Source organism: Streptomyces sp. NPDC002076 (genome assembly GCF_053593835.1).
Genome location: NZ_JBSFDI010000002.1, coordinates 258,101 through 373,443, shown reverse-complemented (window position 1 = coordinate 373,443; position 115,343 = coordinate 258,101). Strand labels below are relative to the sequence as shown.

91 protein-coding genes and 11 pseudogenes are annotated in these 115,343 nt (G+C 70.2%); 50 read left to right on the top strand and 52 right to left on the bottom strand.

Annotated elements, in window-relative coordinates; genetic code table 11:
* Positions 1-24 precede the first annotated feature (24 nt).
* Entirely contained in the window at positions 25-513 is a 489-nt protein-coding gene (locus ACWCQS_RS05915; RefSeq protein WP_451003300.1) for a GNAT family N-acetyltransferase, read from the bottom strand.
* Positions 514-821: 308 nt separating this feature from the next.
* Here ACWCQS_RS05915 and ACWCQS_RS05910 point away from each other — a divergent pair, with 308 nt between their 5' ends.
* Positions 822-1,472 (top strand): hypothetical protein, encoded by a 651-nt coding sequence (locus ACWCQS_RS05910; protein ID WP_451003299.1) that lies wholly within the window; start codon positions 822-824, stop codon positions 1,470-1,472.
* A gap of 142 nt (positions 1,473-1,614) precedes the next feature.
* Here the strand turns inward: ACWCQS_RS05910 and ACWCQS_RS05905 are convergent, their stop codons facing one another.
* A complete protein-coding gene (locus ACWCQS_RS05905) occupies positions 1,615-2,571 on the bottom strand; it encodes a hypothetical protein (protein WP_451003298.1) in 957 nt (318 codons plus the stop codon).
* 90 nt (positions 2,572-2,661) lie between these two features.
* Here ACWCQS_RS05905 and ACWCQS_RS05900 point away from each other — a divergent pair, with 90 nt between their 5' ends.
* Positions 2,662-3,246 carry a GNAT family N-acetyltransferase gene (locus tag ACWCQS_RS05900; protein ID WP_451003297.1) on the top strand — a complete coding sequence of 195 codons (585 nt, stop codon included), beginning with the start codon at positions 2,662-2,664 and terminating at the stop codon, positions 3,244-3,246.
* A gap of 27 nt (positions 3,247-3,273) precedes the next feature.
* Positions 3,274-3,825, top strand: coding sequence for a mycothiol transferase (locus tag ACWCQS_RS05895; RefSeq protein WP_451003296.1), 552 nt, complete (start codon positions 3,274-3,276; stop codon positions 3,823-3,825).
* A 38-nt stretch (positions 3,826-3,863) separates the two neighbouring features.
* On the opposite strand, the gene ACWCQS_RS05890 is transcribed toward ACWCQS_RS05895, so the two are convergent.
* Complete coding sequence (locus ACWCQS_RS05890) at positions 3,864-5,066, bottom strand: MFS transporter (RefSeq protein ID WP_451003295.1); 1,203 nt, start codon at positions 5,064-5,066, stop codon at positions 3,864-3,866.
* A gap of 56 nt (positions 5,067-5,122) precedes the next feature.
* Here ACWCQS_RS05890 and ACWCQS_RS05885 point away from each other — a divergent pair, with 56 nt between their 5' ends.
* Both ACWCQS_RS05885 and ACWCQS_RS05880 read left to right on the top strand, forming a co-directional pair.
* Positions 5,123-5,701 carry a CGNR zinc finger domain-containing protein gene (locus ACWCQS_RS05885; RefSeq protein ID WP_451003294.1) on the top strand — a complete coding sequence of 193 codons (579 nt, stop codon included), beginning with the start codon at positions 5,123-5,125 and terminating at the stop codon, positions 5,699-5,701.
* Between the two features lie 164 nt (positions 5,702-5,865).
* Positions 5,866-6,171, top strand: a pseudogene (locus ACWCQS_RS05880) (SDR family oxidoreductase); the annotation flags it as partial.
* A gap of 174 nt (positions 6,172-6,345) precedes the next feature.
* Here ACWCQS_RS05880 and ACWCQS_RS05875 read toward each other — a convergent pair.
* Positions 6,346-6,987 (bottom strand): annotated as a pseudogene (locus tag ACWCQS_RS05875) (YihY/virulence factor BrkB family protein); the annotation flags it as partial.
* 120 nt (positions 6,988-7,107) lie between these two features.
* Here ACWCQS_RS05875 and ACWCQS_RS05870 point away from each other — a divergent pair.
* The 3 genes and pseudogenes from ACWCQS_RS05870 (at position 7,108) to ACWCQS_RS05860 (ending at position 8,427) form a co-directional block, all read left to right on the top strand.
* Positions 7,108-7,500 (top strand): DUF2267 domain-containing protein, encoded by a 393-nt coding sequence (locus ACWCQS_RS05870; RefSeq protein WP_451003515.1) that lies wholly within the window; start codon positions 7,108-7,110, stop codon positions 7,498-7,500.
* Positions 7,501-7,626: 126 nt separating this feature from the next.
* Complete coding sequence (locus ACWCQS_RS05865) at positions 7,627-8,181, top strand: YdeI/OmpD-associated family protein (protein ID WP_451003293.1); 555 nt, start codon at positions 7,627-7,629, stop codon at positions 8,179-8,181.
* Between the two features lie 151 nt (positions 8,182-8,332).
* Positions 8,333-8,427, top strand: a pseudogene (locus ACWCQS_RS05860).
* Between the two features lie 98 nt (positions 8,428-8,525).
* On the opposite strand, the gene ACWCQS_RS05855 reads toward ACWCQS_RS05860, so the two are convergent.
* On the bottom strand, positions 8,526-9,095 hold the full coding sequence (locus ACWCQS_RS05855) for a TetR/AcrR family transcriptional regulator (RefSeq protein WP_451003292.1): 570 nt from the start codon (positions 9,093-9,095) through the stop codon (positions 8,526-8,528).
* A 61-nt stretch (positions 9,096-9,156) separates the two neighbouring features.
* On the opposite strand from ACWCQS_RS05855, the gene ACWCQS_RS05850 reads away from it, so the two are divergent.
* Positions 9,157-10,491, top strand: coding sequence for a YhgE/Pip domain-containing protein (locus tag ACWCQS_RS05850; RefSeq protein WP_451003291.1), 1,335 nt, complete (start codon positions 9,157-9,159; stop codon positions 10,489-10,491).
* Positions 10,492-10,585: 94 nt separating this feature from the next.
* On the opposite strand, the gene ACWCQS_RS05845 is transcribed toward ACWCQS_RS05850, so the two are convergent.
* Positions 10,586-12,013 (bottom strand): phytoene desaturase family protein, encoded by a 1,428-nt coding sequence (locus tag ACWCQS_RS05845; protein ID WP_451003290.1) that lies wholly within the window; start codon positions 12,011-12,013, stop codon positions 10,586-10,588.
* A 370-nt stretch (positions 12,014-12,383) separates the two neighbouring features.
* On the opposite strand from ACWCQS_RS05845, the gene ACWCQS_RS05840 reads away from it, so the two are divergent.
* The gene (locus ACWCQS_RS05840; RefSeq protein WP_451003289.1) at positions 12,384-12,860 is read left to right on the top strand and encodes a GreA/GreB family elongation factor; all 477 of its coding nucleotides are present in this window, start codon (positions 12,384-12,386) and stop codon (positions 12,858-12,860) included.
* A gap of 17 nt (positions 12,861-12,877) precedes the next feature.
* On the opposite strand, the gene ACWCQS_RS05835 is transcribed toward ACWCQS_RS05840, so the two are convergent.
* Both ACWCQS_RS05835 and ACWCQS_RS05830 read right to left on the bottom strand, forming a co-directional pair.
* Positions 12,878-15,364 carry an ATP-dependent Clp protease ATP-binding subunit gene (locus tag ACWCQS_RS05835; RefSeq protein WP_451003288.1) on the bottom strand — a complete coding sequence of 829 codons (2,487 nt, stop codon included), beginning with the start codon at positions 15,362-15,364 and terminating at the stop codon, positions 12,878-12,880.
* Positions 15,365-15,491: 127 nt separating this feature from the next.
* Entirely contained in the window at positions 15,492-16,430 is a 939-nt protein-coding gene (locus ACWCQS_RS05830) for a Dyp-type peroxidase (RefSeq protein ID WP_451003287.1), read from the bottom strand.
* A 196-nt stretch (positions 16,431-16,626) separates the two neighbouring features.
* Between ACWCQS_RS05830 and ACWCQS_RS05825 the strand changes: the two genes are divergently transcribed.
* Complete coding sequence (locus ACWCQS_RS05825; RefSeq protein WP_451003286.1) at positions 16,627-17,556, top strand: LysR family transcriptional regulator; 930 nt, start codon at positions 16,627-16,629, stop codon at positions 17,554-17,556.
* A 372-nt stretch (positions 17,557-17,928) separates the two neighbouring features.
* Here the strand turns inward: ACWCQS_RS05825 and fdhD are convergent, their stop codons facing one another.
* Together fdhD and ACWCQS_RS05815 are read right to left on the bottom strand one after the other, a co-directional pair.
* On the bottom strand, positions 17,929-18,786 hold the full coding sequence (gene fdhD, locus ACWCQS_RS05820; protein WP_451003285.1) for a formate dehydrogenase accessory sulfurtransferase FdhD: 858 nt from the start codon (positions 18,784-18,786) through the stop codon (positions 17,929-17,931).
* The gene (locus ACWCQS_RS05815; RefSeq protein WP_451003284.1) at positions 18,774-21,077 is read right to left on the bottom strand and encodes an FdhF/YdeP family oxidoreductase; all 2,304 of its coding nucleotides are present in this window, start codon (positions 21,075-21,077) and stop codon (positions 18,774-18,776) included. The genes fdhD and ACWCQS_RS05815 overlap by 13 nt, the downstream gene beginning before the upstream one ends.
* Positions 21,078-21,257: 180 nt before the next feature.
* Between ACWCQS_RS05815 and ACWCQS_RS05810 the strand changes: the two genes are divergently transcribed.
* Positions 21,258-22,520, top strand: a complete 1,263-nt coding sequence (locus ACWCQS_RS05810; RefSeq protein WP_451003283.1) for a molybdopterin molybdotransferase MoeA — start codon at positions 21,258-21,260, stop codon at positions 22,518-22,520.
* Positions 22,521-22,642: 122 nt separating this feature from the next.
* Positions 22,643-23,011 (top strand): thioesterase family protein, encoded by a 369-nt coding sequence (locus tag ACWCQS_RS05805; RefSeq protein WP_451003282.1) that lies wholly within the window; start codon positions 22,643-22,645, stop codon positions 23,009-23,011.
* A 12-nt stretch (positions 23,012-23,023) separates the two neighbouring features.
* Here ACWCQS_RS05805 and ACWCQS_RS05800 read toward each other — a convergent pair whose 3' ends face one another.
* The 3 genes from ACWCQS_RS05800 to ACWCQS_RS05790 form a co-directional block, all read right to left on the bottom strand.
* A complete protein-coding gene (locus ACWCQS_RS05800) occupies positions 23,024-23,401 on the bottom strand; it encodes an NUDIX hydrolase (protein WP_451003281.1) in 378 nt (125 codons plus the stop codon).
* A gap of 101 nt (positions 23,402-23,502) precedes the next feature.
* A complete protein-coding gene (locus ACWCQS_RS05795; RefSeq protein WP_451003280.1) occupies positions 23,503-24,384 on the bottom strand; it encodes a diacylglycerol kinase family protein in 882 nt (293 codons plus the stop codon).
* Positions 24,385-24,438: 54 nt separating this feature from the next.
* Positions 24,439-26,031, bottom strand: coding sequence for an FAD-binding oxidoreductase (locus tag ACWCQS_RS05790; RefSeq protein ID WP_451003279.1), 1,593 nt, complete (start codon positions 26,029-26,031; stop codon positions 24,439-24,441).
* 120 nt (positions 26,032-26,151) lie between these two features.
* Between ACWCQS_RS05790 and ACWCQS_RS05785 the strand changes: the two genes are divergently transcribed.
* Positions 26,152-26,751 carry a TetR/AcrR family transcriptional regulator gene (locus ACWCQS_RS05785; protein WP_450982152.1) on the top strand — a complete coding sequence of 200 codons (600 nt, stop codon included), beginning with the start codon at positions 26,152-26,154 and terminating at the stop codon, positions 26,749-26,751.
* Positions 26,752-26,783: 32 nt separating this feature from the next.
* Here ACWCQS_RS05785 and ACWCQS_RS05780 read toward each other — a convergent pair whose 3' ends face one another.
* A complete protein-coding gene (locus tag ACWCQS_RS05780) occupies positions 26,784-27,980 on the bottom strand; it encodes an RNA-guided endonuclease InsQ/TnpB family protein (protein ID WP_451003278.1) in 1,197 nt (398 codons plus the stop codon).
* A 155-nt stretch (positions 27,981-28,135) separates the two neighbouring features.
* Here ACWCQS_RS05780 and ACWCQS_RS05775 point away from each other — a divergent pair, with 155 nt between their 5' ends.
* The gene (locus ACWCQS_RS05775; RefSeq protein WP_451003277.1) at positions 28,136-29,716 is read left to right on the top strand and encodes a glycerol-3-phosphate dehydrogenase/oxidase; all 1,581 of its coding nucleotides are present in this window, start codon (positions 28,136-28,138) and stop codon (positions 29,714-29,716) included.
* A 206-nt stretch (positions 29,717-29,922) separates the two neighbouring features.
* On the opposite strand, the gene ACWCQS_RS05770 is transcribed toward ACWCQS_RS05775, so the two are convergent.
* From ACWCQS_RS05770 to ACWCQS_RS05755, 4 genes are all read right to left on the bottom strand, one after another.
* Positions 29,923-31,374: a WGR domain-containing protein gene (locus tag ACWCQS_RS05770; protein WP_451003276.1), complete on the bottom strand. Its 1,452-nt coding sequence runs from the start codon at positions 31,372-31,374 to the stop codon at positions 29,923-29,925.
* A gap of 124 nt (positions 31,375-31,498) precedes the next feature.
* Positions 31,499-31,744 carry a hypothetical protein gene (locus tag ACWCQS_RS05765; protein ID WP_451003275.1) on the bottom strand — a complete coding sequence of 82 codons (246 nt, stop codon included), beginning with the start codon at positions 31,742-31,744 and terminating at the stop codon, positions 31,499-31,501.
* Between the two features lie 144 nt (positions 31,745-31,888).
* Complete coding sequence (locus tag ACWCQS_RS05760; RefSeq protein WP_451003274.1) at positions 31,889-32,857, bottom strand: threo-3-hydroxy-L-aspartate ammonia-lyase; 969 nt, start codon at positions 32,855-32,857, stop codon at positions 31,889-31,891.
* 126 nt (positions 32,858-32,983) lie between these two features.
* Entirely contained in the window at positions 32,984-33,724 is a 741-nt protein-coding gene (locus tag ACWCQS_RS05755; protein ID WP_451003273.1) for a VOC family protein, read from the bottom strand.
* A gap of 1,089 nt (positions 33,725-34,813) precedes the next feature.
* Here ACWCQS_RS05755 and ACWCQS_RS05750 point away from each other — a divergent pair.
* Together ACWCQS_RS05750 and ACWCQS_RS05745 are read left to right on the top strand one after the other, a co-directional pair.
* Entirely contained in the window at positions 34,814-35,614 is an 801-nt protein-coding gene (locus ACWCQS_RS05750; protein WP_451003272.1) for an SAM-dependent methyltransferase, read from the top strand.
* A 401-nt stretch (positions 35,615-36,015) separates the two neighbouring features.
* Positions 36,016-37,494 carry a glutamate-cysteine ligase family protein gene (locus tag ACWCQS_RS05745; RefSeq protein ID WP_451003271.1) on the top strand — a complete coding sequence of 493 codons (1,479 nt, stop codon included), beginning with the start codon at positions 36,016-36,018 and terminating at the stop codon, positions 37,492-37,494.
* A gap of 75 nt (positions 37,495-37,569) precedes the next feature.
* Here ACWCQS_RS05745 and ACWCQS_RS05740 read toward each other — a convergent pair whose 3' ends face one another.
* Positions 37,570-38,037 carry a hypothetical protein gene (locus ACWCQS_RS05740; RefSeq protein WP_451003270.1) on the bottom strand — a complete coding sequence of 156 codons (468 nt, stop codon included), beginning with the start codon at positions 38,035-38,037 and terminating at the stop codon, positions 37,570-37,572.
* A gap of 44 nt (positions 38,038-38,081) precedes the next feature.
* On the bottom strand, positions 38,082-38,444 hold the full coding sequence (locus ACWCQS_RS05735) for a winged helix-turn-helix transcriptional regulator (protein ID WP_451003269.1): 363 nt from the start codon (positions 38,442-38,444) through the stop codon (positions 38,082-38,084).
* Positions 38,445-38,581: 137 nt separating this feature from the next.
* On the opposite strand from ACWCQS_RS05735, the gene ACWCQS_RS05730 reads away from it, so the two are divergent.
* Positions 38,582-39,232: an FMN-dependent NADH-azoreductase gene (locus ACWCQS_RS05730; RefSeq protein WP_451003268.1), complete on the top strand. Its 651-nt coding sequence runs from the start codon at positions 38,582-38,584 to the stop codon at positions 39,230-39,232.
* Positions 39,233-39,482: 250 nt separating this feature from the next.
* Positions 39,483-40,271, top strand: a complete 789-nt coding sequence (locus ACWCQS_RS05725) for a thioesterase family protein (RefSeq protein ID WP_451003267.1) — start codon at positions 39,483-39,485, stop codon at positions 40,269-40,271.
* A 16-nt stretch (positions 40,272-40,287) separates the two neighbouring features.
* Here the strand turns inward: ACWCQS_RS05725 and ACWCQS_RS05720 are convergent, their stop codons facing one another.
* Positions 40,288-40,812 carry a hypothetical protein gene (locus ACWCQS_RS05720; protein WP_451003266.1) on the bottom strand — a complete coding sequence of 175 codons (525 nt, stop codon included), beginning with the start codon at positions 40,810-40,812 and terminating at the stop codon, positions 40,288-40,290.
* A gap of 225 nt (positions 40,813-41,037) precedes the next feature.
* Positions 41,038-41,997 carry an EamA family transporter gene (locus ACWCQS_RS05715; RefSeq protein WP_451003265.1) on the bottom strand — a complete coding sequence of 320 codons (960 nt, stop codon included), beginning with the start codon at positions 41,995-41,997 and terminating at the stop codon, positions 41,038-41,040.
* A gap of 79 nt (positions 41,998-42,076) precedes the next feature.
* On the opposite strand from ACWCQS_RS05715, the pseudogene ACWCQS_RS05710 reads away from it, so the two are divergent.
* Positions 42,077-42,271: pseudogene (locus ACWCQS_RS05710) on the top strand (flavin reductase family protein); the annotation flags it as partial.
* A 381-nt stretch (positions 42,272-42,652) separates the two neighbouring features.
* Here the strand turns inward: ACWCQS_RS05710 and ACWCQS_RS05705 are convergent.
* Entirely contained in the window at positions 42,653-42,928 is a 276-nt protein-coding gene (locus ACWCQS_RS05705) for a hypothetical protein (protein ID WP_361225748.1), read from the bottom strand.
* A complete protein-coding gene (locus ACWCQS_RS05700; protein ID WP_451003264.1) occupies positions 42,925-43,743 on the bottom strand; it encodes a phytanoyl-CoA dioxygenase family protein in 819 nt (272 codons plus the stop codon). The genes ACWCQS_RS05705 and ACWCQS_RS05700 overlap by 4 nt, the downstream gene beginning before the upstream one ends.
* Positions 43,744-43,816: 73 nt before the next feature.
* Here ACWCQS_RS05700 and ACWCQS_RS05695 point away from each other — a divergent pair, with 73 nt between their 5' ends.
* Entirely contained in the window at positions 43,817-44,611 is a 795-nt protein-coding gene (locus ACWCQS_RS05695; RefSeq protein WP_451003263.1) for a helix-turn-helix domain-containing protein, read from the top strand.
* A gap of 307 nt (positions 44,612-44,918) precedes the next feature.
* On the opposite strand, the gene ACWCQS_RS05690 is transcribed toward ACWCQS_RS05695, so the two are convergent.
* The 7 genes from ACWCQS_RS05690 to ACWCQS_RS05660 all read right to left on the bottom strand — a co-directional run bounded on the left by ACWCQS_RS05690 (position 44,919) and on the right by ACWCQS_RS05660 (position 56,456).
* The gene (locus ACWCQS_RS05690) at positions 44,919-45,251 is read right to left on the bottom strand and encodes an IS110 family transposase (protein WP_451003262.1); all 333 of its coding nucleotides are present in this window, start codon (positions 45,249-45,251) and stop codon (positions 44,919-44,921) included.
* Positions 45,252-45,544: 293 nt separating this feature from the next.
* The gene (locus tag ACWCQS_RS05685) at positions 45,545-47,527 is read right to left on the bottom strand and encodes a glycoside hydrolase family 31 protein (protein ID WP_451003261.1); all 1,983 of its coding nucleotides are present in this window, start codon (positions 47,525-47,527) and stop codon (positions 45,545-45,547) included.
* A gap of 19 nt (positions 47,528-47,546) precedes the next feature.
* On the bottom strand, positions 47,547-48,623 hold the full coding sequence (locus ACWCQS_RS05680) for a phosphotransferase family protein (RefSeq protein WP_451003260.1): 1,077 nt from the start codon (positions 48,621-48,623) through the stop codon (positions 47,547-47,549).
* Positions 48,624-48,709: 86 nt separating this feature from the next.
* Positions 48,710-50,992, bottom strand: coding sequence for an alpha-xylosidase (yicI, locus tag ACWCQS_RS05675; RefSeq protein ID WP_451003259.1), 2,283 nt, complete (start codon positions 50,990-50,992; stop codon positions 48,710-48,712).
* Positions 50,989-52,389 (bottom strand): GH1 family beta-glucosidase, encoded by a 1,401-nt coding sequence (locus ACWCQS_RS05670; RefSeq protein ID WP_451003258.1) that lies wholly within the window; start codon positions 52,387-52,389, stop codon positions 50,989-50,991. Before ACWCQS_RS05670 ends, yicI begins: the two co-directional genes overlap by 4 nt.
* A gap of 41 nt (positions 52,390-52,430) precedes the next feature.
* Positions 52,431-53,414, bottom strand: coding sequence for an acetylxylan esterase (locus tag ACWCQS_RS05665; protein WP_451003257.1), 984 nt, complete (start codon positions 53,412-53,414; stop codon positions 52,431-52,433).
* A gap of 201 nt (positions 53,415-53,615) precedes the next feature.
* Positions 53,616-56,456 carry a glycoside hydrolase family 3 C-terminal domain-containing protein gene (locus ACWCQS_RS05660; RefSeq protein WP_451003514.1) on the bottom strand — a complete coding sequence of 947 codons (2,841 nt, stop codon included), beginning with the start codon at positions 56,454-56,456 and terminating at the stop codon, positions 53,616-53,618.
* Between the two features lie 294 nt (positions 56,457-56,750).
* Between ACWCQS_RS05660 and ACWCQS_RS05655 the strand changes: the two genes are divergently transcribed.
* The 11 genes and pseudogenes from ACWCQS_RS05655 to ACWCQS_RS05605 form a co-directional block, all read left to right on the top strand.
* The gene (locus ACWCQS_RS05655) at positions 56,751-58,364 is read left to right on the top strand and encodes a Tat pathway signal sequence domain protein (RefSeq protein ID WP_451003256.1); all 1,614 of its coding nucleotides are present in this window, start codon (positions 56,751-56,753) and stop codon (positions 58,362-58,364) included.
* A complete protein-coding gene (locus ACWCQS_RS05650) occupies positions 58,286-59,308 on the top strand; it encodes an ABC transporter permease (protein ID WP_451003513.1) in 1,023 nt (340 codons plus the stop codon). The genes ACWCQS_RS05655 and ACWCQS_RS05650 overlap by 79 nt, the downstream gene beginning before the upstream one ends.
* The gene (locus tag ACWCQS_RS05645; RefSeq protein ID WP_390683433.1) at positions 59,305-60,279 is read left to right on the top strand and encodes a carbohydrate ABC transporter permease; all 975 of its coding nucleotides are present in this window, start codon (positions 59,305-59,307) and stop codon (positions 60,277-60,279) included. The genes ACWCQS_RS05650 and ACWCQS_RS05645 overlap by 4 nt, the downstream gene beginning before the upstream one ends.
* A gap of 96 nt (positions 60,280-60,375) precedes the next feature.
* Entirely contained in the window at positions 60,376-61,404 is a 1,029-nt protein-coding gene (locus ACWCQS_RS05640; protein ID WP_451003255.1) for a LacI family DNA-binding transcriptional regulator, read from the top strand.
* A 27-nt stretch (positions 61,405-61,431) separates the two neighbouring features.
* A complete protein-coding gene (locus ACWCQS_RS05635) occupies positions 61,432-63,417 on the top strand; it encodes a beta-galactosidase (protein ID WP_451003254.1) in 1,986 nt (661 codons plus the stop codon).
* A gap of 34 nt (positions 63,418-63,451) precedes the next feature.
* Positions 63,452-65,593, top strand: a complete 2,142-nt coding sequence (locus tag ACWCQS_RS05630; protein WP_451003253.1) for a glycoside hydrolase family 36 protein — start codon at positions 63,452-63,454, stop codon at positions 65,591-65,593.
* Positions 65,594-65,806: 213 nt separating this feature from the next.
* Positions 65,807-67,531, top strand: coding sequence for a cellulose binding domain-containing protein (locus ACWCQS_RS05625; RefSeq protein ID WP_451003252.1), 1,725 nt, complete (start codon positions 65,807-65,809; stop codon positions 67,529-67,531).
* Positions 67,532-67,616: 85 nt separating this feature from the next.
* On the top strand, positions 67,617-69,128 hold the full coding sequence (locus ACWCQS_RS05620; RefSeq protein ID WP_451003251.1) for a glycoside hydrolase family 43 protein: 1,512 nt from the start codon (positions 67,617-67,619) through the stop codon (positions 69,126-69,128).
* A gap of 50 nt (positions 69,129-69,178) precedes the next feature.
* Complete coding sequence (locus ACWCQS_RS05615) at positions 69,179-70,930, top strand: cellulase family glycosylhydrolase (protein WP_451003250.1); 1,752 nt, start codon at positions 69,179-69,181, stop codon at positions 70,928-70,930.
* Positions 70,931-71,228: 298 nt separating this feature from the next.
* Positions 71,229-71,785 (top strand): annotated as a pseudogene (locus ACWCQS_RS05610) (integrase); the annotation flags it as partial.
* 24 nt (positions 71,786-71,809) lie between these two features.
* Positions 71,810-72,426 (top strand): annotated as a pseudogene (locus ACWCQS_RS05605) (serine hydrolase domain-containing protein); the annotation flags it as partial.
* Positions 72,427-72,595: 169 nt separating this feature from the next.
* Here the strand turns inward: ACWCQS_RS05605 and ACWCQS_RS05600 are convergent.
* Positions 72,596-72,997 carry a hypothetical protein gene (locus tag ACWCQS_RS05600; RefSeq protein WP_450985092.1) on the bottom strand — a complete coding sequence of 134 codons (402 nt, stop codon included), beginning with the start codon at positions 72,995-72,997 and terminating at the stop codon, positions 72,596-72,598.
* Between the two features lie 76 nt (positions 72,998-73,073).
* On the bottom strand, positions 73,074-79,475 hold the full coding sequence (locus tag ACWCQS_RS05595) for a DNRLRE domain-containing protein (protein ID WP_451003249.1): 6,402 nt from the start codon (positions 79,473-79,475) through the stop codon (positions 73,074-73,076).
* Between the two features lie 186 nt (positions 79,476-79,661).
* Here ACWCQS_RS05595 and ACWCQS_RS05590 point away from each other — a divergent pair, with 186 nt between their 5' ends.
* Both ACWCQS_RS05590 and ACWCQS_RS05585 read left to right on the top strand, forming a co-directional pair.
* A complete protein-coding gene (locus ACWCQS_RS05590; RefSeq protein WP_451003248.1) occupies positions 79,662-79,805 on the top strand; it encodes a hypothetical protein in 144 nt (47 codons plus the stop codon).
* A gap of 145 nt (positions 79,806-79,950) precedes the next feature.
* A pseudogene (locus ACWCQS_RS05585) lies at positions 79,951-80,091 on the top strand (integrase); the annotation flags it as partial.
* Between the two features lie 265 nt (positions 80,092-80,356).
* On the opposite strand, the gene ACWCQS_RS05580 reads toward ACWCQS_RS05585, so the two are convergent.
* On the bottom strand, positions 80,357-81,940 hold the full coding sequence (locus ACWCQS_RS05580; RefSeq protein ID WP_451003247.1) for a protein kinase domain-containing protein: 1,584 nt from the start codon (positions 81,938-81,940) through the stop codon (positions 80,357-80,359).
* Positions 81,941-82,443: 503 nt separating this feature from the next.
* On the opposite strand from ACWCQS_RS05580, the gene ACWCQS_RS05575 reads away from it, so the two are divergent.
* Together ACWCQS_RS05575 and ACWCQS_RS05570 are read left to right on the top strand one after the other, a co-directional pair.
* Positions 82,444-83,733 (top strand): alkaline phosphatase family protein, encoded by a 1,290-nt coding sequence (locus ACWCQS_RS05575; RefSeq protein WP_451003246.1) that lies wholly within the window; start codon positions 82,444-82,446, stop codon positions 83,731-83,733.
* Positions 83,730-84,848: an alkaline phosphatase family protein gene (locus ACWCQS_RS05570; RefSeq protein ID WP_451003245.1), complete on the top strand. Its 1,119-nt coding sequence runs from the start codon at positions 83,730-83,732 to the stop codon at positions 84,846-84,848. Before ACWCQS_RS05575 ends, ACWCQS_RS05570 begins: the two co-directional genes overlap by 4 nt.
* Positions 84,849-84,879: 31 nt before the next feature.
* On the opposite strand, the gene ACWCQS_RS05565 is transcribed toward ACWCQS_RS05570, so the two are convergent.
* Positions 84,880-85,059 carry a helix-turn-helix domain-containing protein gene (locus tag ACWCQS_RS05565; RefSeq protein WP_451003244.1) on the bottom strand — a complete coding sequence of 60 codons (180 nt, stop codon included), beginning with the start codon at positions 85,057-85,059 and terminating at the stop codon, positions 84,880-84,882.
* 490 nt (positions 85,060-85,549) lie between these two features.
* Between ACWCQS_RS05565 and ACWCQS_RS05560 the strand changes: the two are divergent.
* Positions 85,550-85,839: pseudogene (locus ACWCQS_RS05560) on the top strand (hypothetical protein).
* Between the two features lie 56 nt (positions 85,840-85,895).
* Here the strand turns inward: ACWCQS_RS05560 and ACWCQS_RS05555 are convergent.
* The 9 genes from ACWCQS_RS05555 to ACWCQS_RS05515 all read right to left on the bottom strand — a co-directional run bounded on the left by ACWCQS_RS05555 (position 85,896) and on the right by ACWCQS_RS05515 (position 94,566).
* Entirely contained in the window at positions 85,896-86,516 is a 621-nt protein-coding gene (locus ACWCQS_RS05555; RefSeq protein ID WP_451003243.1) for a DUF5134 domain-containing protein, read from the bottom strand.
* 69 nt (positions 86,517-86,585) lie between these two features.
* Positions 86,586-86,996, bottom strand: coding sequence for a cupin domain-containing protein (locus ACWCQS_RS05550; RefSeq protein ID WP_451003512.1), 411 nt, complete (start codon positions 86,994-86,996; stop codon positions 86,586-86,588).
* A 485-nt stretch (positions 86,997-87,481) separates the two neighbouring features.
* Positions 87,482-87,955, bottom strand: coding sequence for a carboxymuconolactone decarboxylase family protein (locus ACWCQS_RS05545; RefSeq protein WP_451003242.1), 474 nt, complete (start codon positions 87,953-87,955; stop codon positions 87,482-87,484).
* 132 nt (positions 87,956-88,087) lie between these two features.
* Positions 88,088-88,651, bottom strand: a complete 564-nt coding sequence (locus tag ACWCQS_RS05540; protein ID WP_451003241.1) for a class I SAM-dependent methyltransferase — start codon at positions 88,649-88,651, stop codon at positions 88,088-88,090.
* Between the two features lie 580 nt (positions 88,652-89,231).
* On the bottom strand, positions 89,232-90,086 hold the full coding sequence (locus tag ACWCQS_RS05535; RefSeq protein ID WP_451003240.1) for a transglutaminase family protein: 855 nt from the start codon (positions 90,084-90,086) through the stop codon (positions 89,232-89,234).
* A gap of 2 nt (positions 90,087-90,088) precedes the next feature.
* On the bottom strand, positions 90,089-91,021 hold the full coding sequence (locus ACWCQS_RS05530; protein WP_433453913.1) for an alpha-E domain-containing protein: 933 nt from the start codon (positions 91,019-91,021) through the stop codon (positions 90,089-90,091).
* Positions 91,018-92,562, bottom strand: a complete 1,545-nt coding sequence (locus tag ACWCQS_RS05525) for a circularly permuted type 2 ATP-grasp protein (RefSeq protein WP_451003239.1) — start codon at positions 92,560-92,562, stop codon at positions 91,018-91,020. Before ACWCQS_RS05525 ends, ACWCQS_RS05530 begins: the two co-directional genes overlap by 4 nt.
* A gap of 205 nt (positions 92,563-92,767) precedes the next feature.
* Positions 92,768-94,120 carry an endonuclease domain-containing protein gene (locus tag ACWCQS_RS05520; protein WP_451003238.1) on the bottom strand — a complete coding sequence of 451 codons (1,353 nt, stop codon included), beginning with the start codon at positions 94,118-94,120 and terminating at the stop codon, positions 92,768-92,770.
* A gap of 260 nt (positions 94,121-94,380) precedes the next feature.
* Positions 94,381-94,566: a hypothetical protein gene (locus tag ACWCQS_RS05515; RefSeq protein ID WP_451003237.1), complete on the bottom strand. Its 186-nt coding sequence runs from the start codon at positions 94,564-94,566 to the stop codon at positions 94,381-94,383.
* A 49-nt stretch (positions 94,567-94,615) separates the two neighbouring features.
* Between ACWCQS_RS05515 and ACWCQS_RS05510 the strand changes: the two genes are divergently transcribed.
* Positions 94,616-95,173: a cysteine hydrolase family protein gene (locus tag ACWCQS_RS05510; protein WP_451003236.1), complete on the top strand. Its 558-nt coding sequence runs from the start codon at positions 94,616-94,618 to the stop codon at positions 95,171-95,173.
* Between the two features lie 78 nt (positions 95,174-95,251).
* On the opposite strand, the gene ACWCQS_RS05505 is transcribed toward ACWCQS_RS05510, so the two are convergent.
* The 3 genes from ACWCQS_RS05505 to ACWCQS_RS05495 form a co-directional block, all read right to left on the bottom strand.
* On the bottom strand, positions 95,252-96,700 hold the full coding sequence (locus tag ACWCQS_RS05505; RefSeq protein ID WP_451003235.1) for an FAD-dependent monooxygenase: 1,449 nt from the start codon (positions 96,698-96,700) through the stop codon (positions 95,252-95,254).
* Between the two features lie 139 nt (positions 96,701-96,839).
* The gene (locus ACWCQS_RS05500) at positions 96,840-97,367 is read right to left on the bottom strand and encodes an ester cyclase (protein ID WP_451003234.1); all 528 of its coding nucleotides are present in this window, start codon (positions 97,365-97,367) and stop codon (positions 96,840-96,842) included.
* 84 nt (positions 97,368-97,451) lie between these two features.
* Positions 97,452-98,279, bottom strand: coding sequence for an alpha/beta fold hydrolase (locus ACWCQS_RS05495; RefSeq protein ID WP_450674884.1), 828 nt, complete (start codon positions 98,277-98,279; stop codon positions 97,452-97,454).
* A 210-nt stretch (positions 98,280-98,489) separates the two neighbouring features.
* On the opposite strand from ACWCQS_RS05495, the gene ACWCQS_RS05490 reads away from it, so the two are divergent.
* Entirely contained in the window at positions 98,490-98,735 is a 246-nt protein-coding gene (locus ACWCQS_RS05490) for a hypothetical protein (RefSeq protein ID WP_451003233.1), read from the top strand.
* A gap of 186 nt (positions 98,736-98,921) precedes the next feature.
* Here ACWCQS_RS05490 and ACWCQS_RS05485 read toward each other — a convergent pair whose 3' ends face one another.
* From ACWCQS_RS05485 to ACWCQS_RS05475, 3 genes and pseudogenes are all read right to left on the bottom strand, one after another.
* Positions 98,922-99,152 carry a hypothetical protein gene (locus ACWCQS_RS05485; RefSeq protein WP_451003232.1) on the bottom strand — a complete coding sequence of 77 codons (231 nt, stop codon included), beginning with the start codon at positions 99,150-99,152 and terminating at the stop codon, positions 98,922-98,924.
* A gap of 63 nt (positions 99,153-99,215) precedes the next feature.
* A complete protein-coding gene (locus ACWCQS_RS05480) occupies positions 99,216-100,190 on the bottom strand; it encodes a magnesium transporter CorA family protein (RefSeq protein ID WP_451003231.1) in 975 nt (324 codons plus the stop codon).
* Positions 100,191-100,409: 219 nt separating this feature from the next.
* Positions 100,410-100,604: pseudogene (locus ACWCQS_RS05475) on the bottom strand (IS5 family transposase); the annotation flags it as partial.
* Between the two features lie 171 nt (positions 100,605-100,775).
* On the opposite strand from ACWCQS_RS05475, the gene ACWCQS_RS05470 reads away from it, so the two are divergent.
* Positions 100,776-100,907: a hypothetical protein gene (locus ACWCQS_RS05470; RefSeq protein ID WP_451003230.1), complete on the top strand. Its 132-nt coding sequence runs from the start codon at positions 100,776-100,778 to the stop codon at positions 100,905-100,907.
* Positions 100,904-103,066 (top strand): recombinase family protein, encoded by a 2,163-nt coding sequence (locus ACWCQS_RS05465; RefSeq protein WP_451003229.1) that lies wholly within the window; start codon positions 100,904-100,906, stop codon positions 103,064-103,066. The genes ACWCQS_RS05470 and ACWCQS_RS05465 overlap by 4 nt, the downstream gene beginning before the upstream one ends.
* Before the next feature lie 20 nt (positions 103,067-103,086).
* Here the strand turns inward: ACWCQS_RS05465 and ACWCQS_RS05460 are convergent.
* Positions 103,087-103,773, bottom strand: a pseudogene (locus ACWCQS_RS05460) (IS5 family transposase); the annotation flags it as partial.
* 780 nt (positions 103,774-104,553) lie between these two features.
* On the opposite strand from ACWCQS_RS05460, the gene ACWCQS_RS05455 reads away from it, so the two are divergent.
* The 5 genes from ACWCQS_RS05455 to ACWCQS_RS05435 all read left to right on the top strand — a co-directional run bounded on the left by ACWCQS_RS05455 (position 104,554) and on the right by ACWCQS_RS05435 (position 108,109).
* Positions 104,554-106,077 carry a sensor histidine kinase gene (locus tag ACWCQS_RS05455; protein WP_451003228.1) on the top strand — a complete coding sequence of 508 codons (1,524 nt, stop codon included), beginning with the start codon at positions 104,554-104,556 and terminating at the stop codon, positions 106,075-106,077.
* A gap of 74 nt (positions 106,078-106,151) precedes the next feature.
* Positions 106,152-106,544: a roadblock/LC7 domain-containing protein gene (locus ACWCQS_RS05450; protein ID WP_351622988.1), complete on the top strand. Its 393-nt coding sequence runs from the start codon at positions 106,152-106,154 to the stop codon at positions 106,542-106,544.
* 3 nt (positions 106,545-106,547) lie between these two features.
* A complete protein-coding gene (locus tag ACWCQS_RS05445) occupies positions 106,548-106,934 on the top strand; it encodes a DUF742 domain-containing protein (protein ID WP_388637268.1) in 387 nt (128 codons plus the stop codon).
* The gene (locus ACWCQS_RS05440; protein ID WP_451003227.1) at positions 106,912-107,532 is read left to right on the top strand and encodes a GTP-binding protein; all 621 of its coding nucleotides are present in this window, start codon (positions 106,912-106,914) and stop codon (positions 107,530-107,532) included. Before ACWCQS_RS05445 ends, ACWCQS_RS05440 begins: the two co-directional genes overlap by 23 nt.
* A complete protein-coding gene (locus tag ACWCQS_RS05435) occupies positions 107,498-108,109 on the top strand; it encodes a GAF domain-containing protein (protein WP_451003226.1) in 612 nt (203 codons plus the stop codon). Before ACWCQS_RS05440 ends, ACWCQS_RS05435 begins: the two co-directional genes overlap by 35 nt.
* A 383-nt stretch (positions 108,110-108,492) precedes the next feature.
* Here the strand turns inward: ACWCQS_RS05435 and ACWCQS_RS05430 are convergent, their stop codons facing one another.
* Positions 108,493-109,809, bottom strand: a complete 1,317-nt coding sequence (locus tag ACWCQS_RS05430) for an alpha/beta hydrolase family protein (RefSeq protein ID WP_451003225.1) — start codon at positions 109,807-109,809, stop codon at positions 108,493-108,495.
* Between the two features lie 594 nt (positions 109,810-110,403).
* On the opposite strand from ACWCQS_RS05430, the gene ACWCQS_RS05425 reads away from it, so the two are divergent.
* The 4 genes and pseudogenes from ACWCQS_RS05425 to ACWCQS_RS05410 form a co-directional block, all read left to right on the top strand.
* Positions 110,404-110,580, top strand: a complete 177-nt coding sequence (locus ACWCQS_RS05425) for a hypothetical protein (protein WP_451003224.1) — start codon at positions 110,404-110,406, stop codon at positions 110,578-110,580.
* Positions 110,577-111,212, top strand: coding sequence for a hypothetical protein (locus tag ACWCQS_RS05420; protein WP_451003223.1), 636 nt, complete (start codon positions 110,577-110,579; stop codon positions 111,210-111,212). The genes ACWCQS_RS05425 and ACWCQS_RS05420 overlap by 4 nt, the downstream gene beginning before the upstream one ends.
* 62 nt (positions 111,213-111,274) lie before the next feature.
* Positions 111,275-111,693, top strand: a pseudogene (locus tag ACWCQS_RS05415) (transposase); the annotation flags it as partial.
* Positions 111,694-112,214: 521 nt separating this feature from the next.
* A partial coding sequence (locus tag ACWCQS_RS05410; RefSeq protein WP_451003222.1) for a choice-of-anchor D domain-containing protein occupies positions 112,215-115,343 on the top strand: 3,129 nt, incomplete at its 3' end.

The following is a 115,343-nucleotide window of genomic DNA, read 5'->3' as shown; positions in this document are numbered from 1 at the left end:
TCGTACGCTTTCGGCTTTCGGCGGCTATGGCTCTTCGTTCGCGCCACCGACATGGCCTGCGGACACATGGGCGGAGGTGGGCTCGCGGACCATGAACACATCCACGGAGTCCTCGGTCTCGACCCCGAATCCGTGCCGCTCGTAGAGGCGTCGGGCCCGGCTGCCCCGGAGCACGTTCAGCCGGATCCGGGTGCCGTCGCGGTCGCAACGCTCCAACAGAAGCCGGAGCACAGCCGATCCGATGCCCCGGCCCTGCAGGCTCGGGTCCAGGTAGAAATGCTCCAGCCGGTGCGCGTCGTCCGCCGGCCGCAGCGCCACGCATCCGGCCAGGACACCGCCCGTCTCGATCACCCAGGTGTGCTCCGGTGCGAACCCGTCCCGCAGCCGCTGCCGCACCCGGTGCTCGCCGTACCGCCCGAGACGCTCCAGGTCCGCTCTGAGCACCACGGCCCGCAGCGCGGCCACCGCCTCGACGTCCGCCGCCGATGCGGGACGCAACTCCCAGTCCGCCATGATCGCGATGCTGGCGCGGCGGGATTCGGGCCGAATCCGGGGCCACAGGTCGGCCGCGTCCAGCCATGGGAAGTGTCCCGCGCCGGGCGGCCCCCGCAAGACACGTTGAGCGACAGGGATGGCACAGGGGTGCGACGGCACACGGAAGAACGGCACACCGAGGCGCAACGCACAGGGTTCACTCAGTGGAAACCCGCCGGCCCATCCGTATCATCCATGTGTCGGGGGACCCCGCAGGACAACTCCCGCTCCCCGCCTGCCCCAACCGCGGGCGACGGAGCGCACCAGAGTCACGATTGGAGCCACAGATGCCTGAGCCCACCGCCCCCGTCACCGAGTTGACCTCCCAGTACGTCAGCCAGGTGACCAACGACCTCGAGCACAACGTCAAGGAGCAGGAACGCATCACCGCCGAAATCTCGGCGCTTCAGGAGCAGTTGGCCGCCCTTCAGCACGACCAGACGATTCTGGTGAACATGCGGCAGGCACTCGGTGTCGCCACCCCGGTGAGCGCGCCCGCCCCGGCCGAGGGCGCCGTGGTGCCCGCCCCGCGCACGAAGTCCGGCACCGAGTCCGGGACGCGCCGATCGCCGAAGAAGGCGGTTCCGGAGCAGTCCGGGGGCAAGAAGCAGCCCGCCAAGAAGCCTGCGGCGACGAAGTCCTCGGCGAAGAAGGCAACCACCCAGTCAGCCCAGCCCACCCTCATCGAACTGGTCCGCCGCCACCTCGCCGAACAGCAGGAGCCCCGCTCCGCGGCGGAGGTCACCGAGGCGCTCGACAAGGCACACCCCGAGCGGGAGATCCAGACCAAGGTCATCCGCACCACTCTGGAGAACCTCGTGGCCCGCAACACGGCCCAGCGCACCAAGCAGGGCTCGTCCGTCTTCTACACCCTCAACCCCGCGTCCGATTCGGCGGCGTCGAACCCGGAGGAGTCCCGGCCTGACCCGGCCGAATGAGCCATGGCGACATCGCCCCGTCCCCCATCGACAAGTGTCAACGGGGTCCGGACGGGGCGATTCAGCGCATCTGACTCTCCCGCTTCGGTCACCGCAAGGGTGTTCGGCGAATTGACGAGGAATCAGGAGGTGGTAGCGCGACTCACAAACCGGCCGTGGCCCTCTGCCGGGTCTGGTCGAACTCGGTCACCGGATCGCCGCCGGTCTGCCAGGGCCACGCGGTGACGACGCCACCGATCTGCTCGAAGACGGAACCCGCCTCGGCGCGCCGGTCCGCGGCGACCAGGGCGTAGGCGAGGAGGTTGAGGTCGGCAAGCGCCTTGGCATGGCGCAGAAACCCCGGCTGGGTCCAGGTGTGCGCCGCGCGGTCGAGGGCCTGTGTGGCCATGAGCTGTGACCAGTGGTTCCGGGCGACCAGCGCCTCCAGCCCGCCGCGGTCGAGGATGGCGTGGTACTGGTGGACCTGGGCAGTGAGTTCGGTCGCCACGCACGGTGCGTTGGCGGGCATGCGGGCGCGCAGGGTGTCCACGAACTCCAGGACCTGGATGCGCGATCCGGCCTCGTCCGGGCTGAGGTAGGCCAGCATGTTCAGATAGGCCTCGCGGTTCCAGCGATCGCGTGCGAGCACCTCGTTCCACAGCCCGAAGACCTGCGACTGCTCCCGGCGGTCCAGGCGTGCCACGGCGAGGAGGGCCACCCAGGGAGTGGGGTCCTCCGGGGCGAGTTCGGCGGCGCGCAGACAGACATCGACGGCGCCGGCGGGGTCCTCCAGCTGCCCCTGTGCGCGGGCCTGCGCGACCTGGGTCCAGGCCTGCAGGACGAGTGCGTCCACATTGCGGGGCTCGCGCGTGACCCACGACCGCGGCAGATGCGATCCGACGAGGTACCCCGCGAGTACGTCCATACGATGCGTCCGGCGGTCCCAGTCGCCTGCGTCCTGCGCCAGGAGGCGGGACATCTGCGCCACACACAGTTCGGTGGTCGCGATGGTGCCGGTCCTGGTGGTCGCCACAAGTGACTTCAGCAGCTTGCCCAGGTCCTGGTCATCGAGTTCGGGAGCAAGGCGGGCCCTTCTGCGGCGACTGGAAAGAAATGCCATGTGCGGAGGCTAGGGCGGATCGGTGGGCGCGCAAGGCCTGGGCCGAGATCGTTATGGTTTTACACGTACAACTTGCCCATATTCCCGTCCATGCCCGAGATGCAGCTGCTCCGTCCGGCTCATGCCCCCGCATTGTTCGCCTTCGAGCAGGAGAACCGGGCCTACTTCGCCGCGTCCGTCCCCGACCGGGGTGACGACTACTTCGCCCGGTTCGACGAGCGGCTCCGTGCCCTGCTCGCCGAGCAGGAGGCCGGTCTCTGCTTCTTCCATGTGCTGGTGGACGAAGGGAGCGAGGTGCTGGGCCGGATCAATCTCGTGGACGTCGCGGACGGCGGCGCCGACCTCGGGTATCGGATCGCAGAACGCGCCGCGGGCCGGGGGCTCGCCACCTGGGCGGTGCGGGAGATCTGCCACCTGGCCGCCCACCGCTACGGGCTGACGGCCCTCCGTGCCGCGACCACCCTCGACAATGCGGCATCGCGGGCCGTACTGGCCCGATCGGGGTTCGCCGTCGTCGGCGAGACCCGGCTCTCCGGCCGCCCCAGCCTGTCGTATCTGCGCAGTCTGTCGGATTTCACCGCCCGGCTGGACGCAACGGCCGGCCAGGTCCTGTGCGGAGTCGTGATCAATGGGTTGAAGGCGGGCACACCGGAACCCCACCGCGGGTTTCGGTGACTGTCGCCCGGCGCCCATGATGTGGCCATGAAGATTCCCGACCGACGGATCGAACTGTTCACCGGCACCGGCAGCGAGCACCGGTTCACCGGCCCCGCGACCGGTGACGAACGGAGCATGCTCGTGGCCGTGCTGGACGCCCAGCGCGCCACCCTGAAGCTGAAGTGCTCCGGGCTGGGGCCGGAGTTGGCCCTGCGGTCCGTGTCCCCCTCCTCGCTCTCCCTGCTCGGCCTCGTCCGGCACCTGGCCGACGTGGAACGCCGCTGGTTCCGGGCCGTGCTCGCCGGGCACGACGTCGAACTGCGCTTCTCCTCCGCGGACGTGCCCGAGGGCGACTTCGACGGCGCCGGCCCGGACCCCGAGGTCGTCGCGGAGTCCTGGGCGGCCTGGCGGGCGGAAGTCGCCTTCGCGGAGGCGTTCGTCGCCGAGGCCTCACACCTCGACATCGAGGGCCACGACCCCTGGCGCGGCACGGTCTCGCTGCGCTGGGTGCTCATCCACATGATCGAGGAGTACGCGCGTCACAACGGACACGCCGACCTGATCCGCGAACGCATCGACGGCGCGGTCGGTGTGTGACTCCGGGCGGCTGTGCCGCCCCCGCTCCACAGCGCAGATCATCCTGGCCCGAAAGTCTCTTCGGACGCTTCGCCGGCGTGCAGTGGTACGGCGAAGAAGGCCGGCGCCGCGCAGGCCGCCACGCCCGCTGCGGTTGCCAGTGTGCCGGGAAGGGACCAGGTCGCCAGGGGACCTGCGATCGCCGCGCCCGTTGCGAACGCGGTGATCTTGAGGCTGGCGCCGGTGGTGAAGATCTGGCCGCGCAGACGGTCCGGAGCCTCCCGGTGGCGTATCGCGAACAGTGCGGTGAGCTGCGGCCCTTCACCGATCCCGGCCAGCAGCAGGGCCACGACGAGCACGGCCGGGCGGCCTGTCGCCGCCAGGGCGAACGCGCCGGCCTGGATCAGGGCGCCGGCCCAGATGACCGGGTCTGGGGCGACGTACTGCGGGAATCGTGCGATTACGGCGTTGGCCACCAGGGCCGAGACGGCCGCGCAGGACAGCAGCAGCGCGCCGCGCCCCGCCGCGCCGAGGACTCGTTCCCCCAGCAGCGGGACGCAGGCCGTCAGCATGCCCTGCGCGGCACAGCACACGACCGAGGCCAGGGTCGCCCGCGCCAGCCGGGGATTGCCCACGATGACCCGCGTTCCGGCGGCGAGGTCACCGATCAGCGCACCGGGCTGCCGCTCCCGTACCCGCGCGGTACGCGCCGGCAGGGTCCACGCCGCCGGTGCCGCCGAACCGATGAGCGCCGCGGACACCACGACGGCTGCAGGTGCCCCCAGCACCTCGGCCAGACCACCGGCGAGGACCGGACCGGACAGGCTCGCCACGCCGAAGGTCATGGCATCGAGCGCGTTGGCCCGTGGCAGCCGGTCCGCTGCCGCCGCCCTCGGCAGCTGACCCGTCCAGCCGCCCGACAGCGCCGGCCCCAGCAGGCCGGTCAGGACGGCGATCAGCACGATGACGGTGAACGGGAGCCTGCCGAGCCCCACGAGGATCACCGCGACGCCGGCGGCGTAGAGGGCGAGCGCGGCGGCCAGCAGCCGTCCCGGCCGCCGCTGTCTGTCGAGCACCGCGCCCAGCAAGGGGCCGCCTGCGGCCGCCGCGGCCGTGATGCCCGCCAGCAGCGCCGCCGCTTCGGAGGCCGAGCCGGCGACCGCGTATCCCGCCAGCATCAACGCCGGTCCCGACATCTCGTCCCCGACACGGGCCATCGTCGCCCCCGCGAAATACCTGATCATCACGTAACGCCTGGTCATCCGAGTGACGTTACGGAGGTAACTCAAAACTCCGCAATATGCGTTACAGTGCGCTGATGTCCCCCAGCAACGGCGCCGACGGCGACTGGTCCACCCGGCACTCCGTCCTGACCATGGCCCGCCGCACCGCCGCTCTCGTCAACGTCCTCGCCGAGGACCGCCCCCACCCGGGCCATGTGGCGGAGGTGCTGCTCGCTCACGGCGAGACGGGCCCCGTGCACCTCACCTCCCGGGATGTCGCGCAGATGCGGGAGGCCGCGGACCGGCTGCGAGAGGTCTTCGCCGCCGAGGGCGCCGACGAGGCAGCCGCCGTCCTCAATCGACTGCTCGGCGAACACACCGGGCCGCTCCGTCTGACCTCACACGGTGGCGACACGCCCTGGCATCCCCACCTCGACCGCGACGACGACGCTCCCTGGGGTGAGTGGCTCCTCGCCTCGTCCTGCCTGGCCCTGACCGTTCTCGTCTGGGACCGCCAGCTCCCGCCCGGAAGGATCTGTGCGTCGGCCGTCTGCCGGAACGTCTTCATCACCCAGGGCCCCGGCCCCCGACGCCGCTACTGCTCCCGGCGCTGCGCGACCCGCGAACGGGTCGCGGCCCACCGCCGCGCCCGCTCCACGCAACCGCCCGGGTGATCGCCAGGAGCGGGGCCGTTCCTCACCGCTGCGCGCGGGCAAGCCACACCAACTCGCCGCGGTAGGCCTGGCCCTCCGCCACCTACGCTCGGCCCTGCACACCACCTGAGGCGCGGACACCACGGCCCGACGGCTAGGAACGGCTGCCGTCACACATCACCCATCACGCGCCGGGCCCCGGCGCCACCTTGTACGCGATGAGCAAGTCGGCCGTCGTCGGGCTGACGAAGGCGCTGGCCCGCGAGCTGGGCGAGCGCGGGATCACGGCGAACGTCGTACATCCGGGCCCGACCGACACCGACATGAACCCCGCCGACGGTCCCTTCGCGTCCGCTCAGGCGGCCATGACCGCTCTCGGCCGCTTCGGCACAGCCGAGGAGGTGGCCTCCGCCGTGGCTTATCTGGCGGGGCCGGAGGCGGTGTACGTGACCGGAGCGGAGCTCTTCGTGGACGGCGGGTACGCGGCGTGAGCGAGCGGGGCGCACCGTGCTTCCGGGCCTCGGTGCGCCCGCCCTGAACCGCCGGACCGGTCATGTCTGGCGCAGTCGGCGTACGTCGTCCTCGTGCCACTTCCTGGTGTCGCGGGGCTGAGGGTTCGGCTCGGCCCCCGGTGGATCGCGATCATCACCGTGACCAGCAGGACCAGCGCCGGCCACAGAGAGCACCATCAGCATGACGGTGACGCCTATCCGCAGCGGCAGGATCTTCCACACCGGGCGGCCCTCCGGCAAGTCGTAGACGGCGTTGGCGGCCCGGATGAAGGCGGCCACGTACCCGGAGGCCGACCAGACCGCCAGTACGACGCCGACGACGGTCATGACCGATCCGGTGCCGGCGTTGTTCTGCAGCTGCTCCATGGACCTGGTGACGATGTCCCGGGCGGAGCCGGGCGCGAGGTGCCGGAGATCGGCCAGCACCTTGCCGGTGACCGACCTGCCGGCGATGCCCAGCAGTGACACCAGGACCAGCAGCGCCGGGAAGAGGGCGAGAACCCCGTAGTAGGTCGGGGCGGCGGCCCAGTCGGTCAGCTCGTCGTCCTGGAACTCGCGCAGGGAGCCCTTCAGCACCGCACCCCAGGCCCGATTGGGCAGTTGCGCCGGTGTGTCGGGCGTGGCCCGCTCGATTCGCTGATCGGGCCCGGCGTCCTGCGGCGTCGGCACGCGCGACCCCAGGGCGTCGCCGCCGTGGCGGTGGCTGCGCCCGGCAGGATGCGGCTTCGGAATGCGGGCCGGGTAACCCGGGCTCGCGGTTCCCAGCAGGCGTGCCCGTCGGATCCGGCCGTGCATCCCGCGGTGGGCTGGGTACTGGGACCGAGTCCGACGTATGGGCCGGGCGCGCCTGAGACGGCTCGGGTGCCGGGGACACGGGCGCAGCGGTGAAACGGCACCGAAGTGGAGGTGACGATGATGAGGTATGACGAGTTCCTCGCCCGTGTGCGCGAGCGCGGCGAGTACGCCAGCCAGGACGAGGCGGCGCAGGTCACGGAGGCCGTGCTGAGTGTGCTGGCGCAGCGGATCAGCCCTGGGGAGATCGACGACCTCGCCTCCCAGCTGCCCGGACCGCTGGGCCCGAGTCTGGCCGACGCGAAGCAGCCCCGGCCGGAGCGGTTCGGGGTCCAGGAGTTCCACCGCCGGGTCGCCGAGCGGATCGGGAGCAGGCCGCGCACGGCCCAGTGGGACGCCGGCGCGGTCCTGACCACGGTCGCCGACAGCGTCAGCGGAGGCGAGCTGAACCAGGTCTTCAGCCAGCTCCCGTCGAGCTACGCCGCCCTGTTCGGCAAGACGGACCTGGCGGACTGAGCCCGGCACCCTGTGTCGGCATCGGGGCGTGCCTGCTGATTGACCGCGCCGGTGGGGTGGGTTTTGATGTGACGCATGCCAGGTGGAGCACAGACGGGTGGAGCACAGAACGGTGCCGATCCCGTCATGGCCTTCGCCACGCAGCAGGCGTGGGAGAAGTGGCTGGAGGAGCATCACGCCGACGTGCCGGGCATCTGGCTGAAGATCCCGAAGGCAGGTTCCGGGCTCGACGGCGTCGGCTACGCGGAAGCGCTGGAGTCGGCGCTCTGCTTCGGCTGGATCGACGGGCAGAAGAAGAAGCTGGACGAGCGGCACTGGCTGCAGCGCTTCACCCCGCGGCGGCCGGGCAGCAAGTGGTCGAAGGTGAACCGGGAGAAGGCCGCCGCACTCACGGAGCGGGGCCGGATGCGACCGGCCGGCCTGCGGGAAGTGGAGAAGGCCAAGGCGGACGGCCGCTGGGAGGCGGCGTACGAGGGTCAGCGCACGGCGACGGTGCCCGAGGACCTCCAGGCGGCTCTGGAGGCCTGTCCTCAGGCCCGGGACTTCTTCGCGACGCTGGACAGCCACAACCGGTACGCGATCCTCTACCGCGTCCAGGACGCCAAGAAGCCACAGACACGGGCGGCGCGCATCGAGAAGTTCGTCGCCATGCTCGCCGCGCAGCAGAAGCTCCACCCCTGATCTCCGCGCCTCGGGCCCTCACCGCTTCCGATCCAGGCGGTGCCGAAGAGGCGACGCACGGACCGCACTTGCGCGTCAGCGTGATGTCAGCCGGTTCCGGCACTGTTGTCCATGTGAACGGCGGAGCGGGCGACCGCGAAGCCGGGAGCGAGGAGAGGTGCCCGGAGTGGTTGATCGGGGACCGGTGAGCGTTGGCTCGAGGTCGGACCCGTTGGGTCCACGCAGGTTCGAATCCTGCCCTCTCCGCACCGCCGAGGACCTGGCAACGACCTCCGCCCGCCCCGTACAACCTGCGCCCTATCCGGAAGGCACTCCGCCCGTCGGCGGGCGTCGCACGGTGGCCGTCAGGTGGCGGACGCGTGGCCCAGGGCGCCCAGTCCCGCGGCCACCACGACGTCCGTCAGCTCCGTCCATCGGGTGTCGCGGTTGGCCATCATGGTGGAGGTCACCGCGCCGATCGCGGACACCACCCGCACCCGCCGCTCCTCGTCGGTCTCGATCTGCGGATCGAAGGCCTCCAGCAGCGTGCGCTGGGCCTGTGCGAGACGTTCGAGGATCTCGGGGTCGCGGGTGAGCCAGAAGGCGCCCACGATGAGCGCGCCTGTGCCCGGCCACTCCTCGATCATTTCGACGAGCGCGTTGAGCAGGGCCGCGTCGCGCCGCTTTCCGACCGGGAGTCCGGCGGCCGCGGCGGCGACGCGCGTGATGTGTTCCTCGGCGCGGGCGACCACGGCGGCCTGGATGCGTTCCTTGGACCCGAAGCGCTTGAGGACGGCGGCCTTCGAGTAGCCGGCGGCGTCGGCGATGGCCTGCACGGGCCCCTGTGCGAATCCGTGCCGGGCAAACACGAAGGCGGCCACGTCGAGCAGTGCGCGGTCGATTTCCTCGCTCGTGAGCTTCACGGTTGACTTCACGGCCTTAGGTTACCATCCTGGTCACTGAGTAACCAAAATGGTCACCTCGAAAGGATGCGACATGAGGACGAACGGCACGGGTCCCGCGGGCAGGAAGCCGACGCCGCGACTGTGGCTGGCTCCGGCCGTCATCGTCTCCGTCGTCATGGCGGTGCTGGCGGCGCTGTACCTGGGCAGCACGGTCAGTTCCTCCGACCACCTCGCGGACTTCCCCGTGGCGATCGTCGACGCCGACACCGGGGCCACCACCGCCTCCGGGCAGCACGTCGACGTCGGCAGGCAGATCGCCGGCAGCCTGCGCGAGGGCATCGACCACGACAAGTTCGACCTGCGCTCACTCAGCCTCGCCGAGGCGAAGCACGAGCTGGGGCAGGCGAAGCTCTACGGCGCGATCGTGCTGCCCCCGGACCTCAGCAGGAAGCTGACGGCACTGGCCTCGGGCGCCGTGACCGGCGCCGCCGTGGAGCGGCCGGTGATCACCGTCTACACCAACCCGCTCGCCAACACCTCCAGCGCATCCGTCGTGAACGCGCTCGCGAACCAGGCGCTCACGCGGGCCGACCAGGCCGTCGGCAAGCAGCTTCTCGCCGAGGTGACCTCGGCCCGGGCCAAGGCGGCCACGGCGCACGGCCGGACCGTGCCGGGCACCGCGCGACTCGTGCTGTCCGCACCCATGGACGTGCGGGTCACGCCCTTCCACCGCGTTCCCGACGGCACGGGCAACGGCCTGTCGGCCTTCTACTACGCCCTGCTGCTCGTACTCGCCGGCTTCACCGGGTCCCTGATCGTCAGCAACCTGGTCGACGCCCAACTCGGCTTCACCCCGAAGGAGTTCGGCCCGCGCTACCGCATGGAGCCGCACTCGGGACACAGCCGCCTGGCCACCCTCGCCCTGAAGTGGGGGATCATGACGGGCGTCGCGGTGGTCGTCTCCACGGTCTACCTGGCCATCGCGGACGGGCTCGGCATGCCCCTGGACCACCCCTGGCAGCTGTGGGGGCTCAGCGTGCTCGCGATCACCGCCGTGGCCGTGGTCGTCCAGAGCATCCTCGCCCTGCTCGGCGGCCTGGGCATGGTGGTCAACCTCTTCCTGTTCATCGTCCTCTCGGTCCCGAGCGCCGGCGGTACGGCCCCACTGGAGGCCACTCCGTCCGTCGTCCGCTTCCTCGGCACCTTCGAGCCGCTGCACCAGATCTACGTCGGCGTCCGCTCGGTCCTGTACTTCGGCGCCGTGTGGGACGCCGGCCTCGGTCGCGCGGTGACCGCCGCCGCGGCGGCCCTTGTCCTCGGCCTCGGTGCAGGCCTCCTCGGCACCCTCGCCTACGACCGCAAGGGCCTGGCGCGGCGCCACGGCACACCTTCCGCGGAGCTGCCCGGGCCGGCCGGAGCCGCGTGACCGCCGCCCCCGACCGACAGCTGCGAACACCGCGCGAGTCGACTCCGGCCGGCGCCATCGTCCCCCAGGCGATGCCGCCGGCCGTCCTCATGTGTCAGCGAGCGGCCCGCACCCCCAGGTGGCGCAGTGCGGCCGCCGCGGCTCCGGCGCCGCACATGCCGTGCGCGCCGGCACCGGGCGGGGTCGCCGCCGAGCACAGGAACACACCCGGCAGGCCGGTCGAGTACGGCTCTATGGTCGGGCGAGGGCCCAGGAGAAGCTGAGGGATCGTACTGGCCCCGGTGATGATGTCGCCGCCGGTGAAGTTGGGATTGGCGGTGGCGAACCGGGCGGGCGGGGTGGCCCGGCGGCCCACGATGCGTTCGCGGACACCGGGGGCGAACCGCTCCAGCTGACGGAGTATCGCGTCGGTCGCGTCCCCGTCGTAGCCGTACGGGACATGGGCGTAGGTGTAGACGGGGTGGACGTCGCCCACCGAGCGGGCGGGGTCCGCCAGGTACTGCTGGCCGACCAGCACGAAGGGACGTTCCGGCAGGTGGCCGGCCACCACGGCCCGCTCCGTGTCGGCCACCTCGGCGAGCGGGCCGCCGAGGTGCACGGTGCCCGCCCGGCGTGCGTGCTCGTTGGTCCAGGGCACGCCCCCTTCGACGGCCAGGTCGAGCTTGAAGACGGCGGGGGCCCGGCGGAACCGCCGGTAGGCACGGCGCACCCGGGCCGGGAGCCGGTCGCCGTAGAGGGCGATGACCTGGCCGGGGTCGAGGTCGAGGAGGGTCACGTCGGCAGGTGGCAGCTGCCGGTGGTCGGTGACGCGCACGCCGGTGTGGACGATGCCCCCGTGCAGGCGCAGCACGCGTTCCATGCTTCGGGCGATGGACTGTGAGCCGCCTTCGGCCACGGCCCAGCCGGCGGCATGGCCCGCGGTGAGGATGCCGAGCCCGATGGCCGAGGTGAACGGCTGCGACAGCGGGCGGAAGGCGTGTGCCGCGACGCCCGCCCACAGGGCCCGCGCCCGTGGGGTGGTGAAGAAGCGGGCGAGGAGGGAGGCGGGAAGGGTGGTCGGCAGGCCGAAGCGGGTGAGCAGCAGCGGGTGCGAGGGGATGCGCAGCAGGGGGCCCATCACATCGTGTGCCAGGGCGTCCCAGTGTCGTACCGGGGTGGTGAGGAGCGCGCGATATCGGTCACCGTCCGGACCGAGCAGGCGGGCGGTGTCCGGCACGGAACGCAGCAGGACCCCGGCACTGCCGTCGTCCAACGGGTGCACGCAGTCGACATCCGGCAACAACCAGCGCAGCCCGTGCCGTTCGAGTTCGAGCGCGCGCAGCGCCCGTGAGCTGACGGTCATGGGATGGATGGCCGAGCAGTGGTCGTGCACGAGTCCCGGCAGGATCGCCTCGTGGCTGCGGGTGCCGCCGCCGACCTCGTCCGTCGCTTCCAGGAGCGTGACCTGCAGTCCCGCCTTGGCGAGGAGGGCAGCGGCGGCGAGGCCGTTGGGCCCGCCGCCGACCACCATGGCGGAGGTCATATGGCGCACCTCGACGTGGTCGCTGCCGTGCGGGCGGGCGGTGACGTCGTCGTCCTCATACGCCTGAGTCTGGCATCAGACTCATGCGTCCGAGGTCGTCAGGACTGGGGCCGCTTGCCGTGATTGGCGCGATGGTTGCGTCGCGACTTCTTCTTACGGCGTCGCTTCGAGGACATGGAAACCTCCTGGAGGGAGAGGGAAACCGGTGAAGAAAACACCCGGAAACACCGTATATCGGGATTCTCGGCGCCTCCACCGCAGCCGCCGCCCCGACCGCCACTGCATGGCGGCACGACCCCCGGGCTCTCGTTGATACGATGCGAAAAATGTCCGACTCATGAACATTCTTCCCTGGACCATAGGAGCGGAAATGACCGGTGACCCGGAGCCGATCGGTGCCGCTGCCCGCCGCGCGCTGGAGCAGGAGCTGGCCGACCTGCGTGATGAGCGCCGGCTCGTCGCCGGAATCCTGCAGGACCGTACGGACGTGGGCGATCAGGCGGACCAGGCCGAGCAGTTGCAGCGCGCCAATCAGCTCAACCGCCTGGACCGTCGTATCGAGACCATCACCGAGCGGCTGCGCCGAGCGGACGTGGCCGGGCCCGCCCCCACGGACGTGGTCGGCGTGGGCAGCACGGTCACCGTCCGCTTCCCGGACGGCTCGGTGGAGACGCTCCAGATCGGGGAACTCGCCGAGGCCCTGGACCAGAACCTGGTCACCTCCGACAGTCCGCTCGGCCGTGCGCTGCTCGGACACCGCCCCGGTGACTCGGTCCACTTCGACACGCCCGACGGCCCGTCGAGCGTGGTCGTGATGTCGATCGGGGAGCACAGCGAGCAGGGATGACGCTGAGGAGTCAGCCCTCAGTCGGTTCTACGGACCCTGCAGTGGAGGGAGTCGTGTTCGACGTCGGCGACGATGGTGTCGCCGGGATCGGCCTCGCCGCTGAGCAGAAGGGTGGCGATCCGGTTGTCGAGTTCCGCCTGGATCGTGCGGCGCAGCGGCCGGGCGCCGAACTCCGGCTGGTGTCCATGGGCGATGAGCAGTTTCTTCGCCGCATCGGTCACCTCCAGCGTCATCCCCTGGGCGTGGACGCGGCGTTTGCTGTGGTCCAGCAGATGGTCCACGATCTTCCCGAGATCCTCCTCGGTCAGCCCGTGGAAGATGATGATGTCATCGATCCGGTTGAGGAACTCCGGCAGGAACCTGGTCCGCAGGTCCTCCATCAACTCGTCCTTGAGCTCCGACACATCGCCCTTGTGGTCCAGGATCCGGTGCGCGCCGATGTTGGACGTCATGATGATCACGCAGTGCCGGAAGTCGACGGTGCGGCCCTGGGCGTCGGTGAGCCGGCCGTCGTCCAGGATCTGCAGCAGGGTGTTGAAGACGTCCGGGTGCGCCTTCTCCACCTCGTCGAACAGCACCACGCTGTACGGCCGGCGGCGCACCTTCTCCGTCAGCTGGCCCGCTTCCTCGTAGCCCACGTATCCGGGAGGGGCACCCACGAGACGGGCGACGGTGTGCTTCTCCTGGAACTCGCTCATGTCGAACCGGATCATCCGGTCCTCGTCCCCGAACAGCAACGCCGCGAGGGTCTTGGCGAGTTCGGTCTTGCCGACACCCGTGGGACCGAGGAACAGGAAGGATCCCACCGGCCGGTTCGGATCCCCCATGCCCGCCCGGTTGCGCCGTACCGCCTGGGAGACGGCGGTGACGGCCTCGTCCTGGCCGACGATCCGGGCGTGCATCTCCTCCTCCAGCCTGAGCAGCTTCTCCTTCTCGCTCGCCGTCAGCTGCGACACCGGGATGCCCGTACGCCGGGAGACCACGTCGGCGATATCGGCGGCCGTCACCGATACCACGCCCTCGCGGCGTTCTTCGATGCCGGCGAGTTCGCCCTCCACCTCGGAGATCTGCCGCTTCAGTTCCGACGCCTTCTCGAAGTCCTCCCCGGAGACGGCCTGATCGAGTTCGCGGCGGAGCTGGGCGATGCGGTCCTCGCGGCTGATCACCTCCGTGGACCGGCCCACGCTGCGCAACCGCACCCGCGCACCGGCCTGGTCCATCACATCGATCGCCTTGTCGGGCAGGAAGCGGTCGGTGATGTAGCGGTCGGACAGTTCGGCCGCGGCCACCAAGGCCCCATCGTCGAACCGGACCTGGTGGTGCGCCTCGTAGGAGTCCCGCAGCCCCTCCAGGATCTGCACCGTCTCCTCCACCGTCGGTTCGGGCACCATCACCGGCTGGAACCGCCGTTCCAGCGCCGCGTCCTTCTCCACGTACTTGCGGTACTCGTCGATCGTCGTGGCTCCCACGACGTGGAGTTCACCGCGCGCGAGGGCCGGCTTGAGCATGTTGCCCGCGTCCATCGACCCCTCCCCCGTCGCCCCCGCGCCCACGACGGTGTGCAGTTCGTCGATGAACAGGATGATCCGGCCCTTGGCGGCCTGGACGTCCTCGATGACCTTCTTCAACCGCTCCTCGAACTGGCCCCGGTACTGCGCCCCCGCGACCATCCCCGACAGGTCCAGGGCCACGACCCTCTTGTCCTTGAGGGTGTCCGGCACCTCACCGGCCACGATCCGCTGTGCCAGCCCCTCCACGATCGCCGTCTTGCCGACTCCCGGCTCGCCGATCAGCACGGGATTGTTCTTCGACCGCCGCGAGAGGATCTCGACCGTCTGCTCGATCTCCTCTCCACGCCCCACCACCGGATCCAGCTTCCCCGCCGTCGCCTCCTCCGTCAGATCCCGCCCGTACTCGTCCAGCGTCGTCGCCGGCGCCTTCTGCCGTTCGGCGGGAGCTCCGTCGCCGCGAGCGGCCTGCTCGGTCAGCCCGGCCAGTTTCTGCGTGTCCATGCCCTCGGCACGCAGCAGCTTGGCGGCGCCCGTCTCACTGTCGCCGAGCAGGGCGCCGAGGATGTGCTCGGGACCGATGTACGACACTCCGGCCGCCTGCGAGTAGGCGTAGGCGGCCCGGAGCGTGCGCTTGGCCGCTGGGGTCAGGCCCGGCTGCGCGGACGGCTCACCGGACTCCCGGGGCAGGATCTCGGCGAGCTCGGCCGCCAGCGTGTCGGGATCGACGTCCAGCTTGGAGAGCAGTCTCCGGGACGGTTCGACCTTGGTGGCCGCCCACAGCAGATGTTCGGTGTCCAGGTCGGACGTGCCGTCCTCCAGCGCCCGCTGAGCGGCCAGGTTGAGCAGTTCCTGCGACGACTCCGTCAGCAGCCGGCCGATGGGCACCCGCTGTACGGCGGGGGGCGACGACGCGGGCGACATCCCGAAGAAACGGCTGAACAACTCGCCGAAGGGATCCGACGAACCGAACGGTGCACCGAACGACATCGACATGACAGCTCCTGAGCGCGCGGGCTCGATAATCCGCGGGGTGGTTGTTCCGGCGGTCCGTAATCACTGAACCCCGCTGTGCACGGCACCGCAAACGGAAGACACGCATTGCCGTTCCGGTAACGCTGAGTCACGAGCCGCTCGGGGCATCGGGCAGGTCGTCGAGAAAAGTGGCGGTGGGCACATGGAAGAGGCAGCCCGTGACCGGCACGGAGAATTCGAGAATGCGGTCGTGCCGGCCCGGATCCCTGCCGAGGAACATGTTCCTCAGCATTTCCTCCGTCACATCCGGGGTGCGGGCATATCCGATGAAATAGGTGCCGAACTCGCCTTTGCCGATGGTACCGAAGGGCATGTTCTCCCGTACGATCTTGCGTTCGTCGCCGTTCTCGTCGGTGATGGTGTTGAGCGCGACATGGGAATCGGCCGGTTTCACATCGTCGGGGAGTTCGATGTTGGCCAGTTTGGTGCGCCCGATGACCAGGTTCTGTTCCTCGACCGACAGGGCGTTCCAGGCCGTCATGTCGTGCAGGTACTTCTGCACGATCACATAGCTGCCGCCCGCGAATTCCGCGTCCTCCTCGCCGATGAACACGGCGTCGTCCGCGACGTTTCCCTCGGGGTTCTCGCTGCCGTCCACGAAGCCCAGCAGGTCACGTTCGTCGAAGAATTTGAAGCCGTGCACCTCGTCGACCACGGTGGCCGCTCCCGCGAGTCGCTCGCCCAGGAGCCGGGCCAGTTCGAAGCAGAGATCCATACGGTGGGAGCGGACGTGGAAAAGCAGGTCGCCCGGTGTGCCGAGCGCTCGATGGCGGGGGCCGACCAGGTCCGCGAAGGGATGCAGCCGACGTGGGCGCGGGCCGCTGAACAGCCGGTCCCATGCGTGCGATCCGATGCCGACGACACAGCTCAGTTCCTCGGCCGGCTCGCGGAAGGCCACCGAGCGGCGCAGCCCCGAGACGTCCTCGAGCAGGCCGCGGACCGTGTCCTCCCCGCCCGGATCGATGGTGGCGACGAGGAACACCGCCGCCCTGGCCGGCGGGACGATGACGGGCTGCGGTTCGACCACGGCAGTACGCCTCCTCATGAGGTCCTGGAGACATGAGGGTCTTGGAACCAAGTCGTCGAGTCCTTGGAACCGAGTCGTTCCAGCATGGCGCTGCCCGGTCGGCTCGGCAGGTCGTACGCAGTCCGGCGCCGCGACCGGCGCAGGGGCCGACGGGCCGGGGTTGGCTTTACGGGGAGCGGTCGGGTACACCCGTGCCGTGCTCTTTCGTCAGCTGGAATACCTCGTCGCCCTCTCCCGGGAGCGGCATTTCGCCCGTGCCGCCCAGGCCTGCTATGTCTCCCAGCCCGCTCTGTCGGAGGCGCTGCGCAAGCTGGAGGAGGAACTCGACGTGCCGCTGGTGCGGCGTGGCCGCAAGTACGAGGGCCTCACCCCGGAGGGGGAACGCATCGTCGTATGGGCGCAGCGGATCCTTGCCGACCGTGATGCCCTCAAGGACGAGGTGGATGTCCTGCGCAACGGCTTGAGCGGCAGGATGCGGATCGGCACCGTGCCCACCGCGTCCGGTGCCGTCGCCCAGTTGACCGGGCCGTTCTGCGCGGCGCACCCGCTGGTCACGGTCGAGGTGACCGCGGACATGCAGTCGGTGGACATCCTGCGGCAGCTGCAGAACTTCGAGCTCGATGCCGGGGTGACCTATCTGCGCGAGGATGTGTCGGAGGGTGGCTTCCACACCGTGCCCCTGTACCAGGAGCGGTACGTGCTGCTGCTCACGACCGCCGACGGCCTGGCCCGGCGTACGTCGGCCACCTGGGCGGAGGCGTCGCGACTGCCGCTGTGCATGCTGACCCCGGCGATGCAGGGACGCCGGGTGCTGGACGAGCTGTTCGCGCAGGCGGGGACGCAGCCCTCGCCCCGACTGGAGACCGACTCCGTGGCGGCGCTGTTCGCCCACGTCAGGACGGGCCAGTGGGCGGCCATCGTGCCGCATGCCTGGCTCCATGTGTTCGGTGTCCCGCACGGTATGCGGGCGGTGCCGCTCGTCGAACCCGCCGCGGCCGTGCCCGTGGGCCTGGTGGTCGCCGCCCGGGAGCCCGGTTCGGTGATGGCGAGGGCGCTGACGGACATCGCCCGCACCACCGACGTGGCCTCGGCCCTGGAGCGCGTGCCGGGGGATCCGGGGCGGTAGCCGACGGCGGGGCGATGGCCGAGGACGCCGGGGCAATAGCCGACGCCGGGCGCCACCGCCCAGCCCCGCGGTCGCCCGGCGCGGCAGCCCAGCTCCGGGGCCGCCGAAGGCAGCAACCGGGCTCCGACGGTGCCGAGCACGGCTACTCAGCCCCACAGGTGCCAGGCGCGGCGACTCAGCCCCGCGGTCGCCCGGCGCGGCGACTCAGCCCTGCAGGGTGCCGGACACGGCGGCCCAACCCCGCAGGTGCCACCCGGCAGCTCGGCCCCGCGGTCGCAGAAGGCGGCGGCCCGGTTCCGGCGGCGCCGGGCGCCCACGTCGGACCCCGCGTGAGCCCTCGCGTCAGCCCGCATCAAACCCCACCAGCACACGTCAGACCCCCATCAGCCCACGTCGGCCCACCGGCTGCGGCTGGAGTCGTTCCGCACCGGCGTACACGTTCATCGACGTACCGCGCAGAAAGCCGACCAGGGTCAGCCCGCTCTCGGCCGCCAGGTCCACGGCCAGCGAGGAGGGGGCCGAGACGGCTGCCAGCAGGGGGATTCCGGCGAGTACGGCCTTCTGCACCAGCTCGAAGGAGGCGCGGCCGCTGACCATCAGCAGGGTGCCGCGCAACGGCAGCAGGTCCGAGCGCAGGGCGTGTCCGACGACCTTGTCCACGGCGTTGTGCCGGCCCACGTCCTCGCGCAGGCACAGCAGCTCGCCGTCGGCCGTGAACAGTCCGGCCGCGTGCAGGCCCCCGGTGCTGTCGAACACCTTCTGCGCCGCACGGAGCTTATCGGGCAGGGAGGCGAGGAGTTCCGGGCCCACGCGCAGCGGGTCCTCGGCCACGGACCACCTCATGGCCATGCGCACCGCGTCCAGGCCGGCCTTGCCGCACAGGCCGCACGAGGAGGTGGTGTAGAAGTTCCGCTCCAGCGACGCGCCGGGCGTGGCCACGCCCGGGGCCAGGCCGACGTCCACCACGTTGTAGGTGTTGCCCCCGTCCGCCGTGGCGCCGGCGCAGTAGCGGATGCCGGTCACGTCGCCGGCGGCATGGACGACGCCCTCGCCGGCGAGGAAGCCGGCCGCGAGGTCGAAGTCGTCGCCCGGGGTGCGCATGGTCACGGTGAGGGGGCGCCCGCCGACCCGTATCTCCATCGGTTCCTCGGCGGCCAGGGTGTCCGGCCGGGCGGAGGGTACTCCGTCGCGGATCCGGAGCACCCGCCGCCGTACCGTCACTCGTCCCATGTTCCCGCTCCGCGCGTGGGCTCCAGGCGGATCAACACGCCTTTGGACGTAGGGGTGTTGCTGATGTCGGCGACACTGTCCAGCGGCACCAGGACATTGGTCTCGGGGTAGTAGGAGGCCGCGGAGCCGCGGCTGGCGGGATAGGCGACGACGCGGAAGTCCTCCGCCCGGCGTTCCAGCCCGTCGTGCCAGACGGCGACCAGGTCCACCCGGTCGCGGTCGGCGAGCCCGAGGGCGGCCAGGTCGGCGGGGTTGACGAGCACCACCCGGCGGGCGTTGTGGATGCCGCGGTAGCGGTCGTCCATCGCATACGGCACGGTGTTCCACTGGTCGTGGGAGCGCAGTGTCTGCAGCAGCAGATGGCCCTCGGGGATGTCCGGCATCGTGAACTCGTTGACGGTGAAGACGGCCTTGCCGCTCGGCGTCCGGAACACACGCTGGTTCACCGGGTTGGGCAGCCGGAAGCCACCGGGTCTCGCGACCCGGGCGTTGAAGTCCTCGAAGCCCGGTACGACCCGGGAGATGCGGTCGCGGACGGTGGCGTAGTCCGCCTCGAACTCCTCCCAGGGGATGGCGGGTTCGTCGCCGAGGGTGCGGCGGGCCAGCCGGCTGATGATCGCGACCTCGCTGAGCAGGTGCGGGGAGGCCGGCGCCAGGCGGCCGCGGGAGGCGTGCACCTCGCTCATGGAGTCCTCGACGGTGATGAACTGCTCGCCGGACGCCTGGATGTCGCGGTCGCTGCGGCCGAGGGTGGGCAGGATGAGGGCGGTGTCACCGCAGACCGTGTGGGAGCGGTTGAGCTTGGTGGAGATGTGCGCGGTGAGCCGGCACCGCCGCATCGCCTCCTCGGTGACATGGCTGTCGGGGGTGGCCCGGACGAAGTTGCCGGCGACGCCGAGGAAGAGCTTCGCGGTGCCGTCGCGCATGGCCCGGATGCCGTCGACCGAGTCCAGTCCGTGCTTCGCGGGCGGGGTGAAGCCGAACTCGCGGCCCAGGGCATCGAGGAACGTCTGGGGCATGCGCTCCCAGATGCCCATCGTGCGGTCGCCCTGGACGTTGCTGTGGCCGCGCACCGGACACACGCCCGCGCCCGGCCTGCCGACGTTGCCGCGCAGCAGCAGGAAGTTGACCACCTCGCGGATGGTCGGGACGCCGTGCTTGTGCTGGGTGAGGCCCATGGCCCAGCAGACGATTATCTTCCCGCTGCGCAGCACCCGGTCGTGGACGCTCTCGATCTCCTCACGGGTGAGCCCGGTCGCGGTGAGGATGTCCTCCCAGGCGACCTTCCGGGCGTGGTCGGCGAAGTCGGCGAAGCCGATGGTGTGGGTGCTGATGAAGCCGTGGTCGAGTACGGTGCCCGGGCGCTCGTCCTCGGCCTCCAGCAGCAGCCGGCCCAGTGCCTGGAACAGGGCGAGGTCGCCGCCGGGCCGGATCTGCAGGAACTGGTCGGCTATCGCGGTACCCCGGCCGACCACTCCGCGTGCCTTCTGGGGATGCTTGAAGCGGATGAGTCCGGCCTCAGGCAGCGGGTTGACCGCGATGACCTTGCCGCCGTTGCGCTTGGTCTCCTCCAGTGCGGTGAGCATCCTCGGATGGTTGGTGCCCGGGTTCTGTCCGACGACGAAGACGAGATCCGCGGTGTGGATGTCGTCCAGGGAGACGCTGCCCTTGCCGATGCCCAGGGTCTCCATCAGCGCGGACCCGCTGGACTCGTGGCACATGTTGGAGCAGTCCGGCAGGTTGTTGGTGCCGTAGGCGCGGGCGAAGAGCTGCAGCAGGAAGGCGGCCTCGTTGTTCAGCCGGCCGGAGGTGTAGAAGAGGGCCTCGTCCGGGGAGTCCAGCCGGCGGAGCTCGCCGGCCAGTACGTCGAGCGCCTCGTCCCAGCCGACAGGTTCGTAGTGTTCCGCACCGGGCCGCTTGATCATGGGCTCGGTCAGCCGGCCCTGCTGGTTGAGCCAGTAGTCCGACTTGGCGCCCAGCTCGGCGATCGGGTACCGGCGGAAGAACTCGGCGGTGACCCGGCGCGAGGTGGCTTCGTCGCTGATGTGCTTGGCGCCGTTCTCGCAGTATTCGTTGAGGTGCCGCTTGCCCGGTGCTGGCTCGGGCCAGGCGCAGCCCGGGCAGTCGAATCCCTTGACCTGGTTGATGTTCAGCAGGGTCAGCGCGGTACGTCGTACGGTCGTCTGCCCCAGCGAGTACTCCAGTGCGTGTGTCACCGCCGGGACACCGGTCGCCCAGCGCTTGGGCGGGGTGACCGACAGATCGTCCACGGGGTCCTCGTTACCGCTCATCTTCCGGTCCGCCTCTTTCTCCGATGGGCACTGCGGGGCAGCATCCGCCTCTTTCCGCAGACACGTCAAAGAGGTGTTTTCAATGGCGTGATAAGCGCGGGTTATCGGATAGGCGCCACCTATCGGCACCCAAGTGGGGCCTCTTTGACTTCCTCGGAGGGCTCACCAACGATGACCCGCATGACGGCTTCCCGGACGCACCCGGCCGATGGCACGGCACCGCACGGACCGCGAACCGAGCCGGATCCGCTCCGGGCCGCGCGGGCCTGGGAGACGGCCCGCGCGATCGCGCGGTCCTGCGCCGGGCACCCGCTGCCCGCGGTCCCCCGCGTTCTCACCGACGCGCTGGGCCACGCACTGGCCGAACCGCTCGTCGCGCTCACCGACCTGCCGCCGTTCGCGACCGCCGCGATGGACGGCTGGGCCGTGGCCGGACCGGGCCCGTGGCGGCTCGGCGGCACCGGCGTCCTGGCCGGCCGGGAACCCGGGCCGCTCGTGCCGGACTCGGCCGTGCCCATCGCCACCGGCGCCCCGGTGCCGGCCGGCGCGACCGCCGTACTGCGGCGCGAGCACGGCGCGGCGGACCCCGAGCGCGGCCTGCTGTACGACCGCTCCCCCGCGCCGGTGCCCGAAGGCCGCGACATCCGGCCGCGCGGTCAGGAGTGCCGCTCCGGTGAGCCGCTGCTGCCCGCCGGCACCACCGTGACCGAACGGGTGCTGGGCCTGGCGGCCGCCGCCGGGTACGACCGGCTGACGGTGCACCGTCGGCCGAGTGTGGAACTGCTGGTCCTCGGCGACGAGTTGCTCCAGCAGGGCGTGCCGCGCGGCGGACGGGTCCGGGACGCGCTCGGGCCGCTGCTGCCGCCGTGGCTGCACGCGTGTGGCGCCGAGCTGATCGGCCATCGTCTGCTCGCCGACGACCTCGCCGCACTCCGGGAGGCCGTACGCCGCTCGCCCGCCGACGTCGTGGTCACCACGGGGAGCACCGCGGCCGGACCGGTGGACTTCCTGCACGACACGCTCCGGGCGGTGGGCGCTCGGCTGCTCGTGGACTCCGTGGCGGTACGGCCGGGTCACCCGATGCTGCTCGCCGAACTGCCGGCCACGGCCGACGGCCGGGCGCGCCGGCTGGTCGGGCTGCCCGGCAACCCGCTCGCCGCGGTGGCCGGCATGGTCACGCTGGCCGAGCCTCTGTTGCGCCACCTCGGCGGGCACTCCGGCGCCGAGCCGGTCAGGCTGGTGGCCGGCTCCGCCCTGCCCGGGCATCCCCGCGACACCCGGCTGCTACCCGTGTTCACCACGGGGCAGGAGGTGACGCCGCTGCCGTTCGACGGTCCGGCGATGCTGCGCGGCCTGGCCCTGGCGGACGGCCTCGCGGTGGTGCCGGCGGCCGGCGTGCCGGCCGGCACCGGAGTGGACGTGCTGGAGCTGCCCGGCCGGTGAGGCCGGCCACTCACCCAGCTTGACGGCAACGGGCGCGGACCTTGACGGTGTCCTCGGTCTGCTCCGGGGCCTCCGATTGGGGCAACATCGACATCCGCCGTGCCCAGGCCTAGCGTGGTGGGATGCAGCACAAGGTGACCGATGCCGACACCGCGGTGTCGGTGGGCAGCGGTGACGTGCCCGTGCTCGCCACCCCGCGGCTGATCGCGTGGATGGAGGCGGCCACCGTGCGGGCCGCCTCCTGCTTCACCGACTCCGGTCGGACCACCGTCGGCACCGAGGTACGGGTCCGGCATCTGCGGGCCACGCCGGTCGGCGGCCGGGTGGAGGTGAGCGCCGAACCTTCCGCCTCCGTCGCGGGCGGGCGCCTCACCTTCGTGGTGCGGGCCGTCGACGGCTCGGGCCGGCTGGTCGCCACGGGCGAGATCGACCGGGCGGTCGTCGACCGGCAGCGGTTCCTCGCCCGCGCACTGGACTCGGCAGACCACTGACGGCCAGACGCGTCATACGGGCGTGTGTCCCCGAAGGTACTCGCGTACGGCGGCGGGGAGTTCGACGTCGGCGGTCTCGGGGATCGGCGCCCAACGCACCTGCTCCGGCGTGAGAGCGGCCCCGTCCGACGGGGTCCCGCTCAGCAACTGGCACACCACCGCCGACGTGCCGTCTGAGGGTGGAACGTCGTGTCGGGCCAGGGACTCCGTGCCGTCGACGAGATACCCGGTGAGTTCGTAGACGACGCGCGCCGCGGTGGCCTCGGCGGCCTCGGCCGGGTCGGGAGTACCGGACGGCAGTGCCCAGCCGTGGCCGTCCTCCACGAGCAGCAGCCGGCCGTCGTACAGGACGACCGCCTGCACCGCGCCCTCGGCGGGCTCCAGCGTCATGACCGACCACCAATCCCCCGGCGCGCTCGGCCGGTTTCCCCTCCCCCTACCCCGACCTGGCAGGTCATGCACCGGTGCCGTGTCATTTCCGGATGCTGGGCTCAGTACAGCATCGGCAGGTCTCCGGGTCGTACCCGCACCGTCACCGGCAGGGTGGCGTCGACCTCGCCGTCCGCGCCGTAGGGGACGGGCCTGTTCGCCTCGATGCGCAGTTCCCTGCCGCGCAGCACGCGCACCTCGGGGCGGTGCACATGACGGCCCGTCTTCAGCTCGTTCATGAGGGTGAAGAAGAGCCTGCGCGGTGCCTCGCGGATCATCACCACGTCCAGCAGGCCGTCGTCGACGCGCGCGTCGGGGGCGATGAGCCGACCGGAGCCGTAGTAAGGGGAGTTGGCGGCCACGACGGTGTAGCCGCGGTGGGTGTGTTCCTCGCCGTCGACGGTGACACGGTAGTCGGCCGCCCGCCAGGTGGTGACGGCACGCAGGCCGCCCGCGTAGTAGGAGGCGGAACCACGCAGCAGCCGAGCGTGGTTGGCGTGCCGGTTGGCCACCGCGTCCACGCCGGCGTAGACGCTGCCCAGGACGACCGTGCGCGGGTGGACGGCCGACTCCACCTCGATGGTGTCGACCGGCCGTGGCTCGGCGTGCAGCAGGATGCCGGCGAGTGCCGCGGGGTCGGCGGGCAGTTCGAGGGCGCGGGCGAAGTCGTTGCCGCGTCCCGCGGGCACCAGGCCGAGGACGGTTCCGGTGCCGCTGAGTGCACCGCCGATGCCGCCGGCGATGCCGTCGCCACCGACGGCCAGCACGATCCGGCCGCGCTCACCGGCGCGACGGGCGATGTCCTGGGCGTGGGCGAGGCTGTTGCTGTACTCCGTCTCCAGTTCGGCCCCGGCCTCGCGCAGCAGCCGGGCCAGGTGGAGCAGGGTCGCCGCCCCGGTGGAGCCGCCCGCGGTGGGGTTGACGACGGCGGTGAACTGTCGCATCGGTGTGCCTCCGAAGCAGGCGGATCGGATGGGGTCGGTCAGCGGATCGGTGGGTCAGTCGGTGGGGAGCAGGACGCCGGGGTTGAGCAGGCCCTCGGGGTCCAGGCGGCGCTTGACGGCACGCAGGGCCGAGATGCCGAGCCGTCCGGCCTCGCGGACGTACCAGTCGCGGTGGTCGGTGCCGACTCCGTGGTGGTGCGAGATGGTTCCCCCGGCCGCCAGTACGGCCTCGTTGGCCGCGTGCTTGGCGGGCGTCCAGTGCGCCACCGGGTCCTCACCCTGGGCGCTGACGACCGTGAAGTACAGCGAGGCGCCGTTCTCGTAGACGTGGGAGATGTGGCACATCACCAGGGGCGGGGTGCCGGCTTCGGTGAGGGTGTCGGTGAGCGCGCCGCGTACGGCCGTGTAGAGGTCGGGGATCCGGGACCAGAAGGCGGCGGTCTCCAGCGTCTCGGCGAAGGCGCCGACGTCGAGGAGGGCGTCGCGCAGGTACGGCGCCGAGAAGCGGCCGTGGGCCCAGCGTTCGCCCGGTTCCGCTCCCACGAGGGTGCCGCCGCAGGCGGTGAGGACGGCCGCCGCCTGCTGCCGGCGCTGTGCGGTGTCCTCGGCCGTGCCCTCGTAGCCGGTGATGGCGAGACAGCCGGCCGCGCTCTGCGCCAGGTCGCCTCCGATGGCGTCGGGCTGGGCCAGGCCGATAAGGGTCTCGGTCTCGTCGGACAGCCGCAGCACGGTCGGCCGGGGTCCGTCCTGGGCGAGACTGCGCAGCGCGGCGGCGCCCTCCTCGAAGGAGGCGAACCGCCAGCCCTCGTAGATCCGCACCTGCGGCACCGGACGGATCCGTACGGTGACCGACGTGATCACGCCGAAGGCGCCCTCCGAGCCGAGGATCAGCTGGCGCAGGTCGGGTCCGGCGGCGGAGCGCGGGGCGCGGCCGGTCTCGATCGTTCCCTCGGGGGTGGCGAGAGTCAGGCCGAGGACCATCTCGTCGAAGCGGCCGTATCCGGCGGAGGCCTGGCCGCTGGAGCGGGCGGCGGCGAAGCCGCCGATGGTGGCCCACTCGAAGGACTGCGGGAAGTGGCCGAGGGTGAAGCCGTGTTCGGCGAGCAGGGCCTCGGCCTCGGGGGCGCGCAGACCGGGCTGGAGTACGGCGGTGCGCGAGACGGGGTCCAGGTCGAGCAGGCCGTTCATGCGGCGCAGGTCCAGGGCGATGAACGCGGTGCGCTGGGGGGCGAGTCCGCCGACGACCGAGGTGCCGCCGCCGAAGGGGACGACGGAGAGACCGTGTGCGGCGCAGGCGCGCAGCACGGCGAGGACCTCGTCGTGGGAGGCGGGCAGGACCACGGCCTGCGGGACGTCCGCGAAGTCCCCGGTGCGGATGCGCAGCAGGTCGGGGGTGGACTTGCCGCGCGTGTGCCGGATGCGGCTCTCGTGGTCGGTGCGGACGTGGTCCTCGCCGCCGACGGCCTCGGCGAGCGCCTTGAGCGCGGCCGGGGAGGCCGTGCTGGCGGGCAGTTCGATGTCCTCGAGGGTGAGGGCGGGGGTGGTGCGGGGCTTGACGCCGAGCAGGTCGCGCAGCAGTCCGGTCACCGAGTCGGGCAGCGGTGCCGCCTTGGCCGGGTCGCCCCAGCCGTTCCACAGCATGTCCATTGAACGGTCGTCCTCACAGGTCGGTGTGCTCGGTGTCCTCGGTTCACGCGACGGCCGGCGGGCCGCCCCCGGGGTGACGGTGTCTGCTGCGCCCGACCCCGGGGCGTTACACTGTGACACATGACGCCTATTCGTCACAACGGTTCGGACAACGATCATGTGCTCGACGCGGTACGCGACTGTGTGCTGGCCGTCGGCGTCCGCCGCACCACCCTCGCCGACGTCGCCCGCCGCGCCGGTGTCTCACGGATGACGCTGTACCGGCGCTGGCCGGATCTGCGGACCCTGGTGGGCGATCTGATGACCCGCGAGTGGATCGACGTGGCCACCCGCGCCATCCCCGAGCCCGCCTCCCGCACGGACACCCGCACCCGGATCGTGGACGGACTGGTGGCGGGCGTCGAGGCCTTCCGGGCGCACCCGCTCTTCCGCAAGATCGTCGACGTCGACCCGGAACTGCTGCTCCCCTATGTGCTCGACCGGCGCGGAGCCAGCCAGGAGGCGCTGCTGGCGCTGCTGGCCGACGGGCTGCGCGACGGCCACGCGGACGGCTCCGTGCGCCCCGGGCATGTCGAACGGCAGGCCCGCGCCCTGCTGTTGACCGTGCAGTCCTTCACCCTGTCCCTGCGCACGATGACCGACGAGGACGATCCGGAGCTCGACTCCGCCGCCTTCCTCGGCGAGTTGCGCACCCTCCTGGAGAGGACCCTCACGCCTTGACTTCCTCCCCTCTCCTGAAGGAGGGGGGATTCCTACGGCTCGCGCCGTAGAGGTTTCTGCTTCGTCGCCGACTGCCCGCCCGGAGTTCTCCGTTGAGGTCTTACGCCAGCTCCACAGACAGACACGGCCAGCCCGGCCGCCAGGATGTTCTTCGCCGCGTTCACGTCCCGATCGTGGGTCGTGCCGCAGTCGCACGTCCAGGAACGGACATTCAACGCCATCGCGCCCTGCAAACTACCGCAGGCAGAACACAGCCTGGAGGAGGGGAACCAGCGGTCGACCGCGATCACTTCGCGGCCGTACCACTGGGCCTTGTACTCCAGCATGCTCCGGAACTCGCTCCACGCCGCGTCGCTGATGGCGCGGGCGAGCTTGCCGTTCTTCACCATGTTGCGCACAGCCAGGTCCTCGATCACGATCGTTTGGTTCTCACGAACGAGCCGAGTGGTGATCTTGTGCAGGTGGTCGCGTCGCCGGTCGGCGATGCGGGCATAGACCTTGGCGACCTTCCACCGGGCCTTGGCCCGGTTCGCTCCGTCACCCTTGGCCTTGCGGGCAAGCTGCCGCTGGGCCCTGGCAAGGCGGGCGCGTTCTCGCCGCTCGTGCCGGGGGTTGGCGATCTTCTCCCCGGTGGAGAGGGTCAGGAGATGGTCGAGGCCGGCGTCTATGCCGATCGCCGTGTCAGTTGCCGGAAGTGGCTGGACGGAGGGGTCTTCGCACAGCAGGGACACATACCAGCGTCCGGCCGTGTCCTGGCAGACGGTCACCGTGGACGGCGAAGCGTCTTCGGGGAGCGGACGGGACCACACGATGTCCAGCGGCTCCGCCATCTTCGCCAGCGTCAGCTTCCCGTCCCGGAACCGGAACGCGCTGGTGGTGTACTCCGCCGACTTCCGCGACTTCTTCCGCGACTTGAAACGAGGGTACTTCGCGCGCTTGGCGAAGAAGTTGGTGAACGCCGTCTGCAGGTGGCGAAGTGCCTGCTGGAGCGGGACGGAGGAGACGTCGTTGAGGTACGCCAGTTCCTCGGTCTCCTTCCAGGCCGTCAGCATCGCAGACGTCTGGTTGTAGTTCACCCGCGCCTGTCGCACCCACGCCTCGGTGCGCGCCGCAAGGGCCAGGTTGTAGACCTTCCGCACGCAACCGAACGTGCGCGACAGCTCGGCTGCCTGCGCATCGGTCGGATAGAAGCGGTACTTGAACGCCCGCTTCACGCCGGTGGCCCTCACGGCTCACACACTAGCCCATCAGTCTGTGAACGCTGCCCGGTAGTTGGGAAAATGCACCGCCCCGCCCCGGCGACGAACCTGCTTTCCTTGCCCTGCTCCGTAGGGGCTCGATTCCTCCCCGCCCTGAACGACGGGGTTTCCTCGAAGGAGATCTGATGAGTCACACCCGGGCCGACGCCGGCTCGTCCCTCAGCGCACACCGCCGTCGCCGGGAACTGGCCGAGGCCGCCGACGGCAGGGTCGCCGACGTCCTGGTCGTCGGGCTCGGCGCCACCGGGGCCGGAGCCGCGCTCGACGCGGCGGCCCGCGGTCTCGACGTCGTCGCGGTGGACGCCCACGACCTGGCCTTCGGCACCTCCCGCTGGAGTTCGAAGCTCATCCACGGCGGGCTGCGCTATCTGGCCTCCGCGCAGTTCGACGTGGCGCACGAGAGCGCGGTCGAGCGCGGGGTGCTGATGACCCGCACCGCCCCGCACCTCGTGGCCGCCCAGCCCTTCGTCCTGCCGCTGACCCCCCTGGTGTCCCGGGCCCAGGCCTCGCTGGCGTGGGCCGGGTTCCGGGCCGGGGACATGCTGCGGCTGGCGGCCCGGACCCCGCGCCAGGTGCTGCCCGCCCCGCGCCGGCTGTCGGCGACGGAGGCCCGGCATCTGGCGCCCTCGGTGCGCTCGGCCGGACTGCGGGGCGGACTGCTGTCCTGGGACGGCAAGGTGACCGACGACGCCCGGCTGGTCACGGCCCTGGCCAGGACGGCCGCCGCGCAGGGCGCCCGGGTGCTGACCCGGGTCAGGGTGCTGGAGCTGACCGGCACCGGCGCCCGGATCCGCGACGAACTCACCGGCGAGGAGGGCGAGATCAGGGCCCGCGCGGTCATCAACGCGGCCGGCGTGTGGGCGGGCGAGCTCGTCGAGGGCATCCGGATCCGGCCCTCCCGCGGCACCCATCTGGTCCTGCGCTCGGAGCGGCTCGGCACCCTGCCGGCCGGCCTGCACATCCCCATCCCCGGCGAGACCAACCGCTTCGTCCTGGTCCTGCCCCAGGGCGACGGCCGGGTGTACGTCGGTCTCACCGACGAGCCGGTCGACGGCGGGATCCCGGACGTCCCTGAGGTGCCCGAGACCGACATCGGCTTCCTGCTGGACGTGCTCGGCTCGGTCCTGGACACGCCGGTGGCCCGGGACGAGGTCGTCGGCGCCTTCGCCGGACTGCGCCCTCTGCTGGACACCTCCGGCCACGATGGCCGAGACGGAGCCCCCGCCCGCACCTCCGACATCTCCCGCCGGCACGCCGTGCTGACGTCCCCCGACGGCATCACGACGATCGTCGGCGGCAAGCTCACCACCTACCGGCGGATGGCCCAGGACGCCGTGGACGCCGCGACCGCCGCGCGGGGACTTCCCGCCGTGCCCTCCCCCACCGCCGCGCTGCCGCTGGTCGGCGCCGCCGCACCCGGCCGGCTGCGCACCCTGTCGGCACCCCGGCGACTGGTCCGCCGCTACGGCACGGAGGCCGGGGCCGTCCACGCCCTCGGGGCCGGGGCTCCGGCCCTGGTCGAGCCCGTGCTGCCGGGCCACCCGGTGACCCGTGCGGAACTGCTGTGGGCCGTACGGCACGAGGGCGCCCTGGACGAGTCCGACCTCCTGGACCGGCGCACCCGCATCGGGCTCGTACCCGAAGATCGCGCCGAGGCGCTGGCCGTGGCACGGGAAGTACTGGACGAAGCGGCCGCGCGACGCTGACGCGCCGACCGCCTTGCCCGGGCGAGGCGGTGCCTGTTGTCGGTGGTGATCTCCGATGGAGGCGGCCTGGTCACGTCCCCGACGCAACCGGGCGGGCAGCGCGGCGGAGGCGCCCCTCCGCACCCGGGCAGGGCTCGCTGAGGCGCAGGCCGTGCGGCCTTGAGGTGCCGGCCGGCTGGACCGAACGGCACAGGAGAGCGGCAGCGTCAGAGCAGGCGGCGGATGTCGCCGCGGACCCGGTAGAAGCCGCCGGCCGCCGGGTGCAGGGCGTCCACGACGTAGCGGGCGCCCGGTCGGCGTATCGCCCGCGGGAACTGGACGTTCCAGGAGGTGTCGTAGCCCTCGGACACCACATGCACCCGGAGCCGGCCGGCGTCCTGCACGCACTCGACCACGACGGCTCCGGCCGGTGCCTGTGTGACGGTGGCCACCGCGGCCACGGCGGTGGCGGGCTGGTAGGTCGGCAGGGCCGCGGCGAGCTTGACGTCCCGCGCCACCGGCACCGTGCCCTGCTGGGCGTCGGCGATGGCCGTCTCGCTCGCGTCGACGCACACCAGCGAGCCGTCGGTGGTCACCAGGTACAGGCGCTCGTCGCGGTACTGCATGGACAGCGCCGAGCCGCCGCCGGTGCCGAGCTTCCACAGGCGCGTGCCGTCCTGGTCGAAGCAGTAGACGGACGACGCGGCGTCCCCGGCGAAGACGAACCGCCCGCCCGGGGAGGTGGCGCACGAGTAGACCGCGCTGTCGCAGGCGTACGTCGCCTCGATGGTGCCGGTCGCCTTCGACAGCCGCTGGACCACGCGGTGACCGGTGCCCGCGTACACGGCGTCCTCCTCCTGCCAGCCGAACAGCACGCTGCCCTTCGTGGCCGTGTGCCACAACTCGCCGCTGCCGCCAGGCGCGTAGGCGGTGACGCCCCGGTGGTGGCCGTGGTAGACGGCGCGGTCGTCGGCACGCACCATCCAGGCGTGTTCGCCCCGGCTGCGCCGGGCCCACTGGTGTTCGTCCTCGTGGTCGATGACGGTCAGCCGGCCGTCGCGGTCCGACACGTTCAGGATGCCCTCGTGGATGTCCAGCCAGAAGATGTCGACGTCGGCGGCTATGTCGTACGCGGCGAACGGCAACTTCGAGGAGAGGTCGTAGACCTTGCCGTCGTCGCAGCCCGCGTAGATCCAGAAGTCGTCGGCGACCAGGCACTTCACCCCGTCCGGCAGGCCGAACCGGGCGAGGACGGCGCCGTCGTGGCCGAGGGTGTAGACGTCACCCGCCTGGTTGCCGACCCAGCAGTGTTCGTCGTCGACGTGGATTCCGAAGGCGGCCGAGCCGGTGCGGAACCGCCACAGCACGGGTGCCACCGCCCGGGCGGTGGACGGGGCCGAGCTGACCTGACGCCGGGTCACCGGCCGCGGAGCGCGCTGCCCCTGGACCGCCGGGGCGTATCCCTTGCGGACCTTCTCCCCCACCTTTTTCGCGGCGGCCGCCCGGGCCTTCTCGGCGGTCGGGAAGGTCGTCGTCTGGATCTGTCCGGTGGCGCCGATCCTGCCGTACCGCACCGTCACCACCATGCCGTCGACGGTCACTTCGTAGAACTTGTGGGCACCGCCGCCCTCCTGCGACAACTCCAGATACGTCGTCGACACCGCGGACGCCGTGGTCATGGCAGACCCCTCCCCAGGACGGAACCTCGGCCTTTCCCGCAGGTCCTCACTGATCGAACCGTAAGGGCGACCACTGACAACGGCCCGAGACCGGTGGTGCGGCAGGGCGGGCCGGCGGCCGGCCTCAGTTCCCGGCGCGCAGGAAGGCCGGTATGTCCGCGCGAGTCGGGTAGTTCGGCAGCGGCGCCCGTGCACCCTGGAGGAACGCGGTGATGACGGCGGCGGCTCGTTCGTCGTTGTCGTCGAGGCCGTTCCACAGGTGATGTCCGACCCTGGGCAGGTACTGGGTGCGCTCGACGGCGGGATCGGCGGCCAGAACGGCGGTCTCCCACCGGCGGACCTGGGAGGAGCACTCGGCGATCATCAGCATCGCGGGAGTCCGCGAGCGCCGCAGTCGGGGAGCCAGGGACGCCGAGTCCCTGACCGTCCGCTGGATGCGAAGACTGGCGGCGGGACATGTACTTCTTATCCGAGCGGCGCAGCTGCTTCTGCGTGCGCCGCGTCACAACGACCCTCACCCACCGATGAGTTCGGCGAACCGCACGGTGTCGATGTTGCCGCCGGAGGCGATGATGCCGATGCGGGGCGGTGGGTTGTCGACGCGGCCGGCCAGGAGTGCGGCCAGGCCGGTGGCGCCGCTGGGTTCGAGGACGATCTTCAGGCGTTCGAAGGCGAAGCGCATGGCGGCGACGATCTCCGCGTCGCTGACGAGGGCGATGGCGTCGACCAGGCGCCGGTTGATCTCGAAGGTGAGCTCGCCGGGCGTGGGCAAGGCCTGACCGTCGGCGATGGTCCGGGGCACGGGCAGGGTGACGCGGGCGCCGCTCTCCAGGGACCGCTTGGTGTCGTCCCCTTCCTCCGGCTCCACGCCGATGACCCGGACAGCGGGGTGCAGGGCTTTGGCGGCGGTGGCGCTGCCGGCGATCAGGCCGCCGCCGCCGACGGGCACGAGCAGGGCGTCGAGCGGGCCTGTCTCGTCGAGGAGTTCCAGGGTCGCGGTGCCCTGTCCGGCGATGACGTGGGGGTGGTCGTAGGGCGGGATGAGAGCCAGCCCGCGGTCCTCGGCCAGCGCCGTACCGAGCGCGGTGCGGTCCTCGGTGTAGCGGTCGTAGGTGACGATCTCGGCGCCGTATCCGGCGGTCGCCTCCCGCTTGAGGCGCGGGGCGTCCTCGGGCATCAGGATGACGGCGCTGGTGCCGAGTTCGCGGGCGGCGAGGGCGGTGGCCTGGGCGTGGTTGCCGGAGGAGTAGGCGGCGATGCCCTTCGCGAGCTGGTCCGGGGAGAGCTGGGCGGCCGCGTTGTAGGCACCGCGGAACTTGAAGGCGCCGACGCGCTGGAAGTTCTCGCACTTGATGAACACGTCGGCGCCGACAAGGGCGTTCAGGGTGCGGGAGGTGACGACGGGCGTGCGGTGGGCGACTCCTTCGAGGCGCGCGGCGGCCGCACGGATGTCGTCGTACGTGACGGGCGAAGCGGCGGCCATGGCGGTCTCCGGAAGCTGCCTGGACTGATTTTCCATTCTTGGACTCGAACTCTATGGAGATCGGTGCCCTGCTGTCCAGGGAGAGGAGGGAGGGACGTTCCCTTCCGTCACTGACCAGGCTGCGCGTCAGGACCGGGCGAGGACGCAGAACTCGTGGCCCTCCGGGTCCGCCAGGCACGTCCACGGGACGTCGCCCTGGCCGACGTCGAGGTCGGTGGCGCCGAGGGCCCGCAGCCGGGCCACCTCCGCTGCTTTGTCGTCACCGGGGCAGGGCACCAGGTCAAGATGGACGCGGTCCGGCACGGTCTTCGCCCCGGGCATGCGGAGGAACTCGAGATACGGGCCGACACCCTTGGCGGAGCGCAGCACCGCATGATCGTCAGTCACCTCGTGCAGGGTCCAGTCCACGGCCTCACCCCAGAACCGGGCCATGGCCCGCGGATCCGCACAGTCGACCACCACCCGGGCGATCGGTCCGGTGTCCCCGTAGATGTCCCGCGGCTCCAGCACGCAGAACTCGTTGCCCTCCACGTCGGCGAGAACCGTCCACGGCACGTCGCCCTGGCCCACGTGCGCGGGCGTCGCACCGAGAGCCCGCAGGCGCGCGACCAACTCCGCCTGATGCGCTGCGGAGGTGGTGGCGAGATCGATGTGCACACGGTTCTTCGTCGTCGTCTTGGGTTCCGGCACGGCGATGACGTCGACGCAGACGCCGACCGGGTCCAGCCAATCGAAGCCGGCGGGTTTGGCGGCGGTCGCGCCGGGTTCCGAGCTGGAAACGCTCCAGCCGAGCGCCTCCGCCCAGAACCGGCCGACCGCCGAGTCGTCAAGAGCCTTTACGTTCACCAGAACCGGTCGCAGCGCCATGCCGGCGATCTTACGCATCCGCTCTGCAACGGCATCCCCACTCTCGCCGAACGAGATCAACTCACCGCCCGCAATGCTCAGCCCGCCAACCAGACCATGCCGGTTGCGGCGCGGTGATCGACGCGACCTGGCTGCGAGCGGTGAGTCCGGCGGCCGGGGCGGGCGGCGCCGTGGCGGCGGTGAGCCTGGGCCGCTCCGCTCTGGCCGGGGAGCCAAGCACGTGCCCGCCGCGCTGCCCGAAACACGTTCGCTGGTCCAGCCGGTGCTCGTGGACGCCCGGATCAGCCCGTACGGGGCGAAACTGAAGTACAGCGCTTGCGCGCACCGAGCGGCGGCGAGGCCCGGACGAGCCGGGGTGGGAGGGCGGGGAACGACCCGAGCGCAATGGATTCACCGTTCCCCGCCCCCGGCGCGTCGGCCCGCCTCGTCACGGACACGGAGGGACGACCCGCGACCGGTCGGACGAAGCTTCGACTCACCGATCTTGTTCCGACCATCCGACGCCGACGACGCGCAAGCCAGCGGAGCCGGTCCGGCCGGGTGACGGGCGCCCCGTGCAGGGGTCCTGCCGGGGGGCGACGCTTGGCCCCGCACGTCACGCGGAGGCCGACCCCTGATGCCGCCCGCCCTCGCACGGTGACCGCAAGCAGGCCACGAGCGGCACCCCGCCGCGCCAGGAAGCAGGCCGCGTACGGCGCCCCCCTCGCACGGAGGCCGGAGTCACGCCGCTTACAGCACCCCGCCCCGGAGGGTGCCCGGCCGGCGCGGAGCGGCAGGCGGGTCTGCCACATGAGCCGCGCCCGCCGGGCAGCGACCAGCGCGAGGTCCTCCGCTACGAGCGCGACCCGGGTCGGCGGCCTGGTCCACGTCGACATCAAGAAGCCCCGGACGCATCCCCCAGCGCGGCCACTGCCGCATGCACGGCCTGGGCACACACGCCGCCCGCGCTTCCGAACGCGCTGGTCCCGGCAGGCAGCTGCTGATCCTGAGCTCCCGGAACTCGCCCCGCGCACCAGATAGTTGATGTGGGAAGCTTTGGCCAACCGTTTGCGGGACCGAGGCCGTGACGGTCGTGGAAAGGAGCACAGCGTGACTCAGGACGGCGGCCAGACCGTGCACATCGACACCAGCAAGCCGCATCCCGCACGGATCTACGACTACCTCCTGGGCGGCAAGGACAATTACGAGGTGGACCAGCTGGCGGGCGACCAACTGGCCGCGGCCGCGCCCGAGGTGTGGATCTCCGTACGGGCCAACCGTGCTTTTCTGCACCGTGCGGTCCGGTACGTCATCGGCAGCGGCGTGCGCCAGATCCTCGACATCGGCACCGGGCTGCCCACCTCGCCGAACGTGCACGAGGTCGCCCAGGAGCTGGCTCCGGACGCGCGCGTCGCCTACGTCGACAACGACCCGATCGTGAAGGCGCACGGCGACGCACTGCTCAGCCGGGCCGGCACGACCAGCATCGTGCTCGCCGACCTGCGCGATCCGCAGTCCGTCATCGATCATCCCGAGGTCCGCCGGATCATCGATTTCGACCGGCCGGTCGCCCTCTTCCTCGTCGCCATCCTCCACTTCATACGCGACACGGACGAGCCGGAGCGGATCGTGGCCACCCTGCGCGACGCGCTTCCGGCCGGCAGCTTCCTGGTGCTCTCGCACGCGACGGGTGACTTCGCCGACGACCGCAGCGAGGCCGAGGCCGTCTACAACAGCGCGACCGCCACCATGAACCTCCGGTCCCGCGACCGGGTCGAGCGGTTCTTCGACAGGTTCGAACTGGTCGAGCCCGGCCTGACCCAGGTTCCCTTCTGGCGCCCGGACACCACCCCGCCACCCAGTTCCGAGGCCATCGGTTTCTACGGCGGCGTGGCCCGCAAGAACGCCTGAAACCGGGATCACCGGCAGCGGCCTCCCACTGGTTGCGGGGCGGTACTCATGGCAGAGACGTGACCTCCTTGCCGACCGCCCCTGCGCCGCACCGGAAGCGTCCCTGCCGCCGGGCCCCGTGCGGAGGTTCAGGCGCGGGTGCACCGGCACTGCTCGCCGCGCGATTTCAACGGCTGCGCTCCGCTCACCGACCGCATCCCGCGTGGACACGGGCCGTGCACGGCCGTGCACAAGGAGCACGGCCCGCCGTGCCCGTGCTCGTGCGCCGCCTCGCCGGGGCAGGAACCGGAGCGTCCCGGAGACGGCGTCGGCCCGCACGTGCCGGCCGTGCCTGGTGAGGCTCGTGTGTTGGTGCGACGCTGGGTGAAGAGGTCTGCGACGAGGGGCATCCTGGAGGGCCGATGGGACGCGACGTCCCGGCGCTCGTCTTCACCCGCGAGGACCGCCGCCGGTACCGGATCAAGATGCACGCGTGCCTGGACACGTTGGCGCAGATGCTGCGCGAGGCACGGTTCGAGTCCGAGCGGCCGCAGGTCGGTCTGGAGATCGAGCTGAACCTGGTCGGCGACGACGCCGAGCCGGCGATGCGCAACACCGATGTGCTGAAGGCGATCTCCGACCCCGCCTGGTCCACCGAGCTGGGCCGGTTCAACCTGGAGATCAACGTGCCGCCACGCCGGCTGACCGCGGGCGGACCCGATGCGTGGGAGTCGGAGATCCGCGCTGCGCTGAACCACGCGGACGAGCGGGCCAGGTCGATCGGCACCCGGCTGATCATGATCGGGATCCTGCCCACCCTGCGCCAGCAGGACATCGGCGAGGAGACCCTGTCGGAGAACCCGCGGTACCAGTTGCTCAACGACCAGATCTTCGCGGCCCGCGGCGAGGACCTGCGCATCGAGGTGGACGGCGAGGACCGGCTGCGCACCTACGCGGACACCATCACCCCGGAGGCCGCGTGCACGAGCACGCAGTTCCATCTCCAGGTGTCTCCCGAGGAGTTCGCCCCGTACTGGAACGCGGCGCAGGCCATCGCCGGGGTCCAGGTGGCACTGGCGGCGAACTCACCGTTCCTGTTCGGCAAGGAGCTGTGGCACGAGACCCGCATCCCGCTGTTCGAACAGGCCACGGACACCCGCCCGGAAGAGATCAAGGTGCAGGGCGTACGTCCCCGGGTGTGGTTCGGGGAGCGCTGGATCAACAGCGTCTTCGACCTGTTCGAGGAGAACCTGCGCTACTTCCCCGCTCTCCTCCCGCTGTGCGACGAACAGGACCCGGCGGAGACGCTGGACAGCGGCGACATCCCGGAGCTCGGCGAACTGACCCTGCACAACGGCACGATCTACCGCTGGAATCGCCCGGTGTACGCCGTCTCCCACGACCTCCCGCACATCCGCGTGGAGAACCGGGTGCTGCCCGCCGGCCCGACCGTCGCTGACACCCTCGCCAACGGCGCCTTCTACTACGGCCTCACCCGGGCCCTGGTGGAGGAGGAGCGGCCGGTGTGGTCGCGGATGTCGTTCGCGGCCGCCGAGGACAATCTGCACGCCGCCGCCCGGCGCGGCATCGACGCCCCGTTGTACTGGCCCGGCATGGGCGAGGTGCCGGTGCCGGAGCTGGTCCTGCGCAGGCTGCTGCCGCTGGCGCACCGGGGGCTGGAACTGTCCGGCATGGACGAGGCGTGGCGGGAGCCGCTGCTCGGCATCATCGAGCAGCGCTGTGTGACGGCACGCAACGGCGCGGTGTGGCAGAAGGAGGTGTTCCACCACCTCGACGCCACCACGCGCGCCGGCCGCCATGAGGCGCTGCGCCGGATGACCCAGTTGTACATCGACTACATGCATCTGAACGCGCCCGTCCACACGTGGCCGGTGGACTGACCCGGCTCAGCCGCGCCAAGCCGGTCTGCCGTGAGGTGTCACCCTTGAGGCGGCTGACGTCGTCCACGAGGTGGGCTATCGCACCGGCCCGCACTCGTCGACGAGCACGGCCGGTTCTCCGAGGAACATGTCACGGTCGACCGGGCCGTAGGCGACGTTGAAGATGTCGAGCGAGTACGACCAGTCCGCCGTCCCGGAGCTGCTGCTGTGGCGGTGGTTGAGCTGCCACCGCACCCACTGACCCGGCCGCAGCCACACCGCCGGCGGCCTGCGGGGCCGGAGCGGCACACCGAACCCGCTGTGGGCGAACACCCGGAGGCCGCCGTCCCGTTCCCGCAGGCTGATGGGGATGTCGTCGAGGTCCCTCCGGCTCTCCTCGGGCGTGAAGTCCTGCCGCTCGGTCACCCGTACGACGTGCGCGCGGTCCAACGGCACTTCGGGCAACGGGAATCCGACCGGCACCGCGTTCCGGCGGGCCGCGGCCGTGCCGCCGCGTGACCGCTTGGTCCAGACGGTCCGCACCCACTGCGCGGTGATGTCCATGGCCGGACCGCGCCCTACGCGGGCGAGCCGGCCGGCCGCCGGCGCTACGCGCCGGGGCACGGCGGGGCGTCCGGCAGGTGGGCCTTCGCCCACTCGCCCAGTTCCCGGAGCGCCGGCTCCAGGGCGGCCCCCGCCTCGGTCAGCCGGTAGGACACGCGCAGCGGCGGTCCCTCGTCGACCTCGCGGAGCACGAGTCCGGCCGCACCGAGTTCCGCGAGCCGGTCGGACAGCATGCGCTCGCTGATGCCGGGGACGGCCCGGCGCAGGTCGGCGAAGTGTGCGGGCTGTTCCACCAGGACGGCCACGATCGGGCCGCTCCAGCGTTTTCCGAGCAGCTGGAAGACACGGGTGATGCCATCGTCCACCCGTTTGCACGCCGCGCTGTCGTGGGTCACGTCCGCCGCCATGCGATCAGGGTACTACCCCGATGTAGGGGGATGAAAAAAAGTAAGCCCCTGTGCTAAAGATAGCTCTGTACGAAAACTCAGCCAGTGCTGAGCCACGGGGATACCCCTGTCCCTTTTGTCTTCTTTCTGGAGTCACCATGGCTACCCTGCTGCACATCGACTCGTCCGTGTTCCCGACCGAGGCCTCGGCCTCGCGCGCCGTGGCGGAGGCCTTCCGCACGCACTGGCAGGAGCAGCACCCGGAGGGCACGGTCGTCCACCGCGACCTCGCGGCACAGCCCGTCCCGCACATCACCGCCGCCGCGCACACCGCAGGCTTCGCCGACCCTGCCTCGCACACCCCGGAGCAGGCCGCGGCCTTCGCCGAGCGTGTCCGGCTGATCGAGGAGCTGGAGCAGGCCGACGCGGTGCTGATCGGCGCCCCGATGTACAACTACTCGATCCCCTCGACCCTGAAGGCCTGGCTGGACAACGTGATCCTCTTCGGCCGCACCGCGGGCGAGACCCAGTCCGCGAAGGGCACCCCGGTGACGGTCGTTGCCAGCCGGGGCGGCGCGTACGGGCCGGGCACCCCGCGCGAGGGATACGAGTACGTGCAGAACTACCTCTCGGCCGTCCTCGCCGACGCCCTCGGTCTGGACCTCGACTTCATCGTCCCGGAGCTGACCATGGCCCCGCAGAACCCGGCGATGGCCGAGCTCATCCCGCTGTACGAGGCCTCCCGCGACCGCGCCCTGGAGGAGGCCGCCGCAAAGGCCAAGCAGCTCGCGGAGCGACTGGCGGCCTGACCGCCCCGCCCCACCCCGGCCCCGGCGCCGTCCTGAACGCGGCGCCGGGGGCGGTACGGCGGCGTGGGTGAGCGGCGGGTCGCGCAGGCCGTACGCGACGAAGATCGCCACGGTCCCGGCGGGCATCCGGGGCCGCAGGTCGCCATGCAGACGATCAAGACCGGCCCGTGAACCGGTCGCGGGCACGGATGTACTGTGCAACGACCTGCTCAACGCCCCCGTGCACGGACACCCTGAGGAGTGGCACCCGTTGGCCGCCAGCTACTTCGAGCGCATAGATCAGCATCGCTACAAGCCCACCCCGCACGCGAGCGGCGCGTGGGACACCGACGAGATGCACTTCAGCCCGCTGGGCGGACTCATGGTCCACGCGATCGACCAGTACCGCGCCGAGCGCCCGCCGAGCGGACTGCTCCTGTCCAGGATCAGCTTCGACATCCTGGGGCGCCTCGCCCTGGACGAGTGCGAGATCCAGGTGGAGTCGATCCGGCCCGGCCGCACCATCGAACTGCTCGAAGCGCTCGTCCGCATCGCGGACCGGCCGGTGGTGCGGGCCCGCGCCTGGCTGCTGACCGAGGTGGACACCAGCGCAGTGGCCGGCGATGCCGAGGCGCGCCTCACCCCGCCGGACGGACTCGCCGGTCACTCCCTGGCCTCGCTCTGGCCCGGCGGCCACTGCGCGTCCGTGGACGTCCGGCCGGTCACCCCCTCGGAGCCGGGCCGCGGCACGGTCTGGATCTCCACGGACCTCGACCTCGTCGCCGGCGAGCCGAGCAGCCCGGTCGCCTCCTATGTCGCCCTCGTCGACACGGCCAACGGCATCGCCGTACGCCGGCCGCCGACCGAGTGGATGTTCCCCAACGTCGACCTGACGATCCATCTGCACCGGCAGCCGGCGGGCCGCTGGGTCGGCCTGGACACCACGGTCGCCTTCGGCCCCACCGGCCAGGGCCTCACCAGCAGCGTCCTCCACGACGTCCACGGCCCGGTCGGCCAGGCCCAGCAGACGCTCACGGTACGGCCACTTCCGGGCCGGTGACCGCCCGTTGGGCCGCTCAAGGGTCGAGGTTCCATCGCTCGGGAAGGTCGGCGTCACAGAAGACACAGACGAAATGCTCTTCCCGGACAATGTTGTGCTGCCCGCAGGTGCGGCACCGGCGGAAGACCATCTCATGGGTGAAGGCCCCGGGGCGTTGGAACCCGGCCCGGTCGAGCGCCTCGGCGACCGCCGGCCATGAGTCGGTGTCCGGGCAGTAGCCCGTCGACTGGTTGGTCACCTCCCGCACCGCCCAGCGGCCGGTGTCCTCGCCGAAGCGGATCTCTCCCGCGCTCAGCACCGGCTCGCCGCCCGCGCAGGCCACGTGCTCGGACCGGCGTGGGGCCAGCCGTAGCGCGCCGTCCAGGCCGATGACGTAGGTGAATGGCTCGGCCAGTTCCTCGCGGGGCCGGGTGGCGGCCCAGTCCGCGAACTCGTCCGCCGTACGAATGACGGTGCCGGAGCCTCCCGGCCGGACGGCGGCCCTCACGTCCTCGGGACCGACATATCGATAGCTCCGAAGACTCCGTCCCGACGCGTTCATGCCGGTCACGGTAGGGCATGGGGCGGTCCGCGTGACCGGCCCGTCCGCAACCCGCGGCGCCCGGTCTGGTCGAACAGGCCCTGGAGCGCGGCGACGAGGACGCGGTGGACCGCTGGACCCCGGCGGTCCTCGCCCAGGAAGGCCCGGTCGGCGACCGCGGAGCGCATGAGGCGACACCACGCGACCACTCCGACGCCGGCCCGATCCGGGTGGCCGGACGCTCCCTCACTCCCGAGCGGCCTCCGCCGCGTCGCTCAGGTCCTGCGTACCGGCCGCCCCGTCCGTGCGCGTCGCCCCCACCGAGGCCAGCCCCACCGCCGCGACCCCCGTCCACTGGGCCACCGCGAGGTGCTGCCGCAAGAACAGCAGTCCGATCAGCGCGCCGATCGCCGGTTCCAGGCTGGTCAGCACCCCGAAGACACGCGGTGTCAGGCGGCGCAGTGCCTCCAGCTGGAACGTGTAGGGCACGACGCTGGACAGCACGGCGACCGCCGCGGCCACGGCGAGGGTGCCCGGGTCCAGGAGGCGGGTGCCCGCTTGTGCGATGCCGTAAGGAAGGCTGAGCAGCGCTCCCCAGGTCACGGCCAGCGCGAGGCCGCGGCCGTCGGGGACGCGGCCGGCCAGCCGCTTGCCGATGAGGATGTATCCGCCCCAGCAGCATCCGGCGACGGTGGCACAGGCGATGCCGGTCGCGTCCAGGGCCGTACCGGTACGGCTGAGCAGGACGACGCCGGTGGCGGCGAGGCCCGCCCACAGCAGGTCGGGTGCGCGGCGCGAACCGCACAGGGCGATGGCGAAGGGACCGAGGAACTCCAGGGTGGTGGCGGCGCCGAGCGGCAGCCGGGCGACCGCCTCGTAGTACGCGAGGTGGTGCACGGCGAGCAGGGTTCCGGCGGCGGCCGCGATACCGAGGCCGGCCCGGTCGCCGCGGATCCGGGGCCGCCACAGCGCGGTGAGCGCGAGCGCGGCGATGGTCAGCCGCAGAGTCACCACTCCGGCCGGTCCCACGGCGGGGTAGAGACGAGTCGTCAGCGCCGCTCCGCCCTGCAGGCCGAGGATTCCGCCGAGGACGAGCCCCGGGCCCGGTACGGCGACGAGTCCCCGGCCCAGGGCGAGGACGGCCCGCGCACGAGGTGTCAGGTACTGACTGATGGTTATCGGCTCCCGGTACGGCTGTCCTCGCACCTTAGGGCGGCGGCCCGCCGATGATCAACGCGGGGCGCCGGATGGCACGGCCTCCGGCGCCACCGCTTGGCGTGCTGTCATGCACGTCGACTGCTCGCCCGCGTCCATGACGACCGGGGCGTTCTACCGTCTGCTCACCTCCGTCGTCGTACCCCGGCCGATCGCCTGGGTCTCGACCCTCGCGCCGGACGGCGAGACGGCAAACCTCGCCCCGCACTCGTTCTTCACCATCGCCTGCACCGATCCGCCCGTCGTGCGGTTCATGTCGGTGGGCGAGTCGACGGCTGACGATACGGTGGTTGTGGCACAAGAGTGGCTGCCCTTGTGGAAACGCACCTGAATGGTGCGGCTACCGAGGTCGTCGGCTAAGAACGCATCGCTGGGGTGCCCGCCTGCCTGTCTTCCTCTGCCGCGGTGCGGACGGACGCGACGGCCACGCCCGCGCGTTGCCAGCCCTGCTTTCTCACCTTGCAGTAATCACCCTCATCCGGGTCTCCGACGTGCCTCCAGAGCACAAGCCTTCCGCCCGCCCCTGCGGGGCGTCGTCCCCGCCGCCCTCGCCCGGTTCAACCGCCCCCAGCACCTGGGGGCGCCGCCTCAACGCCCGCTACGGCTACGCCACCCACCGGACAGGAGCAGCAGTTCCAACACCGGGTCAAGAGCGAGAGCTGTCCTCCACCTTCTCGAAGAAGAACTCGTGTTTGAGGAAGGAGACGTCGTACTCATGACCGGACTGAGGCGGCAGCAGTTGGGAGGCCTGGAACAGGCGCCACCCGTCGTGCAGCGCGGCAAGCCCTGTGGGATAGGGCGGCTCGTCGCTGTCACCGGTCGTCGGACGGGTCCGGCCGGTCCCATCGTATCGAGACCAGCCCACGACGTCGGAGTCCAGCGCCGACGTCGCGAGATAGAGGACCAGAACCTGCTGCCTCATGCGTGACTCCTCAAGGCCGGCCGATTGCTCACGCGCGTGACCCAGTACTCGACATCGAACGAGTCGTCACCGGTCAGGGCCCTCCACAACAGGACCCGGTTGTAGATCTCCAGTCGGGCCGTGGCCTGCTCGTACCAGGGGAAGTGCGTATTGAGTTCCGCGGCCACCGCAGGGTCGTGCAGGTCGGAGACGTCCCACAGACACACCTGCGGCACGGTCGGGTTGAGGCGGAGTTTGTACATGTAGCGACGGCCCACGGTGTCGTTGCGGCGGCCACTGTGCCAGATGCCGTGGTGCACGAGGACAACCGTGCCTGCCGGGCAGGTCAGACGGGTCTGCCCCCTGAGGTTCTGGACGCGGCCGACGTCCGTCTCATTGATCCTGCGCAGATGGCTTCCGGGCACACTGAGGGTGCCGCCCATCTCGGCGGTCACCTCGTGCGGGTAGTACATGAGCTGGATGTCGAACGCGTCCGGCCGCACATCGATGATCCCGTCTCCGTGGAGCGGCTGCGCCTGTCCCTCGTGCGGCTCGCGCACATGCACCGCATGGTGGTCGACGGTCGGCTCGGGGCCGACGAGGCTCTCGACGGCGCCTGCGACGACCGGCAGGGCGAGCAGCTCGTGGACGAAGGTGTCCTGCGCGAACGCCACGCCCAGCGGAGTGCCGTAGGACACTTCCGGCAGGCCCTCGGTCAAGGCCGCGATGGCCTGTTCATTGATCTCCTGCGGCACCACCCCGTCCAGGCGCAGAAATCCCTGCGCGACGAAGCGCGCCACCTGAACCGATGTCAGGAGTTGCTTGCTGGTTGACATGCGACGAACGTACGTGCCCTGCCGGGATCGGTCGTGGGCTGAAATCGTCCAGTGCTGGTAATTTTCCATCCTCGTGAAGCACACAACACTGCGGCTCGACAAGGCGCCCACCGTGGTCGATGCCGGCATCGGGGTGCACGGCGTCTCCACCGCCCACGACGTCTTCCGGCTCCCCGACCTGTGGCAGCTGCACCTCTACAACTACGAGGGTGCTCTGTCCCTCGGGCAGTCGGTCCATCCCATACGCCCCGGCCACGTCAGCCTGGTGCCGCCGAACACGGAGGTGCACTTTCACTACCGGGGCAGGTCGGAGCATTTCTACGTCCATCTGCGGCTGCACGACGGCGGAACCACGCGGGTGGTGCCGGTGATGCAGGACGCCGCGGCCGAGAGCACACGCCTGGCCGATCTGCTCCGACACGCCGTGACGGCCATGCCGACTTCTCCCCCGCGAGCCTCGGCCGAGGTCTGGACCGCTCTGTGGCGCATCGCCGAGTTGCCGAGGGGTGATGGAGCCGGGCGCCGCCACCCCTTCGTGGCAGCCGCCCAGGCCTACGTCGAGGAACACCTGGCCGACGCGTTGTCCGTACCGGACGTCGCTCGCGCCGTCGGAATCTCCCACACACACCTGACGCGCGTGTTCCGTGCCGAAACCGGCCTCACAGTCGTTTCGTACATCCGGCATCGCCGCCTGCAGCGCGCCCGCCACCTCCTGCTGTCCTCCACCCTGTCCATCACCGCCATCGCCGCGTCCGTCGGCATCGCCGATCTCCAGGCCTTCAACAAGGCCTGCCGCCGTGAACTCGGCGCGAGCCCGCGGGACGTGCGTGCGGCTGCCCCTGCGGGGCTGGACGGCCCAGGACCGTAAGGGTGCCGGCAGACACCTTCGCGGCCCGCTGGACCTCTCCCCCCGGCCGCCGATCTGATCCTGCTCCGGGCTTCCTCGTCGTCGCCTGCCTACCCGCCATCATGCGCACCTCCGGAGCCTGGATCGTCGTCGCCGTGCTTGGCTACGGCGTCGGCCAGGTCACCGGAACAGCCCTCGTGCCCCGCCTCATCCGCCGGCAAAGCGAGGAACCCCAGCCGACGCGCGGCTGGGGTTCGTCAAGGCGGTGAGTAATCGGTCAGCAGCAAGGTGCCGTCCAGGATCACGAATGCCTTGGCCGCGGCGACGGCTATCTCCTCTTCCAAAGTGGGGCGCGAGTGCGGCCAGGAACTCGATGTCTTCGGTGACGTAGCGGTGGGCAGCGGCCAGTCCGATGCAACTTCCGCCCGTGACTGACCAGCAGGGCGATCCACAGCGCGGCGCCGCCGGCGTTCAGGTCCACCGCCCACGTGACCGGCTCGCCATCGGCCAGATCCAGGACGTCGCCGAGGAGCCCAAGCAGCTCGGTCTCGTCGTTGGGCACCCGTCGCGAGTGGAACACCGTGGCGTCCTTGTCGATCACCGTGCAGTGATGCGCGGATTTGCCCGCGTCCGTAGCGGCCCAGAGTTCAGGCACGGTCACCTCCGACGTCGTAGGTGTACTGGTTCCCAGCAGACGACCTCGCCGACGTGTCCATACAAAGCGATTCAGTTCGCGCGTCCCAACGAGTGGCCGAGTCGTCATGGGACCCCGGGCGGCCAATCCCTCCAAGCCACAACAGCGGCAATTTGATGACAGCCACACCCGAGGTCCCTGGGCCTCCCGATCCTACGAATGATCGGTTCGGGCCCTCATCAAGGAAGGCATGGACTGCATGACTGCTTGGTTCCTTCGTTCGAACGCTTCGGCGCTGCGGACAAGGGCTTTGGGGCAAGTCAGCCGAGCCGGGCTGCGACCTCTGCCCCTTCCCGTACGAAGACCGGGATGCGCTCCAGTGGGGCCTCGGCGTCGAGCATCGTTCCGCCCTCCAGCACGCGTCCGGTGGCCGGGTCGAGCCAGCGGGCACCGGACGGCAGGTACACCCGGCGAGCCCGGACACCCGTCTCGTACACGGGTGCCACCAGCACGTCGGGGCCGAGCAGGAACTGGTCGTTCACGTCCCAGGCGCGCTCGTCCTTGGGGAAGTCGAAGAACAGCGGGCGCATCGGCGGGGCCCCGGTGCGGTGGGCGTCCTCGGACAGCGTCCTCAGGTATGGGCGCAGGCGCTCACGCAGCCCCAGGTGGTCGCGGAGGATGCCGTACGCCTCCTCCCCGTACGACCAGACCTCGTTCGGCCCACCGGTCATGTCCGCCGAGAAGGTGGGGTGATTGGGGTTGCGGTCCCCGTGCAGCCGCATGACGGGGCAGAAGGTACCGTACTGGAACCACCGGACCAGCAGCTCGCGGTACGCCGGGTCGTCCGGGTCGCCGCCGAGGAAGCCGCCGATGTCGGTGTTCCACCAGGGAATGCCGCTCATCGCGACGTTCAGCCCGGCCCTGATCTGACGGGCGAGGGAGCCGAAGGTGGCGGGGATGTCGCCGGACCACAGCAGGGCCCCGTGCCGCTGGCTGCCCGCCCACGCGGAGCGGACCAGCGACAGCGGCCGGTCCTCGCCCGCCGCGCGCAGGCCGTCGGCCACCGCGCGGGCGTGCAGCACGGGGTAGAGGTTCGCGACCTCGGCGGCCGGCCCGGCCGCGTAGACGGCGCGGTCGGCGAGGTCCCGGGGCAGGTCGGGCTCGCAGGCGTCCAGCCAGAAGCACGCCACGCCCAGCGAGCGGTAGTTGTCGTTCAGCCGCTGCCACAGTGCGGCGCGTGCTCCGGGGTGGGTGGCGTCGTAGTACGCCATCGGGCTGATCAGCGCGTCCGCGCTGAACCGGGACGGCCACGGGAAGCTGAGCAGGCCGCCACCCGCGTCCCGTACCAGGTGTCCGGCCGAGCGCAGTTCGTCGTGCGTCTCACTGCCGGGCTCGACGGTGGGCCACACCGAGACGGCGAGTTTCACCCCGAGGTCCGTCAGCTCCTTGACCATGGCGGCGGGATCGGGCCACTCGCTCTCCTCGAAACGCCAGTCGCCCATCCTCGGCCAGTGGAAGAAGTCGCAGACGATGACGGACAGCGGCAGTCCGCGCTCCTTGTACTGCCGTGCCACCGCCAGGAGTTCGTCCCGGGTGCGGTAGCGCAGCTTCGACTGCCAGAAACCGGAAGCCCACTCGGGCAGGAGGGGCGGGCGTCCGGTGGCCCGGGTGTAGGAGTCCAGGATCTGGGCCGGGGTGTCGCCGGCGGTGATCCAGTAGTCGATGCGCCCGCCGGCGTCGGCGGTCCACCGGGTGGTGTCGGCGCCCAGTTCGACCCGGCCGGTGGCGGGGTTGTTCCACAGCAGTCCGTAGCCGCGCGAGGAGTGCAGGAAGGGGACGGCCGCCACGGTGTTGCTCTGGACGAGGTCGATCACGCAACCCTTCTGGTCCAGGCGCCCGTTGGGGTTCTGCCCCAGGCCGTGCAGCCGTTCACCGTCGTACGCCTCGAAGTGCTGTTCCGTCCGGCCGCCCGCCGCGTGGACGCGAGGGCCGCCGGGTGGCCCGTACGGGCCCTTGTCGGCGAGGAGTTCGCGGCCCGAGACGGCGTGGCTGAACCTCAGCCGGCCGTCCGCCGAGGCCTCGGCCACAAGGCGGCCGTTGACCAGGCGGGCACAGCCGTCGTCCGATACGGACAGTTCGGCGTGCGGGGCGGGCGAGGGGCTCTCCAGCGCACCGGGGGCTGCGGGGTCGACGGTCCCGGACGAGGCCCGCACCCGGACGGCGTCCGGTCCCCAGGGCTCGATGCGGAGAATCTCTGCGACGGTGTGCCGTTCCAGACCGCCGGCGCGGACGATGTAGGGCAAGGTGATTCCTCCGTTCTTCTCAAGTTGCGGGTGAGTACAGCCGGTCGCCGATCACCGGCGTCGTATGTGCTTTCCGCAGCAGGAGCAACGACCTGGATCCAACACGGTCTGTCCCAGCGCCCGGAGTCGGGCGATGGAGTCGGCGAGCATCCGGCGGCAGAACGCAAGGTGGTCCTCCGCGTAGCCGCGCGGGGCGCACTCCACGGCCAGCAGCAGGCCCAGGTAGAGCTGGTAGAGCGCCATGCGGTGCCGGAGGGCCGGGCTGAAGTCCAGGCTGCCGCCTGCTGCGGTGTAACCGGCGGGCCAGGTCGCTGTCCGGGCCGGTGCCACCGCCGGCGAGGGAGACCAGCTCGGCTGCCGGGTCGCCCCAGAAGGCCCGCTCGTGGTCGATGGGTCCGGTGATACCGGCCTGCCCTGCGTCACCCGGTCGGATGAAGATGTTGCCCGGCCAGAGGTCGAAGTGGACCAACCGGGGCTCCGTGAAATCGTCCAGGGCGTACCCGCCTTCGGACACCAGCGTGCGAATGTCCGAAGGCAGTACGGCCAGGGGAGAGCGCCAGTGGTCGGCGTCGTCGAGCAGGGCCTCGATCATGGCGCTGAAGGCCGTACGCCAGTCGGCGGCGGACAGGCCGGACTCAGCGGCCGGGTAGCCGAAGCGGCCGTCGGCCGGGGCCAGGGTGTGCAGTCGGGCGGTGATCGCGCCCAGTTCCCGGCGGAGCAGGGCCCCCGCGTCGGCGGAGAGCTGCTCGCCCGCCTTGTCCCACGGAGTTCCCTCCAGGAGCGACAGGACGATGAACTCCTCTTCCGCGTGAAGCAGTTCGGGCACCGGAACTGTGCCTCCCGGCAGGGCTGCGAGCCGCCGGTAGACCATCGTCTCCGTCCCGAGGATGCCCCGCTCATACCGCAGTACCGGTGCGTCGGCCGGTGGCGCAAGCTTGACGACGGCGGGCCTGCCATCATCCAGCAGCACGCGGTAGGCGCTGTTGAACCAGCCGTCGGTCAGCTCGTGCTCCAGACGGCACCCGATGCCGACGGAGGTGCGCAGCAGGGCGTCGAGCGCGGCGGGCGTGAGGTGACGTTTGGTGCGGCTCTGCACGGGTACCTCCGGGTGCCAGGTTTGGAAGGGCAAGGCCCCGCACGCCCTTGCGGGGGCGCGCGGGGCCTCGCGTCCGGGGGCCGGCCTCACTCCGGGCAGGGCAGCTCGGCCTCGGCGGTGCCGGGCGGGCTGACGTGCAGGACGCCGTCCGGGCCGCCGATGCGCAGCTGCCAGGGGTGCGGGCTGTCGGTGCTCACCCGCAGCAGGCCACCCTCGCGGCGCAGGTGGAAGACGGCGGTCCGGCCGGGGCCGTCGCTGCGCGGGATCACCACGGTGCGCTCGGCGCCGTCGGCGAAGGCGTGGACCCGCAGTTCCACCCCCTCGGCCCAGGCGGAGACCGGGTGTTGGTCGTCGGCGGCGAGGGGGATGACGGAGTCGGGGCGGGCGAGCAGCGGCAGGGTGTGGAAGCCGTGCTGTTCGCGCACCCAGCGCGGGCCGGTGATCTGATCCCCCGTCAGAAAATTGGTCCACGTCCCCTCGGGCACGTAGTACTCGACCGTGCCGTCGTCGGTGAAGACCGGGGCGACGAGCAGGTCGTCGCCGAGGAGGTACTGCCGGTCGAGCGTGGCGGCGGCGGGGTCCTCGGGGAACTCCAGCGCCATAGCGCGCATCACCGGGACGCCGGTGGTGTGCGCCTGTTGGGCGGCGCGCTGCAGGTAGGGGGCGAGGCGGTGCTTGAGGAGGGTGAACTCGCGGGTGACCTCGACGGCCTCCTCGCCGTAGTCCCACGGCACCCGGTAGGACTTGCTGCCGTGCAGGCGGCTGTGCGAGGAGAGCAGGCCGAATTGCGTCCAGCGCTTGAAGACGGTGGGGGTGGGGGTTCCCTCGAAGCCGCCGATGTCGTGGCTCCAGAAGCCGAACCCGGACAGACCGAGGGAGAGCCCGCCGCGCAGTGACTCGGCCATGGCGTTGAAGTGCGATTCGCAGTCGCCGCCCCAGTGCACCGGGTACTGCTGGCCGCCGGCGGTGGCGGAGCGGGCGAAGAGCAGCGCCTCGCCCTCGCCGCGCTCGGCGCGCAGCAGCTCGAAGACGGCCCGGTTGTACAGGTGGGTGTAGTAGTTGTGCATCAACTCCGGGTCGGAGCCGTCGTGCCAGACGACGTCGGTGGGGATCCGCTCGCCGAAGTCGGTCTTGAAGCAGTCCACGCCCTGCGCGAGGAGTGTGCGCAGCTTGCCGGTGTACCAGGCGCGGGCGGCCGGGTTGGTGAAGTCCACCAGTGCCATGCCGGGCTGCCACAGGTCCCACTGCCAGACGGTGCCGTCCGGGCGACGCACCAGGTAACCCTCGCGCATGCCCTCCTCGAACAGCGCGGACTTCTGCGCGATGTAGGGGTTGATCCAGGCGGAGATCCGCAGGCCCTGCTCCTTGAGCCGGGCCAGCATGCCCGCCGGGTCGGGGAAGGTGTCGGAGTCCCAGTCGAAGTCGCACCACTGGTACTCGCGCATCCAGAAGCAGTCGAGGTGGAAGACGCTCAGCGGGATGCCGCGCTCGGCCATGCCGCCGACGAAGCGGTTGACGGTGGCCTCGTCGTAGTCGGTGGTGAAGGAGGTGGTCAGCCACAGGCCCAGCGCCCAGGCCGGGGGCAGTGGGGGGCGGCCGGTGAGCGCGGTGTAGCGGGCCAGGATCTGCTTCGGGGTCGGGCCGTGGACGATGAAGTACTCCAGCGACTGGTCCTCGACGCTGAACTGCACCTGCCCGACCGACTCCGAGCCGACCTCGTAGCTGACCTTGCCCGGGTGGTTGACGAAGACGCCGTAGCCCCGGTTGGTCAGGTGGAACGGGATGTTCTTGTAGGCCTGTTCGCTGCTGGTGCCGCCGTCGGACTGCCAGATGTCCACCGTCTGCCCGTTCCTGACGAACGGGGTGAACCGCTCCCCCAGCCCGTACACCAACTCGCCTACTCCCAGGGAGAGCTGGCCGAGCATGTGGTGACGGCCGTCGGCGTCGGTGACGAAGCCGGTGCCGCGCTCACCCACGGAGGTCAGCACCCGGCCCTCGGCGGTGAACTCCAGCCGCCAGAGCTGGGAGGTGTCGACCCGCAGCGTCAGTTCTCCGGAGCTGAGCTGCACCACCTCGCCCTCGCGGTGCACCTTTCCGGCCCCCGGCTCCGCACCGAGCAGCGCGAACTCCGGCCCGCGGCGCACCGATCCGGCGTGGTGCGTCGTGCGCACCCCGATCACGCCCTCGGCCGGTGACCAGCACTCGACCGTCACCAGCGGGCTGTTGAGCGTGTCACCGCGGCCGCGCACGTGCTTGACGGGAGCGTAGAGGGTCATCCGGTCCTCGCCGGTGCGGACGTCGGCGACCTCAGTGGCGTAGCGCGCGGTGACGCCGGGGCGCATCAACCAGTAGCCGTCGGTGAACTTCATCGGGCAGGTTCCTCCGTCCGCGCGCGGTGCGCGGTGATCAGGCCCCGGTACCAGTGGTAACTGTCCTTGGGGGTTCGGGTCAGGGTGTCGTAGTCGACGCGGACCAGGCCGAAGCGTTGCTCGTAGCCGCGGGCCCACTCGAAGTTGTCCAGCAGGGACCAGACGTAGTAGCCGCGCACGTCGACGCCGGCCGCGATGGCGTCGGCGACGGCGGTGAGGTGGCCGGCCAGGTAGTCGATCCGTTCCGCGTCGTGGACGAGGCCGTCGGGGGCGACGGTGTCGTCCTCGGCGGAGCCGTTCTCGGTGATCCAGACCGGCGGGAGCTGCGGGTAGCGGGCGTGGAGTCCGCAGAGCAGTTCGGTGAGCGCGGACGGGACGACAGGCCAGCCCATGGTGGTGAGCCGGGTGCCGTACGGGTTCGGCTCGGCGACGCCGATGTCCATGGCGGTGCGCAGTTCGGGGTCGTCCTCGCGGTGCGGGGCGGCCTCGACGGTGATCGGCCGGTAGAAGTTGATGCCGACGAAGTCCATTGGTGCGCCGATCAGTTGCAGGTCCCCCGGTCGGCGCCAGGGGCCGTCGGCCAGTCCCTCCCAGGTCTCGGCCTCGTGCTCGGGGTAGCGCCCGGCGAACAGCGGCTCCGTCCAGACCTCGTTGTGCAGCACCTCGGCCCGGCGCAGGGCGGCGAGGTCCTCGCTCCGGTCGGAGGCGGCGTGCAGCTGGTCGAGGTTGAGCGTGATGCCGACCTCGCGGGCGCCGGCGGCACGCAGCTCCCGCACGGCCAGGCCATGGGCGACCAGCAGGTGGTGGGCGGCCGCCAGGGCCCCGCGGCCCTCCCGGGCGCCGGGCGCGTGCCGACCCTCGGCGTAGCCGACGAAGGCGGAGCAGAACGGCTCGTTGAGCGTGATCCAGCGCTCCACCCGGTCGCCGTAGTGCTCGGCGGCGAGGGCCGCATACTCCGTGAAAGCCTCGGTGGTCTCCCGGACGCGCCAGCCGCCGCGGTCTTCCAGGGCCTGGGGCAGGTCCCAGTGGTAGAGGGTGGCGGCGGGCGCGATTCCGGCGGCGAGCAGTTCGTCGATCAGCCGGTCGTAGAAGTCCAGGCCCTTCCGATTGACCGCACCGGTGCCGTCGCGCAGCAGACGCGGCCAGGAGATCGAGAAGCGGTAGTCGTCGACGCCGAGTCCGCGGAGCAGGGCGACGTCCTCCGGGTAGCGGTGGTAGTGGTCGCAGGCGGTGTCGCCGGTGGCGCCGCCGAGGGTACGGCCCGGGCTGTGGCTGTAGGTGTCCCAGATGGAGGGGCCGCGGCCGTCCTCGTCGTGGGCGCCCTCGATCTGGTACGCGGCGGTGGCGGCGCCGAACCGGAAGCCGGGTGGCAGTTCCGGGAAGGCCAACCTACTCATGCGGCGCACCTCACTGTTCTCTCGGTGATCGGGAACGACGGTCACAGCTCCGGTGCCAGCCCGCGGTCACTCAGCCAGGACAGCTGGACAGGCGGGTTGGAGCCGCAGCCGCCGGCGTGGTCGGCGAAGGGCCAGACGGTCATGGTGCGGTCCTCTCCCGCGTAGTGGTTGAAGGCCGCGTAGACCGTCCGGGGCGGGCAGATCGGGTCCATCAGGCCGACGCTGAACAGGGCAGGTGCGGTGGCCCGCTGGGCGAAGTGGACGCCGTCGAAGTAGTCGAGGGTGGCGAAGGTCGGCTGCAAGCGGTGCCGACTGTGCCAGCGCAGATACTTGACGAGCTCCTGGTACGGCCCATCCAGGGACATCTGCGCGCCCTGGATGTAGTGGCACAGGAACGGGACGTCCGGCATCACCGCGGCCACCCGGTCCCCGGTGAGCCCGGCGACGGCGAGGGCCAGGCCGCCGCCCTGGCTGCCGCCGGCCACCACGATCCGGTTGGCGTCGAGACCGGGCAGCTCTGCGACGGCGTCCACGGCGCGCACACAGTCGGTCATCAGCCGCCGGTAGTAGTAGTTCTCCGGGGAGTCGATGCCGCGGGTCATGAAGCCCTCGACCCACTGGGTGCCGTCGCCCATGGTCTGGTCCGGGGTGTCGTGGCCCTGTCCCCGGCTGTCCACGACGAGCTGGGCGTAGCCGGCGGCAGACCAGAACAGGTGTTCGGTTGGTAGTCCACGGCCGCCGCAGTAGCCCATGTACGTGACGACGACCGGCAGCGGGCCCTCCACGCCGCGCGGGCGCAGCAGCCAGGCGGCCACCGGCTCGCCGTTCCAGCCGGGGAACCGTACGTCATCGACCTCGACGGTGCGCAGTCCGTACTGCGCAGTGACGAGTTCGGCCTTGACCACCCCACCGTGCGAGCGGGCCTCGGCGAGGGTGCGCCGCCAGAACTCGTCGAAATCCTGCGGATTGGTCGACTCGGGCTGATAGCCGGCGAGTTCGTCGAGTCCGAAGTCGGTGAGCGGCATGGGGGATTCCTCCGGATGTTGCGAGGACGAGGTGAGGTGGTGGGGTGTCAGCAGCGACATGGGGGCCGCCTCCGGGCGGCGGGGGACGGGGTCGGAACGGATGCGGCAGCGGGCGGGTCTTCCGGCGCGCAGGCCGGGCAGGGGTGGGAGGGCGGTCCGCCTCCCTCATAGGCGGACCACCGGTCTGTGGGGTGGGAGGCCTCAGCCGGCCCCGCCGAAGCGGAAGGCGGTCAGCCGGAAGTCGCCGTGCAGGGTCAGGCTCAGGTCGTGCACGCCGTGGAGCGGGGCGGCGAGCTCGGCGGTGGTGCTGGTCCAGGCGTAGCGGTCGCCGGTCACGGGCACCTCCATCGCGGCCAGCACCCGGCCGCCGGAGCGGACTTCGAGCCGCGCCCCGCCCGTGCCGGCGCCCTCGCGGGCGGTCTCGACCTCGATCGTGCGGGCGCCGGAGAGGTCGACCTCGCGGAAGAGGAGCCTCGCGGGCTGTGCGGGATCGGTGGGCGTGACGGCGTCGCCGTCGGAGCGGGTGGCGTCGACGATGGTGGCGTCCTCGTAGTCGTCGAACCCGACGGCCAGGATCCGGTGTGCGACGCCCGGCCGGGGTGCGGCGGGCGTCCCGGTCACGGTGAGCGGCGCGATGAGCACTGGGTGGTCGGCGCTGCGGGCGACGATCACCTCGTAGCGGCCGGGGTCGACGGCGAAGTCCCCGGTGGCGACGGACCAGTGGGCGAGCTGCTCGGCCGTCAGCCGGAAGGTCAGCTCGCGGCTCTCCCCCGGCTCCAGCCGGACCTTGCGGAAGTCAGCCAGGCGCAGCCGGGGTGCCTCGTAACGGGCCTCCAGGGCGCGGACGTAGACCTGGACCACCTCGCTGCCGGGCCGCGCTCCGCCGTTCTCCAGGGTCACGGTGGCCTCGACCGAGCCGTCCTGGCCGATCGACGGGTGCGACAGGCGCAGGTCGCGGTGGGCGAAGTCGGTGTAGGACAGCCCGTGGCCGAAGGGGTAGAGGGGTACGGAGCGGTGGTACTGGTAGGTCCAGCCGGCCTTGATGATGTCGTAGTCGAGCGGTGCGGGCAGCGGGTCGTCGCCCCGGTACCAGGTCTGCGGCAGGCGGCCGGCGGGCTCGGCCTCGCCGAGCAGCACGGCGGCCAGCGCGTTGCCGGTCTCCTGCCCGCCGTGGGAGGTCCACACCACGGCGGGCAGGTGTTCGTCGGCCCAGTCGAGGGCGTAGGGGTAGCTGCTCATCACGACCAGGGCGGTATCCGGGCGGACGGCCGCGACGGCGCGCAGCAGTTCCTCCTGCCCCTCGGGCAGGTCGATGTCCGCGCGGTCCTCGGTCTCGCGGCCGTTGATCATCGGGTGGTTGCCGAGGACGACCACGGCGACATCCGCCGTTTCGGCGGCCGCCCGCGCCTCGGCGATGCCGTCGCGCACCAACTCGCGCTGCCAGTGTTCGGCCTCCTCCGCGGTCTCGGCGGTGAGGGTGACCCGGCCGTCGGTCGGGTCCACGGCGGCGTAGCGTCCGGTGAAAACGGAGCGCAGCAGCACGGTGTCGGGGCCGGCCGGTTCGAGCCGGAAGGTCTCCTTGACGAACCAGCTCTTGATGGTGTCCTGATCGGCGGCCAGGGCGTCGTCGTCCTGAAGGCTCAGGTAGCGGCCGGTGTCGGCGGCGCGCAGCGTGGCGGCACCGCCACCCCAGTCGGTCAGGTCGAAGGCGGTTTTGCCGAGCAGTTCGCCCGTGCTGCGCGAGCGCAGGGCGATCCGGTCGGAGCCCTCCACCGGGACGATCTCGCCGCCGTGGGCGCCGAGGGCCGCGGCGAGGCCGGTGGCGATACCCACCCGGTACGGCATGGTGCCGCTGTACCAGTCCTCGAAGAGGGTGTCGGCAAGCGGGCCGATGACGGCGATCCGCGGTGTGCGGGCCGGATCCAGCGGCAGCAGGCCGTCGTTCTTGAGCAGCACCGTCGACTCGGTCGCGGCCCTGCGGGCCAGGGCGCGGTGCTCGGGGCTGTCGATCACCTCGGGGCCGGTGCCCGCATACGGGTCCAGTTCGGGGTCGAACTCGCCCAGGCGGAAGCGCAGTTCGAGCTGGCGGCGAACGGCGCGGTCCACGTCGGCCTCGTCGATCAGGCCGCGCTCCAGCGCCTCACGCAGCCGGCCCACCGGGGTCCCGCTGTCCTCACCGTGGTCGGTGAAGCTGTCGATGCCGGCCTTGAGCGCGGCTGCGTGGGACTCGGCGTGGTCATCGAAATAGTGCTCCGGGTCGACCAGGTTGGAGGGGGCCTCGGCGTCGCTGACCACGAACAGCTCGTGGCCGGTCGGCTCCGCCCAGCGGCGCAGTTCCGCCTCGATGAGCGGACTGACGTGGCAGGGACGGCCGTTGACCAGGTTGTAGGCGGCCATCGCACCGGTCGCGGCGCCGGAGGCGACGACGGGCCGGAAGGCGGCCAGGTCGTACTCCTGGAGCACGCGCGGGCGCAGCCCGGAGGAGGTGGTGCAGCGGTCGTCCTCGTTGTTGTAGGCGAGGAAGTGCTTGAGCACCGAGGCAGAACGCAGGTAAGTCGGGTGGTCGCCGGAGAGCCCCTTGCAGAACGCCTCGCCGACCCGGGCGGTGTGCACCGGGTCCTCGGAGTAGCCCTCCTCGTTGCGCCCCCAGCGCGGGTCGCGCAGCAGGTTGAGCACGGGGGCCCAGGCCTGCAGCGAGTTGGCTCCGCGCTCCGGGCTGCTGACCGCCGGCGGGCGGTGGTAGTGGAAGGCCCGCAGCTCGGTCGAGACCGCCTCGGCGACCTCGCGCACCAGGTCCCCGTCCCAGCTGGCGCCGAGTCCGACGGCCTGTGGGAAGACCGTCGCCTCACCCAGCCAGGACACCCCGTGCAGGGCCTCGCTGCCGGTGCGGAACGCGGCGACGCCGAGGCGCGGGACGGCAGGCGCGTACTGGTGCAGCATCGCGATCCGCTCGTCGAGCGTCAGCCGTTCGAGCAGGTCGTCGACGCGCTTGCGCAGTGGCAGCGCGGGATTGCGGAAGTCAGGCAGGCCGGCGGCGGACATGGGCACGGAACTCACGTGGAATACCCCTCGGGCGGACTGGGCTCGGCGGTCGCAATCGAAGCGCTTCGACGCTGGCACGCTCCGACGGGAGTGTCAACTCCCCAAGTCACATGGATTTTGTATTTGTTCAGCCTCTTGCCGAACCGAGTAACGCGTCGTTAGTGTCCCCGAAATATTCAAGCGCTTCGACGCTTCGACCACGCTTCGACGGAGAGGGGCCACGCCACCATGAGATCCGGCTTGAACCGCAGGAGCTTCCTGAGTACCGCTGCCACAGTCGCGGGAGCCGCCGCGATGGCGCCCCTGCTGTCCGCCTGCGGCGGCAGCACGCAACACAAGACCGGTGCGAACACCGCGCAGGGCCTGAAGGCGGCCCTGCCCACCTATGTGCCCAGCACCGTCATCAAGCCGGACATCCCCTCCGTCGCCGGCAGCGACGGCACGGCGACGGACCCCGGCTTCCTCTCCTACCCGGCCTCCCCGGTCGCCAGCGTCTCCGGCGTTCCGGGCAAGGGCGGCAGCTACTCGGCCGTGACGCCGCTGTGGGGCACCGTCCCGCCGGCCGGCAACTCCTTCTACCAGGCCATGAACAAGGCCCTGGGTGTCAACCTCACGATCAAGCCGGCCGACGGCACCCACTACGACACCATCGTTCCGACGATGACCGCCGCCAAGAAGCTGCCGGACTGGATCAACCTGCCGTCCTGGTGGAACAACAACTTCAACACCGGCGAGCTCATCGGCACCCAGCTCGCGGACCTGACCCCGTACCTGTCAGGCGACAAGGTCAAGAAGTACCCCAACCTGGCCGCCATCCCCTCCGGCGCCTGGCAGATGGGGGTCTGGGGCGACAAGCTCTACGGGATCCCCTGCTTCTCCACCAGCTTCTGCATCCCCGGCGCCACCTTCTACCGCCGGGACGTCCTCGATGCCCGGGGCATCACCGCCGACCAGGTGAAGTCCGCCGACGACCTGATGAACCTCGGCAAGGAGCTGACCGACGCCAAGAGGGGCGTGTGGGCCTTCGACGACGTGTGGACCTACCTCTTCACGGCCTGGGGCGCTCCCCAGAATTGGAAGGTCGACAACGGCAAGCTGGTCCACAAGTATGAGACCCAGGAGTTCCTGGAGGCCCTCGACTGGCACTACCGCCTGGCCACCTCCGGCTACATACACCCGGACGCCCTCGCCGGTGACGTCGCCAACGGAGCTACCCGCTTCTACAGCGGAAAGGTACTCATAGCGGGTGGCGGAGGAGGCGCCTGGAATCTGGCCGACCACCAGTCCGGCGTCGCCGCGGACCCGAACTACCGGCGCGGCGCCTTCAACGCCATCACCGGCGACGGCAAGGGCACGCCCGTGATCTGGATGGGCACCGCCGCCAGCATGATCAGCTACCTCAACGCCGACCTGAAGCCCGCTCAGATCGAGGAGCTGCTCTCCGTCGCGAACTACCTCGCCGCTCCCTACGGCACGGCCGAGTACACCCTGGCCAACTTCGGTGTCGAGGGCGTGCACCACAAGCGAGTGAACGGCGTGCCGACCTTCACGAACGAGGGCAAGAAGGACGTCCAGGCGACGACCTACCCGTTCCTGGCCGCTCCCCCCTCCGTGATCAGCAATCCGGGGGGCGACATAGTCACCAAGGACTACGCGGCCTGGCAGGCCGCCAACGTCAAGTACCTCGCCAAGCCGGCCTTCTGGGGCATGAACTTCACCATGCCGCAGGCGATCGCCTCGGCCGCAGCCGCACAGGCTGTCGAGGACACCATCAAGGACTGCTACCACGGCAAGAAGAAGGTCTCCGACGTGCAGGACGTCATCGCCAGCTGGCGGTCCGGCCCCGGGGGGCGGCTCAAGCAGTGGATGACCGACAAAGTCCTCGACAAGTTCGGCACCGGCCAGTGAGCACCGCAGCACCGAAACGCCCGGCCGGCCCCGCGCGGCTCAACTGGCGGATCAGGCTGAGGCGCGACAAGTCGCTCCTGCTGATGACGGTGCCCGCGGTCGTCCTGCTCCTGGTGTTCAACTACGTCCCGCTGTTCGGCATCCTCACCGCCTTCCAGGAGTACGACCCGCTGGTCGGGGTCTGGCACAGCGACTGGGTCGGCTTCGACCAGTTCCGGCAGTTGTTCGACGACCCGGCGTTCTGGGCCTCGATGAAGAACACGCTGTATCTGAGCTTCGTCCAGCTGGTCCTCTTCTTCCCGGTCCCGATCGCCCTGGCCCTGCTGCTCAACTCCGTGGTGAGCGAGCGGATCCGCAACATCTTCCAGTCCGTCGTCTACCTGCCGCACTTCTTCTCGTGGGTGCTCGCGATCACGATCTTCCAGCAGATGCTGGGCGGCGCCGGCGTGCTCAACCAGTTCCTGCGCCGGCACGACATCGGGACCTGGGACATCATGACCAATCCGCACACCTTCGCGCTGCTGGTCACCTCCCAGGCGATCTGGAAGGAGGCGGGCTGGGGGATCATCGTCTTCCTCGCGGCGCTGAGCGCGATCAACAGCGAGCTGTACGAGGCCGCGGCGGCGGACGGCGCGGGCCGGTTCCGGCGGATGTGGCACATCACGCTGCCGGGCCTGCGCGGCGTGATCGTGCTGATGCTGGTCCTGCGCCTGGGCAACGCGCTGTCGGTGGGCTTCGAGCAGTTCCTGATCCAGCGTGACGCCGTCGGCCACGAGGCCGCGGACGTCCTGGACACCTTCTCCTTCTACTACGGCATCGCCACCGGCGGCTACAGCTACGGCGCGGCGGCCGGGCTCTTCAAGAGCGTGGTCTCCCTCCTGCTCATCTGGGGCGCCAACCGGCTGGCGCACGCCTTCGGCGAGGACGGGCTGTATCGCAGATGACCAACGCACTCACCATCGGTTCGCGGCGCGAGCAGCGCCGCACGGCAGCAGCAGCCGCCCGCCGCCGGGCCCGCTCCGCCCGCCCACCCTGGGAGGAGCCGCCCACCGCCGTCGGCCAGACCGCCAAGGGGCTCACGCTCGGCGCAACGCTCGCCGTCATCCTGGTCCCGCTCTGGATCATCGTGGTGACCAGCTTCTCCACCCCCGGCGCCGTCAACCGGGCCGGCGGCCTGGTGATCTGGCCGGACGGCCTGACCACCGAGACGTACCGCCAGATGCTCAGCGACCCGACGGTCGTCACCGCACTGATGGTGAGCCTGGGCATCACCGTGGTCGGCACCGCGATCTCCATGGCCGTCTCCATCCTGTGCGCCTACGGCCTCTCCCGGCCGCGCTCCCTCGGGCACCGCTTCGTCCTGCTGCTGCTGATCACCACGATGTTCGTCAGCGGCGGCCTGATCCCGAGCTTCCTGGTCGTCACCGGACTCGGCGGGTACGACCAGTGGTGGGCGCTGATCCTGCCCAGCGCCGTCTCCGTCTTCAACATCCTGGTGCTGCGCGCCTTCTACCAGGAGACCTCCTCCGAACTGATCGATGCGGCCCGCATGGACGGCGCAGGGGACTGGCGGATCCTGTGGTCCGTCGTCCTGCCCACCTCACGCGCCGTCACCGCCGTCACCGCGCTGTTCTACGCCGTGGGCTACTGGAACGCGTTCTTCAACGTGATGCTCTATATGCCGACGGACAGTCAGAAGTGGCCACTGCAGTACGTGTTGCTCACCTACGTCAACCGGGGCAACGGCCTGCCGGGCTCCGTCAACTCCGGCTTCGGCACGACCCACGCGCAGACCGCGCCGCTGTCGCTGCAGATGGCGGTCGTGGTCCTCACCCTGGTACCGCTGCTGATCGTGTACCCGTTCGTGCAGAAGCACCTGCGCACCGGCGTCCTCACCGGCGCGATCAAGGGCTGAGCCCGGGGCTCCCGCAGACCGGGAGCGGTCCCGCGCGCCCCTCCCCAGCCGCGTGACAGGGACCGCTCCCCAGAACCGACACAAGGAAGCAGAACGATGGTGACACTCGCCGATGTGGCCAGGCACGCCGGCGTCTCGTCCAGCACGGTCAGCTACGCACTGAGCGGCAAGCGCCCCATCTCCGACGAGACCAGGACCCGCATCGAGCAGGCCGTCACGGACCTCGGCTACCACCCCAACGCGGGTGCCCGGGCTCTCGCGGGCAAGCGCTCCCACGTCATCGCCCTGGTGGTGCCGCTCCACCCCGAAGTGCACGTACCCACCATGATGGAGATCGCCATTGCCGTCACCGTGGCCGCCCGCGAGCACGGCTACGACGTCCTGCTGCTCACCAACGACGAAGGGCCCGAGGGCATCCGCCGGGTCGCCGCCACCGGACTCGCCGACGGGGTCATCCTGATGGACGTCCGGCTGGACGACGACCGGATCCCGGTCCTGCAGGCCGAGGAGATCCCGGCCGCCCTCATCGGCCTGCCCGACGACCCCACCGGACTCTCCTGCGTCGACCACGACTTCGCCACTGCGGGCGCCCTGTGCGCCGACCACCTGGCCGACCTCGGCCACCGCGACGTGGCCTTCATCGGCTACAGCAGCGGCGTCTACCGCCGCCACGCCGGATACGCCGAGCGAACCCTGAACGGATTCCGCCAACGCGCCGAACAGCGCGGTCTGTGCGTCCTCCACCGGCCGTGCGAGGGCACGTACGAGAGCACCGCGGGCACCCTGGCCCGCATCTTCGCGGACCGCCCGGACACCACGGGGCTCGTCGTGCAGAACGAGGCCGCGATCGGCCCGCTGCTCAGCCTGCTGCGCGCCGGCGGACGGACCGTGCCGGAGGAAGCCTCCGTGCTCGCCATCTGCCCCGACCCGCTGGCGGAGCAGCACTCCCCCCGGCTCACCTCGGTGACCGGTCCCCAGAAGGACCTCGGGCAGGTCGCCGTCGACCAGGTCATGGCAAGGATCGCCGCGACCGTCGCGGGCGACCAGCCGGAGGATCAACTCCTTTTGATGCCACCAGAGCTGGTGGTCCGCGAAAGCACCGCCCCGGCGCCGCACCGCAGTTGACACCACGACCAGAAGGACGGTTCCCCGATGGACATCCGCCGGCTCACCGACCGCCTCGGCGGGCTCGCCTTCGGCGGGGACTACAACCCCGAGCAGTGGGACGCGGAGGTGTGGAAGGAGGACGACGCGCTGATGCGCCGGGCGCGGGTCAACCTCGCCACCGTCGGCGTGTTCTCCTGGGCCCTGATGGAGCCCGAGGAGGGGCGGTACGACTTCGCCTGGCTCGACGCCCACCTCGACCGCCTCCACGCGGCCGGCGTCGCCGTCGACCTGGCCACCCCCACCGCCTCCCCGCCGCCCTGGTTCACCCTCGCCCACCCGGACGCCCTGCCGGTCCGCCCCGACGGCGCCCGCCTGACCCACGGCAGCCGGGACACCTACTGCCTCACCGCCCCCGCCTACCGCCGGGCCGCCCGCCGCATCGCCGCCGCCCTCGCCGAACGCTACGGCGACCACCCCGCGCTCGCCCTGTGGCACGTCCACAACGAGTACGTGACCCTCTGCCTGTGCGACCACACCGCCGCCGCCTTCCGGGTCTGGCTGCGCGCCCGCCACGGCTCCCTCGACGCTCTCAACGAGGCCTGGGGCACCGCCTTCTGGAGCCAGAACTACACCTCGTGGGAGCAGATCCTCCCGCCCCGAGCCAGCCAGTGGCACCACAACCCCGGCCAGACGCTGGACTTCAGCCGCTTCTGGTCCGACGAGACCCTCGCCGCCTACTGCGAGCAGCGCGACGCGATCCGCGCCCACAGCGACCGCCCCGTCACCACCAACCTCATGCTGCCCGGCTACCAGAACCTGGACCTGTGGGCCTTCGGCCGCGAGGTCGACGTGGTCTCCGTCAACCACTACCCCAGCGCACCCGGCGTCGACGCCGCCGCCCAGGCCGCCTTCGACGCCGACCGGGCCCGCTCGATCGCCGGCGGCGCCCCCTGGCTGCTGATGGAACAGGGCACCAACACCGTCTACGCCGGCGGCCGCGTCCTCGCCAAGGAGCCGGGGGACATCCTGCGCCACTCGCTCACCCACATCGCCCGCGGCTCGGAGGGCGCGCTGTTCTTCCAGTGGCGCCAGTCCCGGGCCGGCGCCGAGCAGTGGCACTCGGCGATGGTCCCGCACGCCGGGCCGGACAGCCGCACCTTCCGCGAGGTCACGGCGGCCGGAGAGGCCGTCGCCCGGCTCGGCGAACTCGCCGGCTCCACCGTCCGGGCCGAGGTCGCCGTCCTGCACGACTCGGACGCCTGGTGGGCCATGCGCGTCGACGGGCTCCCGTCTTCCGAGCTCGACTACCTCGCCGCGCTGCGCCGCGCCCACCGGGCGCTCTGGGACACCGGCCGGACGGTCGACTTCGCCCACCCCGAGCACGACCTGAGCCGCTACCGGCTGGTCCTCGCCCCCGCCCTGTTCCTGCTCACCGACGCGGGTGCCGAGAACCTGCGCCGCTACGTCGCCGCCGGCGGCACCCTGCTCGTGCAGCACTTCAGCGGCATGGTCGACGAGCGCCTGCACTCCCGGCTCGGCGGCTACCCGGCCGCCCCGCTGCGCGAGGCGCTCGGCATCCGGGTCGAGGAGTACCGCCCACTGCACCAGGACGAGCAGATCACGCTCTCCGACGGCTCGACGGCCACCTCCTGGAGCGAATCCCTGCGCACCGAGGGCGCCGAGGCGCTCGCCGCCTACACCCACGGCATGCTCGCCGGCAGCCCGGCACTCACCTGCCACGATTTCGGCTCCGGCCACGGCTGGTACCTCTCCACCCACCTCGACGAATCCGGCTACGCCGCCCTGGTCGGCCGACTGCTCACGGAGGCCAGGGTGCCCCCGGAGCTTCCGGGCCTGCCGACGGGCGTCGAAGCCGTCACCCGGCACGCCCCGGACGGCCGCGGCTGGCACCTGCTGCTCAACCACCGCGCCGAGGCCGTACCGCTGCCCCGGCCGGGCCATGACCTGCTCACGGACGGGCCACTGAGCGAGCTGGCGCCCGGCGGCTGCGCGGTCCTGCGCGCGCACTGACCTCCCGCCGCGTCTCCCCATCGAGGAAGGCATCATGACCGACCCGCACGAGACGATCCGCTGGGGCCACGACGCCCTGGAGCTGGAGATCTCCCTGGGCGAGCCGGGCCCGCCCCGCCTGGTCCGCCTCGGCGCACCCGGCGAGAAGACCAGCACTCCGCGCCCCGGCGCACCGCTGCCGCTGGTGGAGGTGACGACCGCAGGCCTCGGCCGCCACTGGTCGGGCCGGCACCTCATCAACTCCGTCCTGGGTGCGCGGCTGCGCCACCGCTCCCACCGCGCGAGCCTGGACGGCGACTGGCACGTGCTCACCGTCGAACTCCACGAGCCGAAGACCGGTCTGACCGCCGAGGCGGTCTACCGGTCGATGGACGGCCTGCCGGTGCTGCGCAGCGAAGTCCTGCTGCGCAACGAAGGGGCGCAGACGCTGCACCTGGAGTCGGTCGGCTCGCTCGTGGCGGGCTGCCTCACCAGGGGCGATCCAGCAGCCTTGGACAACGCCGAGCTGCTGTGGGCGGAGAACGAGTGGTTCGCCGAATGCCGCTGGCAGCGCGAGCCGTTGCGGGTGTCCTCGCCGGAGCGGAGCGGCCGCTTCCACACCACCTCCGGTCGCAGCACCCGCGTCGTGGCGGGGCAGGGCGTGTGGTCCAGTTGCGGCCACCTGCCGATGGGCGGCCTGACGGACCGTGAGTCCGGCCGCACCTGGCTGTGGCAGATCGAGCACAACGGCGGCGGCTGGCGCTGGGAGTGCGGCGTGCGCGACGACACTGCGTACGCGGCACTGTACGGCCCTGACGACGCCGACCACGGCTGGCGCCACCCGCTGGAGCCCGGCGCCGAGTTCCGCACCGTGCCGGTGGCTCTGGCGTTCTGCGCGGATGGCGGGCCCGACGGTGCCTTCGCCGCCCTCACCCACTACCGCCGCGCCACTCGCCGGCCGCACCCCGACCACCGCCGCCTGCCGGTCATCTTCAACGATTACATGAACTGCCTGATGGGCGACCCGACCACGGCCAAGCTGCTGCCGCTGGTCGACGCCGCTGCCGAGGCCGGCGCGGAGTACTTCGTCATCGACGCCGGCTGGTACGACGACGGCGACAACTGGTGGCCATCTGTCGGGGCCTGGGAGCCGTCGACCTCGCGCTTCCCCGGGCTCAAGGGGATCCACGAAGTCCTGGACCGCATCCGGGAGCGGGGCATGGTCCCCGGCCTGTGGCTGGAGCCGGAGGCGGTCGGGGTGAACAGCCCGGTCGCCAGGTCCCTGCCGGAGGAGGCGTTCTTCCGCCGCGACGGTCGGCGGGTGGAGGAGGGCGGCGGCCGGTACCACCTGGACCTACGTCACCCGGCCGCCCGGGCCCACCTGGACGGCGTGGTGGACCGCCTGGTCGGGGAATGGGGCATCGGCTACCTCAAGCTCGACCACAACACCGACCCGGGCTCCGGTACCAGCAGCCAGCCGGGAGAGGCCCCTGCGGCCGGCCTCCTCGGCCACAACCGGGCCCAACTCGACTGGCTGGAGGGCATCCTGGACCGATTCCCGGATCTGGTGATCGAGAACTGCGCCTCCGGCGGCATGCGGATGGACCACGCCCTGCTCTCCCGGCTCCAGCTGCAGTCCACCAGCGACCAGCAGGACCTGCTGCGCTACCCACCCATCGCGGCGGCGGCCCCCACCGCCGTCACGCCCGAGCAGGGCGCCGTCTGGGCGTACCCGCTGCCCGAGGACTCCCCCGACGAAGTCGCCCTCACCATGGCCAACGCGCTCCTCGGCCGCATCCACCTCTCCGGCCGACTCATCGAACTCTCCTCTGAGGCACGTGACTTGGTTCACGAAGCGGTGGCGGCCCACAAGGCGATTCGCGCCGACCTGCCGCAAGCGCTGCCCGCCTGGCCGCTCGGGCTTCCGGGCTGGGAGGACCCGTGGATCGCCCTGGCACTGCATACCCCGGCCACCACCTATGTCAGCGCCTGGCGGCGCTCCGGCGAGCAGGTCGTCAGGGATCTCGACCTGCCCCACCTGGTCGGCGCCGATGTCCACGTCGAGGTGCTCTACCCGTCGGCCAGCCGGGCCGCCACGGTCTGGCACCCGGACACTGCCAGACTCACCCTGACGCTGCCTGTGGCCCCGTCCGCCGTCCTGCTGCGCCTCACCAGGAGGCCCGCCAAAGGACGTTGACCGTGCGCCGCGTGATCGCGCGCGCCCCACCGCGCCGGCCCGCATCGGTACGGAACACCCCTGGCGTCCGGGCCCGACCCCGAGCAGCCGCGCCGGGCCACAGTCCAGAACGCGGGAGTTCGATCCCCCACCCGAACACCACGCACCCCCACCCCCTGGAGAGACGCAATGAGATCACCTGCCCGACTCTGTCATGATCGCGTCATATCTGTCGTGGCGGCATTGTCGCTCGCGGTAACCGGCGCGATCGCCGCCGTCGCACCTCCCGCCGCCGCCGCGAACTCCGTGTCGGTGTCGGTCGACGCCGCCCTGCAGCTCGCCACCGTCCCCGCCACCGGCGTCGGCGTCAACATCCCGGTCTACGACGCCAACATGAACTCCGCCGCCACCCCCGGCCTGCTCAGCACGGCCGGCATCAACGCCGTCCGTTACCCCGGCGGCAGCCACTCCGACGTCTACCACTGGCAGACCGGCACCGCCGACGCCGGTGCGTACGTCGCCCCGAACACTGGCTTCGACGCCTTCATGGGCACCGTGCGCGCCGCCGGAGCGCAGCCGATCATCACCGCCAACTACGGCTCCGGCACCCCGCAGGAGGCCGCCGCCTGGGTCCGGTACGCCAACGTCACCAAGGGCTACGGCGTCAAGTACTGGGAGGTCGGCAACGAGGTCTACGGCAACGGCGAGTACAGCAACGGCAACGGCTGGGAGTACGACACCCACAGCAGCAAGAGCGCCACCACCTACGCCGACAACCTGCTGCAGTACATCTCGGCGATGAAGGCGGCCGACCCGAGCATCAAGATCGGTGCTGTCCTGACCACCCCCGGCTACTGGCCGGACGGCATCGTCGGCCCGGGCGACACCATGGACTGGAACCACACCGTCCTGTCGATCGCCGGCTCAAAGATCGACTTCGCCATCGTGCACGCCTACCCCACCAGCACCAGCCCGGCCGACCTGCTCACCAAACCGCAGGACCAGAACCCGAACATCGCCGGCACCGTGCGCTCGCTGATCAACCAGTACGCCGGATCCAACGCCCCGAACGTCGGCATCGCGGTGACCGAGGCGAACGCCCAGGCCTACCTGGACACCTCCCCGAACGGATTGTTCGCGCCGGACAACTACCTCACCTGGCTGGAGAACGGCGCGTTCAACGTGGACTGGTGGGACCTGCGCAACGGCACCGACTGCAGCAAGGTGACCACCGTCGAGGGCGCCACCGACTACAACGACGGCGGCATGGTCTCCAGCGGCGCTTCCTGCGAGCCGCCCGCCAACACGCCCTTCCCCGCCTACTACGGCATCCAGATGATCAGCAGGCTGGGCGCGCCCGGCGACACCCTGGTCAAGGCCGCCAGCTCGTCCTCGCTGCTCTCCGCGCACGCCGTCCGCCGCGCCAACGGCGACGTGGACGTCATGCTGATCAACAGGGACCCGAACAACGCCGCCACGGTGAACCTCTCCTACACCGGGTTCACCCCTTCCTCCGCCACCCCGACCGTCCACTCCTACCTCAAGAACGCCCACTCGATCGGCGCGGCCCAGAGCGGCAGCCCGACCACCCAGACCGTGCCCGCCTACAGCATCACGGTCGTGCAGATGCACCCGACCAGCGCGGCCTGCCGGGTCGTCTACAACAAGAACGAGTGGCCGGGCGTCATGGTCGGCTCCGTGACGGTCGTCAACAACAGCCTCGGCCAGGTCAACGGCTGGTCCCTCGGCTTCAACTTCCCCGGCGACAACAGCATCACCAACAGCTGGAACGCCTCGGTGTCGCAGAGCGGCCCGAGCGTCAACGCCGGGAACGTGTCCTACGACGCCGCCGTCCCGCAGGGCGGAAGCGTCCAGTGGGGCTTCAGGGCCACCTGGTCCGGCAGTGACGCCGATCCGTCCGCCTTCTGGTTCAACGGCGCCTCCTGCGCGATCGGCTGAACCCGATGAGCTGGTGGTGCCCACAGACTCCCCAGGAGCCGGGGCACCACCCCCCGAACACAAACCTCCGAAAGGAACCGACCACGTGTCAGACCAGTCCCAGCCCGCCGACACCGTCCCCAATCCAGTGATTCCCGGCTTCCACCCCGACCCCAGCGTCTGCCGCGTGGGCGACGACTACTACCTCGCCTGCTCCAGCTTCGAGTACTTCCCCGGCATCCCGGTCTTCCACAGCCGCGACCTGGTGAACTGGACGCAGATCGGCAACGCCCTGGACCGGCCGAGCCAGCTGCGCCTCCCGCGCGACATGCCCTCCTCCGGAGGGATCTACGCACCGACGCTGCGCCACCACGACGGCCGCTTCTGGCTGATCGTCACCAACGTCGGCGACGGCGGGAACATGCTCTTCACCGCCACCGACCCGGCCGGTCCGTGGTCCGACCCTGTCCGGCTGCCCGGAGTCCCCGGGATCGACCCGGACCTCGCCTGGGACGAGGACGGCGCCTGCTGGTGCACCGTCGCCGGGGTCTCCCAGGTCCGCATCGATCCGACCACCGGCGAGACCCTCGGCGAGCCGTACCGGATCTGGTCCGGCACCCCCGGCGCCCTGGCCCCCGAGGCCCCGCACCTCTACCGTATCGGCGGGTACTGGTACCTGATGATCGCCGAGGGCGGCACGGAGCGCGGCCACGGCGTGTCCATCGCCCGCGGCCTCACGCCCTCCGGCCCGTTCGAGCCGTGCCCGGCCAACCCGGTCCTGACCCACCGCAGCACCGCCCTCCCGATCCAGAACACCGGGCACGCCGATCTCGTCCAGGCGCCCGACGGCTCCTGGTGGATGGTGCTGCTCGGCGTACGGCCGCGCGGCGGCACCCCCGGCTGGCACGTGCTCGGCCGGGAGACCTTCCTCGCCCCGGTCGAGTGGGTGGACGGCTGGCCGGTCGTCGGCGAGGTCACCCCCGAACTGCCCACCCCGGCCTGGCCGCTGCACCCCGCGCCCGCCGTACCGACCCGGGACGACTTCGACCAGGCCGAGCTGCACCCCCGGTGGATCTCGCTGCGCGAGCGGCCGGAGCACCTGTGCACCACGAAGGAACGATCCGGCTGGCTGACCCTGCACGCTGCGGGTGCCTCCCTGGACGAGAACGACGCGGTCTTCGTCGGCCGACGCCAGCAGCACCTCGCCTGCCGGGCCCGCACCCTGGTCGACGCCACCGACGGCCGCGGCGGCCTCGCTGTCCGCCTGGACGAGGAGCACCACTACGAGATCGAGGCGGCCGACGGCGAGGTGAGGGTGCTCGCCCGCATCGGCTCGCTGCGCACCGAGGTCGCCGCTCGTCCGGTGGCCGCCGGCGCGGTGGTGCTCGGTGTCGAGATCGCTCCACTGCCTCCGAGCGGCGCGCGGACCGGGCCCGACACCCTCTCCTTCGGCATCGAGGAGCCGGACGGCACCTTCACCGCACTCGCCGCGGTCGACGGCCGCTACCTGTCCACCGAGGTGGCCGGCGGCTTCACCGGACGGGTCATCGGCATGTACGCCGCTACCGGAACCGTCCACTTCGACCGGTTCGACTACGAGCCCCTCCCGCTCCCCTGACAAACCCGTCAGGGGGGATCCCCCACCCGTTCACACGAAAGGGACACGCCGTGAACGACGCACCGCACACCGCACGCCCGCGCAGTCGCCGGCTCCACCGGACGGCCGGCCTCGTGGTGGGCCTGTTCACCGCCGGCAGCCTCGCCTGCGGCACAGCAACCGCCGCACCGGCCGACCATCCCCGGTCCGCAGCCGAGGAGGCAGGGACCAGGGTCCCGCACGACCCGATGGCCGCCGTGGCGCAGATGCAGCCCAGCTGGAACCTCGGCAACACCCTGGACGCCATCCCCGACGAGACCTCCTGGGGCAACCCGCTCACCACCAAGGCGACCTTCGACGGCCTCCGGGCCCGGGGCTTCCGGAGCGTCCGCATCCCCGTCACCTGGTTCCCCCACCAGTCCGACACCGCCCCCTACACCATCGACCCGGTGTGGATGAAGCGGGTCAAGCAGGTGGTCGACCTGGCGCTGGCGGACGGCCTCTACGTCGAGATCAACGTCCACCACGACTCGTGGAAGTGGATCGAGAACATGTCCACCGACCACGACACCATCATGGCGCGGTTCAACTCGACCTGGCAGCAGATCGCCACCGCCTTCAAGGACGAGCCACGCACGCTGCTCATGGAGAGCATCAACGAGCCGCAGTTCTCCGACGCGACCGACGCCCAGAAGACCCAGTACCTGCGAGAGCTCAACACCTCGTTCCACAGCATCGTCCGCAACTCCGGCGGGCGGAACAGGGACCGCCTGCTCGTCCTGCCCTCGGAGGAGACCAACTCCGCCCAGCACTGGCTCGACGACCTGTCGACGACGATCAACTCGCTGCACGACCGCAACCTGGTGGCGACCGTGCACTACTACAGCTTCTATCCGTTCAGCGTGAACATCGCCAACGGCACGACCTTCGACGCCAGGACCCAGAAGGACCTGACCGACGGCTTCGCCCGGGTGCACGACACCCTCGTCGCCAAGGGCATCCCCGTCTACCTCGGCGAGTACGGCCTGCTCAGCTCGCCCTACTCCGGCGTCGTCGAGCGCGGGGAGATGCTGAAGTACTTCGAGGCGGTCAACTACGAGGCCCGGGCCAATGGCATGACCAGCGCGGTCTGGGACGCCGAAAACGACTTTCTGAACCGCTCCACCATGCAGTGGCGGGACCCCGAGCTGGCAGCCCTGATCAAGTCGTCCTGGACCACCCGTTCGGGCACCGCCTCCACCGACAACATCTTCCTGCCGAAATCCGCCCCCATCACGGCACAGACCATCACCCTGAACCCCAACGGCCTCACCTTCACCGGGCTCTGGCAGGGCGACCGCCAGCTGGTCCCCTCCCGCGACTACACCCTCGACGGCGACCAGCTGACACTGACCGCGGACGCCCTCACCCGGCTCGCCGGCGACCGCACCCACGGCGTCGACGCGACACTCCAGGTCCGGTTCTCCGCCGGAGTCCCCTGGCAGCTCAACGTGCGCTCGTACGACAAGCCGGTGCTCTCCGACGCCAACGGAACCGCCGACGGGCTCACCATCCCGACCCAGTTCAACGGTGACCTGATGGCCAACGTGGAGTCCACCTACGCCGACGGCACCGCCGCCGGCCCGGCCTCCTGGACCACGTTCCAGTCGTTCGCCAACTACGGCCCCGACTACAGCGCCAACACCACCACCGTCAAAGCCGATTTCCTCAAGTCGCTCAAGGACGGCGCTCCGGTGACGCTCACCTTCCACTTCTGGTCCGGCGCCACCGTCACGTACCACGTGACCAGGTCCGGCACCACGGTGACCGGCACCGCCTCCTGACCGCATTCCCCCCTCGCCCCGGCTGCCGCCCCCGGCAGCCGGGGCTGCGGGTGCCGATAAATCATCCAACCAGGTGGAGGCCTTATTCGATTGACCTCTCAGGCCGCGCTCGCCGACAACTCCAATGTCTTCACGTCCACAGACGCGGACGGCATCATGATCTGTCGTGCTGCTGCGCCTGACCCTGCTCTTGCCGAATACCCCATCCATGCAGGTGGGAACGAGTTTCGGCACCAATCGAGGCCGCTCGAGTCGCAGCTATCGCGCGGCGGCAGTCGGCGCGGCAGGATGATCAGTCGTGCTGTTGAGACTGGCGTACTTGAGCGTGACGAACGCGTTCACGATGCTGCGGCTGCTGCCGATGAGCGACCGTGAGAAGGACCTCGAGATCCTGGCCCTACGCCACCAGATCGCGTTCTGGAGCGGCAGCTGAACGGACAGCAGGTTCGGTTCCACGCGAGCGACCGGGCGTTCCTGGCGTCGCTCCTCCATGGCGTGCCACAGGAGGTACTGCGCCGGATGCGGCTGCTGGTGCGGCCGGACACCGTGCTCCGCTGGCACCGCGACGTCATCGCCCACCGGCACGCCGCCCAGTCCCGACCCAAGCGCGGAGGCCGATCGCGGATCGTTAACTCGATCCGAGCTCTGGTACTGCGCCTGGCCAGGGAGAATCCAAGCTGGGGCTACCGGCGCCTGCACGGTGAGTTACTCGTGCTCGGGGTGAAGGTGGCGGCATCCACGGTCTGCGAAATCTTGAGAGAGGCCGGGATCGACCCTGCGCCCGAGCGGGCCTCGAACGCCTGGGCGGACTTCCCGCGCTCCCAGGCCGACGCGCTGCCGGCCTGCGACTTCTTCTGCAAGACTGCCAGGATCGCCGACATGACGATCTACGGTGAGGTGGCACCCGGGTTCGAGCCGGTGCGGGCGGCATTCATGGAGAACTTCACCCGGCACGGGGACCTCGGCGCGGCGGTGTGCGAGTACCGGAACGGCCGACCGGTGGTGGACCCGTGGGGTGGCGTGGCCGACGCCGAAACCGGTCGTCCCTGGACGCGGGAACGCTGCAACTGGTCTACTCGGCGACCAAGGGAGCGACCGCGACCGCGGCGCACATGCTGGTCGAGCGCGGTGCGCTCGACCTGGACGCGCCCGTCGCGAAGTACTGGCCGGGGTTCGCCGCGAACGGCAAGGCGGACATCCCTGTGCGCTGGCTCCTGTCCCACCAGGCCGGCCTGGTCGCGCTGGATCAACCGGTGCCGTTGAAGCAGGCGCTGGCCTGGCACCCGATGGTCGCAGCGCTGGCCGCTCAACGCCCCCTCTGGACTCCGGGCACAGCGCACGGCTACCACGGCCGGACCTGGGGCTGGCTGGTCGGCGAGGTGATCCGGAGAGCATCCGGCCGCTCACCAGGCCGCTTCTTCGCCGACGAGATCGCGGCCCCACTGGGCTTGGACTTTTTCATCGGCTTGCCCGCCGGCGAACGCGACCGAGTCAGCCCTTTCGCACGTCAGGGAGCCACGGCGACCGAGAATCCGAACTCGGCCAACGGAATGATCGAAAAGGCGCCCGACCTGGGCCGTTGCCCTGTCAGGCGCCTTGCGTTCGCCTCCCCGCAGCCCCTGTGGCGGGCCGCCGGCTGATCGCCGGAGGCCCGCCACGGTGTGGCTAGCAGGAAGCGTGATCGTTGTCGACGGCGTCGAGTTCCACGGTCACGCTGCCCTGGTGCAGCAGCAAGAGCGAATCGCTCGCCCAGGTTCCGAAGGACTTATGCAGTTCGACGGTGAATGATCGGTCGGGTTGATGGTTGATCCTGGTTGTCCAGCCTGCGGCGCGGGCAATCGCCGCGATGCTCTGGACGCTCTCGGTGTCCGCCTTCGCATGGAAATCCTCCGAGTAGGCAGGCGGCAGTTCCATGGTGCATTTCCAGCGAGTGACCGGATTGTCCGGCTGTCCCAGTTCTGCTCGGAAGGCCGTCAGGATCGGATCCTTTCTGAGTACGGCGATCCGGGCTTTTACCTGGGCGTCCGGCTGAGAGCGGTACCACTCGGCGATGGCCAGTGCGGCCACCAGGAGCAGGACGCAGATGACTGCCTGCCGACGACGAGAGCGAGGCCAGAGCCGTCTCGGCAGCCGCGCTGCGCCATCACCCATAACACACCCTCGCCTGGTAACCGACATAACGCGGCACATAGGCGTCCCCGTAGCAGGCCTCCAGCCACGACCACCAGACAACGGTCCGGGCGAATGCCCGCCCGCCGCGCGAATAGTGGTAGTAGTGCATGACCTCGCCGACTTCGATGCCGATGTTGTTGTTGTGCAGCGCCATGTATCTGGAATCGTTGCCGGAGAAGTCCTCATGGCGTTGCCCCGCGGCGCGTGCGGTTCCCGCCCCCACATCGTAGGAGAGGAGTGCCATCCACAGGATGTGCTGGAAGGCATCGCCGTAGCTGCGGCCGTTCACGCTGCCGAAGAGATACGTGGCCTCGGAGCGTGCGGCGTAGGCGTCCGCTGCGATGTAGGCGCAGATCCGCCAGTGCCAGGGCCAGTAGCACCAGTGCCGCTCGGCCGAAGTGCTCTGCGCGATGTTGCCGTCGTCGTACCGGCCGCTCAGGTCGGTGCAGTTGACCGGGTCACCCGAGCAGTAGACGTAGTCGTTGGCGCCGCCGCCCGGTACGGGGTCGACCGACAGGAAGCGCCCGAGTGCCGGGTTGTAGAGCCGCGCGCCCATCAGTACGTCCTCGGTGGGCGTCTCGCTGGAGACCTCCTTGCTGCCGAGCCAGTCGTAGCGGGTGCTGGGGGTGGTGGCGATCGGGTTGCCGTACTCGTCGGTGGCCGTCACGGTCACCGACGCGCCCGCGTCGTTGATCGGCAGGGACATGGTGATGTCCCCGTGCAGATCGCTGAGTTGCAGGGTGATGTCGCCGTTCGACGAGGAGTAGCTGGCACCCAGATCCCCGGTGATGTCGGCGATCTGGCGGGTGTAGGCGCCCGATGTGGTGTTTTCGACGGTCCAGGAGGGAGCGTTGGAGGAGCCGTCGTAGTGGTTGGTCCTCGACGCGGTCTGCGTCCAGGTGCCGGTGGCGTCGGACTCGGTGGTGTAGGCCCGGATGCGGCCTGTGGGGTCGGTCAGCCAGGTGGACCTGCCGGTGCCCTTGGTCTGCTGGTAGACGAGGTCGTTGACGTAGTAGGCGGTGGTGGTGCCGCCTGGTTCGGCCGTGGTGCGGCCGAAGGCGTCGTAGGTGTATCCGCTGGTGACCAGCCGGTCCGCGCTGTCGTAGCTGTAGGTGTTCACCGTGCCGCCGCTGGCGGGGCAGCTCGGGGTGGAGCCGTCGAGGGTGGTTGTGCCCACGGCGGTGGTCAGTGAGGTGCGGTTGGAGTCGGCGTCGAAGGCGTAGGTCCGCTGCGTGCAGGTCTTCGCCTGGCCCTGGATCGCCGTCTCGGCCACCGAGGCGAGCCGCCCGGCCGCGTCGTAGCCGTAGCTGTCGTCGACGCCGAGCCCGCCTGAGGTGGACAGCGCGTGGCCGGCCTGCTGCCCGCTCGCGGAGAACGTCGCCTGGTCACTGACCAGCACGTTGCCCGACGAGTCGGTGTAACTGCGGGCGGTGGTACGGCCCGTGGTGTCCAGGGTCTGCCGCATCGTGACCGAGCCGGGCATGGCCTCAGTGGCCAGGTTGCCGTCGGCGTCGTAACCGGCCGTGAAGGTGCCGGCGTTGGAGTCGGTCTGGGAGGTGAGCAGGCCGCGCGGGTCCTGCGCGGTGTCGTAGGTGTAGGTGGTCGCGGACGGGGCGGAGTCGGTCACCTTGGTGGGCCGGTCCAGCGCGTCGTACTGGGTGGCCGCGGTGTTGCCGTCGGCGTCGGTCGAGCTCATCAGCCGGCCGAGCTGGTCGTAGGCCTGGCTGACGCTGCGCCCGTCGGTGCCATTGGTCGACGACTCCTGGCCGCTGCCCGGGTCGTAGTCGGTGGTGGTGGTCTGCACCGCTTGGCCGACCCCGCCGGTGATCGTCACCTGGACCGGGCGGTCGGCGCTGTCGTGCGAGGTGGTGGTGGTCCGGGTGACGCCGTTCGCGGTCTCGGTGACCGTGGCGACCGTTCCGTACATGTCGTAGGTGGTCGTGGAGGTCACCCGCTGAGCCGGGTTGGAGCCGCCGCCGGTGATGTTCGCGGCCGGTCCCGTCTGGCAGACCAGGTCCGCCCAGTCCGGATGACCGCCGCAGGGAGCCGAGCCGGTGGCCGTGTAGTAGCTGGTCGTGGTCGTTCCGGCGTCCGAACCGCTGGAGGCGGGCAGGGACGTCGAGGTCGTCGACCCCTGGCTGTTGTACGACTTGGTCGTGGTGATGGCCAGACCGGTCGGATCGGTGACGGACCTGACCGGCTTGCCGAGGGTCCAGTCGTAGTAGGTCTTCACGGTGCGGGTGTCGGCGTCCGAGGCGTATCCCGGGATGCTGATGCCGGTGACCGTCGTGGTGATCTCGTCTGCGACGTTGGCGCTGCCGTCGGTGGGCCGGCCCTCGTCGAAGGTGTTGTGGATGTGGGCCCGTGCCGCCACCACGGTGCCCGCGGCGAGCGCGGCGGACGATCCGGAAGCCGCGACCGCGTGCTGCAGGCTGACCTGGTGGGTCGGCCCGTAGGTGTCGGTCTCGTCGAGACCGCTCGCGTCGTAGACGTACTGGGTGGACAGGGCTGTCGCGCGCTGGGCGGTGGTCATCGAGGACAGGCCCAGGGTGACCAGCTCTGCGTTGGAGCTTGTCGCGAGGGCCAGTTCGCGGTTGGACGCGGACAGTTCACGGACGGTCTTGCCGTTTCCGTCGTACTCGGTGGTGGTGATGTGGCCGCCCGGTGCGGCGGTGTTGACCTCACGCCCCGAGACGTCGAGGTAGTGCACGGTGGCCCGGGTGTAGTCGCCGGAGGCCAGGTTTCCCGCTCCGGTGTGGGACGCCGGGGTCTGGTCGGGTGGGAAGACCGCGGTCGCGTCGGTGGGCACGTCGCTCTGCGCCCATGCCGCCACGTCCGAGGTCCCCATGGCGTCGGGGCCGCCCGCGCCGGTGGTCAGCGGCACGTCGTACACCAGGTTCGTGGTGGCGGTGCCGTTGGTGGTCGACGCGGTACCGGGGGCCAGGGTCGGCCGGGAGGCCGAGAGCAGCCGGCCGGCGTTGCTGTCGCCGTCGGTGCCCGCGGTTCCGTAGGCGAACGTCCACGGAAGCTGGCCGGGCGGCGTCAGCGTGGTGACCCGGCCGGTGGTGTCGTAGGAGTAGGAGGTGACCAGGTGGGGGCTGATCCGGGGGTCCCACACCTGGCGCAGCATGCCGCTCGAGTCGTATGCGTACTGGGCCACGACCGTGGAGGTCTCGGTGCCGTCGGCCGGGTCGGTGGCCCACAGCACGATCTGGTCGACCTGGCCCGAGTAGTCGCCGAAGGTGCCGTCGGTCGTGCCGGTGGCCGTGGTGGCCGACGCGTAGTCGACTTCCAGCACACGGCAGCCGACAGCGGGGGTGGCCGGGGTCAGGCACGAGGCGTTCAGGTCGGAGGCCGCGGAGGTGGGTGCGGCGATCCGGGCCGGCCGCATCAGGGTGGCGCCGCCCTGGGTCACGGCGTCGAAGCGGTACAGGCTGGCGTTGCCCGAACCGGTCGGCGTGGTACTGGCCAGCGTCCACACCCCGGCGGTGCTCGCTGACTTGGCGAACACCGTCACGGTGCCGTTGTCGTCGGTGAGCGTGTACTTGTCCGCCGAGCTGTTGTAGCTGAGGGCGTACGACTCCCGGCCGGGCTCAGGCGTCCAGGATCCGTCGCTGTTCTTGGTGAAGGCCACCTCGCTGCCGTCCGCCAGCACGAGCTGGACGGCGGTGGGGGTCACCGGGCGGATCTCGGTGTAGGCCGTTGCCGCGTTGGCGGAGACGTCGCCCATGGTCCACTGCGGTCCGAACGGGGCGGCCAGTCCGGTCAGCGATCCGTTGGAAGGGTTCCGGGAGGAGCTGCTGCGGCCGACCGAGATGCCGAACGCCGACGCATCGGTGGCCGACAGCGAGTAGTCGCCCGTCGACAGGTTCACCGTCCCGGGGCCGACCTGAGAGGTCGCCGACTGCGAGGACAACCGGTCCAGGGTGAAGGTGACCGCCGAGGAGTCATAGGTCCCAGAACCGGTGGCGAACTCGCCACGGACCTGCACGGACCCGTCGTCGCCCAGAGTGGAGGCGACATCCCACAGCAGGGACGGAGAGGCCCCGCTGACCATGTTGACCGGCCAGGCGGAGACGGGGTTGCCGCCGTTGGTCACATTCGCGACCGGGACCGTGGTCCACGCATCGGTGGCCGAGCGCCGGTACTGGAAGGTCACCGACTGCGCGGTGCTGGGCCCGGCCGCGGCCAGGGTGACCCGCTTGTCGGTACGGGTGCCCTCCTCAGGCGCGGTCACGGCTCCCGCGCCCGCGTTGAACTGGTAGCTCGTCGAGGAGGAGAGGTTGCCCGCCAGGTCCCGGGTGGCGACGGTGAGGGTGTGCGAACCGTCGGTCGGCGGGGTGACCGACACCGTCACCGCGCTGCCGGTGGTCGCGGTGGTCGTCGGCATGTTCGCGTCCACCTGCCAGACCACGCCAGAGGTGTCGGTGCCGGAGGTGGGCGGAGTGATGGTGAAGTTGCCGGCCTGGCCGGCCCCCTTCGCCCACGCTCCGGAGGGGTAGTCGGTCGAGGAGACCGTCGGCGCACCCGGCTTGGTGGTGTCGACGGTGAAGACCAGGCCTCTCGGCACGGTCTGCCTGGCCCACAGCGAGCCGTCGTATCCCCACGGCCAGGCCGTGTAGGTGTGGCCGTCCACCAGCTTGCCAGCGGGCACGGTGGCGCTGGAGATGCCGCCCGAGTCCGTCCAGGAGCCGTTGAGGTTCGCGATGACCTGAGTGTTGCCGCCGCCGGTGGTGTCGTAGACGTTCCACTGGGACATGACGTTGCCGCCGTCGGCGTCCGTCACCGTGGCCTGCAGCTGCGGGGTGGTGGTGTTGCTGTACAGGGTGGTGGTGGATCCGGAGACCGAGGAGACACCGGGTGCCACCGTCGGCGCGGAGGTCATCGGGTACGAGTTGTACGTCACCGACAGATACGGCACGTTGCTGGGCGCGTTGGCCGAGTAGAACCGCTTCCAGCTGTTGGAGTCGGTCTCGTTGGTCGCCCGGATACCCATGTTGGAGTAGCTGTAGCCGTGGTCACCCGCGTACTGCAGCAGCGTGGTGGGATCGATCGACACCCAGCCGGCCGGTATGGAACCTCCGCAGGAGGACGGGTACCCCTTGGTCTGGGTGGTGGTGGCGTACTTCGTCGTCCACGCTGGCTGGTTCGACCAGAGGGTGCCGGAGCCGGCGGCGCCGGTCTGCCACAACTCCCAGGAGTTCTGCACACAGTTGCCGGACCAGTACTCGTACAGGTTCAGCGACGAGGACAGGATCTTGGTGTTGTCCAGCTGGGAGACCGGGAACTGCAGGAAGGAGCGGGCGACATCGGTTCCCGCGTCGTAGGTGCCCAGCTTCAGGTCGGTCGACAGGTACTCGGCCGTGGCGTCGGTGTTCTCCACGAACGTGTCCAGCACGGTGGACAGGGTCGCGGAGGGGTCGACGGTGACCGGGTACCGGGTCGCGGGGTCGGCCAGGAACTTCGCGTCCGGGGTGAGGGTGAGGTCCACCGTGTCGCCGGACTGCTTCATCGACATGGATACCCGCATGCGGTGGGTGTGTTCCAGCGACTTGGCGTCGACCTTGGCGTCCCACATCGCCGGTGCGGGGATGCGTCCGGCGATCTTTCCGGCCGCGTTGGTGAACGTGATCGATCCGTTCTTCGCCTGCTTGGCGGTCAGACCTTTGGCGGAGACCGGGATGGTGACCGAATAGCCGGCCGTCGGACGGGACTTCAGGACGACGTTCTCCTCGAAGCCGGTCCGCGTCGCCTGGACGGTCACGTCCGCGCCCGGTGTGACGTTGGAGTACCGGGCGGTGTCGCCGTGCAGGGAGGGCTTGGGCAACGTGCCCTTCCAGCCCACCGCGACCTTGTGCCTGCCCGTGCCCTGTACGGCGAGAACGGCGTTCCTGCCGCCGTCCGCCAGTCGCAGACCGTCCGGCTGCGCCTTGGGAGCGACCGTGCCGTCAGCGGCCACCTGGAGCGTGGTGTTCACATCGACCCACGCCTTGTTCCGCTTGAACCGGACCGGCGCGGCATAGGAGTTGGTGGTCAGCGAACCGTTGGGGTTGGCCCAGGTCGTCGTCTGGGCGGTCAACTCGTCCAGGATCTCGACCTTGCGCTTGCGCAGCCGCGCTGTGGCGATCGCCGAGGCGACGTCGGAAGCGGTGAGCGGGCCGTTGGCCTTTGCCCGCGTTTTCCCATGTGGGACGTGCTTCTGCGCCGATTGTTGCCATCTGAGGTTGTCCGCGACCGCCTGTCCTGTCCCGCTCACCGTGGCCGCCGCCTGTGCGGTGAGCGAGAGGACCAGCGTGCCTACGACGCGCAGACTCCAGCGCCGGGACAGCAATCTGGGTGGTCTTCGCCGGGGAATCCCAAGCCGACTGGGCATGGAAGACGCCTCCTTCGAGCCTCAGCGACTCCATGTCGCCCGAGTTCGAGGAGAGATATATCTGGCCATGATCAGTTAGGACTAGCCCTGAAATCGGCATGATCAGTTCCGGTTCTGATAAAGACTCAGTTCCCTTAGGGGCGTTTCCGCCTGTTAAGTGAGCTTTATCCAGGGCTTTTCGGTCGCGTGGCATCGTCCCTGCGGGCTTGGTGGACCGTCACGGAGGGCGACCGACGCGGCGTGCTCCTCGAACTGCACAAGCCCAAGGCCGAAGAGCAGTCCACGGCCGTGCTCGCCATCGCCGGCCACCAGCGTGACCTCCGCGTCTGATCGGCGGTGGACGCGAACGCCACCTTCGAGGGCACCTGGCAGTTCGTGCCCTTCCTGTGCTGGTCGGCGCACTGTTGCTTGATCCATGTCGCGTCCTGCTGGGCGCGGGCGCGGACGGCGAGGGCCTGGGCCAGGTCGCTGTCGGTACGTCTTCGCCGTCATCGAGCACTCCACCCGGCGCATCCGGATCCTGGGCGCCACCGCTCGCCCCACCGCGGACTGGGTCGTGCAGCTCGGACGCAATCTCCTCATGGATCTCGAGGACGCGGGCAGCCAGGCCCGATTCCCTCACGGCAGACCAGATCCGCGGGATCACTGAGAGACTCGGAGACATCGCACAACGTATCCAAGCCGCCGACGCCGAGAAGCCCCTCTACGAAGCCCTGGGCATCACGATCGCGTACGACAATGCAACGACGATGTGCACCAGAACTCGGCCAAGCTGCAACGTACGTCGCTCAGCTCGTGCGGGTCCGGTCCGGGGTCACGTGAAGCGCAAGCACTGCCTCTCGCGCATACGAAGCGAGCCGTGCGCCGTCCCCGGTCAGCTCTCACCGGCGAGCGGCGGTGACCTTCACACTGCACTGCAGATCAGCGAGGTAGACCTGGGAGTGTCCGCTCGGGTCGAGTTTCAGCGGGCCGCCGCCTTTGGGGACTGTACCCAGGTCGACGGCCTCTCCGTTTGCAGCGTCGCGTAGATCAAGCCTGCAGTCGCCGGCACCGTTGAAGTCCAACACCCTCACGGATATCGGCCCCCGCGCACTGAAGGCTTCGGTGTCGCCCGTGCCGTACTCCCGGATGGCGGGCAGCACCGCCGCCCCCGCTCCGGATCGGTGGACCACCTGGCAGCCCGGGTTGTTGGCCGCCCATCGAAACGATCCTGAGGTGTGTGCCAGGAACGACTTGGTGCCATAGTTCTCAAAAACCTGCTGCTGACCGGTGTCGGTGTTGGTCAGCGTGACGGTGCAGCCGTTGTCCCGGCCCCCGATCTGGTCGCTGACGACGAGCCGCCACGGAGACGCCGCGGTGAAGCCTCCGGATGCCCGGCTGCTTCTCTCCTCGGACGGCTTGCTATGCGAAACCTTGGCGGGCCCAGTGTGATCAGGCAAGAGGGCCGCGGCGGTTCCACCGGCCGCGAAGACCACGGCCGCACCGGCGGCATATGCGACACGTCGGCGCCGCGGGTGCTTCGCCGGTGTGACACCCCTGAGGCCCGGCACCGCGCCGTGCGGCGACTTCACGCCGCCCTGCAGGCCGGACAGCACCCGCTCGACCTCCTCCCGCATCGCCTCGGCGGTGGGGAAGCGGAGCGCCGGGTCCTTGCTCAGTGCTCGGGCCACCAGGGCGTCCACCGCCGGGCTGATCGCCTGGTTCATGCTGGACGGCGCGGGCGGCTGCTCCTGGATGTGCTTATAGGCGACGGAGAGGGCCGTGTCCCCGTCGAACGGCGGCCGCCCGGTGAGCAGTTCGAACAGCATGCAGCCCACCGAGTAAAGGTCGGTTCGGGCATCGATGCTCCTGCCCAGCGCCTGCTCCGGCGAAAGGTACTGGGGCGTGCCCACCACCGCACCCGTCTGCGTCATGGACGTCACCCCGGACTGCAGCGCGCGGGCGATGCCGAAGTCCATCACCTTCACCACCCCGCGCGGGGTGACCATCACATTGCCCGGCTTGATGTCCCTGTGGACCAGGCCCTGTTCATGGGTGGCGGCCAGCGCCGAGAGCACATCCGCGGTGATCCTCAGAGCACGGTCGCAGGGCATCGCGCCGTGCTTGCCGATCTCCTCTCGGAGCAGTGCGGACAGCGACGCGCCCTCGACGTACTCCATGACGATGTACGGCACCGGGCCGGTGTCCGAACCGACGTCTTCACCACTGTCGAACACCGCCACGATGTTGGTGTGGCTCAGCCGCGCCACCGCCTGTGCCTCGCGGCGGAACCGCTCGCGGAAGGACGGCTCGTGGCCCAGGCCGGTGTGGAGCGTCTTGACCGCCACCGAGCGCTCCAGCACGGAGTCGTGTGCAAGGTGGACGGTGGCCATCCCGCCCTGGCCCAGTAGCTGCCGCAGCATGTATCTGCCGTGGCCCACCGTGCGCAATCCGGCGCCCGCCCCACCCGTAGTGTCATCACCCATCGGCCTCAACATCCCCCTCGCCCGCCGGGACGCGTACACCGCGTGCCCGTGGTCCGCAGACCGCCGGGCGGCCCCGCTCGGCCGCCCCCGCCCCAAACGAGCACAAGATTATCGGCACAGACAATTGGACCACTCGACGCGGTGGCCGACAGGTCGGCACCGCGGACACCACAGGTCTGTGCGTCGGGGTGATCTGGGAGACTGCCCCACTGACCGGCACGAATGACACCCAAAATTGCTTCACCGCCTCTGGCCTCGAGTGAGACCGAGCAGGTTGCAGCGGACACCGCCGTTGGGGCCGTCGGTCCGTACGACGTGCCGACGTTGTTGTGGCGCAGCCGGTCACCGCCTCGGAGTAACCATCGGTCCGGTTGGCCGCTCCGTCATGCAGGCAGCCGCTTCGAGTAGACGCTGATGGCGGTCCACAGAACGCTCGATGAACTTCCTTGGAAACATGAAGCGGATTATTACCCTCCGGTATGTGCGGCGGCTATAAGAACCCTGTGAGCATCTCCCGCAGACGACTGATCATCGGGGCCGTAGCCGCGACGGCAACCGCGCCCCTCGTCACGGAAGGGCTGGCCGAGGCCGGTCAGGCCTTCCCCTCCACGCAGCAAGCGGCCTCCCTCCCCGCACCGCAGGACTCCGGCATCGACCACATCGTGGTCGTGATGATGGAGAACCGTTCCTTCGACCACTACCTGGGCTGGCTGCCCGGCGCCGACGGCAAGCAGGCCGGCCTGGCATACACCGATCGCGACGGCGTCGCCCACCCCACTCACCACCTGGACACCGCACAGGGCTGCCAGTACAACGACCCCGACCACAGCTACGAGGGCGGCCGGATCGAGTACAACGACGGCGCCTGCGACGGCTGGCTGCGCGCCGGGACCAACGACGTGTTCTCGATCGGCTACTACCTGCCGGAGGACCTCGACTTCTACGGCAAGGCCGCGCCCGCCTGGACGGTCTGCGACCGCTACTTCTCGGCGATCATGGCCGAGACGTACCCCAACCGCTTCTACCAGCACGCCGCGCAGACCGACCGCATCCACAACTCCACGGACCTATCGACGCTCCCCACCATCTGGGACCTTCTCGCCGACGCGGGTCTGCAGGGCAAGTACTACTTCTGCGACGTACCGTTCACTGCGCTGTGGGGCACCAAGCACCTCGGCATCTCGCACCCGTACACGGAGTTCCTCGCCGACTGCGCCGCCGGCGCCCTGCCCCAGGTATCCTTCGTCGACCCCAAGTTCCTCGACGAGGGCAGCGGCACCTCCGCCGACGACCACCCGCACGCCGACATTCGCGCCGGCCAGCACTTCCTCAACGAGGTCTACCACGCCGTCACCACGGGCCCCGCCTGGGAGCGGACCCTCCTGGTCATCAACTACGACGAGTGGGGCGGCTTCTTCGACCACGTGGCCCCCACCACCGCCCCCGACGCCCACCCCGACTGGGGCCTGCGCGGCTTCCGCACCCCGTGCCTGGTGATCTCCGCGCGGGCGAAGCGCGGCCATGTCGCGCACGGCGTGTACGACCACACCTCGGTCCTCAAAGCCATGGAGTGGCGCTGGAACCTGCCCGCCCTCACGCCCCGGGACGCCGCGGCGAACAACATCGTCGAGGTGCTCGACTTCACCAACCCGCCGAACACCCACGCCCCGCAGTGGTCGGTGCCCGGCGTCGTCGGACTGCCCTGCCCGCCCGCCGTACTCCCCGACTACGAGCAGTGGCACGCACTGCGCGACCTCGCCCTCTCCCTCGGATGGAAGCTCCCCTCGTCATGAAGCACCGTCTCCTGCGCGGCAGGCGCCGCCTGATGATCCTCACCGCCGCCTTCATCACCCTCGTGGCGGGCGGCGGCACGCTGCTGGCGCTGCAGGCCGAGGCCGCGCCCGCCGCGGACCCGCACCACGTCTTCGTGATCAACCTGGAGAACAAGGGGTACGACGAGACCTGGGGAGCCGGCTCCAAAGCGCCGTATCTGAGCCAGACGCTGCGTTCCCAGGGCGTGCTGCTGTCGCAGTACTACGGCATCGGCCACAACAGCCTGGACAACTACATCGCACAGGTCTCCGGACAGGCCCCGAACCCGGACACCCAGTCCGACTGCCAGACCTTCGCGTCGTTCGTCCAGGCCGGAACCGTCTCCCCCGGCCAGGCCGTCGGCCAGGGCTGCGTCTACCCCTCCGGCGTGCAGACGCTGGCCGATCAGATGGGCGCCTCGGGACACACCTGGAAGGGGTACATGGAGGACATGGGCACCCCGTGCCGTCACCCCGCGGTCGGCGCGGTGGACGACACCCAGAAGGCCAGGACCGGCGACGAGTACGCCACACGCCACAACCCGTTCATGTACTTCCACTCGATCATCGACCAGCCGGAAAGCTGTGCCGAGCACGTCGTCGACCTCTCGACGCTCGGCGCCGACCTGCGGAGCACCACCACAACCCCCGACCTGAGCTACATCACGCCCAACCTGTGCGACGACGGCCACGACTCCCCGTGCGTGGACGGCCGTCCGGGCGGACTGGTCTCCGCCGACGCCTGGCTGAAGCAATGGGTTCCGGTCATCACCTCGTCCCCGGCCTTCAAGAAGGACGGCATGCTGGTGATCACCTTCGACGAGTCCGACGGCCCGCAGGAGGACGCGAGCGCCTGCTGCGGCGAGGGCCCGGCCCCGAACACCCCGTTGCCCGGCATCACCGGCCTCGGCGGCGGCCGTACGGGGGCGCTCGTGCTGTCTCCCTTCACCAAGGGCGGCACCTGGAGTACGACGCCGTACAACCACTACTCTCTGCTGGCCAGCATCGAGGACCGGTTCGGGCTGCCGTACCTGGGCTACGCCGGGCAGAAGGGCCTGAGCCGCTTCGGCACCGACGTGTTCAACGCGGCGACCTGACGACCCAGGCCTCCTGTGGTGGCTCCCACCCTCACGCTTTCCCGATGGCCCTCCACGCGCATTGCTCCGCCATGTCGGGGTGTCCGGCTTCGTCGAGGAGGCAAGCCGGGTCGAGGTCGGTGGTGATGCGGCTGCGGGCCAGGCGAAGCAGGCCACGGTCGGCGAACTCGCGCAGGACCTGGGTGCAGGTCTCGCGGGAGGTGCCCGCCACGACGGCGAGCCGTCCTTGGCGATGCGCTGGGGAGCGGACTTGGTGACGGTGTCAGACATCATCACCAGCTCCTCGCGGTCCGGCACCCACTCCGTGCGCACGAATCAGACCGGAAGCCGGCGTTTCCGTGGCAACGCTTTCCGTCACCACCGCCAGGCCGAGTCGCGCGAAAATTGAAGCGGCACACCACACCGACTCCAGTCCGTGGGGGCCTGGCTCAGCCCTCCATCAGGACTTGGGGTGGTCGCCTCTGAGAGAGCCGAGAGGCTTCGCCGATGGCGTTGATCCTGGTCCCGGGTCGGGTGGGGTTCTCGCCCAGGCGGACCGGACGGCCGTAGCGGCGTGCCAGTCCTCATCGATCAAGCCGGCCAGCAGATGCGGGGCGTTACCGGCCAGCTCTTCCAGCGCGGCACGGACGGCCTCGGGGATCAGCTCCAGCCGGGGTCAGGTCCCGTACTGCGGCTGGAGCGTGCGTAGTTCGGACCCCAGGATGCCAGCGGACGTCAGTCCGCCCTTCACCCCCGAAGGTGCTTCAGGGATGACCGTCCTAGTCGAATGGCCTCCTGGTCCCCTCTGAACTCCGCCGCACCGCCACTCGGGACCCTGTTCCGGCTACGTGATCGAGCGCGCGGTCCGGTTCGAGCTGGAGGGTGAGCCGGAGCGCGTGATCAAGTCCGGTGAGACGTTCTCTCGCCGGGCCGGCACATGCTCACGCTCGTCGACAAGGAGGAACTGGAGAAGCTGGCCCGCCTGCGTGCCCGGCGTTCCTCCACACGCTGACCCGTGAGTCCGATACGGAGGGACCGCATCCTGCCCGGCCCGAGTGCTGACGGCGGTCAGTGGTGCATGTGCAGCATGATGGCTGTTCCCAGGGCCATCGATCCTGCCCAGAAGTGGTCGTAGGCCTCCCTGGCGCTCGGGGAAGCGGCTGCGCCGTCTGCAGCTCCGCCCAGCGTCGGCATATCACGGGTCAGCGACCGAAGAGCGCACACAATGAGGTAAAGCGCCAGGACTCCGGTGACCACATTGCCGGCCTTCGCATCCCCTGCCGAGTGACCGAGATGCACGTCTGGGTGCGCCGCCGGAAGACCGTCAGCCAGGGGCTCTTGCGACGGGCCCACCATGGAGCGCGTCATCCAGGCCATCGCGGCCATGCTCACGGCGCACGGCAACCTCCGTGCCATTGTGGTCAGTCTCGGCTTCTTACAGCGGCTGACAGCGCTCAGCGGGAACCACACTGCGGCGGCTGCGAAGAAGGCCGTCAGCGGCGCCTCCCACAGCATGCGCCCCCAGTTCCACGGCATCACCGCCATGGCCAGGGCCATGGCGGTGTGCAGCAAATCGTCGACTCGGCCACGCCACCCGGAGCTCCGTAGGACGCCATGCCCCAGCGAGCGAATCGCCGCCGCCGCGAACTGCACTGTCAGCATGCAGTACACGACATCAACAGCGTTCATGCCTCATCGCGCCCGCCCACGGAGCGGACGGGCCCCATTCGGCACCGACCTGTACCAGCAGGCGGCAGGTCAGTCGGTGGGCCGCGGGGCACGCAGATGGGCCCGCTTCTCCAGTTCCTCCTCGTCGACCAGCGTGAGCATCGGCTGACCCGGTGCGCACAGCATCGTCACGACGTACTTGACCGGGGCGTCCGACCGGGCGTTGCCGTTCTGGTAGTGGATCACGTCGCCGCCCGGCTCCCAGAACGTCTCACCGGCCTTGATCACACGCTCCGGCTCACCCTCGAGCTCCCACCGGACCTCGCCCTCGATCACATAGCCGAAACACGGCCCCGAATGGCGGTGCGCAGGCGTGCCGGGGTCACCGGGAGGCCACTCGACGAGGACAGTCATCCCCGAAGCACCCTCGGGAATGAACGGCGGCTTGACGTCCGCCAGCATCTTGGGACCGAAACCACTCACTGAGTTCATGTTGTGCATGTCGTGCATCTCCTGCATTGTGCTACACCTCCATAGGCCTGCCGGAACTGACGACCTCATCGTCGCCAATTCGGGGCTCATACAACTTGCTTCACGGCGAAGACAAAACACGGTCGGCGTCTGTGACACGCCGTGCGCCGTGTATCCGGCACAGGGAGTCATGAGACCACCCTGCCTGCCGTCGGTGGCCTCCACAATTCGGGCCCGCAACATGGAGAACGCATCACATCGCACCGTGGCAATCTCGGCTGAACATTGTCATAGCGCTGATGCATGGGGCATCACAGTGGACAGTGTCAGATGCAGTACGCACGCCGGATATGCGAACTGATTGATTGAGGCGGCGCAGTACCGGGCCGCGAAGGCAGGCGCAGCCGACGCATGGTTCAGTGCTGTCCGGCTGGCGCCCGAAGTCCGGCTCCTCGCCGCAGGCGAGGAGCCACGGAAGCGGACCGTACCGGTCCGGCCTGGCCGGACGCCCTGAATCAGCCGAACTGGCCGACCTGGTAGCTGCCGGCCGGCTGCTGGTTGATGATGTTGATGCGGTTGTAGCTGTTGATGACGGCGATGAGGGAGATCAGCGCGACGAGCTGGTCCTCATCGAAGTGCTTGGCGGCGTTCGCCCAGGCCTCGTCCGTGACCCCGCCGGCCGCGTCCGCGATGCGGGTGCCCTGCTCGGCCAGCTCCAGCGCGGCGCGCTCGGCCTCGGTGAAGACCGTCGCCTCCCGCCAGGCCGCCACCAGGTTGAGCCGCAGCGAGGTCTCCCCGGCGTGGGCCGCGTCCTTGGTGTGCATGTCGGTGCAGAAACCGCAACCGTTGATCTGGCTGGCGCGGATCTCGACCAGACGCTGAACAGTGGCCGGCAGCGTCGAGTCAGACAACACCTTGCTGGCCGAGTAGAGGTGCTTCAGCACCTTGGTCGCGAGGGAGTTGCCGTAGTAGTTGAGACGCGAATCCATGGATCCTCCTAGCAGAGTTGCCGTTACGCACTACTGACCGGACAGTCCGACGAGGTGTGACGACGAAGCTGTGTGATGTGGGTCTCTGCGACCGTGCCATCGTCGTGCCGCTCTGTCTCTTTGCAACGGTGATCACGTTGCGGGGAAGCCCCCTCGGGCATCGCGCTGGACAGCCGGGGCCTGCTCGGTCCCGGTGAGTACGTCTTCTACCTGGGCCGAGATCACATGGTGGACGGCGTGGCGGGAGCGCGGCGGCTGGACCACTTCTGCGAAGCCGGCCACCAGCAGACCGCCTGGGCGCAGGGCCGCGGCCAGGCGTTCGACCACCGTGGTCTCGGTGCCGGCGGCCAGCAGCGGGAAGATGTTGCCCGCCGCGACCACGAGATCGAAGTCGGCTGCGACGCCGAGCGCGGCCGGCGCGAATTCGGCCAGATCGGCCTGGAACCAGGGCAGCTCGGGAGCCTGTTTCCGGGCCACTGCCAGCATCGACGCATCGAGGTCCACCCCGACACACTCGTACCCGAGACGCGCGAGCCGAATCATGACCCGGCCGGTACCGCACCCGGCGTCCAGCACCCGTGCTCCGGCGGGCACGAGCGACGCACAGAACCGCGCCTCACCGTGCATATCCTTCCCGCTACGGGCCAGGGCCGCGAACCGTGCGGCGTAATCCTGTCCGGACGTGCCCCCGGTCAACTCCTTCCAACGGCTCGTGCGGCCCAATATAGGTCGCCCGTGTACCGCTCGACGATGCGACCGAGTCCGCGGCGGAAGGCCGTCGCCGAGAAGGACGGGAAGGGCAGCAGGCGTCGGCGTGGCGACGTCATCAGCACAACCGACACCGGGCCGGCGCGGCGGCGTCTGCGCCCCGGTCCGAGACCTGACCGGCGTCTCGGGGTGGAGTGCGAGGCCGATCGGATCCTCGATACCGTCGTAGGCCGACCGGACGAGCACGCCGGCCACGGGCGGCAGCTGACAGAAATCTCGGCTGACCAGCGTCAGCGCCTGCCGTAAATCGTCTGCCCCGCCCGATGCTCTTCGGTAAGTGAGGCTCCAGACGAGCCCACTTCTCGTTCGGTAGGTCCCCTCGCCCCACGCGGACCAGAACGATCAGCGCCAAGGGGAGTCACGCGACCTATCAGACGGACCCTATTCGTGCTCACGCGGCGGAGCCGCATATCAGACACAGCCCCGCACCCTCCTGCTCGGTGTCGGGTGCCGCGTCATGAAGGGGTCGTCCGGAGGGCCGGGAGTGGTTCCCGGCCCTCAGTCGCGTTCAGGCAACCTGTGTGAATTCCACGGTAACCTCCGGCGGCCCGCCCGCCACCCCCCGGTACACGCCCTTGTGCGGGGGCACGTCGTCGTAGTCGCGGCCACGGCCGACCACCACGTGGGACTCGTCGGCGCGGGTGCGGTTGGTCGGGTCGTAGCCGCACCAGTCGCCCGCCCAGTACTCGATCCAGGCGTGGCTCTGCCCGGCGACCGGGTGGTGGAGCTCGGCCTCCTTCTCCGGGTGCAGGTAGCCGGAGACGTAGCGGGACGGCAGCCCCAGGCCCCGCAGCAGGGCGATGGTGACGTGGGCGATGTCCTGGCAGACGCCAGTGCCCTGCTCCCAGGCCTCGGCGGCGGAGGTGGTCACGCCGGTGGTACCGGGCAGGTACGACACCCGGTCGGCGACCAGCGAGGAGACGGCGACGGCCGTTGCGTGCGGGTCGAGGCCCGCCGTGACCTCCCGCGCGTGGGCGATCAGCTCCACCGGGACCGTCGTACGCCCCGTCGGGTTCGCGAACTCCAGCAGACGGGAACGCGTGGTGCGTTCGGCCACCTCCGCCCAGCCGGGCGGCTCGGGAAGCGGACCGGGCGGGCCCGTCTCGACCAGGCTGGACGCGGTGATGGTGAGGTCGGAATGCGGGTCCATCAGGTCGAAGCCGGTCACCTGGGTGCCCCAGTAGTCCCAGTACGACCAGGTCGCGGCCGCCGGACCGATGGTCACCCGACCGTCCAGAGTGGTCTGGCCGGGCAGCGTCAGCGGGGTCATGCGGACCTCATTGTGCGAGGAGACGGCGGCGTGCGCGTAGGAGACGCGCGTGACGTGCCGAATGCGGAGGCGGCGGATTCCCTTGCCGGTCATGCTCACGCCCCTTCCTGGGCCCACTCGACGGCCCCCTGGTACGGGAAGAACCGTTCCGCCACCGCGTCGGCGGACGTCATGCAAGCCTGCTGCAAGTCCCGTAGCAGTACCGGTAGTTGTTCTTCAAGGGCGTGCGAGTCCAGGTACTCGAGGCGGGTTCGCAGGCGGCCGATCGGGCGGCGTGCCGGATCCTGGCGCGGGCGGCCCAGCGCAGTCAGACACTCCTCGGCCGTGGTCAGCGCATGCAACGCCGAGCGCGGGAAGTCCCGGTCCAAAAGCAGGAATTCGGCCACCCGCGGGGTGTCGCCGAAACCGCCGTACACGCGCGCGTACGCCTCGTCGGCGCCGCTCGCGCTCAGCAGCGTCGGCCAGTCCGGCGCGTGCACTGCGTCCAGCACGCGCACGCTCAGCAGCCGTACGGTCATGTCGACCCGCTCCAGACTCCGGCCCAGGATGACGAACCGCCAGCTGTCGTCCCGGCTCATCGTGGAGTCCGCGAGCCCGAAGAAGAGAGCCGCTCGGCGTCGGACGAGCTCCAGATAGGCGTACGGACCCGTACGGCGGGCGGCGAGCCGCTGGTCGGCGAGGGCATGCCAGGTGGAGTTGAGGCACTCCCACATCTCCGAGGAGACGGCCTCACGGGCGCTGCGGGCATTGAGCCGAGCGGCGCCCAGCGCTCCCTCGATGGAACCGGTCGAGCGGGCGTCGAACGCGAGCTGGTCCAGCACCTGCTGCATGTCCACCGGTTCCGCCCCCGCGTCCACACCGAGGATCGCGTACAGCGACCGGCAGGCCACGTCCTCGTCGCGCCAGGGGTCCTCCAGCATGCGGTGCAGATAGGCGTCGAGGATCCGGCCGGTGGCGTCCGCCCGCTCGACGTACCGCCCGGTCCAGGTCAGCGCCTCCGCTATCCGGGAGAGGATCACGTCGTTCACTGCTGCTGCGCCCCTTCCTGTACGAGCATGGGGGTGCCGTCGGGACCCAGCTGGCGGGGAGCGACCTCGGGCAGATCGCCGGAGCGGACGGGGGCCGGCCGCTCAGCGGGGCCCTCGGCGAGTACCCAGGTATCCTTGGAGCCGCCGCCCTGACTGGAGTTGACGATCAGGTTGCCCTCCTGGAGGGCGACGCGAGTGAGGCCGCCGGGCAGCACCCAGACATCGTTGCCGTCGTGCACGGCGAACGGGCGCAGGTCGATGTGGCGCGGCGCCATGCCCTCGCCGGCGAGGGTGGGGGAGGTGGACAGGGCGACGGGCCGCTGCGCGATGAAGCCGCGCGGGTCGGCGATGACCGCTTTGCGGGTGCGTTCGAGGGTGTCGGAATCGGCCTTCGGCCCGATGACGATGCCCTGACCGCCCGCTCCGTCCACGGGCTTGACGACGAGCTGCTCGATCTGGTCAAGGACCGCCTCCAGCTGCCCCGGTTCGTCGGGCCGGTAGGACTCCACATTGGGCAGGACCGGTTCCTCGGACAGGTAGTACCGGATCAGATCCGGGACGTAGGTGTAGAGCAGCTTGTCGTCCGCGATCCCGTTCCCGACGGCGTTGGCGAGCGTGACGTTGCCGGCCATCGCCGCGCTCATGATCCCCGGGCAGCCGATCACCGAGTCGGGCCGGAAGTGCAGCGGATCGAGGAAGTCGTCGTCCAGACGCCGGTACACGACGTGGACGGGCACCTCGCCGCGCGTGGTGCGCATCCACACTCGGTTGTTCCTGCACAGCAGGTCGTGCCCCTCCACCAGCTGCACGCCCATCAGCCGGGCGAGCAGCGCGTGTTCGAAGTAGGCCGCGTTGTTGGGACCGGGGGTCAGCACCACGACCCTGGGGTCGGCGGTTCCGTCCGGCGCGGCGGCACGCAGGGCAGCCAGCAGGCGGTGCCCGTAACCGTCGACGGGCAGCACGTGCTGCTCGGCGAAGAGGGAGGGGAAGATACGGGTCATCGCGCGCCGGTTCTCGATCACGTACGACACCCCGCTGGGCACCCGCACGTTGTCCTCCAGCACCCGGAAGTCCCCGGCCTCGTCGCGCACGAGGTCGATGCCGGCGACGTGGATGCGCACGCCCCCGGGAGGCTCGATTCCGTGCGCGACGCGGTGGAAATGGGGGGAGTTGAGGAGCAGCCGCCAGGGCACGACGCCGTCCTCGAAGGCGCAGCAGGGACCATAGGCGTCGGCGAGATAGGCCTCCAGTGCCCTGACTCTCTGGCCGACGCCGCGTTGTATGAGATCCCATTCGAGGGCGTCGAGGATGCGCGGCACGAGGTCCAGCGGCCACGGCCGCTCTTCGCCCGCGAAGGCGTAGGTCACACCACGGTCGGTGAACGCCCGCGCCATCTGATCAGCTCTGAAACGCAGTTCACTCGGTGCGATCGGCTGCAGCGCCGCCAGTACCGGCTCATAGGCGGTCCTGACCTTACCCGGCCGCACAAACATCTCGTCCCACGCGTCGGCCAACGCGTACGCGTCAAATATGTCCGCCATGAGGGGACATTAAGTGCGGCTCGTAACGCGACGATCTCTACGTCATTTCCGGCAGCGCACTCGCGGCCGCCCAGCCTGTGGGGGGCCAAAAGTCTCGGGCGCACCCTGAGTGCGGATGGCCGGATGTCCGGGGTTTGCGGGGTGACCGTGCCGGGGGCTGGCAGCTGCGAGGTGACGTTGGGGTGTCAGGTCTCCCGGTGCCCGCTCAGAACAGTGCTAGGCCCTCGCCGCTGGTGTCCGCGATGACTGGCCGGGACTGGGCAGGGAGGCCGTCCAAGCGGTCAGGACCGGCCGTGGCGGCCACGGCAGGGGCCGTCTCGGCCAACCAGACACGAAACCGCTCGGCGGCTTCGTGGTAGGGGACTTGCGCCAGGACACGGTGCTCGCCGGAGGGGCAGAAGTCGACGGCGACAGTGAGCAGGCAGGAACGGGGCGCGTTCTGACTGCCCGTCCAGGACACGCGCAGGACACCGCAGGGCTTGCGCCCGCGAGGGGCGCGGTGGGTCGGGCGCAGCGACCGACAGGCTACGTGGGCGGTCCATGCGGCCAGGTGCGGCAGAGGCAGGGTGATGCGGGCGCGGCAGCCGGGGCAGCGGTGCCAGTGGCGGAGCCAGTCGGCTGTGTCGGTGTCGAAGAGGCGTGTGTAGCGATTCGCCACGCGGATGTCGTTGCTGTACAGGTGGTCGGGGCGTTCCTGTGTGTTGCAGGACTGGCAGAGGGGGGCGCGGACGTAGCCGTGTTCGTGGCAGTGGTCGAGGACGGCGGCGGGCGCGGTGCGGCAGACGGCGCACGCCCACCCGGCCACTCTGCGGGAGATACCGGGCTTCCTGCTCAGTACCGAGTACAGCTGGCCCTCCAACTCTGCGTCGTACGGGCGCAGCGAAGCGGTGGGGCCCTCGGGGCTCGTCGTCTGCCGGCTGCCGGCGGCTCGGGCCTGTCGGGGGCGGGAGGACGGCTCGGTGACAGCTGCGCTTGCCTGGCGGGTCCGCGCGGCGTGCACCCACTGCGTTTCGGAGTGCTCGGCCGCGTCCAGCAGCCTGACCACAGCGCGCGGCAGCCACCATGTCCGCTGCGTCCCCTCTCGGGTCCGCTCCACGAGCATCTGCCGCCAGTCGATCCCCGCCAGATGGCACGGCCGGCCGCCTTCACGTCGGGCTGCCCGCTCGGGACCACCCAGATCCTGCAAATCCTGCAGTTCCCGCGTGATGCGCCGGCGCCAACGCAGCGGCGTTTCCTCGTTGCACTCCTGCCTCGGCGCCCCACGAAACGGACCGATGCGGACCAGATCCTGCTCATCCATCCCCACCGCGTTCAGTTCCGCGGCCGCCCGGCACACCTCGACCTCCAAAACACTCCACTGACCGCCGCCCGCCCTCACCGTCGCCACCACACAGCCGCCGAGCAGGACGTACCCCGCCCGGGCATGGGCAGGAGAACAGGTGAATGCCCCGGACGCCGTCGGCACAGCACCGTCGGCCGTCAGATCGGCCCACAGAGCGTCCGCGGCACCCAGGGTGATCAAGCCGTCCGTGCGACCGGGCAAGACACGCTCTGACATACCGACAGGCTAACGGCCTGCAACGCGGCAACGGGTCTCCAGGCGCCTCGGTCACCCGGGAAGCCGCCCACGCTGCATCCGCCGTCTCGACCACCGCATCGAGGCCTGGACCACCCGCTCCCACCTCCTGCTCGACCTGACCAGCGAAGACGAGGGCGGCGACTGGATCGAGGGCGCCGACGACTCGCTGTCCGCCCTCATCGGCATACGCGACGAACTCACCACCGGCGACCTGCGCCCCCCTCTATCTGGCCTGGCTCTCAGCGCTCGCCGCCTGGGAACTCGAAGACGACGACGAAGAGGAGTACCGGACCTGCCCCGAACCGCCCGTCCCGGCCGGGCTCGGCGAACTGACCGCCCCGCAGCGGGCGCTCGCGGATTTCCTGCGCGTGGACGACGACCTGCTGGCAGTCGCGGCCCAGGCAGGCCACCCCCGCCGCATCCAAGAAGCTGACCAGGCCTGCAAGGAAGGAACTCGCCCCGCTGATCGCCGCAATGCCCCAGAAGGAGAAGGACGCTCTGCTGCTGCGGCTCGCGCTCGGCCCGGAACCTGGGCTGCACACCGAACTCCTGCACCGCCTGCGCGGCGCCGACGCCCCCACCACGGTCCCCGGGCACCGGTCCGCCGCCCACCTCCTGGACGCCGCCCACACCCTGCGCACCGAACGCCGACAGCGCGCCAGCTGGCAGCTGGCAGCTGGCAGCTGGAACGCCGATTTCCATGCCGAGCTCTCGCCCGTTGACGGCGAGGTCGTGATCGCCCCGCACAAGAACATCGACGTCCTCGCCAACACGGACCTCGGAGTCCAGCTGCGCCGGCACAACGTCGAGTACATCGCGATCGCCGGGATGATCGGCACGCACTGCGTGGAGTCGACTTCGCGCAGCTGCATGGAACACGGCTACCACGTGACCACCTTCACCGACGCCACCGCGGCGCTTGGCGGGCGCGCCGCCTACGATGCGATGGTCCAGCGCTATCCGACCATCTCCCACGCCACGCTGAGCGTCGATGAGTATCTCGCTGCAGTAGGTGCGGCGCTGAAAAAGTAATCCCCGGTGGGTGATCCCACGGGGGTGGGTGATCCCACGGGCCTCAGCGCGCGTCCGCCGCGCGCGACCACGCCCCGCCTACCTTTGTCCGACCACCTCGCCCAGCCATCGCGTCAAGGTTTCGCGTACCTCGTCCGGATCGGGGTCCTCGGCCGCCCAGGCGGCGTAACCATCGGGTCGGACCAGTAGCGTGGGCCGCAGGCCGGCTGCGGGGGAGGCGGTCACCACCCGTCCTTCCCACGGCGTGGCGACTGCGGCGACGTCGCGGCCCACCAGTACGAACGTGCCTCGTCGCAGGGCCTCATACAGCCGTGCCGGTTCCCCTGCCAGTCGGAGGTCCGGTACCCGGCGCCCGGCAAGCGGGTGGGAGCCCCGGGGTGCGGGGTAGGTGATCCCGATGCCGGAGATGCTGCGGGACGCACGCGGTTCTATGACACGTAGCTGGTGCGCGACGGCGGCCAACGATGCGCGCAACGCTCGGACTGCCGGTGACCCGGTGATGACGGCCGTGAGAAGTGCGTGACTGACGTGCAGCACCCTTCGGGCCACCGGATGGCGCTCCGTGTGGTAGCTGTCCAACAACTCGTCATCAGCCCAGCCGCGCACGACGGCTGCCAGTTTCCAGCCGAGGTTGGCGGCGTCCTGCATCCCGGTGTTCATGCCCATGCCCCCGGCGGGCGAGTGGACGTGCGCGGCGTCGCCCGCGAGGAACACCCGCCCTTGCCGGTAGCGGGGTACCTGTCGTTCGTCGCTGTGGAAGCGGGAAACCCAACGGGCATCGTGCATCCCGAGGTCGTCACCGATGGTTCGCCGCGTGATGTCCCGGACCTCCTCCATCGTGACCGGCGCATCGTCGGGCAGCTGCTGCTGTTGCCGGTCCCAGGCGATGACCCGGTACCAGCCGTCCCCGAACGGCGCGAAGAAGGTGAAGCCGTGCTGGTTCGAGGCGAAATTGAAAGCTTCGTCAGGGGCGCGTTCAAGCAGTACATCGGCCAGCATCACGGAGCGGATGGCCGACTTGCCGGGGAACGGCATGCCCAGGCTCTGCCGGACGGTGCTGCTCGCTCCGTCGGTGCCGACCAGGTAGCGCGCTCGAAGTGTGGCCGTGGCACCGTCCGGATGGTTCGCTTCCGCGTCCACGCCGCCCGTGTCCTGCCGTATCCCTGTAACCCGTGTCCCCCGCACTATCGTCGCCCCTGCTTCCTCGGCCCGGCGCAGCAGAAGGCGCTCCACCTGCCATTGGGGGACGATCAGCAGGAACGGAAAGCGTGTGCGAAGGCCGGAGAAGTCGATGCTGATGCGGCCGAACGGATGCAACGCCCTGACCGGTGAGCCGAGAGCGAGTAGTTCGTCGGCCAGGCCCCGGGCGTCGAGTTCCTCCATGGTTCGTGCGTGGATGCCGAAGGCGCGGCTCAGGTTGGATTCGTGATCGCGCCGCTCCACCAGCGTGACGTTGACCCCGGACTCGGCGAGGTCGCCCGCCAGCAGAAGCCCGGTTGGCCCGGCCCCGACCACCAGAACATCCACCGCTGATGCCCCGTGTTGGCCCGAAGAGCCACGGACTGACCCGCTGCTAGCATCCATATTTGTCAGCATCAGCCCCACTTGTCGGACTCGCTAGTTGAGCCGGCGGACCCCGCACCTGACCGTTTACCATCCGAGGACCTCAACATTCCGCCGACCCGAAGCGTCCTCTCGGCACCGCATGGATCGGAACGGTGGCCGATCGCGTGCGAGCTGGTTGTTCTCGGCACCGTCGGAAATCCCGCTCTTGGGGGCATACCTCGGTGAGTCCGAGTTGGCGCAGCATGCCGAGTTCGTCGCTGCTGCCCCAGCGTTCGACGAGCTTTCCGTCGCTGTCGAAGCGGCTGATCTGCATGCCCCGGTAGCTTGCTTTCCTGCCGGTCGCCGGCTGTCCCATCAGCGGCCCCAGATGCGTTCCGGTGATGGTGTAGGCAAAGGCCAACTCGTCGTCGGTGGCCACCAGATGCTCCATCGCGACGTGCAGGTCGGGAAAGGCTGCCCGCAGATCGGCGAACATGGCCTTGTACCCTTCGGGCCCCGGCAGCTGTCCTGGGGCTGGATCATGGTCGATCGAGTCGGGTGCGACGATCTCGTCGAGGGCCGCGAGGTCGCCGGTGATGACCGCCTCTGCGAAAGCGGTCTGTGCGGCGATGTTCGTTTGCTGAGACATGGGCACTCCTCGGGCTCGCGCCTGCCACTGGTCTGTCGCCGGCCGCGTGAACGCGGGAAGACCGCTGAAACGACACCTGGTCGGTCAGCCGCGTGCGAATTCAAGGAGGTCGTTGTTGAACCGTCCCGCGAACTCCGGCACCATCGACAGTCCGTGCGGAGCACCGGAGTAGACCTTGAAGGTCACGTCCTTGACCAGTTGCGACGATTTTTTCGCGGATGCCACGATGGGCACGATCTGGTCGTCGTCGCCGTGAATGATCAGCGTGGGGATGTCGAACTCCTTGAGGTCCTCCGTGAGGTCAGTCTCAGAGAACGCTTTGACGCAGTCGTAGGCGCTCTTGACGCCTACCGTCATGCTCCAGAGCCAGAACTCGTCACGGGTCCCCTGCGACACGGTCGAGCCTTCGCGGTTGGCACCGTAGAACGGAGCGCTGAGGTCCTTGTAGTACTGGGACCGGTCCGTCAGCACACCTTGCCGGATCTCGTCGAAGACCTCGATCGGCAGCCCCTCCGGGTTCGCTTCCGTCCTGAGCATCAACGGAGGAATCGCGCCGAGCAGAACCACCTTGGCCACACGCCTCGAGCCGTGCCGGCCGATGTAGCGCGTCACCTCTCCGCCGCCCGTCGAATGACCGACCAGAATGGCGTCCTGGAGATCAAGGTTCTCCAGGACCGATGCCAGGTCGTCGGCATACGTGTCCAGGTCGTTGCCCATCCACGGCTGGTCGGACCGTCCGCCTCCACGTCGGTCGTGGGCCACGGCCCGGAAACCGTTGTCCGCCATCAGCTTCAGCTGCGGATCCCACGCATCCGCGATCAGTGGCCAGCCGTGGGAAAACACCACCGGCTGACCCGCCCCCCAGTCCTTGAAGTAGATCTGTGTGCCGTCCTTGGCAGCGGCAAAGGCCATGATCGCCTCGCTAGCACTTGTTCGGACTACGCCCTTCATGGCCATTCAGCGCCCGATCCGGCATGTGAATACCACGTCCGACCAGCAGTGAACGCCCGCGAGGGCGAGGGCGACACTGGTGAAGGCAGCCGTTCCGTACAGTCTCTTCCCCACGCTACTCGGGACGCCCCACTTCAGCACGCCGGGGCAGACCACAGTGAGCACACACCCGTGCCTAGTCGCTGGTCGGCGTCGGTCGATGCAGCAGTCCTCGATGACCATGTGACCGGGCTCCGAGAGCGGCGCAACGCCTTCGCGCACCGCCTGATCGACGATGTCGACGTCCAGTGGCGCGACCGCATTCCGCAGTGGGATTTCGATGACGACGCGGTGGACGAGGCATTGGCAAGGGTCGGGGAGATCGCGTGGATGCTGGAGGAAGGGTGCGAGCAGCAGCTCGTACGTGCCGGGAAGTGATGTGCCACACTGTGGTCTCGTCCACCCCGCGCGCCGGGTCCTCCGCGCGGAACCGGAATTCTCAAGAGTGCCCCAGACACACCTCTGCCTTCCGCAGGTTGGTGGCCCACCTCACACAAAGGCTGTGACAGCCTCTTACCGGCACAGGACGGCAAATCTGCCGTGCGACATCTCTATAAGGACGTGTCAGCACCCGCAAGCCGTCTGAGCCAGCGCCCAACGGCCGCCCCGGCTGAGCACGGTCAGGACATCCACGTGCTTCTCCCCGACGAGCCACCCGAGGTGACGGAACCCGTCGCTGCCGCCGACGGCGGCGAGGATGTTCCACGTCGGCGGCCGGCTCATCCGCAGTCTCTGCGCCTGGCTCGACAACAGGGACTGCTCGGTCCGGCCCGATCCGCGGATCTTGGCCCGCAACTCCCGCTCCCCCGGCCCGCACCCGGTGGCCCGGAGTCAGCCTGGTCCCTGCCGGGGTCGGGGTCAGATCCAGTCCTTGCGCTTGAAGGCCCAGTAGAGCAGCGCCGACGCAACGACCATGACACCGGTGGAAGTCAGGAAACCCGCGTGGGTGTTGACACCTGGATACGGAACGTTCTGCCCGTAGAAACCGGTGACGGCCGTGGGTACGGCCACGATCGACGCCCAGCTGGTGACCTTCTTCATGATCAGGTTCATGCGATTGCCCTGAACGGTCAGATTGGTCTCCATGATGGACGTGATCATGTCCCGCAGCGACTCGGTCCACTCGGTGGCCCTGAGGACATGGTCATACACATCCTGGTAATAGGGGAGCAAGGGCTCGGCGACGATGTGCAGGTCACGCCGGAGGAGGCTGTTCACGACCTCCCGCATCGGCAACACCACGCGGCGCAGCTTCGTGAGGTTCTTACGCAGCGCGTAGGAGTCACGCTGGACGGAGTCCATCTGCTCGCGCCCCTCGTCGAAGAGCAGATCCTCCACTGCTTCGATACGGTCGTCGAGATCCTGCACGGCGGCGAAGTGCCCGTCGACTATGTGGTCGAGCAGTCCGTGCAGCAGGAATCCCACCCCGTACTTGGCGAGATCACTGTTGTTGTCCCAGCGTTCGACGACCTTCTCGATGTCGAACCGATGGTCGGGGCGAATAGTGATCAACGCCGTAGGCGTTATGAAAACGGACAATTCACTCGCGGTCAGCTGTCCACCGGTCTCGTCGGTACTGATGCCGTAGGCACTGAGGAAGGCATGGGTACGGTAGCGGTCCAGCTTGGGCCGCTGATGCTCCTGACGTGCGTCCTCCACCGCGAGCTCGTGCAGACCGAACTCCTCGCTGATCATCGCGAAGTCGGCGGAGCACGGATCGCACAGGTCTAGCCAGATCGCCACGTCCGGATCGTTCACGTATTCCGAGATGTCAGCGGTCGGAAAGTCCTCCAGGATCAGGGAGCCGTTGCGGTAGAGCCGTGTGCGAGTCATGGCGACGCACCATAAGCCGCCCTGGTAAGAAGCCCGCTTCTGCTCGTTGCCGAGGGTTCGCCCGTCGACACGAGTGCGCGCGCCCGAGCGAGCACGGGCGGGGCCGGTCAGGAGCGTTCGTAGAAGCCGGCGAGGCGACCACGAGCGAGCACGTCTCCGGCGGCGGCGATCACCTCGCGTGGCTTGGCGGAGTCCGTACCGCCTTTTTATCCCGATGTTTCATCCCGGAATTGGTGTTTGATCCCGTGGTGTCGGGTCGCGCCAGGAGATGGTGGCTTCGTCGGTGAGGCGGCGGGCCATCAGGTCGGTCATGGCGAGGTGGATCATGGCTTCCGAGCGGGCGGGCAGGGTCTCGTAGTCGCGCGTGAGGCGACGGTGGAACATCAGCCACCCGTAGGTCCGCTCAATCGCCCAAGCACACTGCGCTTATGGATAGTCAGAGCAGGACGGGGACGCCGATAATCGGTCGTGAGGGTCTGCGGCGGTTGGTCGCTGTGGCCCATCGGTTGCGGGGCCGGATCAGCGACGAGGGGAACGAGTCGGCATGTCCGACGACAGTGACGTCGGCCCCAGACAACAGTGCGGGTGGTTCCGGACGAGCAGGTGTGGGCTGCGCAGCCGGAAGCGAACCGGCAGGTGGTCGTCGGGCAGTTGGTGCGGCTGGCGAGCCGCGCGTTGACGGTCTCCGTGACGGTGAGTGAACAGGATGCGCGATGACCTCGGTGATGCCGTGGGAGCATTCCGGAAGCAAGATCGACGATCGTCACCTGCAGCGTCTTGCGGTGGTCTATGTCCGGCAGTCGACGCGGCAGCAGTTGGTCGATCACCGGGAGTCGACCCGGTTGCAGTATGCCCTGGTCGACAGGGCGGTCGCGCTGGGCTGGCAGGCCGAGCGTGTCGTGGTGATCGACGAGGACCTGGGCAGATCGGGCTCGAGCGCGGGGGCACGCACCGGCTTCCAGCGTCTGGTCACCGAGATCGGCTTGGATCACGTCGGTCTCGTGTTGGGGATCGAGATGTCCCGGCTGGCCCGTTCCGGCCGGGACTGGTACCAGCTGATCGAGCTGTGTGCCCTGTCGGGTGCGGTGCTGGCGGACACCGACGGGGTCTACGACCCGGGCGAGTACAACGACCGGCTGCTGCTGGGGCTGAAGGGCACGATGAGCGAGGCCGAACTCCACTTGATCAAGCAGCGGATGTGGAGCGGACGCCTGAACAAGGCCCGCCGCGGCGAGCTGGCCTTCCCGCTGCCCAGCGGCTACGTCCGTCGCCCGTCCGGGGAGGTCGCCTTCGACCCGGACGAGCAGGTGCAGACCGTCATCCGCCTGATCTTCACACAGTTCGAGCGGCTCGGGACGCTGCACGCAGTACTTCGCTATCTCGTCGACCACGACATCCAGTTGGGCATCCGGCTGCGCGAGGGACCGGACAAGGGCACCCTGGAGTGGCGAAGGCCGAACCGGATGACGCTGCAAACCCTGCTGCACAACCCCGCCTATGCCGGCATCTACGCCTACGGGCGGCGCCGGGTCGACTCGTGCCGCCAGGACCCGGCCCGCCCCGGCACCGGACGGGTCGTCCGCTCCCGGGACGGATGGCATGTGATGATCCCGAACGTCCTGCCCGCCTACATCACCATCGCCCAGTTCGAGGCGAACGAGGCGAAGTTGGCGTCCAACCGCGCTGTCGCCGAAGCGATGGGCTCTGTCCGAGGCGGCCCCGCCCTCGCGGCGGGCCTGGTCTTTTGCGGACGCTGCAACAGGCGCATGACCATGCGCTACCACACGCAGCACAGCAAGGCCCTGCCCGAGTACGTGTGCTGCCGGGACGCGACCAACTACGGAGCGCAGAAGAACTGCCAACTGCTCAACTCCGCCTGCGTGGACGCCTTCGTCGAGCAACAGGTCCTCGCAGCGCTGACACCCGCCGCCGTCGAGGTGTCCCTGCACGCCGCCGACCAGGTCCTGGCCGAGCGGGCCGAGCTGGAGCGACTGTGGTCACTGCGACTCGAACGCGCCGCGCAGACGGCCGACCGCGCCCGCCGCAGCCACCACCTCGCCGAACCGGAGAACCGCCTGGTCGTCCGGCAATTGGAGAAGGAGTGGGAGGACGCGCTCGCCGCCCAGCAGCGGCTCCAGGAGGAGTACGACCGCTTCACCCGCAGCAGCCCCCGCACCCTCACCTCGGCCGAGCGGGAGACCATCACCGCTCTGGCCGGCGATATCGAGGGCCTGTGGCACGCACAGAGCACCACACCCGCCGACCGCAAAGAGATCGTCCGCGCGGTCGTCGACAAGGTCGTCGTCACCGTGCTCGGCACCAGCGAGCGAGTCCAGGTCGCCATCGTCTGGGCCGGCGGAACCACGACCATGGGCGAGGTTGTCCGCCCGGTCCAGCGGCTGGAACAGCTCAGCTACTACCCGCAGCTGACCACTCGGATCCGCGAACTCGCAGGCCAGGGCATCGGCGCGAGCAGGATCGCCGACCACCTCGAAGCCGAGGGCTTTCGGCCCGCCAAGGGCGGCAAGCGGATCTCCGCAGCCACCGTCCACGACCTCATGCGCCGCCTGGACTGCCTCGCCGGCCGCGTTCACCGGCACCGCCCCGCCCCACCCGGCGAGGAACCCGGCCCCGATGAATGGTGGCTCAAACACCTGGCCGCCGAGCTCGACATGACGACCTCCACCCTCTACGCCTGGATCAACCGCGGATGGATCACCGTCCGCCGGGAAAGCTGCTGGCCACACAGGCTCATCGCCCACGCCGACCAGCGAGAGCTCGTCGAACTACGCGAACGCCGGACACGTCCGCCAGGCTGGTACAGCCGCCGAATCTGGACCGACACCGCAGGGACCACAGAGCAACAGACTCCATGAGTGCACTGTGCTTGACAGATCTCCACGGTCCAGCGCTTGGGCAGCGGGGTGAATCCCCTGGTTCCCGGGGTGCGTTGGACGATTTCCATGTCGATACCGAGGCCGGCTGCGTGCTCGACGAGGTGCTGGCGGTAGCCGCCGTCCACCCAGACTTTGCGGACCGAGGGGTGGGCGGCGGCCACCTCGTCGACCAGGTGGGTGCCGGCGACGGAGTCCTGCACGCTCGCGGCCGTGACCAGCACTGCCAGGAGCAGTCCGAGGGTGTCGGTGACGATGCTCCGCTTGCGGCCGACGATCTTCTTCGCCGCGTCCGTGCCCTGACCGGCGGCCGGGACGCTGGTGGAGGTCTTCACGCTCTGCGCGTCGATCATGCACGCGGACGGTTCGGCTTCTTTGCCCTCCTTCTGCCGTAACAGCCTGCGCAGGACGCCGGTGAGCTGGGCGAACACGCCGTCCTTCTGCCACTTGGCGAAGTAGCCGTAGCAGGTCTCCCAGGGCGGGAAGTCGTGCGGCAGGTAGCGCCACTGCACCCCGGTACGGTCCACGTACAGGATCGCGTTCATGATCTCGCGCAGATCATGCTCGGGCGGGCGGCCGATGTTCAGCGCATACCGGCGCCGCTCGGCCCGCCAGGCGCTGAGCACCGGCTCGATCAACTCCCACCGGGCATCGGACAGATCACTCGGATACGCACGACGTTCGGCCATGACCTGGACGTACCGCCGACCGGGGGCGTGCGCCCAGGCGTGAACCGAGAACGGCGGGAGCACCACCACGCGACGGGCGTCTTGGGATGAGACAGGCGCAAGACACACCCCGCCCCAGCCGTCACCCCATCCGGCGCATGTGCCGCAACCACTCCACCAGACCCGCCGAGACACCAACCCCTGACCGAAAAGCCCAGGATAAAGCGCACATCATGGATGAAAACGACCTCTTAGGCCGGACACCATCGTCCGGCGCCATCTGACCTCGTGTTGGGCTTCCTCGACCGCTCTCTGCACATGCGCAGCCGCGTCCTGTGGAGGGTCGACAACCTCTCCTCCTAGCGGCTGCGAGCAGCCGCCTGTACACGTGGCGTGCTACGTCACTTCGCTCGCGGCTCGGCAGCGGCCGACCCCGTTGCCGGCGAGAGCACACCGACCTACGGCCATCCGTACGACTGCGCCCCCGGCCCGGCCAACAGCAAACGCAACCCCACGCCTCCGCGAGGTGTCCGCCGAGCAACGAGCCGATCCGCACCAGCCTCATGGTGACGGCCGCAGGCATGATCCTGTCCCCCGTGCTCGTGGCCGTGTACTCGCACGACTGGGACGGGCGCGCCGAAAGCGAAGTCGAAGGACAACGGTTCGATCTCTGTGCGCGCCAGGGGCTGACACCGGAGCCCTGGTACGCGGTAACGTGCGCGCCCGGTCCGATCTTCGCACTGTCCGGGGACTGTTATGCCTGATCATTCCACGCCGCCGGACGACCGGCAGGTGTCACCCATGACCGCCCGTGTGATGGCCGAGTCACGAGGCGGGTTCTTGAGGCGGCGTCAGGTGCTGGGAGCCGTGCTGCCGCCGGGCGTGGTCGCCGTGACCGGTGTGGTGGCCACCGCGCTGGTCAGCGATGGCCATTTGGACCGGGCGGACCAGGGCGCGGTGTTCGCCGGCCTGGTCCTCATCGGCGCCGCGGCGTCCGGGATCGCGGGCGTACGGGCTGCAGCGGAGGCACGAGCAGTCACCAAGCACTGGGCGGAGTTGTCCCGCGCGGCCGACCGGAACCGTGCCGAGCTGGCCGAGCTGACCCGTACCACAGCCGAGGGCAGGGCCGAACTGGAGTCGCTGTGCCGCCGGTTGCGGGCTGGGGAGCGGGCTGTGCGGCGCCGGCCGGAACTGCCTCCGCAGACCGGCCCGGACGAACTCTCCCGCCTCGGATTCGAGATCGCTGCGGCCAGGCACGAGGCGGAGGCAGCCCTGCTGGACACTGCCGCCGGTGCGGTCGGTGCGGAACACAGCTCTCGACTCGAGCAGTTCGAGGTGTTCGCCAACCTGGCGCACCGCCTGGAGTCCCTGGTGCACCGCGAGATCGGCCTGCTGGACAACCTGGAGAACGAGGTCGAGGACCCCGACCTGCTCAAGGGGCTGTTCCGGGTGGATCACCTGTCCACCCGGATCCGCCGCTACGCCGAGAACCTGGCCGTGCTCGGCGGCGCGAACACCCACCGCCGGTGGACCCAACCAGTCGGCCTGACCGACGTGCTGCGTTCCGCCGTCGCAGAGATCGACCAGTACGCCCGGGTCAAGCTGGTGCCGCCCATCGATGGAACGGTCAGCGGCCACGCCGTGGTCGACGTCGTCCATCTGCTGGCCGAGCTGCTGGAGAACGCCACGGTCTTCTCACCGCCCCAGACCACCGTGCACGTGCGGGTGGAGCCCGTCGCCGCGGGGGTGGCGATCGAGGTCGAGGACCGGGGCCTGGGCATGTCCCCGGCCGAGCGCAACCAGATGAACACCGTTCTGAGTGCACCCGACAAGGTCGCCCTCGGCGAGCTGCTGCAGGACGGCCGGATCGGCTTGTACGTGGTCTCCGCCCTGGCTCAGCGGCACGACATCGCCGTGCAGTTGCTGAGCAACGTCTACGGCGGCACGCAGGCCGTCATGGTACTGCCCAAGGCACTGCTCGGCCCGCAGCCCGCAGCTCCCACGCCCGTCCACCACACCGTCCCGGCCTCTGACGCGGGGCCGCAGGACCCGGTGGAACCTGAGACGGCGGACCCCCGTGCGACAGTGGTGGGCGTCGTTGCGGATCCGCTCGTGTCGGAGTCCGGAACCCAGCCCGCCCCGGTGCCCTCCGAGGGCGAGGACGACCGTCCGCGGCTGCCTCAGCGGCGCCGCCAGGACCACGCCGCCGAACGGCCGCACCCGGTCCCCAGCGCCGGTGCCGCCGAGGACGTCGCACACGACCCGGGCCTGATGGCCGCGTTCCAGACCGGACTGCGCAGAGCCGAGGAAGCGGAGACGCACTGACAGCCGAGCCGCCCTGAAGGCCCGGGGCCCCGTCCAGCAAGCCGTTTCCTTCCGTCGAAGAGGAGTACACGATCGTGGCGAGCGAAGACCTTTCCTGGCTGTTGACAGGTCTGGTGAACCGGGTGCCACACACCCGAAGTGCCTTGTTGCTGTCCTCGGACGGGCTGGTGAAGGCAGCGGAGGGACTCGACGCGGACGCCGCGGACCAGCTGGCCGCCCTTGCCAGTGGGCTGTACTCGTTGGCGCGCAGCGCGGGCCGGCACTTCGACGACGGCGGTGACGTGCGACAGATCGTGACGGAACTCAGCACCTCGCTGCTGTTCGTCTCGGCCGCCGGGCACGGCGCGGTGCTGGCGGTGCTGGCCGGACGCGAGGCGGATGCAGCGGTGCTGGGCTACGAGATGGGGATGATGGTGAAGAGCGTGCGCCCGCACCTGGCCACACCGCCCCGGCACCCGGTGGGGTAACCGATGACGCCGGTCCTCCCAGACGGACCGCTGATCGACGAAGCGGTCGGGCGGCTGGTCCGTCCCTACACCGTGAGCGACGGCCGGACCAGGGCCACGTCCCACTTCACGCTCGTGACCGTGGTGCAGGCCACTGGCGCCCAGACGCAGGGTGCCTTCGGACTGGACCACGCGCAGGTGCTGGCGCTGTGCGAGCGGCCTGTGAGCGTCGCCGAGGTCGCGGCCCGGATGCAGGTGCCCGCCGCCGTGGTCAAGGTGCTGCTGTCCGATCTGGCCGAGGGAGGCGCGGTGGTCGCAGGTGATGCGCCCCCGCCTTCCCCGGGCCACTCCGCACGACCTGATCGAGACCTCCTGGAAGCGGTACGCGATGGCCTCCTCAAACGACTGTGATCCGCTGCCCGCCAGAGTCCTGCCGGTGGGAATCAAGGTGCTCATCGCCGGCGGGTTCGGCGTGGGAAAGACGACCTTCGTCAACGCGCTCAGCGAGATCGAGCCGCTGAGCACCGAGGAGGTACTGACCGCCGTCAGCGCGGCCACGGACCGGCTGGACGGAGTGGAGAACAAGGCCACCACCACGGTGGCCCTGGACTTCGGCCGGATCACGCTCAGTCCGTCCCATGTCCTGTACCTGTTCGGCACGCCAGGACAGGAACGCTTCTGGTTCATGTGGGACGAGCTCTCCGAGGGAGCGCTCGGGGCGGTGGTCCTCGCCGACACCCGCAGGCTGGAGCACTCCTTCGCAGCGGTGGACTTCTTCGAGCGGCGTGGCATCCCCTTCGTCGTCGCCGTCAACGAGTTCGACGGCGCCCACCGCTACCGCGCGGAGGAGGTGCGGACCGCTCTCGACCTCAGGCAGGAGGTGCCGGTCGTGCTGTGCGACGCCCGCGTCCAGAGCGCGGGCATCCGCGTGCTGCTCGAACTGATTCAGCATCTGCTCACGACAAGGAGTTCCCATGGCAGCGACACCGACCAACTCCTCCGGGCCTGAGTCCGGGATCGCCCTGCGCCACCTGCTCCTTCCCCCGGAGGACCCACAGGTGCGTACCCGAACCGAGCGGCTGCGCGAGCTGGGCATCGAGGCCCGTCCGGATACGGAACTCGACGCCTTCGCACGGAATCTGGCACACCGTACCGGTGGCTGCTACGCCGGGGTCAACTTCTTCCTCGACGCCGACCGCCAGTACTTCGCAGGGCTGTACAGCGTCGCACAGGACACCACGGTCCACGTGGGACCGCCGTTGCTGGAGGACCCGGTGCCCGGCCGCGTCATGCCCCGCGACATCGACATGGGCATCTGCCCGCATGTGGTCAAGCGCCGCCGGGCGCTGGTGCTGGAGGACATCCGGGACTTCCCGCGGTTCGCCGGTAACCCCGTGGTCGACGCGATCGGCGTCCACTCCTACCTGGGCGCACCGCTGATAGACAGCACCGGTGTGGTGCTCGGCACGATCTGCGTAGTCGACCAGGACCCGCACCCATGGGGGCGTACGGGGCTGGAAACGATCAAGGCCATGGCTGCGGAACTGGTCAAACGAATCGAGGAGTCGGCGCGCCGTCGGATCTGACCGGCGCTGCCGAACCCGCACGCGGTCGCCCCGGAAAGTGCCCGGCGTGGCCGTCCAGCACCTGCCCATAGCGAAAATCTCGGCCAAGGGACCCGAACGGCCGGACGTTCGCGATGCCCTGACATCCGCGGCGTGCAGGGGCCTCCCCAGGTGCGGGCGGCTGCCGTCGCTCGCCCTTCGGACCAGCGTCCGTCCCGTGCCGGCCTCGGCAAGACGACCAGTTGGTGCTGAGGAACCCGAGGTTGATGCCCGCGTCGGCCGGATCGGGCCAGCGGGTCGTCAGCACCTTCCCTGGGAGGGCCGCCCGGCCTCCTTTGTCGTTTGTCGTTGGACTTGAATATGTCCGGGCGCAGAGCGCTCAGGGCCGGCCCTTCGAAGGCTGGTCAGCGGACGAAGGAGATCTCCGGGTATTTCTTGTCGGGGCCGTCGAGCAGGGTGCTGTGCCGGTGGCGCAGTTCCTGGTCGAAGAAGGCGGCGAGGTAGACGCGCTGGATCTCGATCGCGCGGTTGGGGTCGATCGTGCCGTACACCTGCTGGAGCTGGGCCGGCGTGAGTCTGAGCAGGCTCGCCTCCTGCGGCGCCATCGCCTCGTCGTCGACGAACGACACGTGCGCCGCGCCGTGGAGCTGGATGTCGACCCGGTATCCCTTCAGATGCGACCACAGCGTGCGCCACGACCCGTCGTTGTCGCGGTTGTGGGTGCCGGAGCTGAACAGCATGAAGGGGCGGTCCAGGTTCTTGCTCGGTGCCGGGCCGAAGAACTGACCGTCCAGATTGGCGCCGGCGGCGATGCGGTGGTCGAGCTGCATGGAGGTGTCGACCGCCGCGCCGCCGAGCGAAGCGCCGAACATCCCGATGCGGGACATGTCCACGGCGTGCGACAGCCCGGTGGGGAGCCTGGCGTGGTCAACGTCCGGGTTGCCGCCCTTGGCGATCGTGGCGAGCTGGTTGATGACGAAGTGGATGTCGGCAGCGCGCACGTTGAGCGTGTCGGAGGAGTGCGCGCCGGCCGGCATGGTGTTGACCTCGACCCGTCCGTCGGGGAACTGCACCTCGTTGGCGTCGTGGGTGTGGTCGACGGTGACGACGAGATAGCCGCGGCTGGCGAGGTCCTCGGCGAGCACGGTGCCCCTCGCGCGGTCCGAGTGCAGCCCGCTGGAGTACAGCAGGACGGGCAGCTTGCCGAGCTTGGTGTCGACCGGGGCGAGGACATGGCCCGCGGTCTTGGGCAACGTCACCTGTTGTGGCGTCAGGCCCTGGGAGGCGAGGAAGTGGGCGCCGGAGACTGCTGGCATCCACGGCGCCGCGTAGTGACCGCGGGTGGAGGCGGCCGGGTACCAGAACGACACCATCAGCTCGCGCGGCTTGTTGCCGGGCACGTACGGGTCCGTGCGGGACTTGTCGACGAGGTGCAGGCTGAACGTGCCCACGCCGTGGCGCCCGGTCGGTGCGGGCAGACTGAGCTGGAGAGCGGACGTGGCCGCGCGGGGCGTGACGGCCTCCGGACGGACGGCCGTGTGCTGCTTGGGCACCCCGTCGTGCTGGGGCGCCCAGGGCGCGTCGTCCCGCTCGGGCTGGTCGGGCGAGAACCCGGTGGCGGTTGGCTTGTTGGCCGTCTTCCCGGCGGCCATCGCAGGCGTCATCCCCGCACCCAGCGCGATGGCCAGCGTACCGGCCGTACCGACCGCTCTGGCGATCACTCTGCGACGGTGGCGCGGTCGGCGGTGTTTCATGGGCCCCCTTTGTTGAGCGGCGATCAAGAACTGGCGATCGGCTGTTGTACGCCGTACCGCCGCAGTGGCTTACGGATTTGGAGGCCCTGGCGTTCACCTCGGCTCCAATCGGCACGAGCAGTGACCTCGTCCGGCTGCGCCCTCCCGCCAGTCCTCTTTTTGTGCCGGCCTGCCCGGCACTGAGCGCGGAGGCCCCGGCCGACGCGCAACACAGCTCCAGGCCGCCCGATCCCCCGCCGCGCCGATCGCCGGCCCCAGCCCGTCCCAACCTTTCTCTTTCGGGGTCGGCTGCGAGAGGTGCATAGGAGGGTCGGGCTTCCGACCACGGCCGATAAGGCATGGTGACCTGCGGCTACCGCGTCCAGGGTGCGGCAGGGCACGGTCAGTTGTCGGGGGAGATATCGGCGGGGATGCCAGCACGGTCGGGGGCGGTGTTGTCGCATCGTGATCGTGGTCGGGCCTTCGTGGTCGGTGGTGCGGTCGGGGTCGCCTGCTGCTGTAGCAGGTATATGCGGCGCCGAGCGGGACGGCGCCGACCCGTACGAGAGAGGTGGGCCGACGATGACCGACGTGGACGTGGGCGGTGGTGACGAGGGCATCCCGTTCGGCATCCGCCACTCCGGCGGCTACTACGTCGCCGTCGACACCCAGGGCCCCCGCATCACCGCCCTGCGCCTCCTGGACGAACCCCCTCCTGTTACCGCCCGGGCACCGCGCCCGACGAAGGCACGGTCGTGATGCGCTACGGCTACGACCCGTCGGGCAACCTGACCGAGGTCATCAACTCCAGCGGAGAGCCACTGCGCTTCACGCACGACGCCGGGGGCCGTGTCACCCGCTGGACCGACCGCAACGGCACCTGGTTCGGTTACGTCTATGACGAGCGCGGCCGGGTCGTCCGCACCGAGGGCGTCGACGGCATCCTCTCCGGCACCCTGACCTACGACGATCTCGACCGCACCACGACGTATACGGACTCGCAGGGCCATGTCTCGGTCCACCGGTACAACGCCGAGGGCTTGGTGGTGGAGGAGACGGACCCGCTGGGGCACGTCACCCGTACGGAGTGGGACGAGCACGGCGACAAGCCACTGATGGTCACCGATGCACTGGGCCACACGACCCGGTATACCTACGACGACGCCGGCAACGCCACCGAACTCACCCTGCCCGATGGCTCGGTGGCCCAGGCCGCCTACAACGAGCACGGCCTGCCGACGGAGGTGGTCGAGCCCGGCGGCGCGGTCTGGCGGCACGCGTACGACGAGCGGGGTAACCTGCTCAGCACCGTGGACCCATGTTGTTGTCGGCGTCGGTGGCGGCGGTCAGGTGGCCGTCGGCGTCGCAGGTGGCGGTGGTGGTCGGGGTGAGACAGGTCTGGAGCCCGGCGGGGGTGTAGGCGGCACCGGAGACCGCCACCTGCTCGCTGTCGATGCACGTCCTGTCGGACTCGAACGGACTGCCCCTGGTCGTCGGCGTCTCGGCCGCCAACACCCACGACAGCGAAGCGCTGAAGCCCATGGTCGAGGGTCACCAAACGAGACACGACCCCCGCCGCGGCCGCCACTTCAAGCCCCAAACGCCTGCACGCTGACAAGGCGTATGACATCCCCCCTCCTGCGGAAATGGTTACGAGGCAAGCGCATCGGCGTTCGCATCGCCCGTAAAGGCGTCGAGTCCAGCGAACGGCTGGGCCGCCGAAGGTGGGTGATCGAGCTGACGATCTCGTGGCTGTCCGGCTACCGCCGACTCAGCCCCCGCTACGAACGCCACTCCCGCAACTACCTCGCCTTTCTCGGCCTGCCCGCAGCACTGTGCTGCTACAAGCGACTCCTCCGCATCACCACATAGGACACCGTCTCAGTCATTGCGATGAGGCTCGATCTGCAGACACAACGTGCAAACGCGGGCCTTGCAACATGACCGACCGGCCGCCGGTTCAGCTGTGCGCCCGACGTGCTCGGCTCTCCGCATCCGCACAAGTCGAGCATCTCGCACCATCTGACGATCACGCGTAAGCGGGCTCCCTCAACCGGGCCGCGGGCCGCAACCGCTACGTACAGCTGCGCCGCGACAACTGGACAGGACCTCAAACCCCTTAGGCAACAAACGCGTTGCCCTGGTGACCGTCCGATGCCCCGCCAGCCGGTGACACATCGACCGTGCGCGAGTATGCAACGGGACCGCATGCATCAAATATTCACAACCGTAGGCACGGACGCCGGTCTGTGATTGGATGCGCGGGTTGTGGCCCGTGTGGCGCAGGCTCCCGCGATCGCGGAGGCCGCCGTGGCGCGCGGGGAGGGCGTGGGGGCCTTCAGGGATGGGGACTCAGGGGGGTTTCCTTGGCGATGTCACAAGGCGATGCGGTGGTGGGTGCCACCAGACATGCACACGGACGCAGACACACCCGGTGGCGCGGCCTGGCGCTCGCCCTGACCGCCGCGGTGACCGCAGGCCTGGTCGGGCTGGGCGTCTCTCAGGCGCAGGCGAGTGAGACGACCGGCTCGGTGGACACCCTCCGGACCGGCTGGGACAGGAGTGAACCGGATCTCGGCCCGTCCGACGTGCGCTCCTCTTCCTTCGGGCAACTCTGGAAGGCTCCCGCGCAGCTCGACGGGCAGATATACGCTCAGCCGATCGTCGTCGGCGGCACCGTGGTGGCGGTCACCGAGAGCAACGAGGCCTACGGCCTCGACCGCGCCACGGGAGCCGTGCTGTGGCAGCGCAGCTTCGGGCCCGCATGGCCCGCGTCCACCCTCAACTGCGGCGATCTGGTGCCGACCATCGGCAGCACCGCCACCCCGGTGTACGACCCCGCCAGCGGCGCGGTCTATCTGACCACCAAGGTCGACGACGGTCCCACCCACCTGAGCCCGCACTGGTACATGCACGCGCTCGACCCGGTCACTGGGGCGGAGAAATCCGGCTTCCCCGTGACGATCCAGGGCACCCCGTCCAACGACCCCACCCAGTCCTTCCTGCCCGCGTACCAGATGCAGCGTCCGGGCCTGCTGCTGCTCGACGGGGTGGTGTACGCGGCGTTCGGCGGACACTGCGATGCCAAGCCCTATCGCGGCTATGTGGTCGGTGTCAGCACCACCAGCCCCTCTGTGACCTCGATGTGGGCGACGGAGACCGGCGCCAGCAACAGCGGGGCCGGCATCTGGCAGTCCGGCGGGGGACTCGTCTCGGACGGTCCCGGCAGGATCTTCCTCGCCACCGGCAACGGCGTCAGCCCGGCGCCCGGCCCCGGCAGCGCCCCGCCCGGCACTCTCGCGGAGTCCGTGGTCCGGCTGCAGGTGCAGGCCGACCGGAGCCTGAAGGCCGCCGACTTCTTCAGCCCGTCCAACGCGCCGACCCTGGACCAACAGGACAAGGACCTGGCCTCCGGCGGGCCGGTCGGCCTGCCGGACAGCTTCGGCACCGCCTCCCACCCGCATCTGCTGGTGCAGCAGGGCAAGGACGGCCGAGTCTTCCTGTTGGACCGCGACGACCTCGGCGGAAGTTCGCAGGGCACCGGCGGGACCGACGACGTGGTGGGGATCACCGGGCCGCTCAAGGGCCAGTGGGGCCACCCCGGGGTCTGGGGCGGTGACGGTGGTTATGTCTACGTCGTCGGCAACGGTGGCTCACTGGTGGCGCTGCACCGCGGCGTGACGGGCTCGGGCTTCCCCGCGCTGACCGTCGCCGGGTCCAGCCAGGACTCCTTCCCCTACACCAGCGGATCGCCCGTGGTGACCTCCGACGGAACGCGCTCGGGCAGCGCCCTGGTGTGGGTGGTCTGGTCGGGCGGGTCCAGCGGCGCCAACGCCCAGCTGCGCGCGTACGACCCGGTTCCCGACGCGAACGGCGTCCTGCCGCTGGTCTGGTCCGCGCCGATCGGCACCGCACCGAAGTTCGCCACCCCGTCCACCGACGGCGGGCAGGTCTTCGTCGGCACCCGGGACGGCAAGGTCTACGCCTTCGGCAACCCGGTGGGCAGCCCGCTCAAGGGCGGACCGGTCGAGTTCGGGCTCGTGTCGGTGGGCGGCTCCGCGAGCACCGACGTCGTCCTGACGGAGAACCAGAGCCCGTCCCAGTCCCTCGGCATCAAGGGCGTCACCGTCGAGGGTCCGTTCACGGCGGACACCTCGTCGCTGCCGTCGACGATCCCGGCGGGCGGGCAGCTGTCGATACCCGTCTCCTTCACACCGACCGCGGTCCTGGGCGCGAGCGGAACGCTCACCGTGGCCACCGACGCCGGCAGTTTCCAACTGAGCCTGCACGGCGTCGGTACCAAGCCCGGTCTGGCGGCGTTCCCGGGCAGGGTGTCCTTCGACAACCAGCCCACGGGGACCACGGCCACCGCGAACGTCCAGCTGACGAACACGGGCACCGACCCCGAGACCATTACCTCCGTCACCCCGCCCGACGGACCGTTCACGGCCGCCGAACTGCCGAGCGCGGACCCGGCGAACCCGACGGTGATCCCGGCCCAGAGCTCGATCGTCCTGCAGGTCGGGTACGCGCCCACGGCCACCGGCCAGAACTCCTCGTCGATCACGCTGAGCAGCACGAGCGGTGCGCTCACCATCCCGCTCCAGGGCAACGCGATCAGCGGCCAGGGTCACCTGGTGTTCAATCCGACGACCCTCTCGTTCGGTCCGGTGGTCCGCGGCACGTCGAGCACACGGACCTTCACCATCACCAACACGGGGAACATCCCGGTCACCGTCACCAAGGCGAAGGCCCCGGCAGGTGCGTTCAGCAGCGCCGACCAGCTTGCCGAGGGCCTGGTCATCGGTCCCGAGCAGAGTGTCCGCCAGACGGTCACCTTCGCCCCGACCGTGAGCGGCACCCAGTCGGCCACGTACGAGGTCACCGGCGACGCCGGGCAGGGGGCACAACTGGAGCAGCTCACCGGCACCGGTGTGCCCCCGGCGTCGCAGCTGGGCACCGTGCTCGCACGGGACAGCTCCGGCACGCTGTGGCAGTACCGCGGCACCGGTGTGCCCTCCGGGACACTGGCCGCCCGGGCCGCCATCGGAACCGGCTGGAACACCTACAACATCGTCACCAGTGTCAGCGGTGAGCTGGCGGACGGCACCGGAACCGCCGTCGGCCGTGACAGCAAGGGCACGTTGTGGTTCTACCAGGGCACCGGCAACCCGAAGGCACCCTTCGCGCCCCGGAAGCAGGTCGGCCCCGGCTGGAACATCTACAACTCCATCGTGGGCGCCCGTGACGTGACCCGGGACGGCAAGGCGGACCTCGTCGCCCGCGACAGCAAGGGCGGCCTGTGGCTGTACCGGGGCACCGGCAACGCCTCAGCGCCCTTCCTGGCCCGCACCTCCATCGGCTACGGCTGGAACACCTACAACACCATCGTCGGCACCGCCGACCTCACCGGGGACGGCAAGGCAGACCTCGTCGCCCGCGACAGCAAGGGCGGCCTGTGGCTGTACCGGGGCACCGGCAACGCCTCAGCGCCCTTCCTGGCCCGCACCTCCATCGGCTAC

Bases quoted from the DNA above. Each gene is read 5' to 3' on its own strand.
- ACWCQS_RS05915 (WP_451003300.1), bottom strand. From the start codon at position 513: ATGGCGGACTGGGAGTTGCGTCCCGCATCGGCGGCGGACGTCGAGGCG.
- ACWCQS_RS05910 (WP_451003299.1), top strand. From the start codon at position 822: ATGCCTGAGCCCACCGCCCCCGTCACCGAGTTGACCTCCCAGTACGTC.
- ACWCQS_RS05905 (WP_451003298.1), bottom strand. From the start codon at position 2,571: ATGGCATTTCTTTCCAGTCGCCGCAGAAGGGCCCGCCTTGCTCCCGAA.
- ACWCQS_RS05900 (WP_451003297.1), top strand. From the start codon at position 2,662: ATGCCCGAGATGCAGCTGCTCCGTCCGGCTCATGCCCCCGCATTGTTC.
- ACWCQS_RS05895 (WP_451003296.1), top strand. From the start codon at position 3,274: ATGAAGATTCCCGACCGACGGATCGAACTGTTCACCGGCACCGGCAGC.
- ACWCQS_RS05890 (WP_451003295.1), bottom strand. From the start codon at position 5,066: ATGACCAGGCGTTACGTGATGATCAGGTATTTCGCGGGGGCGACGATG.
- ACWCQS_RS05885 (WP_451003294.1), top strand. From the start codon at position 5,123: ATGTCCCCCAGCAACGGCGCCGACGGCGACTGGTCCACCCGGCACTCC.
- ACWCQS_RS05870 (WP_451003515.1), top strand. From the start codon at position 7,108: ATGAGGTATGACGAGTTCCTCGCCCGTGTGCGCGAGCGCGGCGAGTAC.
- ACWCQS_RS05865 (WP_451003293.1), top strand. From the start codon at position 7,627: ATGGCCTTCGCCACGCAGCAGGCGTGGGAGAAGTGGCTGGAGGAGCAT.
- ACWCQS_RS05850 (WP_451003291.1), top strand. From the start codon at position 9,157: ATGAGGACGAACGGCACGGGTCCCGCGGGCAGGAAGCCGACGCCGCGA.
- ACWCQS_RS05845 (WP_451003290.1), bottom strand. From the start codon at position 12,013: ATGACCTCCGCCATGGTGGTCGGCGGCGGGCCCAACGGCCTCGCCGCC.
- ACWCQS_RS05840 (WP_451003289.1), top strand. From the start codon at position 12,384: ATGACCGGTGACCCGGAGCCGATCGGTGCCGCTGCCCGCCGCGCGCTG.
- ACWCQS_RS05835 (WP_451003288.1), bottom strand. From the start codon at position 15,364: ATGTCGATGTCGTTCGGTGCACCGTTCGGTTCGTCGGATCCCTTCGGC.
- fdhD (WP_451003285.1), bottom strand. From the start codon at position 18,786: ATGGGACGAGTGACGGTACGGCGGCGGGTGCTCCGGATCCGCGACGGA.
- ACWCQS_RS05815 (WP_451003284.1), bottom strand. From the start codon at position 21,077: ATGAGCGGTAACGAGGACCCCGTGGACGATCTGTCGGTCACCCCGCCC.
- ACWCQS_RS05810 (WP_451003283.1), top strand. From the start codon at position 21,258: ATGACGGCTTCCCGGACGCACCCGGCCGATGGCACGGCACCGCACGGA.
- ACWCQS_RS05805 (WP_451003282.1), top strand. From the start codon at position 22,643: ATGCAGCACAAGGTGACCGATGCCGACACCGCGGTGTCGGTGGGCAGC.
- ACWCQS_RS05800 (WP_451003281.1), bottom strand. From the start codon at position 23,401: ATGACGCTGGAGCCCGCCGAGGGCGCGGTGCAGGCGGTCGTCCTGTAC.
- ACWCQS_RS05795 (WP_451003280.1), bottom strand. From the start codon at position 24,384: ATGCGACAGTTCACCGCCGTCGTCAACCCCACCGCGGGCGGCTCCACC.
- ACWCQS_RS05790 (WP_451003279.1), bottom strand. From the start codon at position 26,031: ATGGACATGCTGTGGAACGGCTGGGGCGACCCGGCCAAGGCGGCACCG.
- ACWCQS_RS05785 (WP_450982152.1), top strand. From the start codon at position 26,152: ATGACGCCTATTCGTCACAACGGTTCGGACAACGATCATGTGCTCGAC.
- ACWCQS_RS05775 (WP_451003277.1), top strand. From the start codon at position 28,136: ATGAGTCACACCCGGGCCGACGCCGGCTCGTCCCTCAGCGCACACCGC.
- ACWCQS_RS05770 (WP_451003276.1), bottom strand. From the start codon at position 31,374: ATGACCACGGCGTCCGCGGTGTCGACGACGTATCTGGAGTTGTCGCAG.
- ACWCQS_RS05765 (WP_451003275.1), bottom strand. From the start codon at position 31,744: ATGCTGATGATCGCCGAGTGCTCCTCCCAGGTCCGCCGGTGGGAGACC.
- ACWCQS_RS05760 (WP_451003274.1), bottom strand. From the start codon at position 32,857: ATGGCCGCCGCTTCGCCCGTCACGTACGACGACATCCGTGCGGCCGCC.
- ACWCQS_RS05755 (WP_451003273.1), bottom strand. From the start codon at position 33,724: ATGGCGCTGCGACCGGTTCTGGTGAACGTAAAGGCTCTTGACGACTCG.
- ACWCQS_RS05745 (WP_451003271.1), top strand. From the start codon at position 36,016: ATGGGACGCGACGTCCCGGCGCTCGTCTTCACCCGCGAGGACCGCCGC.
- ACWCQS_RS05740 (WP_451003270.1), bottom strand. From the start codon at position 38,037: ATGGACATCACCGCGCAGTGGGTGCGGACCGTCTGGACCAAGCGGTCA.
- ACWCQS_RS05735 (WP_451003269.1), bottom strand. From the start codon at position 38,444: ATGGCGGCGGACGTGACCCACGACAGCGCGGCGTGCAAACGGGTGGAC.
- ACWCQS_RS05730 (WP_451003268.1), top strand. From the start codon at position 38,582: ATGGCTACCCTGCTGCACATCGACTCGTCCGTGTTCCCGACCGAGGCC.
- ACWCQS_RS05720 (WP_451003266.1), bottom strand. From the start codon at position 40,812: ATGAACGCGTCGGGACGGAGTCTTCGGAGCTATCGATATGTCGGTCCC.
- ACWCQS_RS05705 (WP_361225748.1), bottom strand. From the start codon at position 42,928: ATGAGGCAGCAGGTTCTGGTCCTCTATCTCGCGACGTCGGCGCTGGAC.
- ACWCQS_RS05700 (WP_451003264.1), bottom strand. From the start codon at position 43,743: ATGTCAACCAGCAAGCAACTCCTGACATCGGTTCAGGTGGCGCGCTTC.
- yicI (WP_451003259.1), bottom strand. From the start codon at position 50,992: ATGAAGTTCACCGACGGCTACTGGTTGATGCGCCCCGGCGTCACCGCG.
- ACWCQS_RS05670 (WP_451003258.1), bottom strand. From the start codon at position 52,389: ATGAGTAGGTTGGCCTTCCCGGAACTGCCACCCGGCTTCCGGTTCGGC.
- ACWCQS_RS05665 (WP_451003257.1), bottom strand. From the start codon at position 53,414: ATGCCGCTCACCGACTTCGGACTCGACGAACTCGCCGGCTATCAGCCC.
- ACWCQS_RS05660 (WP_451003514.1), bottom strand. From the start codon at position 56,456: ATGTCCGCCGCCGGCCTGCCTGACTTCCGCAATCCCGCGCTGCCACTG.
- ACWCQS_RS05655 (WP_451003256.1), top strand. From the start codon at position 56,751: ATGGCGCCCCTGCTGTCCGCCTGCGGCGGCAGCACGCAACACAAGACC.
- ACWCQS_RS05645 (WP_390683433.1), top strand. From the start codon at position 59,305: ATGACCAACGCACTCACCATCGGTTCGCGGCGCGAGCAGCGCCGCACG.
- ACWCQS_RS05640 (WP_451003255.1), top strand. From the start codon at position 60,376: ATGGTGACACTCGCCGATGTGGCCAGGCACGCCGGCGTCTCGTCCAGC.
- ACWCQS_RS05635 (WP_451003254.1), top strand. From the start codon at position 61,432: ATGGACATCCGCCGGCTCACCGACCGCCTCGGCGGGCTCGCCTTCGGC.
- ACWCQS_RS05630 (WP_451003253.1), top strand. From the start codon at position 63,452: ATGACCGACCCGCACGAGACGATCCGCTGGGGCCACGACGCCCTGGAG.
- ACWCQS_RS05595 (WP_451003249.1), bottom strand. From the start codon at position 79,475: ATGCCCAGTCGGCTTGGGATTCCCCGGCGAAGACCACCCAGATTGCTG.
- ACWCQS_RS05580 (WP_451003247.1), bottom strand. From the start codon at position 81,940: ATGGGTGATGACACTACGGGTGGGGCGGGCGCCGGATTGCGCACGGTG.
- ACWCQS_RS05570 (WP_451003245.1), top strand. From the start codon at position 83,730: ATGAAGCACCGTCTCCTGCGCGGCAGGCGCCGCCTGATGATCCTCACC.
- ACWCQS_RS05555 (WP_451003243.1), bottom strand. From the start codon at position 86,516: ATGAACGCTGTTGATGTCGTGTACTGCATGCTGACAGTGCAGTTCGCG.
- ACWCQS_RS05550 (WP_451003512.1), bottom strand. From the start codon at position 86,996: ATGCACAACATGAACTCAGTGAGTGGTTTCGGTCCCAAGATGCTGGCG.
- ACWCQS_RS05545 (WP_451003242.1), bottom strand. From the start codon at position 87,955: ATGGATTCGCGTCTCAACTACTACGGCAACTCCCTCGCGACCAAGGTG.
- ACWCQS_RS05535 (WP_451003240.1), bottom strand. From the start codon at position 90,086: ATGACCGGCAAGGGAATCCGCCGCCTCCGCATTCGGCACGTCACGCGC.
- ACWCQS_RS05525 (WP_451003239.1), bottom strand. From the start codon at position 92,562: ATGGCGGACATATTTGACGCGTACGCGTTGGCCGACGCGTGGGACGAG.
- ACWCQS_RS05520 (WP_451003238.1), bottom strand. From the start codon at position 94,120: ATGTCAGAGCGTGTCTTGCCCGGTCGCACGGACGGCTTGATCACCCTG.
- ACWCQS_RS05510 (WP_451003236.1), top strand. From the start codon at position 94,616: ATGCCCCAGAAGGAGAAGGACGCTCTGCTGCTGCGGCTCGCGCTCGGC.
- ACWCQS_RS05500 (WP_451003234.1), bottom strand. From the start codon at position 97,367: ATGTCTCAGCAAACGAACATCGCCGCACAGACCGCTTTCGCAGAGGCG.
- ACWCQS_RS05495 (WP_450674884.1), bottom strand. From the start codon at position 98,279: ATGGCCTTTGCCGCTGCCAAGGACGGCACACAGATCTACTTCAAGGAC.
- ACWCQS_RS05480 (WP_451003231.1), bottom strand. From the start codon at position 100,190: ATGACTCGCACACGGCTCTACCGCAACGGCTCCCTGATCCTGGAGGAC.
- ACWCQS_RS05465 (WP_451003229.1), top strand. From the start codon at position 100,904: ATGACCTCGGTGATGCCGTGGGAGCATTCCGGAAGCAAGATCGACGAT.
- ACWCQS_RS05455 (WP_451003228.1), top strand. From the start codon at position 104,554: ATGACCGCCCGTGTGATGGCCGAGTCACGAGGCGGGTTCTTGAGGCGG.
- ACWCQS_RS05445 (WP_388637268.1), top strand. From the start codon at position 106,548: ATGACGCCGGTCCTCCCAGACGGACCGCTGATCGACGAAGCGGTCGGG.
- ACWCQS_RS05440 (WP_451003227.1), top strand. From the start codon at position 106,912: ATGGCCTCCTCAAACGACTGTGATCCGCTGCCCGCCAGAGTCCTGCCG.
- ACWCQS_RS05435 (WP_451003226.1), top strand. From the start codon at position 107,498: ATGGCAGCGACACCGACCAACTCCTCCGGGCCTGAGTCCGGGATCGCC.
- ACWCQS_RS05425 (WP_451003224.1), top strand. From the start codon at position 110,404: ATGACCGACGTGGACGTGGGCGGTGGTGACGAGGGCATCCCGTTCGGC.